Annotated in this window: 83 protein-coding genes, 3 tRNA genes and 2 pseudogenes; 53 read left to right on the top strand and 35 right to left on the bottom strand. The window is 65.2% G+C overall.

Features of this window, described 5'->3' with window-relative positions; genetic code table 11:
- Positions 1 to 216, top strand: a 216-nt coding sequence (locus AC5Y4D_RS19870) for a WXG100 family type VII secretion target (RefSeq protein WP_500038019.1), incomplete at its 5' end; no start/stop codon positions are given.
- 121 nt (positions 217 to 337) lie between these two features.
- Here AC5Y4D_RS19870 and AC5Y4D_RS19865 read toward each other — a convergent pair.
- Positions 338 to 2,335, bottom strand: a complete 1,998-nt coding sequence (locus AC5Y4D_RS19865) for a TPM domain-containing protein (protein ID WP_499992537.1) — start codon at positions 2,333 to 2,335, stop codon at positions 338 to 340.
- A gap of 61 nt (positions 2,336 to 2,396) precedes the next feature.
- Complete coding sequence (locus AC5Y4D_RS19860) at positions 2,397 to 3,344, bottom strand: esterase family protein (protein ID WP_499945262.1); 948 nt, start codon at positions 3,342 to 3,344, stop codon at positions 2,397 to 2,399.
- Between the two features lie 203 nt (positions 3,345 to 3,547).
- Here AC5Y4D_RS19860 and AC5Y4D_RS19855 point away from each other — a divergent pair, with 203 nt between their 5' ends.
- Together AC5Y4D_RS19855 and dnaG are read left to right on the top strand one after the other, a co-directional pair.
- On the top strand, positions 3,548 to 4,807 hold the full coding sequence (locus tag AC5Y4D_RS19855; RefSeq protein ID WP_499992538.1) for a deoxyguanosinetriphosphate triphosphohydrolase: 1,260 nt from the start codon (positions 3,548 to 3,550) through the stop codon (positions 4,805 to 4,807).
- A gap of 46 nt (positions 4,808 to 4,853) precedes the next feature.
- Positions 4,854 to 6,824 carry a DNA primase gene (gene dnaG / locus AC5Y4D_RS19850; protein ID WP_500038018.1) on the top strand — a complete coding sequence of 657 codons (1,971 nt, stop codon included), beginning with the start codon at positions 4,854 to 4,856 and terminating at the stop codon, positions 6,822 to 6,824.
- A 4-nt stretch (positions 6,825 to 6,828) separates the two neighbouring features.
- On the opposite strand, the gene AC5Y4D_RS19845 is transcribed toward dnaG, so the two are convergent.
- Positions 6,829 to 7,101, bottom strand: a complete 273-nt coding sequence (locus AC5Y4D_RS19845; RefSeq protein WP_499945285.1) for a hypothetical protein — start codon at positions 7,099 to 7,101, stop codon at positions 6,829 to 6,831.
- A gap of 164 nt (positions 7,102 to 7,265) precedes the next feature.
- Between AC5Y4D_RS19845 and AC5Y4D_RS19840 the strand changes: the two genes are divergently transcribed.
- Positions 7,266 to 7,341: transfer RNA gene (locus tag AC5Y4D_RS19840), tRNA-Asn, on the top strand.
- Between the two features lie 161 nt (positions 7,342 to 7,502).
- Entirely contained in the window at positions 7,503 to 8,612 is a 1,110-nt protein-coding gene (locus AC5Y4D_RS19835) for a three-Cys-motif partner protein TcmP (protein WP_500038017.1), read from the top strand.
- Here the strand turns inward: AC5Y4D_RS19835 and AC5Y4D_RS19830 are convergent.
- The 11 genes from AC5Y4D_RS19830 to AC5Y4D_RS19780 all read right to left on the bottom strand — a co-directional run bounded on the left by AC5Y4D_RS19830 (position 8,593) and on the right by AC5Y4D_RS19780 (position 17,629).
- Positions 8,593 to 9,354, bottom strand: a complete 762-nt coding sequence (locus AC5Y4D_RS19830; RefSeq protein WP_500038016.1) for a DUF5131 family protein — start codon at positions 9,352 to 9,354, stop codon at positions 8,593 to 8,595. The two genes, AC5Y4D_RS19835 and AC5Y4D_RS19830, sit on opposite strands and share 20 nt — an antisense overlap.
- A gap of 130 nt (positions 9,355 to 9,484) precedes the next feature.
- The gene (locus AC5Y4D_RS19825; RefSeq protein WP_500038015.1) at positions 9,485 to 9,730 is read right to left on the bottom strand and encodes a hypothetical protein; all 246 of its coding nucleotides are present in this window, start codon (positions 9,728 to 9,730) and stop codon (positions 9,485 to 9,487) included.
- A gap of 245 nt (positions 9,731 to 9,975) precedes the next feature.
- The gene (locus AC5Y4D_RS19820; protein ID WP_500038014.1) at positions 9,976 to 11,319 is read right to left on the bottom strand and encodes a hypothetical protein; all 1,344 of its coding nucleotides are present in this window, start codon (positions 11,317 to 11,319) and stop codon (positions 9,976 to 9,978) included.
- 10 nt (positions 11,320 to 11,329) lie between these two features.
- Positions 11,330 to 11,857, bottom strand: coding sequence for a hypothetical protein (locus AC5Y4D_RS19815; protein ID WP_500038013.1), 528 nt, complete (start codon positions 11,855 to 11,857; stop codon positions 11,330 to 11,332).
- Position 11,858: 1 nt separating this feature from the next.
- The gene (locus tag AC5Y4D_RS19810) at positions 11,859 to 13,136 is read right to left on the bottom strand and encodes a molybdopterin-dependent oxidoreductase (protein WP_500038021.1); all 1,278 of its coding nucleotides are present in this window, start codon (positions 13,134 to 13,136) and stop codon (positions 11,859 to 11,861) included.
- Between the two features lie 181 nt (positions 13,137 to 13,317).
- Complete coding sequence (locus AC5Y4D_RS19805; protein ID WP_499945769.1) at positions 13,318 to 13,599, bottom strand: ANTAR domain-containing protein; 282 nt, start codon at positions 13,597 to 13,599, stop codon at positions 13,318 to 13,320.
- A gap of 205 nt (positions 13,600 to 13,804) precedes the next feature.
- Entirely contained in the window at positions 13,805 to 14,257 is a 453-nt protein-coding gene (locus AC5Y4D_RS19800; protein WP_500038012.1) for a DUF4395 domain-containing protein, read from the bottom strand.
- Positions 14,257 to 14,679, bottom strand: coding sequence for a thioredoxin family protein (locus AC5Y4D_RS19795; protein ID WP_500038011.1), 423 nt, complete (start codon positions 14,677 to 14,679; stop codon positions 14,257 to 14,259). Before AC5Y4D_RS19795 ends, AC5Y4D_RS19800 begins: the two co-directional genes overlap by 1 nt.
- Before the next feature lie 34 nt (positions 14,680 to 14,713).
- Positions 14,714 to 15,409 (bottom strand): serine O-acetyltransferase, encoded by a 696-nt coding sequence (cysE, locus tag AC5Y4D_RS19790; RefSeq protein WP_500038010.1) that lies wholly within the window; start codon positions 15,407 to 15,409, stop codon positions 14,714 to 14,716.
- Between the two features lie 2 nt (positions 15,410 to 15,411).
- Positions 15,412 to 16,344 (bottom strand): cysteine synthase A, encoded by a 933-nt coding sequence (gene cysK / locus AC5Y4D_RS19785; protein WP_499945773.1) that lies wholly within the window; start codon positions 16,342 to 16,344, stop codon positions 15,412 to 15,414.
- Between the two features lie 10 nt (positions 16,345 to 16,354).
- Positions 16,355 to 17,629, bottom strand: a complete 1,275-nt coding sequence (locus AC5Y4D_RS19780) for a thioester domain-containing protein (RefSeq protein WP_500038009.1) — start codon at positions 17,627 to 17,629, stop codon at positions 16,355 to 16,357.
- 362 nt (positions 17,630 to 17,991) lie between these two features.
- On the opposite strand from AC5Y4D_RS19780, the gene AC5Y4D_RS19775 reads away from it, so the two are divergent.
- The 14 genes from AC5Y4D_RS19775 (at position 17,992) to AC5Y4D_RS19710 (ending at position 33,455) form a co-directional block, all read left to right on the top strand.
- A complete protein-coding gene (locus AC5Y4D_RS19775) occupies positions 17,992 to 18,915 on the top strand; it encodes a family 2A encapsulin nanocompartment shell protein (protein ID WP_499945776.1) in 924 nt (307 codons plus the stop codon).
- Complete coding sequence (locus tag AC5Y4D_RS19770) at positions 18,902 to 20,794, top strand: family 2A encapsulin nanocompartment cargo protein cysteine desulfurase (protein WP_500038008.1); 1,893 nt, start codon at positions 18,902 to 18,904, stop codon at positions 20,792 to 20,794. The genes AC5Y4D_RS19775 and AC5Y4D_RS19770 overlap by 14 nt, the downstream gene beginning before the upstream one ends.
- Before the next feature lie 244 nt (positions 20,795 to 21,038).
- Positions 21,039 to 21,806: an MlaE family ABC transporter permease gene (locus AC5Y4D_RS19765; RefSeq protein ID WP_500038007.1), complete on the top strand. Its 768-nt coding sequence runs from the start codon at positions 21,039 to 21,041 to the stop codon at positions 21,804 to 21,806.
- A gap of 29 nt (positions 21,807 to 21,835) precedes the next feature.
- Entirely contained in the window at positions 21,836 to 22,654 is an 819-nt protein-coding gene (locus AC5Y4D_RS19760; RefSeq protein WP_499992581.1) for an ABC transporter permease, read from the top strand.
- A 5-nt stretch (positions 22,655 to 22,659) separates the two neighbouring features.
- A complete protein-coding gene (locus AC5Y4D_RS19755; protein WP_500038006.1) occupies positions 22,660 to 23,928 on the top strand; it encodes an MCE family protein in 1,269 nt (422 codons plus the stop codon).
- Complete coding sequence (locus AC5Y4D_RS19750; protein WP_500038005.1) at positions 23,925 to 24,965, top strand: MCE family protein; 1,041 nt, start codon at positions 23,925 to 23,927, stop codon at positions 24,963 to 24,965. The genes AC5Y4D_RS19755 and AC5Y4D_RS19750 overlap by 4 nt, the downstream gene beginning before the upstream one ends.
- Positions 24,962 to 26,131, top strand: a complete 1,170-nt coding sequence (locus AC5Y4D_RS19745) for a virulence factor Mce family protein (protein ID WP_500038004.1) — start codon at positions 24,962 to 24,964, stop codon at positions 26,129 to 26,131. Before AC5Y4D_RS19750 ends, AC5Y4D_RS19745 begins: the two co-directional genes overlap by 4 nt.
- Positions 26,128 to 27,432: an MCE family protein gene (locus tag AC5Y4D_RS19740; RefSeq protein ID WP_500038003.1), complete on the top strand. Its 1,305-nt coding sequence runs from the start codon at positions 26,128 to 26,130 to the stop codon at positions 27,430 to 27,432. The genes AC5Y4D_RS19745 and AC5Y4D_RS19740 overlap by 4 nt, the downstream gene beginning before the upstream one ends.
- A complete protein-coding gene (locus tag AC5Y4D_RS19735) occupies positions 27,429 to 28,553 on the top strand; it encodes an MCE family protein (protein ID WP_500038002.1) in 1,125 nt (374 codons plus the stop codon). Before AC5Y4D_RS19740 ends, AC5Y4D_RS19735 begins: the two co-directional genes overlap by 4 nt.
- A complete protein-coding gene (locus AC5Y4D_RS19730) occupies positions 28,553 to 30,031 on the top strand; it encodes an MCE family protein (protein ID WP_500038001.1) in 1,479 nt (492 codons plus the stop codon). Before AC5Y4D_RS19735 ends, AC5Y4D_RS19730 begins: the two co-directional genes overlap by 1 nt.
- 33 nt (positions 30,032 to 30,064) lie before the next feature.
- A complete protein-coding gene (locus AC5Y4D_RS19725) occupies positions 30,065 to 30,655 on the top strand; it encodes an Rv1363c family protein (RefSeq protein WP_500038000.1) in 591 nt (196 codons plus the stop codon).
- Entirely contained in the window at positions 30,652 to 31,383 is a 732-nt protein-coding gene (locus AC5Y4D_RS19720; RefSeq protein ID WP_500037999.1) for a hypothetical protein, read from the top strand. The genes AC5Y4D_RS19725 and AC5Y4D_RS19720 overlap by 4 nt, the downstream gene beginning before the upstream one ends.
- 8 nt (positions 31,384 to 31,391) lie before the next feature.
- Positions 31,392 to 31,883: a CAP domain-containing protein gene (locus AC5Y4D_RS19715; RefSeq protein WP_500037998.1), complete on the top strand. Its 492-nt coding sequence runs from the start codon at positions 31,392 to 31,394 to the stop codon at positions 31,881 to 31,883.
- Between the two features lie 183 nt (positions 31,884 to 32,066).
- A complete protein-coding gene (locus AC5Y4D_RS19710; RefSeq protein WP_500037997.1) occupies positions 32,067 to 33,455 on the top strand; it encodes an MBL fold metallo-hydrolase in 1,389 nt (462 codons plus the stop codon).
- Between the two features lie 32 nt (positions 33,456 to 33,487).
- On the opposite strand, the gene AC5Y4D_RS19705 is transcribed toward AC5Y4D_RS19710, so the two are convergent.
- Together AC5Y4D_RS19705 and AC5Y4D_RS19700 are read right to left on the bottom strand one after the other, a co-directional pair.
- Positions 33,488 to 33,790: a hypothetical protein gene (locus AC5Y4D_RS19705; RefSeq protein WP_500037996.1), complete on the bottom strand. Its 303-nt coding sequence runs from the start codon at positions 33,788 to 33,790 to the stop codon at positions 33,488 to 33,490.
- Positions 33,791 to 33,905: 115 nt separating this feature from the next.
- Positions 33,906 to 38,036 (bottom strand): bifunctional nitrate reductase/sulfite reductase flavoprotein subunit alpha, encoded by a 4,131-nt coding sequence (locus tag AC5Y4D_RS19700; RefSeq protein WP_500037995.1) that lies wholly within the window; start codon positions 38,034 to 38,036, stop codon positions 33,906 to 33,908.
- A gap of 322 nt (positions 38,037 to 38,358) precedes the next feature.
- On the opposite strand from AC5Y4D_RS19700, the gene AC5Y4D_RS19695 reads away from it, so the two are divergent.
- On the top strand, positions 38,359 to 38,850 hold the full coding sequence (locus AC5Y4D_RS19695; protein ID WP_500037994.1) for an LppP/LprE family lipoprotein: 492 nt from the start codon (positions 38,359 to 38,361) through the stop codon (positions 38,848 to 38,850).
- Positions 38,851 to 38,886: 36 nt separating this feature from the next.
- Here AC5Y4D_RS19695 and AC5Y4D_RS19690 read toward each other — a convergent pair whose 3' ends face one another.
- Positions 38,887 to 40,824 carry an acyl-CoA dehydrogenase family protein gene (locus AC5Y4D_RS19690; RefSeq protein ID WP_499992560.1) on the bottom strand — a complete coding sequence of 646 codons (1,938 nt, stop codon included), beginning with the start codon at positions 40,822 to 40,824 and terminating at the stop codon, positions 38,887 to 38,889.
- A gap of 90 nt (positions 40,825 to 40,914) precedes the next feature.
- Between AC5Y4D_RS19690 and AC5Y4D_RS19685 the strand changes: the two genes are divergently transcribed.
- Positions 40,915 to 41,496, top strand: coding sequence for a methyltransferase family protein (locus tag AC5Y4D_RS19685; RefSeq protein ID WP_500037993.1), 582 nt, complete (start codon positions 40,915 to 40,917; stop codon positions 41,494 to 41,496).
- A 157-nt stretch (positions 41,497 to 41,653) separates the two neighbouring features.
- Here the strand turns inward: AC5Y4D_RS19685 and AC5Y4D_RS19680 are convergent, their stop codons facing one another.
- Positions 41,654 to 44,518: an ATP-binding cassette domain-containing protein gene (locus AC5Y4D_RS19680; protein ID WP_500037992.1), complete on the bottom strand. Its 2,865-nt coding sequence runs from the start codon at positions 44,516 to 44,518 to the stop codon at positions 41,654 to 41,656.
- Positions 44,519 to 44,640: 122 nt separating this feature from the next.
- Positions 44,641 to 45,117 carry a MarR family winged helix-turn-helix transcriptional regulator gene (locus AC5Y4D_RS19675; RefSeq protein ID WP_499945795.1) on the bottom strand — a complete coding sequence of 159 codons (477 nt, stop codon included), beginning with the start codon at positions 45,115 to 45,117 and terminating at the stop codon, positions 44,641 to 44,643.
- 97 nt (positions 45,118 to 45,214) lie between these two features.
- Between AC5Y4D_RS19675 and AC5Y4D_RS19670 the strand changes: the two genes are divergently transcribed.
- From AC5Y4D_RS19670 to AC5Y4D_RS19660, 3 genes are all read left to right on the top strand, one after another.
- Positions 45,215 to 47,281 (top strand): ABC transporter ATP-binding protein, encoded by a 2,067-nt coding sequence (locus AC5Y4D_RS19670; RefSeq protein WP_500037991.1) that lies wholly within the window; start codon positions 45,215 to 45,217, stop codon positions 47,279 to 47,281.
- Positions 47,278 to 48,126 carry a CbiQ family ECF transporter T component gene (locus AC5Y4D_RS19665; RefSeq protein ID WP_500037990.1) on the top strand — a complete coding sequence of 283 codons (849 nt, stop codon included), beginning with the start codon at positions 47,278 to 47,280 and terminating at the stop codon, positions 48,124 to 48,126. The genes AC5Y4D_RS19670 and AC5Y4D_RS19665 overlap by 4 nt, the downstream gene beginning before the upstream one ends.
- A 102-nt stretch (positions 48,127 to 48,228) precedes the next feature.
- Positions 48,229 to 49,656, top strand: a complete 1,428-nt coding sequence (locus tag AC5Y4D_RS19660; protein WP_500038020.1) for an amino acid permease — start codon at positions 48,229 to 48,231, stop codon at positions 49,654 to 49,656.
- A 65-nt stretch (positions 49,657 to 49,721) separates the two neighbouring features.
- Here AC5Y4D_RS19660 and AC5Y4D_RS19655 read toward each other — a convergent pair whose 3' ends face one another.
- The 3 genes from AC5Y4D_RS19655 to AC5Y4D_RS19645 are packed head-to-tail and all read right to left on the bottom strand — an operon-like array spanning position 49,722 to position 52,706.
- Entirely contained in the window at positions 49,722 to 51,038 is a 1,317-nt protein-coding gene (locus AC5Y4D_RS19655) for an ABC transporter substrate-binding protein (RefSeq protein ID WP_500037989.1), read from the bottom strand.
- Positions 51,035 to 51,847 carry a carbohydrate ABC transporter permease gene (locus tag AC5Y4D_RS19650; RefSeq protein WP_500037988.1) on the bottom strand — a complete coding sequence of 271 codons (813 nt, stop codon included), beginning with the start codon at positions 51,845 to 51,847 and terminating at the stop codon, positions 51,035 to 51,037. The genes AC5Y4D_RS19655 and AC5Y4D_RS19650 overlap by 4 nt, the downstream gene beginning before the upstream one ends.
- Complete coding sequence (locus AC5Y4D_RS19645; protein ID WP_499945801.1) at positions 51,834 to 52,706, bottom strand: carbohydrate ABC transporter permease; 873 nt, start codon at positions 52,704 to 52,706, stop codon at positions 51,834 to 51,836. The genes AC5Y4D_RS19650 and AC5Y4D_RS19645 overlap by 14 nt, the downstream gene beginning before the upstream one ends.
- Positions 52,707 to 52,739: 33 nt before the next feature.
- On the opposite strand from AC5Y4D_RS19645, the gene AC5Y4D_RS19640 reads away from it, so the two are divergent.
- The 8 genes from AC5Y4D_RS19640 (at position 52,740) to AC5Y4D_RS19605 (ending at position 58,615) form a co-directional block, all read left to right on the top strand.
- Positions 52,740 to 54,257 (top strand): TldD/PmbA family protein, encoded by a 1,518-nt coding sequence (locus AC5Y4D_RS19640; protein WP_500037987.1) that lies wholly within the window; start codon positions 52,740 to 52,742, stop codon positions 54,255 to 54,257.
- On the top strand, positions 54,254 to 55,627 hold the full coding sequence (locus AC5Y4D_RS19635; RefSeq protein ID WP_500037986.1) for a metallopeptidase TldD-related protein: 1,374 nt from the start codon (positions 54,254 to 54,256) through the stop codon (positions 55,625 to 55,627). Before AC5Y4D_RS19640 ends, AC5Y4D_RS19635 begins: the two co-directional genes overlap by 4 nt.
- 42 nt (positions 55,628 to 55,669) lie before the next feature.
- Positions 55,670 to 56,515, top strand: a complete 846-nt coding sequence (locus AC5Y4D_RS19630) for a carboxymuconolactone decarboxylase family protein (RefSeq protein WP_500037985.1) — start codon at positions 55,670 to 55,672, stop codon at positions 56,513 to 56,515.
- A gap of 102 nt (positions 56,516 to 56,617) precedes the next feature.
- Positions 56,618 to 57,277, top strand: coding sequence for an Rv1352/Rv1906c domain-containing protein (locus tag AC5Y4D_RS19625; protein WP_500037984.1), 660 nt, complete (start codon positions 56,618 to 56,620; stop codon positions 57,275 to 57,277).
- A 25-nt stretch (positions 57,278 to 57,302) separates the two neighbouring features.
- Positions 57,303 to 57,815, top strand: coding sequence for a nitroreductase family deazaflavin-dependent oxidoreductase (locus AC5Y4D_RS19620; RefSeq protein ID WP_500037983.1), 513 nt, complete (start codon positions 57,303 to 57,305; stop codon positions 57,813 to 57,815).
- 53 nt (positions 57,816 to 57,868) lie between these two features.
- Positions 57,869 to 57,945: transfer RNA gene (locus tag AC5Y4D_RS19615), tRNA-Ile, on the top strand.
- 121 nt (positions 57,946 to 58,066) lie between these two features.
- Positions 58,067 to 58,255, top strand: coding sequence for a hypothetical protein (locus AC5Y4D_RS19610; RefSeq protein ID WP_500037982.1), 189 nt, complete (start codon positions 58,067 to 58,069; stop codon positions 58,253 to 58,255).
- 180 nt (positions 58,256 to 58,435) lie between these two features.
- Positions 58,436 to 58,615, top strand: coding sequence for a hypothetical protein (locus AC5Y4D_RS19605; RefSeq protein WP_500037981.1), 180 nt, complete (start codon positions 58,436 to 58,438; stop codon positions 58,613 to 58,615).
- Here AC5Y4D_RS19605 and AC5Y4D_RS19600 read toward each other — a convergent pair.
- The 3 genes and pseudogenes from AC5Y4D_RS19600 to AC5Y4D_RS19590 form a co-directional block, all read right to left on the bottom strand.
- A pseudogene (locus AC5Y4D_RS19600) lies at positions 58,592 to 59,557 on the bottom strand (recombinase family protein); the annotation flags it as partial. The gene AC5Y4D_RS19605 and the pseudogene AC5Y4D_RS19600 sit on opposite strands and share 24 nt — an antisense overlap.
- A gap of 73 nt (positions 59,558 to 59,630) precedes the next feature.
- The gene (locus AC5Y4D_RS19595; protein WP_500037980.1) at positions 59,631 to 60,077 is read right to left on the bottom strand and encodes a helix-turn-helix domain-containing protein; all 447 of its coding nucleotides are present in this window, start codon (positions 60,075 to 60,077) and stop codon (positions 59,631 to 59,633) included.
- A 341-nt stretch (positions 60,078 to 60,418) separates the two neighbouring features.
- Positions 60,419 to 61,357 carry a restriction endonuclease gene (locus tag AC5Y4D_RS19590; RefSeq protein ID WP_500037979.1) on the bottom strand — a complete coding sequence of 313 codons (939 nt, stop codon included), beginning with the start codon at positions 61,355 to 61,357 and terminating at the stop codon, positions 60,419 to 60,421.
- A 104-nt stretch (positions 61,358 to 61,461) separates the two neighbouring features.
- On the opposite strand from AC5Y4D_RS19590, the gene AC5Y4D_RS19585 reads away from it, so the two are divergent.
- On the top strand, positions 61,462 to 61,692 hold the full coding sequence (locus AC5Y4D_RS19585) for a DUF2188 domain-containing protein (RefSeq protein WP_500037978.1): 231 nt from the start codon (positions 61,462 to 61,464) through the stop codon (positions 61,690 to 61,692).
- Between the two features lie 555 nt (positions 61,693 to 62,247).
- Entirely contained in the window at positions 62,248 to 62,925 is a 678-nt protein-coding gene (locus AC5Y4D_RS19580; RefSeq protein ID WP_500037977.1) for a DUF8548 family protein, read from the top strand.
- Between the two features lie 20 nt (positions 62,926 to 62,945).
- Here the strand turns inward: AC5Y4D_RS19580 and AC5Y4D_RS19575 are convergent, their stop codons facing one another.
- The gene (locus AC5Y4D_RS19575) at positions 62,946 to 63,872 is read right to left on the bottom strand and encodes a S1 family serine peptidase (protein WP_500037976.1); all 927 of its coding nucleotides are present in this window, start codon (positions 63,870 to 63,872) and stop codon (positions 62,946 to 62,948) included.
- Between the two features lie 778 nt (positions 63,873 to 64,650).
- On the opposite strand from AC5Y4D_RS19575, the gene AC5Y4D_RS19570 reads away from it, so the two are divergent.
- Positions 64,651 to 64,899 carry a type II toxin-antitoxin system Phd/YefM family antitoxin gene (locus AC5Y4D_RS19570; RefSeq protein ID WP_500037975.1) on the top strand — a complete coding sequence of 83 codons (249 nt, stop codon included), beginning with the start codon at positions 64,651 to 64,653 and terminating at the stop codon, positions 64,897 to 64,899.
- Positions 64,880 to 65,275 carry a PIN domain-containing protein gene (locus AC5Y4D_RS19565; protein ID WP_500037974.1) on the top strand — a complete coding sequence of 132 codons (396 nt, stop codon included), beginning with the start codon at positions 64,880 to 64,882 and terminating at the stop codon, positions 65,273 to 65,275. Before AC5Y4D_RS19570 ends, AC5Y4D_RS19565 begins: the two co-directional genes overlap by 20 nt.
- Positions 65,276 to 65,765: 490 nt before the next feature.
- Here the strand turns inward: AC5Y4D_RS19565 and AC5Y4D_RS19560 are convergent, their stop codons facing one another.
- Both AC5Y4D_RS19560 and AC5Y4D_RS19555 read right to left on the bottom strand, forming a co-directional pair.
- Positions 65,766 to 68,345 carry a serine/threonine-protein kinase PknD gene (locus AC5Y4D_RS19560; protein ID WP_500037973.1) on the bottom strand — a complete coding sequence of 860 codons (2,580 nt, stop codon included), beginning with the start codon at positions 68,343 to 68,345 and terminating at the stop codon, positions 65,766 to 65,768.
- Between the two features lie 138 nt (positions 68,346 to 68,483).
- Positions 68,484 to 68,612: a hypothetical protein gene (locus AC5Y4D_RS19555; protein WP_500037972.1), complete on the bottom strand. Its 129-nt coding sequence runs from the start codon at positions 68,610 to 68,612 to the stop codon at positions 68,484 to 68,486.
- Between the two features lie 214 nt (positions 68,613 to 68,826).
- Between AC5Y4D_RS19555 and AC5Y4D_RS19550 the strand changes: the two genes are divergently transcribed.
- Positions 68,827 to 69,591, top strand: coding sequence for an RsiV family protein (locus tag AC5Y4D_RS19550; RefSeq protein ID WP_500037971.1), 765 nt, complete (start codon positions 68,827 to 68,829; stop codon positions 69,589 to 69,591).
- Between the two features lie 54 nt (positions 69,592 to 69,645).
- Here AC5Y4D_RS19550 and AC5Y4D_RS19545 read toward each other — a convergent pair whose 3' ends face one another.
- The 3 genes from AC5Y4D_RS19545 to AC5Y4D_RS19535 all read right to left on the bottom strand — a co-directional run bounded on the left by AC5Y4D_RS19545 (position 69,646) and on the right by AC5Y4D_RS19535 (position 73,238).
- The gene (locus AC5Y4D_RS19545; protein WP_500037970.1) at positions 69,646 to 70,491 is read right to left on the bottom strand and encodes a CDP-diacylglycerol diphosphatase; all 846 of its coding nucleotides are present in this window, start codon (positions 70,489 to 70,491) and stop codon (positions 69,646 to 69,648) included.
- Positions 70,492 to 70,579: 88 nt separating this feature from the next.
- The gene (gene asnB, locus AC5Y4D_RS19540; protein WP_500037969.1) at positions 70,580 to 72,496 is read right to left on the bottom strand and encodes an asparagine synthase (glutamine-hydrolyzing); all 1,917 of its coding nucleotides are present in this window, start codon (positions 72,494 to 72,496) and stop codon (positions 70,580 to 70,582) included.
- A gap of 253 nt (positions 72,497 to 72,749) precedes the next feature.
- Positions 72,750 to 73,238 (bottom strand): glutathione peroxidase, encoded by a 489-nt coding sequence (locus tag AC5Y4D_RS19535; RefSeq protein WP_500037968.1) that lies wholly within the window; start codon positions 73,236 to 73,238, stop codon positions 72,750 to 72,752.
- 88 nt (positions 73,239 to 73,326) lie between these two features.
- Between AC5Y4D_RS19535 and AC5Y4D_RS19530 the strand changes: the two genes are divergently transcribed.
- The gene (locus AC5Y4D_RS19530) at positions 73,327 to 74,220 is read left to right on the top strand and encodes a TPM domain-containing protein (protein ID WP_500037967.1); all 894 of its coding nucleotides are present in this window, start codon (positions 73,327 to 73,329) and stop codon (positions 74,218 to 74,220) included.
- Between the two features lie 3 nt (positions 74,221 to 74,223).
- On the opposite strand, the gene AC5Y4D_RS19525 is transcribed toward AC5Y4D_RS19530, so the two are convergent.
- The gene (locus tag AC5Y4D_RS19525; protein ID WP_500037966.1) at positions 74,224 to 75,465 is read right to left on the bottom strand and encodes a putative hexosyltransferase; all 1,242 of its coding nucleotides are present in this window, start codon (positions 75,463 to 75,465) and stop codon (positions 74,224 to 74,226) included.
- 119 nt (positions 75,466 to 75,584) lie between these two features.
- Here AC5Y4D_RS19525 and arr point away from each other — a divergent pair.
- Positions 75,585 to 76,020 (top strand): annotated as a pseudogene (gene arr / locus AC5Y4D_RS19520) (NAD(+)--rifampin ADP-ribosyltransferase).
- A gap of 221 nt (positions 76,021 to 76,241) precedes the next feature.
- On the opposite strand, the gene AC5Y4D_RS19515 reads toward arr, so the two are convergent.
- Positions 76,242 to 76,664, bottom strand: a complete 423-nt coding sequence (locus AC5Y4D_RS19515; protein ID WP_499992565.1) for a nitroreductase family deazaflavin-dependent oxidoreductase — start codon at positions 76,662 to 76,664, stop codon at positions 76,242 to 76,244.
- A gap of 66 nt (positions 76,665 to 76,730) precedes the next feature.
- On the opposite strand from AC5Y4D_RS19515, the gene AC5Y4D_RS19510 reads away from it, so the two are divergent.
- Complete coding sequence (locus AC5Y4D_RS19510; protein ID WP_499992566.1) at positions 76,731 to 77,276, top strand: TetR/AcrR family transcriptional regulator; 546 nt, start codon at positions 76,731 to 76,733, stop codon at positions 77,274 to 77,276.
- A gap of 91 nt (positions 77,277 to 77,367) precedes the next feature.
- Positions 77,368 to 78,198, top strand: coding sequence for an LLM class F420-dependent oxidoreductase (locus AC5Y4D_RS19505; protein ID WP_499992567.1), 831 nt, complete (start codon positions 77,368 to 77,370; stop codon positions 78,196 to 78,198).
- 94 nt (positions 78,199 to 78,292) lie between these two features.
- Here AC5Y4D_RS19505 and AC5Y4D_RS19500 read toward each other — a convergent pair.
- Positions 78,293 to 78,363: transfer RNA gene (locus AC5Y4D_RS19500), tRNA-Cys, on the bottom strand.
- Positions 78,364 to 78,443: 80 nt separating this feature from the next.
- On the opposite strand from AC5Y4D_RS19500, the gene AC5Y4D_RS19495 reads away from it, so the two are divergent.
- From AC5Y4D_RS19495 to AC5Y4D_RS19475, 5 genes are all read left to right on the top strand, one after another.
- The gene (locus AC5Y4D_RS19495) at positions 78,444 to 79,022 is read left to right on the top strand and encodes a hypothetical protein (protein WP_499992568.1); all 579 of its coding nucleotides are present in this window, start codon (positions 78,444 to 78,446) and stop codon (positions 79,020 to 79,022) included.
- 7 nt (positions 79,023 to 79,029) lie between these two features.
- Positions 79,030 to 80,802 (top strand): DUF6311 domain-containing protein, encoded by a 1,773-nt coding sequence (locus tag AC5Y4D_RS19490; RefSeq protein ID WP_499992569.1) that lies wholly within the window; start codon positions 79,030 to 79,032, stop codon positions 80,800 to 80,802.
- A gap of 10 nt (positions 80,803 to 80,812) precedes the next feature.
- The gene (locus AC5Y4D_RS19485; protein WP_499992570.1) at positions 80,813 to 81,763 is read left to right on the top strand and encodes an LLM class F420-dependent oxidoreductase; all 951 of its coding nucleotides are present in this window, start codon (positions 80,813 to 80,815) and stop codon (positions 81,761 to 81,763) included.
- A 144-nt stretch (positions 81,764 to 81,907) separates the two neighbouring features.
- Positions 81,908 to 82,423, top strand: a complete 516-nt coding sequence (locus AC5Y4D_RS19480) for an Rv1733c family protein (protein WP_499945829.1) — start codon at positions 81,908 to 81,910, stop codon at positions 82,421 to 82,423.
- Between the two features lie 103 nt (positions 82,424 to 82,526).
- A complete protein-coding gene (locus AC5Y4D_RS19475; protein WP_499945830.1) occupies positions 82,527 to 83,792 on the top strand; it encodes an NAD(P)/FAD-dependent oxidoreductase in 1,266 nt (421 codons plus the stop codon).
- Positions 83,793 to 83,810: 18 nt separating this feature from the next.
- On the opposite strand, the gene AC5Y4D_RS19470 is transcribed toward AC5Y4D_RS19475, so the two are convergent.
- On the bottom strand, positions 83,811 to 84,737 hold the full coding sequence (locus tag AC5Y4D_RS19470) for a LysR family transcriptional regulator (protein ID WP_499945831.1): 927 nt from the start codon (positions 84,735 to 84,737) through the stop codon (positions 83,811 to 83,813).
- A 92-nt stretch (positions 84,738 to 84,829) separates the two neighbouring features.
- Here AC5Y4D_RS19470 and AC5Y4D_RS19465 point away from each other — a divergent pair, with 92 nt between their 5' ends.
- From AC5Y4D_RS19465 to AC5Y4D_RS19435, 7 genes are all read left to right on the top strand, one after another.
- Positions 84,830 to 86,116: an aromatic ring-hydroxylating oxygenase subunit alpha gene (locus tag AC5Y4D_RS19465; RefSeq protein ID WP_500037965.1), complete on the top strand. Its 1,287-nt coding sequence runs from the start codon at positions 84,830 to 84,832 to the stop codon at positions 86,114 to 86,116.
- Positions 86,113 to 86,436: a hypothetical protein gene (locus AC5Y4D_RS19460; protein ID WP_499945833.1), complete on the top strand. Its 324-nt coding sequence runs from the start codon at positions 86,113 to 86,115 to the stop codon at positions 86,434 to 86,436. The genes AC5Y4D_RS19465 and AC5Y4D_RS19460 overlap by 4 nt, the downstream gene beginning before the upstream one ends.
- 4 nt (positions 86,437 to 86,440) lie before the next feature.
- The gene (locus tag AC5Y4D_RS19455) at positions 86,441 to 87,271 is read left to right on the top strand and encodes a TauD/TfdA dioxygenase family protein (protein ID WP_499945834.1); all 831 of its coding nucleotides are present in this window, start codon (positions 86,441 to 86,443) and stop codon (positions 87,269 to 87,271) included.
- A 249-nt stretch (positions 87,272 to 87,520) separates the two neighbouring features.
- A complete protein-coding gene (locus tag AC5Y4D_RS19450; protein ID WP_500037964.1) occupies positions 87,521 to 90,088 on the top strand; it encodes a SpoIIE family protein phosphatase in 2,568 nt (855 codons plus the stop codon).
- Positions 90,088 to 90,414 (top strand): STAS domain-containing protein, encoded by a 327-nt coding sequence (locus tag AC5Y4D_RS19445; protein ID WP_499945836.1) that lies wholly within the window; start codon positions 90,088 to 90,090, stop codon positions 90,412 to 90,414. Before AC5Y4D_RS19450 ends, AC5Y4D_RS19445 begins: the two co-directional genes overlap by 1 nt.
- 32 nt (positions 90,415 to 90,446) lie before the next feature.
- Positions 90,447 to 91,139: a GAP family protein gene (locus AC5Y4D_RS19440; protein ID WP_499945837.1), complete on the top strand. Its 693-nt coding sequence runs from the start codon at positions 90,447 to 90,449 to the stop codon at positions 91,137 to 91,139.
- Between the two features lie 45 nt (positions 91,140 to 91,184).
- Positions 91,185 to 91,405 (top strand): DUF3072 domain-containing protein (locus AC5Y4D_RS19435; protein WP_499945838.1); only part of this gene is annotated, 221 nt, incomplete at its 3' end.

Below are 91,405 nucleotides of genomic sequence, written 5' to 3'. Positions count from 1 at the left end.
CTGGAGGCCGAGCACCAGGCCATCGTTCGCGATGTGCTGGCTGCCGGTGACTTCTGGGGCGGCGCCGGTTCGGTGGCTTGCCAGGAGTTCATCGCCCAGCTGGGCCGCAACTTCCAGGTGATCTACGAGCAGGCCAACGCCCACGGCCAGAAGGTCCAGAGCGCCGGTCAGAACATGGCGCAGACCGACAGCGCCGTCGGGTCCAGCTGGGCCTGAGAGAAGTACCCGGTTCTGCGGCGGCGCACCGCTAGTCGGTGCGTCCGCCGCGAACCTCAACTACGCACGTCTACTTGCGGTATCCACCGTGAGTGGGCGTGCGTAGTTTTTTCGGGTTCTTTCAGAACCGGCCGCCGCCACCCATGAAGCCGCCGCCGGATGAGCCTCCCGAGGACCTCGACCCTCCGAACGAGGTCGGGCTCCAGCCACCGAATCCGCCCCGCAGGCCGCCGCTGAGCAGGTCGCCGATGATGATGCCACCGAGGATGGCTCCGGTGTCGCTGTCCGTGCGCCGCATGTAGGCGCGCTGTGCCGACTGCACGTCGGCGTTGGCCAGCGATTGCGCCTGGGCTGCCAGTGTCGACGCCCCGTTGGCGTAGGCGATCGCGTCGGTGAGGCTGGAAGGCTTTCTTTCGTGTGCGGCTTCGAGCTGGCGCTTGGCTTCGGCAAGCCGAGTCCTGGCTTCCGGGCCGACGCTGCCACGTCGGGTGTCGATGTATTCCGACACCGCGCGCACTCGCGACTCCGCAGTGAACATGGCCTGCTCGAGCGAGCGCCTGAGCCGCTCGGCGTTGGCTTGTTCTTGAGCCACCGTGGCCACCATCCGGTCAAGTTCGGCGTCTGCCTTACTCAGTTGCGCGAACGCGCTCAACGGATCGGCGGTACCCCGGGAACCACCCGAGCTGTCCAGCGCGCGGGCCGCCGCATCGCGAGCGGCGATCAGTTCGCTGGTATGCGCCGAGGAGTTGCCCTGCGACTTCTGCAGTTGCTCGTTGGCCCGCTTGATGCCGGTCTGGATGTCGGCAACCACCGACGGCAGATTCTGGACGGCATGCCGGATGTCGTCGGCGGCGCTGTCCACCGCGTCGAGCAGCGAACGCGCTTGTCCCAGCGCGGCTTCGGCGGCGCGCACCGAGTCCACCAGTCGCGTCTGCTGTCCGCTCACCGCGTGGCCGGCCAGTTCGCGGGCGATGGCGATGTTGCGGTCGGCGAACTCCAAGCGCTCCTTGGCGGTGCCGACGTTGGCCGAGACCGAAGCCAGCGCCGTGGCACCGAATTCCCGGTGCAACTCGACCAGATGTTGAGCCGCGGGCTCGACACGGGTGGTGAGTTCGACGTATCGCTGCGTCATGGCGTCGAGTCTGGACGCCGCGTTGATCACCAGATCGCGGAGTTGCTCGAAGGCTTCGGTCTGAGATTCCAGCTCGCGGTCGGCATTGGCGGCCGAAACGATCACGCGCGTGAGCAGTTCACGGCGCTGCGCAGGGGTTTCAGGGATGCTGTCGTCGAGTTGATGACGCACCGTAAACGCCTGCGCCAGTGCGGCTTTGGCGTTGTTCAAGGCTTGCGTGAACGGCGCGGTCCGCTGTTCGCCGAATTCTTCGATGGCCAGCGCGAGTTCGTTGGCGCTGGTGCGCACCGCGTTGTCGACTTCCACCACCTTCGACCGGGACAGCTCGTCGAGGATGTCCAACGGCACCGTGGCCAGAGCGGTCGCATCGGTGGGGTCCACCCGTCGCGCCGCGGCCAAGGCGTCGGCCCGTCGCCGCCGGCCACGCCGGCGCATCACCCACAACAGGATCAGCACGGCCAGCGCAAGAGCCGCGAGGAAGGCGAGCAGCACCACCCAGCCCGTCGAGCTCGGCGTCACATTGAGTCCGTTGGCGGCGGCGACGGCGGCGCCGCTCCAGTCGCCTCTGGCCAGCGCGGGCTCGATCTGGTTGCGTCGCAAGTCGTCCACCTGCCGCGCGTTCACACCCGGCACGGCGTTGCCAACCAGGAAGGCGTAGGCGCGGTCGGTGGTCGCCACGGCCAGCAGCGCCTGGCTGCTCTGCAGATCGCTGGCCCGCCGGGTCTGCTCGGCCCAGCTCTGCGCGCTCTGCCCGGAGAACGTGTCGACGTAGACGACCCACAAGCGGATCTGCCGGTCCCCGTAGAGCTTGATCGTGGCCGAGGTCACCATGGCCCGACCCGACTCCGAGAGCGCGTTGGCTTTGTCGGTGATGTAGCCGGGCAGTCGGAACGGCGGCTGGGCGGCGGCGGGGGGTGCCTGTAGCAGTACCCCGCCGCCGACTGCCAGGATCGTCAGGATCACGCCGAGTAGGCGAGCGATGCGCATATCGCTAATTAAACGTCGGTGACGTTGTGCTTGGCGATTGCGGTCCTTGCCCGCCGAAATGTCACGCCTGTCCGCCCCCCGAAGCGCCCAGCGTGCGCTGCATGTCGGCTTTCATGGCCACCAGCTGCGCGTTCCAATATCCCCAACTGTGCACGCCGCTGCCGTCGATGTTGAACGTGGCGTTGTGGCCACCCGCAGCCGTGTAGGCGTTCTTGAAGTCGACGTTGCTCTGCAGCACAACCTGCTCGATCACGGTGCCCGGAATACTGCCCTGTCCCAACTCCGACGGCTTCCCATTGCCGCTGTAAACCCACAGGCGGGTGTTGTTACCGGCGAGCCGTCCGGCTTGCACGGTGGGATCGTGGCGTTGCCAACCCGCCCCGCCCGACGGCCCCCACATGTCCTCGGGATTGAAGCCGCCCTCGTCGTTCATCGCGAGCTTGATCAACGTCGGCCCGTTACCGCTGGACGGCGTGAGGTATGCCGACAACGCACTGGCATAAGCGAATTGCCCCGGGTGATAGGCCGCCAGGATCAACGCCGACGACCCGGACATCGAAACGCCGACGACGGCATTGCGGGTGCTACGGACGCCCTTGCCCGCCAGATAGGCCGGCAACTCACTGGTCAGGAATGTCTCCCATTTGTAGGTGGCACCGTTTGCCGACCCGTACCAGTCGGCGTAGAAACTGGACCGTCCGCCGACCGGCATGACCACCGAAATGCCCGAGCCCTTGTATTCGTCGAAGGCGTTGGTTTCGATATCCCAGCCGTTGCGGTCGTCGCGGGCGCGCAGGCCGTCGAGCAGATAGACCGCCGGCGCCCCGCCCTGCTGAAACTCCACCGTCACGTCGCGGCCCATCGCCGCCGACGGGACCTGCAGAAACTCCGGCGCCGCGGCCCGCGCCGCCGGCTCGGCCCCGACAACTCCCAGCAGCCCCGGTAGTGCGGCGGCCACCGCCGCCGCGCTCGACAGTCGACGCATCCAACGTCTGTTGCGCACGTTCATATCTCTGATCCCCTCTGAAACCTCCAGAACAGCAAGCGGGTGGACGCTGTCGTCCATCCCACGGCTGTTTCGCAATCTGGATCCGACCCAGTTCAGCACGTGGTACCCAGGCCGGTGGGGCCTCAATCGGCAGACGTCGTCTCCCTTCGCGGCGGGACGTCGATTGTCACCCAGGCGAATCTTCCCTGGCAGACTGTGGATCGGTGAGCACCGATCAGCCCGACCCCTATGACGACTTCGACCGCGAACGGCGGGTACTCGAAGCGCCGAAGAGTGCGGGTCTGCCGGGCACCGAGGGTCAGCACCGCACCGACTTCGCCCGCGACCGGGCTCGGGTGCTGCATAGCGCGGCGCTACGCCGGTTGGCCGACAAGACCCAGGTCGTGGGTCCGCGGGAAGGCGACACTCCGCGCACCCGTCTCACCCATTCGCTCGAGGTGGCGCAGATCGGTCGGGGGATGGCCATCGGGCTGGGCTGCGATCTCGATCTCGTCGAGCTGGCCGGCCTGGCACATGACATCGGCCACCCGCCCTACGGGCACAACGGAGAGCGGGCGCTCGACGAGGTGGCCGCCGACTACGGCGGTTTCGAGGGCAACGCCCAGAACTTCCGTATCCTGACCAGCCTGGAGCCCAAAGTGCTTGACGGGCAAGGGCGTAGCGCAGGATTGAACCTGACCCGCGCGGCCCTGGACGCGGTCACCAAGTATCCGTGGGGACGCGGTGACAACGAGCGCAAGTACGGCTTCTACGACGAAGACCGCGAAGCGGCTGCCTGGGCACGGGCGGGTGCGCCGGATCGTCGCACATGCCTGGAGGCGCAGGTCATGGACTGGGCCGACGACGTCGCCTACTCGGTGCACGACGTCGAGGACGGCGTCGTCTCCGAACGCATCGATCTGCGTGTGCTCGCCGACGAGGACGAGGCGGCGGCGCTGGCCAAGCTGGGCGAGAATGAGTTCGCCCAGGTCGATGCCGACGACCTGATGCAGGCCGCGCGGCGGCTGTCCCGGCTGCCGGTGGTTGCCGCGGTCGGCAAGTACGACGCCACGTTGTCGGCGGCGGTGGCACTCAAGCGGTTGACCAGTGAATTGGTGGGCCGGTTCGCTACGGCCGCGATCGCCACCACCCGCGCGGCGGCTGGGTCCGGTCCGCTGCTGCGCTACCGAGCCGACCTGCATGTCCCAGATCTGGTCCGCGCCGAGGTCGCGGTACTGAAAATCCTTGCGCTGCAATTCATCATGTCCGATCCGCGGCATTTGGAAACGCAGGCCCGGCAACGCGAACGTATCCACCGGGTGGCCCAGTGGTTGCAGGCCGGGGCGCCGCAGACCCTCGACCCGATGTTTGCCGCAGCCTTCAACGCCGCCTCCGGAGACGGCGCTCGCCTGCGGGTCGTCGTCGACCAGATCGCCTCCTACACCGAGGGACGACTGGAACGCATCGACGCCGGCCGATCCTGACGGCAACGGTGCCCGCGCCGTCGGGACGACGGCTTAGACTGAGCCCGTGTCGAGTCCGGCTGGCCCCAGGGATGCGGGCCGTTCCGGCGGTCGGTCCAGAATTTCGGACCGCGACATCGCCGCGATCCGGGAAAGAGCCGTGATCGAGGACGTCGTCGGTGATTACGTCCAGCTCAAGCGGGCGGGCGCCGACTCGCTGAAGGGCCTGTGCCCGTTCCACAACGAGAAGTCGCCGTCGTTCCACGTGCGCCCCAACCACGGTCACTTCCATTGCTTCGGTTGCGGTGAAGGCGGCGACGTGTACGCCTTCATTCAGAAGATCGAGCACGTCAATTTCGTCGAAGCCGTCGAAATGTTGGCCGATCGGATCGGCCACACGATCACCTACACCGGCTCGGCCACCAGCGTGCAGCGCGACCGCGGCAGCCGCAGCAGGCTGATCGCGGCCAACGCAGCCGCCGCCGCGTTCTACGCCGAGCAACTGGAGTCCGCCGAGGCGGCTCCGGCCCGGCAGTATCTGACCGAGCGCAGTTTCGACGCCGAGGCCGCCCGCCGGTTCGGCTGCGGCTACGCGCCGTCAGGCTGGGACAAACTCACGAAACATCTGCAGCGCAAGGGGTTCGAGTTCAAGGAACTGGAAGCGGCCGGGCTGGCAAAGCAGGGCCGTCGCGGCCCGATCGACCGGTTCCACCGGCGCCTGCTCTGGCCCATCCGCACGTCGGCCGGTGAGGTGATCGGGTTCGGTGCGCGGCGACTGTTCGACGACGACCCGATGGAAGCCAAATACGTCAACACCCCCGAAACGGTGTTGTACAAGAAGTCCTCGGTGATGTTCGGTATCGACCTCGCCAAGCGCGACATCGCCAAGGGGCATCAGGCCGTGGTGGTCGAGGGATACACCGACGTGATGGCCATGCACCTGGCCGGGGTCACCACCGCGGTCGCGTCGTGCGGCACCGCGTTCGGCGACGAGCATCTGGCCATGCTGCGCCGGCTGATGATGGACGACAGTTTCTTCCGGGGGGAACTGATCTACGTCTTCGACGGTGACGAGGCCGGCAAGGCCGCCGCGCTCAAGGCGTTCGCCGGCGAACAGAACCTGGCCGGGCAGTCCTTCGTAGCGGTCGCCCCCGACGGCATGGACCCCTGCGATCTGCGGCTGCGCTCCGGTGACGGCGCGCTGCGCGACCTGGTGGCGCGACGAACCCCGTTGTTCGAGTTCGCGATTCGCACCGCGCTCGGCGAGATGGACCTGGACAGTGCCGAGGGCCGGGTGGCCGGGCTGCGTCGCTGCGTGCCGATGGTGGGCCGGATCAAGGACCCCACGCTGCGCGACGAATACGCGCGCCAGCTCGCCGGCTGGGTCGGCTGGGACGATGTCGCGCAGGTGATCGACCGGGTCCGGGCCGAAGCCCGCAAATCCGGCGGCTCCGCCCGGTCCGCGGCGCCGGCCAAGCCGTCTCGACGCACGTCGCCCGCTCAGACCCCCGCTGAGGGCGGAGCCGCACAACCCGCCGTCACCCGTCCGGACCCGCGCGATCCGACGCTGTGGCCCCAGCGTGAGGCTCTCAAATCGGCGTTGCAGTATCCCGCGTTGGCCGGCCCGGTGTTCGACACGCTGACCGTGGAGAGCTTCACGCACCCGGCTTACGCCGCCGTGCGGGCCGCGATCGAGGCGGCGGGCGGCACCGCGATCGGTGTCAGCGGGGCCCAATGGCTGGACATGGTGCGCCAACAGACCAGCGCGGCGCCGATCGCCGGCCTGATCAGCGAACTGGGAGTCGAGACGATCCGGGCCGACGACGAGCAGTTGCCGCGCTACATCTCCGGGGTGCTGGCCCGGCTGCAGGAAGTGTGGATGGGGCGCCAGATCGCGGAGGTCAAGTCGAAGTTGCAGCGTATGTCGCCGATCGAACAGGGCGACGAGTATCACGCCTTGTTCGGCGACCTGGTGGCGATGGAGGCCTACCGCCGCAGCCTGCTGGAACAGGCCAGCGGCGACGATCTCACGGCATGAGACGTCAGCGGGTAGCGTTCACCTGCGGTTCGACGTCCGGCTCGAGTTCCTCGACGCGGCCGACGACGGCAGTACCGTCGATCTCGGTCAGGGTGACGAATCCGGTGTCGGGAGAGATCCGATTCGCGATCTTGCGACGACCCCCTTCGATCATCGATCTGGCTATCGGACTCGAGGTCACGGCGCGATAGGTGCCGGCAATCTGCTCGTAGCGTCGACGTCCGGCTTTCGTGCCCAACACGTAGCCCAGTCCCAACACGGCGACATACCCGATCAAAGCGGTCCCTCCGAAGCGAAGTGCGATTGGTTCCATCCTGCCTCATCCGGTGGCGAAGCGGCGCGCCCGATGCGCCGACGCTCCCGGGACCTCTAGTTGGGGGCGACTCTGCCAGTACGCTAGAGTCGTCCCGCGATCAGCACCAGGATTGGCTGGACTGATAGTCCCCTGTAGCTCAACTGGCAGAGCATTCGGCTGTTAACCGAAGGGTTGAAGGTTCGAGTCCTTCCGGGGGAGCCAGGTAGAAGGTATTTTTGCTAGTCGCGGGCTATAACCGGGCTATTTCGACGGCGGTGTTGTCGGTGGTCGTCGGTAAGCTGGCAATCCCCTTGGCGTCGGCTGAATGCGGCGCGGCTGCACCAAGGACCAGCCAGCCATGCCGCTCGGAGAGTTACACCGGCATGCCTGCACTCATCGATTCCGACCCCAAGAAGTGGGTCATCAACGGCCATACCCGCGCCAAACACCAGATCCTTGAGAAATACCTCGCCGCGTGGTTCCCAATCCTGTCGAAGTACAACCGTCGCGTGCTGTACATAGACGGCTTCGCGGGCCGGGGCCGCTACGACGACGGATCGGAGGGATCGCCTCAGCGGGCGATGCGCACGCTGATCGAGCACCCGATCCTCAAACAGCGCACCTCCTGTGAGTTCCTGTTCATGTTCATCGAGAAGAACGCGGACAACGCCGCCGCCCTCACCGCCGAACTGCAGGCCCTTGAGGACTCCGGCGTCGTTCCGCCGAACGTCAAGTGGGGCGTTGTCAACAGCTCGTTCGAATCCGAGATGCAGCGGCTATGCGACCTGATGGAGGCGCAGGGCAAGAACCGCGCGCCCACGTTCGCGTTTATCGACCCCTTCGGCTACACCCGGTTCCCTATGTCGTTGCTCGCCCAGATCGCCAAGAGCCCGAACACCGAGTTGTTCATCAACTTCATGGTCGGGTTCGTCCAGCGGTTCCTTGAGCGGGACGGCCAGGACGACGCCATTGAGAAGCTGTTTGGCCGAGACGTGAACCAGGTGCTGCGGGCTATGCCGTCGGGGGACAAGCGCATCGAACAGTTAGTCGAGATCTACATGGACGCCTTGCGGGAGAAGACCGGTTTGCAGCATCTTCAGAGGTTCTACATGATCAATAAGACCGGGAACGTGTCCTACGCGATGGTGCACGCGACCAGCCATCCCTTGGGTGTGAAGAAGATGAAGGCCGCGATGTGGGACGCAGACCCGACCGGCACCTACCGCTTCTCGGATCGTATGGGCGATGCCGACGTGCTGTTCGTCCCCGAACCAGACCTCACCCCGCTCCGGGCGATCCTCAAGGCGCAATTTGCTGGCGCGAGGGGCATTAACGCGGAGATCGTCCGCGACTGGACCGAGTTGAACACCCCGTTCCGCGACAAGCATGCAAATGTGATCCTCAAGGAGTACGAGGCGACCAACGTCATCGCGGTGAACCGCGCCAAGGGCTCCCGTCAGTTCGGGAAGGGTGTCACCTTCGACTTCCTGTAGCGACGGCCGTCAGCGGCATCTCGTCCCATAGCGCACCTTCCAGCAGCCGCCCAAGAGATTTCGGTGTACGTCCGCCCCACTGCTTGAAGAAAAACGCGACCTCGGCGGCCTGGCAAGTATCACGAATATCGCGCACCCAGTGCTCCTCCACCCGGCGGTGGTTAGGGCCTGACTCGCCGCCAGCAATTACCCAGTGGATGCCGTCTAGTCTCAAGCCGTCCAGCGGTCCTATCAACGGCTCACAGGACAGGAAGCGCACTGCCGCTGGAACTTCCCGCAAGTGATCCACGCGGGGCAACGCTGCGGCGTCCTCCACCGACACGCCCATCCACAGATTGCTTGGCCAGTCCAGCTTCTCGGCGACTCGGCGCAGACGCAGACTCCGCTTCGTGAGCACTTGATAGGTGTGCTGCGGGGTATCGCGACAAACGTCGAACACATCGCGGATGAAGTCCAGCGGAACGCGCGCGTGAAACAGGTCCGACATCGAGTTGACGAACACCACGCGCGGCTGCCGCCAGCGCAACGGCTCATTGAGCGCGTCGGGATGAATGGTGATGCCAAACCCGGGGCCGGACGTTCGCGGATCACCGTCGGTCTGATATTTCGCCGATCCCATCGCCTTCAACCTCTTCGCCAGCGTCATCGCGTAGCAGTGGTCGCAACCAGGTGACATTCGGTCGCAGCCTGTCACAGGGTTCCACGTTGCTTCGGTCCACTCGATTCCTGATCGATCTGCCATCAGCTAGCACTCCCCATCCCGAAGTTCGAACATATGTTCGAATAGTACCACACTAGATAGTAGGCTACCCGGATCGCATTTGGGCAACCCGCTGGTCAAAGGATTTTCGTTTCGGGGGCCAGCCGGTCAATCAGTCTTTGTTGGGGAACAAGTACTTCGTGATGATCACGACGAGACCGATCAACTGGACCACGGCGGCACCGATCCACACCGACATCGACTGCTCGGGCGCGCGAAACTCGTAGGCGCGCAAGTAGAGATAGAAGAACCAGTCGGCGATACCGACCTGGACCACCATCGCCAGCAGCAGCACGAACGCGTAGACCCGGCGGAAGTTGAGATTGCTCCGCTCGACCTTCAGGTTGTGCGCGACCATCGCCTGGTCGAAGTGCCGACCGCACCGGCAACCTGCTCACATACGAGGCGACATCGGGCCTCCCTAACATGAATGCGGTGACGGCGCCTTTGGGCGAATTGCATTGCGTCGTCGAGGTTGTCGGCTGACGTGGTCGACGACCGCCCGCGATTTCTGCAGATACAACGTGGGAGCGTGGGACCTACCTATGCTCGGCCGTTGTCGGCGACGTGCCGGCACCGGCACGTTGGTAGGTCGAAGCTGGGTCACCAGTTGGTCAGGATCAAATGGTTCAGCGCCAGCGTGCCGAGGACGTTGACGGCCAGCCACCAGCGGTGCGATGCGCGGGGCAACAATGCCGGCGACGCCGTCAACCACACCAGGAACGGCAGCCAGATCCGCTCTGTTTCGGCTTTGCTGAGCATGCTCAGGTCGGCGCACAGCATCGCGGCGACCGCGCCCAGCACCAACAGCTGCAGACCGGACGGCCGACGGGTGAAGGCGCGGCTCAAACCTGCGACGCTACCCAGGCCGATCGCGCAGACGACCGACGCGAGATTGGCCCAGCTCCAGTACTGGAACGGCCGGTTCATCGCGATGCCCTGCCAATAGCGTTGCTGGACAAGGGTGTAACCGTCGAACCAGCAGAACCCCGCCATCGCGAACGCCGCTGCCACCGCCACCGCCGCAAGCAGTGCCGCGGCCAACGCGGCCAGCGCAGCCCGACGCCTGCGCACCGCGACGAGCGCCGCGAGCGCGGGCAGCCCCATCAGCACCAGCCCGTAGTTCAGAAAGATCCCCCACCCCAGTAGCAGTCCGGCGACGGCAGCCACGGCAACCGGAAAACGCACCCGGCCGGCGGCTGCCAATGTCAGCAGCGCGATGCCCCAAGCGGCGACGCCGGCGAAGTAGCCATCGGCGGAGACAGCCACCCAGATCGCGGTCGGCGCGACCGCGACGAACGGCGCGGCCAGCCGGGCGGTGGTCTCGTCTGACACCGCGCGCACCGCAACGATCACAGCGGTGGCCGCACTCGAGCCGACGAGCAGGCAGAACGCGGCCGCCCACGCGCCGCCGCTCAACCCGATCCGGTCCAGCCAGACGAAGGTCACCAGCGCGCCGGGCGGATGGCCGGAGACGTGGGTGATCCACGAGTCGGGCTGGAAGTCGAGGATCCGGCCGGCGAAGGTCCGCAGCATCAGCGGGATGTCATCGATCGTCGGCACCTGCCGCAGATACTCGTGGCGGGCGACGAGCCGTCCGGCGAATCCCAGCTGCCAGCCGTCGATCATCGCCAACGCGAACGCCCACGCGCAGGCGGTCGCCCAGGTGGCGAGGGTGAGCAGCCACCAGGACAGTCGTTGCGCAAGGCGCGGACCCCACAGCACGACTGCGGCACCGATTGCGACGGCGGCGACGGTGCCCCAACCGGCGTGAACCATCCACCAGCCGAAGATCGGTGCCGTGTCCGTCAAGTCGTGGATCGCCTGCGGGGTGCTGTTGATCAACGGGGTGACGATTCCGAGGTGCAGATCGGGCACCACGAAAGCCGCCGTCACCAGCGCGACGCCCATCGACACCGCAACGGTTTCGCGACGTCCGATCTGCACAGCAGGCTGCCTAGGATTTGTGGGTTTCGTTGACCCCAGCGCGGGGCCCGTCCACCGCGAGTCGTGCGGCGTAGGCGAGCGCGCTCAGGCCGTACAGGACGGCGACGAGCAGCAGCCAGCGCCCCAGGAAGGGTTGCTGGTCCTGACCGGTGGCCGCCACGTAGCTGGATTCGCCCTGCCGGATGATTCCCGGGAAGAACAGCAGCAGTGCGAGGCCCGCAGCCAAGGTCGGCACGCGAAAGTAGTTGAGCGGCGAGATTTCCGGCCGAATACCTCGTCGAATCCGAACGGCGGCAACGGCTTTGACCAGAGAGCGGTCGGCCAGCGCGTACAGCGGAAACAGGATCAGGTCGTGCGCGATGATCGCGGCGATGAACCAGACGCCGATCGACTGCCACCACACCGCCGGATTCCACAGGGCGTGCGGCCCGAGCACGGTCACGACATATCCGGCGAGAGCGCACGCGGCGACCGTGCCCAGCAGATGCAGGGGATGAGCGCCGTAGAACGCGGTGAACCGGGCGATGTGGGCGCGCATTTCAGGCGGTGCCGAACTCGATGGACCGCACCCACTTGGTGTTGTGCACCCCGGGCAGCGCGGGCACGATGATGCGGGCGGGATAGCCGTGGTCGGGCGACAGGTCGACACCGTTGACCCGAAGGGCCAGCAGCGAGTCGCGATCTCTCACCTGGTTGGCCTGTAGGACCGCCTGGTTGAATGCCCCGACTCGCTCGAGTGACCGCACCGTGGCCCGCGCGGGACCGCTCATCCCGGCCAGGGCGGCCAGATCGCGGAGCCGAACTCCGCTCCACCTCTGAGTTGTCGACCAGCCCTCCACGCAGGCGATCGGCAATTCGGCGGTGTGCTGCGGCATTGCTTCCAGGTCAGCCCGGTCCAGCAGCACTTGACCCGACGGGCCGCGCACGGTGAGTCGCCAATCGGGGCCGGTGTCGGCGGGGGTGATCGCGGCGGCCGCGGCGGTCCGGTTGACCTGAAAATCATTGGGTCCGTCGCCGCGGCTGCGTCCCCGGGGCAACAGCAGCGCCGCGCCGCGGGTGAAGCCGCCCACGGTCTGGCCGGCGGTGAGGACCGCGACGAACAGTGCGCCGCCGGTGACCAGTGCCAGCGCGCCGCGTCGACTCAGCGTGGCCGGGGCGGGATCGGCGGCGACCAGCCCGTCGGCGTCGTGCGGCTCGGGGCGGGTGTCGGCCCGCGAGGTGCGCAGCACCGTACGGAACGAACGAGACCGCAAGCCGGACAGCATCTTCGGCCATTTGATCAGCACGTGGATCACGAAGCCGGCGATGAAGACCCACGCACCGAAGTAGTGGGCGGTGTAGAAGCTGAAGCCGAAAATGTAGTCGTACTGGATGTTCAACACTCCGGTAGCCAGCTCGAACAGGATCCCGCCCACCAGCATCGACAATGACAGCCGCTCCAGCAGTTGCGCGAACGAACGCAGCGGTGGCCAGGCGAAGAGCCGCGGAATGACCGACCAGAGTTTGGCCAGCACCACCGGGATCAGGACCAGGCCCAGACCGACGTGCACGCCTTGGGTCAAGCGGTACAGCCACGGGGGTCGGGTGGGCCACTCGAAGGTGGGCAACTTGAGCCATCCCACGTCGTTGGGGATGGCCTGGCCGAATTGGGGGGCGTACGCGATGTAGGACAGCAGACCGGTCAGGATCACCAGCGGCAGCCCGACGAGCAGCGCCAGGCCGAACACCGACGTCAGCCACGGCCCCCGCAACGGGCTTCGCCATCGGTGCAGCAGGCGCGTCCCGGGCGGGGGATGACGTTCCAGCGCGCGCCACAGCGGAGCGGGAAATCCATAACGCCGGTCGCTCGGATCGCGCTCGAAAGCCGAGTTGGCTTTGGCGGCTTCGTGCTTGGGGTCGGCCAATACGGTGCCGTTCGTCGTCGGTGCAGTCGACCGTTATTCGATGCTGGTCGCCGGACGGATTGCCCGCATCCGAATTTCCAAACGGCTGCCTGCTTCAGACCAGCAGGTGCGCGCCCCACTCCCGCTCGGCGGCCAGCTGCGCGGCCGAACCGGCGGACTGGCTGTCCGCTTCGCCGCTGGCCAGCTTCACCAAAGCGCCTGCCAGCGCGAAGACGGGGACCTGATGTCTCTGGCCGGCGGCCACCAATTCCCGGAATGCGGCATAGCTATCGCACCGGCGCCATCCCACGAGAATCCCGACCGCCGTGTCGAGCGCGCGGGTCGTTTCGTGCCGGCCGTCACTGATCGATACTGCTGTGCGCAGACTTTCGGTCATCAATCGTTGAACCCTTCTGGAATTGCCATGTCGCGCACGGCGAGACGAAGCGAATGGGAAGCAGATGATCAACGGAGGCGACAGCGGCACGGCCGCACGGACTGAGGCATGTCTCCACTATAGGGCATCGGCAAAGAGTCGACTTGATTCAAAGTGTTTGCCTCACAGTGGATTTAAAGGCCAGGACCGAATAAGCGGGCGGTCGTTACGCCGCGGGTGCTCGACGGAATCGGGCGACCAGCGGGTAGATCTGGCAACCCAGGCAAATGCCGAAGGCCGCATTCAGAAACGCCGCGAAGAGGGCGAACGCGGTTGCGACGAGTCCCACCAGAGTCAGCCCGGCCACGAAGCCGATCACGCCGATGACGGCGAAGATCAACCCGACCAACTGCGCGAACTTCAACGGCGGCACCGGTTCACGTTCACTGACCGGGCTGAGTCGCGGCGCGACCAGTTTGGCGAACAGCAATCCGTAAGGGCTGCTGCGTGGACCGCGCAACGCGCTCAGCGCGAAAACGACGGCCTGGGCGCCCAGCAGCGCCGCCGCGGCAGGCTGGCTGAAGACCGACAGGACCAACGTCGAGACCAGAACCGTCGTGGTGATCCACGCCGCAAAGCGGGGACCGCGCACGTCGACCTGGTTTGTCGGCGACGACATCAATGTGCTCCTCTCAAGGGCTGCAAGGCCGTCTGTAGGTCGGCCGCCTTCGGCACCCCGGCGGTGCGGAACCGCTGCCGACCGTCGGAGTCGAAGATGAAGGTGGTGGGCAGTGACAGCACTGAAAGTCGTTTGGCCGGACCGGGATTGGCGTCGATGTCCAACTCGACATGCGCCACATCGGGCAACTCGGCGCATACCTGGTCGACCACTCGACGCACCGCCGCGCACGGGCCACACCAGTCCGCGCTGAAATGCACCACCGTCGGCCCGGTCTCGGACAAGCCCAGATCTGAATTGTCTTGCCCGCCAACCGGCGAACTGCGCAACACGCCCGACCGGCGATTGACCAGCGCGCCGATCACGCCGGCACCGCCCAACGCCGCGACGCCCGCGATCCCCGCGATCACAGCAGAACTCACCAGCACACCAACACTTTCCGCAGCGCGATATTCCCTAGATGGAGAAATCCTCGCCGTACCAGACCCCGGCCTCGGGGGGACGGATGACGCGTTCGGCCGCTTGGCCGTTGTGCTTGCCGGTGCTTTGCGACTCCAATCTGGCCACCCGGGTCAGCAGCGATTTGAGGCTGGCGCCGACCAGGTCGGGCAGTTTGGATTCGTCCTCGCTGGCGGGACCGGGACGGCTGACGATCTGCCCGGGTACCCCGACCACCACCGCGCTTGCCGGGACTTCCTTGACGACGACGGAGTTCGCGCCGATCCGGCTGTCGTCGCCGATCTTGATCGCGCCCAGCACCTTGGCTCCGGCGCCGATGGTCACCCGATCGCCGACCGTCGGGTGACGTTTCCCGGTTTCACTGCCGGTGCCGCCGAGGGTGACCCCGTGGAAAATCGTCACGTCCTCGCCGACCTCGGCGGTCTCCCCGATCACCACGCCGGTCGCGTGGTCGATGAACAGGCCCGGTCCGAGCACGGCACCCGGATGAATCTCGACGCCGGTCAGGATGCGGTTCACTTCGGCCAGCGTCCGGGCCAGCAGCCGCGCGCCGCGCAGCCACAACCAGTGGGTGACCCGGTGCCCCCACACGGCGTGCACGCCCGGGTAGGCAAAGACGACTTCCAGCACGGTCGGGTTGGCCGGGTCGCGGTCCCTGGCCGCCTTGATGTCGCGCCGGATCGCCGCCAGCATGGCTAGTCGCTCAGATCTTTGAACAGCACGGTGCTCAGGTACCGCTCACCGAACGACGGCAGCACGACGACGATCAACTTCCCGGCGTTCTCGGGTCGGCGGGCCAGTTCGAGGGCGGCCGCGACCGCAGCGCCGGAGGAGATACCGACCAGCAGTCCTTCCTCCTTGGCCAGGCGCCGGGCCAGGTCGAGGGCGTCGTCGTTGTCGACCGTGATGACCTCGTCGACGAGGCCCATGTCCAGCACCGCCGGGACGAACCCCGCGCCGATGCCCTGGATCGGGTGCGGTCCCTTTTGACCGCCGGACAACACCGGCGACGCAGCCGGCTCGACGGCGACGAACTGAACCGATGGCTTGCGCTCTTTGATGGTCTGCGCGACACCGGTGATGGTGCCGCCGGTTCCGATCCCGGAGACGAAGATGTCGATCTTGCCGTCGGTGTCCTTCCAGACCTCCTCGGCAGTGGTGACCGCGTGCACGGCAGGGTTCGCCGGGTTTTCGAATTGCTGCGGAATGAAGTACCGCTGATCGGTCTTGGCGAGTTCCTCGGCCTTGGCGATGGCACCGGGCATGCCTTCGGATCCGGGAGTGAGGATGAGTTCGGCGCCGTAGGCGCGCAACAGGATTCGCCGCTCGATGCTCATCGTGTCCGGCATGGTCAGCACCAGCTTGTAGCCGCGCGCCGCGGCCACCATCGCCAGGGCGATACCGGTGTTTCCGCTGGTCGGCTCGAGGATGATGGTGTCCTCGTTGATCAAGCCCGCCTGCTCGGCCGCATCCAGCATCGCCACGCCGATGCGGTCTTTCACACTGCCCGCCGGGTTGAACGATTCGAGCTTGGCGACGACGTCGGCCACCGCACCGTCGGTCACCCTGCGCAGTCGGACCAGCGGTGTGTTGCCGACCAGTTGTGTGATGTTCTCCGCGATGCTCATCTGCCTTCTCTCAAATGTCGGCCTTCGGAAAGGGCCACGTCTCGTCCCAGCTGATGTCGAATTCGATGGTCAGTTCGGTGGGCACGGTCAGGGCGACCGGGGTGAACCGCTGAGCTGGTTCTTCCATGGCCACACCCGTCAGTACCCGTCCGCCCCCGATGTGTGGGGTGGACGCGGTCAATGTTATTGCGGATGCGCCGGGGATGCGACGAAGGTAGAAATCCGTTCCGGGCTGAACCGCACCGTCGAAGGTGAAGCCGTCGGCGTCGACGATGCCGTGCGGGTCCTCGGCGTCCAGTCTCATCGGGACGGCCACCTGGAACGGCCCGATCAGCTCGGGTTCGACGAGGGCGTCCGCATCGACGAGCGGTGCTAGGTCGGCGTCGCGGGGCGCGGCATACGCTCCCGCGAGCAGGTAGTTATACAGGTGCACGATGCGGTCGGCATTGCGGTGGTGCCGGGACCCGCTCAGCCAGAAATCCACCTGATCGATGGTGGGCGCATTGTGCGCTGCGCTGATCAGCCGGTAGTAGCGGTAGCCTCGTCGGCCTCTGCCGTGGCTGCTGGTCGAGACCGTGCTGCCCACGCCGAGCGTGCGCCGATATCGGCCTTTGCCCGGGTCGATGGTCAGCCGGGAGCCGGACACCGGCTGCCATGTCCGGCCGTCTACCGACTTCTGCAGCTCGACGGCGGCGGGATGGTCTGTTGTCGCCGACAACGAGAAGCCGCCGAGTTGAGGGTGGCCGTCGAATTCGAAGGTCAGCGCCGCGTCCGAGCGATGCACGGCGATCGGCGCGTTGAGTGGCCGGGTGTCCAAGGACAGACCGTTGGTGAAGTACCAGATCGCGGCCTGCGTGCCGGCGATGGCTTCGTGTTCGCTGATGTTGGCCGGCCCCATCGGATAGCCGGCCGCCCGTAGTTGCTCGCTGAGTTCGGCGACCGAGCGCAGTGGGTAGGAGTGACGCAAGATCCAGTCCACTTCGGCTTCACAGTCCCGGGCGTGCAGGTGCGGCAGCGCCGACCAGGTGTCCAGCCGGTACCGCGACGGCTGGTGCGGGGCGATGCCGGTGAAGTCCAGCGAGTACGCCCGCAGGTTCGGGTTGAGCCGGATCAGGTCGGTACGCGCGGTGGTCCCGTCGGTGAACACGATCCGGTCGACGGTGTGGGAGTAGGTGCCGCCTCGGTACCGCATCATGCGGCTGGGCTCGGCGGTGGGGCGCACCCGGACGCGACGACGGACAGCCAACTCGGGTAGCGCACGGCTGGGGGCAGACAGCAAAGTCATGGGCAGGTGATCTTTCCGAGGAATTCGAGCCGCGCATCACCGGGCCACAGGGCGGTCTGTCACAACCGCGGGCGGGGGAGCGCGAGGATTACTGCGGGCTCAGAAGATCAACAACAACAAGACGGCATGCCAAAGCAGCGCGAGGGAACGAGGCGCGGCTGGTAGGCCTGTTGCATGCGTCCCACTATAGGGCATCGCCCTTTTCCGACCATTCGGTTCACGCGTGGTTAAAGGTTTGTGTGCGATTGCCGGGTCACTTACTCTCGGCGGGCGCCAGGCTTCCCGGTACGGCAGGATGAGCCTGGCTCGATTGAACTCATACAGATATTCAGCGTGATCGGACTTTGCGAGGAAGGACGACGATGACTACGGCTCAAAACGAGTCTCAGTCCCTGGGCGATCTTGCTGCCCGGCAGCTTGCCAATGCGACGAAGACTGTTCCCCAGCTTTCCACGATCACGCCGCGGTGGCTGCTGCACCTGCTGGGCTGGGTGCCGGTAGAGGCCGGCATCTACCGAGTCAACCGGGTGGTCAACCCCGAGCAGGTCGCGGTCAAAGCCGAGGCCGGAGCCAGTATTGACGAGCCGCTGCCCGAGACCTACGTCGACTACGAGACCAGTCCGCGCGAGTACACGCTGCGCAGTATCTCGACGCTGCTCGACGTCCACACCCGCGTCTCCGACCTGTACTCCAGCCCGCACGACCAGATCGCGCAGCAGTTGCGGCTGACCATCGAAACGATCAAAGAGCGTCAAGAGTCCGAACTGATCAACAACCCGGAATACGGTTTGCTGGCTCAGGTGACTCCGGAGCAGACCATCCAGACTCTGGTCGGCGCCCCGACCCCCGACGACCTCGACGCGCTGATCACCAAGGTGTGGAAGACGCCCAGCTTCTTCCTGACCCACCCGCTGGGCATCGCCGCGTTCGGTCGCGAGGCCACCTACCGCGGTGTGCCGCCGGTGGTGGTGAGCCTGTTCGGCGCGCAATTCATCACCTGGCGGGGCATTCCGCTGATACCGTCGGACAAGGTGCCGGTCGAGGACGGCAAGACCAAGTTCATCCTGGTGCGCACCGGCGAGGAACGCCAAGGGGTGGTGGGCCTGTTCCAGCCCGGTCTGGTCGGGGAGCAGGCGCCCGGCCTGTCGGTGCGGTTCACCGGCATCAACAAATCCGCGATCGCCACCTACCTGGTCACGTTGTACACGTCTTTGGCTGTCCTGACCGACGACGCGCTTGCCGTGCTCGACGACGTCGCCGTGGACCAGTTCCATGAGTACAAGTGAGTACCGCTCGGTAGACGCCGAAAGCGAATTGCCGGTCAGCGCTACGGAACTCGCCGTGCTGGCCAGCCAGCTGTACGCGGCCAGCATCCGCCCGGGACCCGACAGCCCACCGCAGACCTCGCCCGTCGCCCCTCGCGGGAATGTGCCGGATACGACGGCTGCATCGTCTGCGGCACGAACGGTGATCGGCACGTCTGACCCGCTGACTTCCGGCGTGCCGGCGTTGGCGCTCTCCGACATCTATGTCCCGGCGCCGAGCTCGCCGGGACCGGAGGCCATACCGCCGCAGGCGGTGCCAGTGGCTCCGCGCGGCAACCTGCCGGATTCGACGGCGGCACCGACGGCGGCCCAGGCCCCCGCGGCAGCAGGGGATCCGTACCTGCCGCCCGGCGTCGGTGACTTCAGCACTTTCGCCGTCCCGGCCCCGGGCATCGTCCCGACGGTGCCGGGCGTGCTGGCCGGTGCGTCACCAACCGTGCCGGTGGCCCCCCGCGGCTCGTCGCCGAGTTGGCCAGCCGAGGCGCCGTCGGTCGCTGACCTGCGCTGGTCCGACACACCGGTGCAGGCACCGGCCGGTGACGAAGCGAACTACTACTTCCTGACCCGCCCCCGAGACGCCGAGCCGGTACCGCAGTTGCCGGACGAGCACGAGGTTTTCGACGTCAACGCAGTGCGGGCGGACTTCCCGATCCTGCAGGAGACGGTCAACGGTAAGCCGTTGATCTGGTTCGACAACGCCGCCACCACCCAGAAACCTCAAGTGGTGATCGACCGGCTGGCGTACTTCTACGCCCACGAGAACTCCAACATCCACCGTGCCGCACACGAGCTGGCGGCGCGGGCCACCGATGCCTACGAGGAGGCCCGCGAGACGGTACGGCGATTCATCGGCGCGCCGAAGGTCGAGCAGAACATCTTCGTGCGGGGGACCACCGAGGCCATCAACCTGGTGGCCTACGCCTGGGGCGGGAAGCACCTGGGGCCCGGTGACGAGATCGTCATCACGCACTTGGAGCACCACGCCAATATCGTTCCCTGGCAACTTCTTTCGCAAGCCACCGGAGCGGTGCTGAAGGTCGCGCCGGTCGACGAGGCGGGCAATCTGCTGCTGTCGGAGTTCGAGGACCTGCTCGGCCCGAAGACAAAATTGGTTGCGGCGACCCAGGTTTCGAACGCACTCGGCACGGTGACGCCGGTGGAGAAGATCGTCGAGTTGGGTCATCGCTACGGGGCGCGGGTGCTGATCGACGGCGCCCAGTCGATCCCGCATCTGCCCATCGACGTCGCCGAACTCGGCGTGGACTTCTTCGCCTTCTCCGGCCACAAGATCTACGGCCCCACCGGAATCGGGGTGCTGTACGGGTCCGAGGAGGCGCTAGCCGAGACGCCACCGTGGCAGGGCGGCGGCAACATGATCGCCGACGTCACGCTGGAGCGATCGCTGTATCAGGGACTGCCCAACAAGTTCGAGGCCGGCACCGGCAATATCGCCGATGCGGTCGGCCTGGGGGAGGCGATCCGTTATATCGAGCGGGTCGGCATCGAGCGGATCGCGGCCTACGAGCACGCACTGCTGGAGTACGCGACACCCCGATTGGCGGACATCCCGGGAGTGCGCGTGGTCGGCACCGCTCAGGAGAAGGCCAGTGTGCTGTCGTTCGTGCTGGCCGGGCACGAACCACTCGAGGTGGGCAAGGCGCTGAACGCCGAGGGCATCGCGGTGCGTGCCGGACATCACTGTGCGCAACCCATCCTGCGCCGCTATGGTTTGGAGGCGACCGTCCGTCCCTCGTTCGCGTTCTACAACACCCACGAGGAGATCGACGTCTTCCTGCGGGCGGTCCGTCGCATCGCCGAAGGCGGCGCGAACGTAGGCTGAATCCCGCGCCCGCTCCACCCTTTCTTTCCGGCTGATTGCAAACCTCGGAACGCAATTGGGCGGCTCGTAAGCTGGCGACATGACTCTATCTGCATTCCGGCGGGGTGGTCCGCCGTCAGCTGCAGATGCCGTTAATGCATTGTCGGACAACGAATTACGCACCATCGCGACTCTTCGTGTGGCGTGGGCGTAATCGTGATGGGCCGCACGCACACATCGATCAATCCGGGGGGTGAGCAGAACCATGAACGCAACAACTTTCGCAAAGCCGATGAACGCGCTGGGTGAGTTCTTCAGTTTCTGCGCCGAAACTTTCCTGGTCCTGGTGCGACGGCCGTGGAACTGGCGGGAGATCCTCGAGCAGATCTGGTTCGTGGCCCGGGTCTCGATCTTCCCCACCATCATGCTGTCGATCCCGTACACGGTGCTGATCGTGTTCGTGCTGAACATCCTGCTGGTCGAGATCGGAGCCGGGGACCTGTCCGGGGCCGGCGCGGGACTTGCCTCCGTGACTCAGGTGGGTCCGGTGGTTACCGCGATGGTCGTCTCCGGCGCCGGCTCCACCGCCATGTGCGCCGACCTGGGCGCGCGCAAGATCCGCGAGGAAATCGACGCGATGCAAGTCATCGGCGTCAATCCCGTTCAGGCGCTGGTGGTTCCGCGCCTGATTGCCGCCACTTTCGTTGCGGTGCTGCTCTTCTCAGTCGTCTCGGTCACCGGTTTGGTGGGCAGCTACATCTTCGTGGTGTACATCCAGCACGTCACACCGGGAGCGTTCGTGGCCGGAATGACGCTGCTCGTCGGGTTGCCGCAGGTGGTGATCTCCCTCATCAAGGCAACGCTGTTCGGCATCTCCGCGGGATTGATCGCGTGCTACAAAGGGCTTTCGTCGGGCGGCGGTCCCGCCGGTGCGGGTAGTGCGGTGAACGAGACCGTGGTGTTCTCGTTCATGGCGCTGTTCTTCATCAACATCTTGACCACCGCGCTCGGCGTGAAAGTGACCGCCAAGTGACGGACACGACGTTCGACGAATCGACCTGGTTGGCCACCGTAGGCCCCAGGCTGAGCGCCTCGACCCGGAAGTTGGGTGAGCAGACCGCGTTCTACGGACGGTCGTTGGTCAACATCGTCGACGCGGTACGGCGTTACCCAGGTGAATTGCTGCGGCTGATCGCCGAAATGGGTATGGGCACAGGCGCGTTGGCGGTTATCGGCGGAACCGTCGGCATCATCGGATTCCTCACCCTGACCACCGGTGCCCTGGTCGCGGTGCAGGGCTACGACTCGCTGTCCAACATCGGCGTCGAGGCGATGACCGGCTTCCTGTCGGCGTTCCTGAACGTCCGGATGATCGCGCCGTGCACGGCCGGCTTGGCATTGGCGGCAACCATCGGCGCGGGCGCCACCGCGCAACTGGGCGCCATGCGGATCAACGAGGAGATCGACGCGCTGGAGGTGATGGGCATCCGCGCGATCACCTACCTGGCGTCGACGCGGATCATCGCCGGTGTCCTGGTTGTCATTCCGCTCTACGCGGTGGCGGTGCTGGCGTCGTTCATCGCGGCCAAGTTCCTGACCATCTCGGTCTACGGCCAGTCCCGCGGCGTCTATGAGCACTACTTCTCGACGTTCCTGCATCCCGTCGATCTGCTGTGGTCATTCTTGTCGGCGCTGACGATGGCCACCGGCGTGATGGTGGTGCACACCTACTACGGCTTCACCGCGGCCGGCGGGCCGGCCGGTGTCGGGGAAGCGGTCGGCCGGTCGGTGCGGTCCTCGATGATCGTCACAGCCTTTGTCTGCCTGATGATTTCGCTGTCCGTCTACGGCCAGCACGGCAACTTCAACCTCTCGGGCTAGCCGGTATGAGCGACGACAAATACCGAGGAGCCTCGAGGGCGAACAGGGTCCGCGCCAGCAGGGTCGATCCGATCTGGTACGCACCGATTCTGTTCCTGGTGCTCGCAGGCCTGATCGCGATGACCATGGGCATGTTCTCGGGCAAGCTCCAGCCCTCGGTCCCGCTGACCCTGGTGTCGGACCGCGCGGGACTGGTGATGGAACAGGGCGCCAAGGTCAAGTTTCGCGGCGTGCAAGTCGGCCAGGTCGAGGCGATCGGCACCGACGCCAAAAAGGCCAAGCTGAAACTGAAGATGCAACCGGACGCTTTCAAGTACCTACCCGGCAACGTCGAAGCAGAGATCAAGTCGACGACCGCGTTCGGCTCCAAGTACGTCGACTTGATCGCACCCGAGCACCCCAGCCCGGCCGGGTTGAAGCCCGGTGCGGTCCTGCACTCCCGGAACGTGACCGTCGAAGTCAACACCGTATTCGAGAATCTGCAGTCGCTGGTTCAGGCCATCGATCCGGCAAAGCTGAACGCGATCCTGTCGGCGTTCGCACGATCGGTGCGCGGCAAGGGTGATCGGATCGGGCAGGCGATCACCGACTCCAACAATCTGTTGCTGGCGGTCAATCCCCGGTTGCCGACAATCCACGAAGACTGGAAGCTGTTCGGCAGGACCACCGCTGTCTATTCCACTGCGGCGCAAGACATCCTGTCGATTCTCGACTCCGCGACCACGACCAGTGCCACCCTCACCCAAAACCAGCAGTCGCTGGACGCGATGCTGATGTCGGCCATCGGGTTCAGCCAGACCGGTATCAGCGTCATCGGCCGCAACGAAACCAACATCGTCCGAGGCATCAACCTGCTCGACCCGACCACCAGGCTGTTGGACATGTACTCCCCGACGTACACGTGCCTGTTCCAGGGTTCGCAGTGGTATGTGGAGCACGGCGGTCGGGACACGTTGGGCGGCAACGGATATTCGTTCATCATGGATGCGGGCTTGTTGTTCGGCGACGACCCGTACCGGTACCCCAAGCATCTGCCGAAGGTCAATGCCACCGGCGGTCCGGGTGGCAAACCCAGTTGCGGGTCGCTGCCTGACCCGAGCGCCAACTACCCGGTGCGTGCGCTGGTCACCGACACCGGATGGGGTACCGAGCCCAACGAGATTCGCACCAACCTCGCGGTAGGTAATCCCTGGTGGTCCAACTACTTCCCGACCACCAAGAACCCGCCGGAACCGCCGCGCTACTTCTACCGCGGGGGGCAACCGCCGCCATGAGTCAAGAGAAAAGACCCGGCACATTCAAACTCTGGGCACGCGTCGCAATGTTCACCGTGGTGTGCCTGGTGTTCACATTCGCTCTGATCACGGTATTCGGACAGTTCCGTTTCGAGGACCGCACCGACTATCACGCGGTGTTCACCAACATTTCCGGCCTGAAATCCGGCAACTTCGTCCGCATTGCCGGTGCGGAGGTCGGCAAGGTCGGCGACATCACCCTGCATCGCGACGGGACGGTCAGCATCGATTTCGCCGTCGACAAGGGTCTGCGGCTCACCGAGGGCACCCGCGCGGTGGTGCGCTACGAGAACCTGATCGGTGACCGTTTCCTGGCGTTGGAGGAGGGCGCCGGATCGCCGCACCGACTGGCGCCGGGTGGGACGATCCCGCTGGCACGGACATCGCCGGCCCTGGACATCGACGTGCTGATCGGCGGCTTCCGCCCGCTGTTCCGCGCGCTGGACCCCGAACAGGTCAACGCGCTGTCGGGCCAGCTGCTGCGGATCTTTCAGGGACAGGGCGGCACTCTGTCCTCGGTGTTGGCCCAGACCGCGTCGCTGACCTCGACGTTGGCCGGGCGTAGCGAACTGATCGGTGACCTGATCGCCAACCTGAACACCGTGCTGCACACCTTCGCCGCGCGCGACCACGAATTCTCCGACGGCTTGGACAAACTCGCCGAGTTCGTCGACGGGCTTTCGCAGCGTAAGACCGACATCTCCACCGGGCTGGCCTACGTCAACGCGGCAGCCGGGTCGATCGCCGATCTCCTTGTCCAGGCACGCCAACCGATTAAGGACGTGGTGGGCGAGACCGACCGCATGGCTGGGCAAGTCATGGCCGATCACGACTATGTCGACCACCTGATCCACAGCCTGCCCGACGTGTACCAAGTGCTGTCTCGGCAGGGCTTGAACGGCGACTATTTCGGTTTCTACTTCTGCGAGGTGCTGCTCAAACTCAACGGCAAGGGCGGCAACCCCATCTACGTCAAGCTGCTGAGTCAGCCCAGCGGGCGGTGCACACCGCAATGAGCCGTTTCAGGGGCAAGCCGGGCAAGAACCGCAGCCCGTTCGTCTTGGGGGTGATGGGCACGGTCATCCTGATCCTGGTGGTGTTCGTCGCCTTTCAGTACAACAAGCTGCCGTTCGTCAATGGCTACGACAACCACGCGGCCTACTTCTCCGAGGCCGGCGGCATCAAAGCCGGCAACCAGGTGCGGGTTTCGGGTGTCGGTGTCGGCCGGGTCTCCGACATCCGTCTGGAGGGCACCAAAGTCCGGGTCGGGTTCACCGTCCGCAAAAGCGTCGAGCTGGGTGATCGCACGGAAGCGGCCATCAAGACCGAGACCATCCTGGGCTCCAAAATGCTCGAGCTGACCCCGCGCGGCGGCGGACGGCTCAAGAACACCATCCCGCTGGAACGCACCACGTCACCCTATGACCTGCCGGATGCGTTGGGCGATCTGACAACTCAGATCAGCGGGCTCGACACCACCCAACTGTCCTCGGCCCTGACGACGCTGGCTGACACGTTGCGCGACACACCGCCCAACCTCAAGCCCGCGCTGGAGGGCGTCGCGCGATTCTCCGACACCTTGAACAATCGGGACGCCCAGCTGCGCAGCCTGCTGACCAATGCCAACAACGTTGCCGGCGTGTTGGGCCGACGCAGCCAGCAGATCGCCGGCCTGGTATCGAATTCCAACACGCTACTGGCGGCGCTGCTTCAGGAACGCAGCTCGATCGACGCGTTGATGAACAGCATCACCGCGGTCTCACACCAGATCTCGGGATTGGTCGACGACAACCGTGCACAACTCAAGCCGGCGCTGGACAAGCTCAACGGCGTGCTCGAAATACTCGACAACCGCAAGGAAGACATTCAGCGAACCCTGCCCAAGTTCAAGCGTTACGCGATGTCCTTCGGCGAGGTGCTGGGGTCGGGTCCCTTCTTCAAAGCCTATGTGGCCAACCTGATTCCGGGTCAGCTCAGCGGGCCGATCCTCGACTCCCGGATGTATGACCGGTATCTGGACCCAAACCAGCATCTTCCTTCGGAGGCGGTCGATCCGCCGACCGGATCTCCGCCCGTACCACCGGAACTCGCGCCCGTGCCGCTGTGGTCGCAACCCCCATCTCCCGGACCCGCCCCGGGCCCGCCGCCCGAGCCCGCGCCTGCCGCAACGGGGGCATCGTGACCATTCCCCCGAACGCGCGCAGCACAGTGCGCAAAGTCACCGGTGTCAGCCTGGTCGTGATCCTGGCGCTCGCGTCCTTTCTGGTCGGCAAACAACTGTGGAAACAAGTCGACAAGAGCACCTACTCCGCGTATTTCGCTAATGCGAACGGTCTTTTCGTCGGCGACGAAGTACGGATCCTCGGCGTCGCCGTCGGCACCATCGACAACATCGAGCCGCAACCGGCGAGCTCGAAAGTGACGTTCTCCGTGGACAAGCAGTACGCGATCCCGGCCGACGCGCGCGCGGCGATCCTGTCACCCTCACTGGTCACCTCACGGGCGATCCAGCTCGTCCCCGTCTACGCCGGAGGACCGAAACTAACTGCCGGAGCCTCGATCCCGCTGAGCCGCACCGCGGTTCCGGTCGAGTGGGATGATTTCCGCAAACAGCTGGAGAAGCTCACCGAATCCCTGCAACCGGGCCCTGGCGGAGTGAACTCGTTGGGGGAGTTCGTCAACTCGACCGCGGACAACCTGCGCGGCGAAGGCGACACTGCCCGCGACACCATCATCAAGCTGTCCGCGGCGCTTTCGGCGCTCGGCGATCACGCCGACGACATCTTCAGCACGGTGCGCAACCTGCAACTACTCGTCTCTGCGCTGTACTCCAGCAGCGATCTGCTGGCCGCGTTCAACCAGAACCTGGCCAGTGTCACCACGATCCTGTCCAACTCGCCCAACGAGGTCGCCAACGCGGTGCAGGGTCTCGACGGGGCGCTGGCGGATCTGCGCGGCTTCCTGGCGGAGAACCGGGAGTCGATCGGAGTGACCTTCGACCGGCTGAGCTCGGTGACGACGGCGCTGAACGACAGCCGCGCCGACATCAAACAGATTCTGCATGTGGTCCCGACGGTGTTCCAGAACTTCATGAACATCTACCAGCCCGCGCAGGGCGCGATGACGGGCATCATCGCGTTGAACAACTTCGCCGACATCCCCCAATGGATCTGCAGCTCAATCGAAGCGGCGTCACGGCGCGGACTGGACCGGGTTTCCAAGCTGTGCCTGCAGTACGTCGAGCCGATCATCAAGAATCGCATCTACAACTACATTCCGGCCGGGATCAACCCGTTCGTCGGGCCGCAGGCCCGCCCGGGTGAGATCACCTACAGCGAAGACAGGCTGCGCCCCGGCGGCCCACCCGCACCCGAGGCGGCCCCGCCGCCGCAACCGTTGCCCGCCGAGCAACCGGCACCGACGGTCGTCGATCCGAGGCTGGGGCTGCAGGGCCTGATGGTTCCGCAAGGACCGGCGTCATGAGGCGCGCCGTCATCGCGGCGCTCAGCGTCGCCTGCCTGTCCGTACTGCCCGGATGCGGCGACTGGCACGGGCTGAATTCACTGACGCTGCCCGGCACTTCCGGCGACGGACCGGGCTCTTACACCATTCAGGCCCAACTGCCCGACGTGGTGAATATCCAAGAGAACACCCGAGTTCGGGTGGACGACGTCAACATCGGCAACGTCACCAAGATCGAGGTCCAGGACTGGCACGCGCTGGTGACGATGCGGATCAACGGCGATGTCCACCTGCCGGCCAATTCCACAGCCAAGATCGGACAGACCAGCCTGCTCGGCTCGATGCACATCGAACTGGCACCGCCCAAGGACGAGCCGCCGGTCGGCCAGCTCGGGAACGGGTCGGTCATCCCGCTGGCGCACGCGAGCCTGTACCCGACCACCGAGCAAACCTTGGCCTCGGTGTCGATCCTGTTGAACGGCGGCGGCCTGAACCAGCTTCAGGAGATCACCCAGGCGGTCGCGAAGGCCTTCGCCGGCCGGGAGAACGACATGCGCAGCCTGCTGCGCCAGCTCGACGAGTTCATCGCCGGCACCAACGAGCAGACCGACGACATCATCGCTGCCGCCGAAAATCTCAATTCCCTGGCGGGTCAGTTCGCCGCCAAGGACGCGGTGGTGGATCGGGCCCTGACGACGGTGCCCCAAGCGCTCGCGGTGTTGGCCAGGGAGCGCACTCAGATCGCCGACGCGATCGACCAGCTCGGCAAGTTCAGTGCCATCGCCGCCGACACGGTTCGCCAGAGCAAAGAGTCCTTGGTGAACAATCTGCGTCAGATCGCACCGGTCTTGCGGCGACTTGCCGACGCCGGACCGGCGCTCACCAAGGGATTGGACGGGTTGGCGACCTACCCGTGGCCGACGTCGACGGTGACCAACTGGTTCCGGGGCGACTATGCCAACTTGACGATGATCGTCGACCTCACCTTGAGCCGCATCGACACCGGCATCTTCACCGGTTCCCGTTGGGAAGGCAATCTCACCCAGCTCGAGCTGCAGTGGGGGCGCACCATTGGCATGCAACCCAGCCCGGTCACCGGCGGGAACCCGCTGACCTTCCCTTACCACTTCGAGGGATACTGATGCTGCGCCTGAACCGAAAGACCTGGATCCAGCTGGCCGTGCTGTCGGTGGTGACGTTGATCTCCTGTGGCGCAATGGCATTCGACTACATGAAGCTTCCCGCGACGCTGTTCGGGATCGGTGAGTACAGCGTCAGCGTCGACCTGCCGCAGTCCGGCGGACTCTACGAGAACTCCGTGGTCACCTATCGCGGCACCGACGTGGGCCAGGTCAGGTCGGTCAACGTCACCGCCACCGGGGTGCGGGCGGTGCTGGCCATGAGGTCCGGCGTCAAAGTGCCGGCCGAGGTTCAGGCTTCGGTGCACAGCCGCTCGGCGATCGGTGAGCAGTACATCGAGTTGACCCCGCGGTCGGGCGGAGACGGACGACAATCCCGGCTGCTGCGTGCCGGCGACGTCATCCCCGCCGGCAAGGTCGACGTGCCCGTCGACATCGGGCGGCTGCTGGACATGACGAACCGTGCGCTGCAAGCGATCCCCCGGGAGAACCTGCGCACCGTGATGGAGGAGGCCAACCGGGGTGTCGGCGGGCTCGGGCCGGAGCTGTCCCGAATCGTGGACGGGTCAACGGCTTTGGCTATCGCCGGCGGCCGAACCGTGGAGCCGTTGTCGGCGCTGATCGACCAGGCTCCGCCGGTGCTGAACTCCCAGGTGCAGACATCGGACGCGATCGCCACCTGGGCTCATCGGACCGCAGCGATCACCGCGCAGTTCCAGGCGCAGGATGCGGCGCTGCGAGACCTGTTGACGCAGGGCAGTTCCGGTTTGGAAGAGGGTCGCGCGATGTTCGAGCGGGTCGCGCCCGCCGTGCCGGTGCTGTTCGCCAACCTGGTGAGCCTGGGTGACATCGCCTACGTCTACCGCCACGACATCGAACAGATCCTGGTCCTGTTGCCCCAGGGCATCGCGGTCATGGCGGGGTCCCTGGTGCCGAACGTCGGCACCAAACAGGACTACAAGGGCTTCTATCTGGACTTCAACCTCAACATGAACCTGCCGCCGCCCTGCACCACCGGCTTCCTGCCGCCCACGCAGCGGCGCTCGCCGGCCAGCGTGGACGCCCCGGACCGCCCGGCCGCGGAACTGTATTGCCGACTGCCGCAGGACTCCGAGCTCAATGTTCGTGGCGCGCGAAACATTCCGTGTGAGACCAAGCCATGGAAACGTGCGCCGACCGTCGAGCTGTGCGAAAGCGACGAAGAGTACGTGCCGCTCAACGACGGCTACAACTGGAAGGGCGACCCGAACGCAACCACCAGTGGGCAGGGAGTACCGCAATACCCGCTGGGGCAAGACCCGCGGCTTCCACCGCCGCGGGGCACCGCGCCACCGCCGTCGGCACCCGCGCCGATCGCGGTGGCGACCTACGACCCGGCCTCCGGCGACTACGTGGGTCCCGACGGACACCGCTACACCGAAGCCGATTTGGCGCACCCACGTGCCAAGAACTGGCAGGCGCTGCTGGTGCCGACATTCTAGGCACACCCGGACCTGCCGTGAGCAAGGAGCAATATGACCGAACAACTTGAAATCACCGACGTCGAAGAACCCGACGGTGTCGACGAGCACGAGGATCCAGTCGCAAAGCGGCCAATCCCGCGCCGTCGCAATCCCTTTGCGCGGCTTTCCCGGCTCGGACGGGCACTGGTAGCCGCCGGTGTCGTCGTGGCGGCGCTGGCCGGATTGACCGGCTGGCTCGGCTACCGCGCCTATCAGCAGCACCAATCGCAGGCTCAGCGCGAGCTGTTCGTCCGGACCGCCCGCCAGGGCGCGGTGAACCTCACCACGCTCGACTACACCGAGATCGATGCCGACGTGCAGCGAATCCTGGACCTGGCCACCGGCACGTTCCGCGACGATTTCGAACGCCGCGCCAAGCCCTTCATCGAACTGGTCAAGGTGGCCCAATCGAAATCTGAAGGCACGGTGACCGACGCCGGCGTGGAAGCTGAGCGCGGCGACTCGGCTCAGGTGCTGGTCGCGGTCGCCGTGAAGTCACGGACCGCGGCCGGGGAAGAGGCACCGCGGGAGTGGCGCATGCGGATCGAGGTCCGCGCGGTCGGCGACGACGCCAAGATGTCCAACGTGGTGTTCGTGCCATGACGACACTGAGCGCAACGCCCGTCGACGCGGACGAGATGACCGAATCCGCCGTGACACCAGCGGATTCCGAGGCGATCACCGACAACGAGGCGATCACCGACGACGAGGCGACCACAGACGACGAGGCGACATCGGAACCCACGAGTGACGAGGCGACATCGGAACCCACCGGCGACGAGGCCGGTGACGCGCCGGACGACGAGTCCGCGGATCCCGATCCGAAAGAGCGGCATCAGACCCCGATTGCCTGGACGCGGGTGCTCGCCTTCGGTGTGTTGCCCGGACTGGCGTTGGTGCTGGCGTTGACCGCCGGCTACTTCAAGTGGGTGGCATTCTCCGGTGACGAGGCGGCGCGGGCCCGAACGGAGTCGGTTCGGGTCGCCGGTGAGGATGCGGTCGCGCTTTTGTCCTACACCCCCGACTCGGCCGACAAGGATCTCGGCGCGGCCCGGGAACGCCTGACCGGCGAGTTCAAGGACGCCTACACGGCGTTGACCCGCCAGGTCGTCATCCCCGGCGCGAAAGACAAGCGCATTTCGGCGGTCGCGAAAGTCAACTCGGCGGCCTCGGTGTCGGCCACCGCCGACCATGCCGTGGTCCTGTTGTTCGTCAACCAGACAGTGACCATCGGAGACGGCGGAACCCCGACGGACACCCAGCCCGTGATTCGGGTGGTCTTGGACAAGGTCAGCGGACGATGGCTGGTGTCCCACTTCGATCCGGTGTGAGGACTTCGATGAACCGCTGGTTCCGCGTCGGCGCACCCGCCGCGATCGTGATCGTCGTATCACTCGGGGGAGTAGCTCCTGCTCGAGCCGACAACAAGAGGCTCAACGACAGCGTCATCTCCGGGGTCTACACCGTGCAGCATCAAGCGGGTTGCGTCAATGATGTCGTACCGAACAACTCGCTGTACCTGGCCGCCCAGTGGCATGCCGACGACATGATCGCGCACCGAAACATCAACGACGACACCGGATCCGACGGGTCGACTCCGCAATCCCGAGCCGACGCCGCGGGCTTCCGGGGCAGGGTCGCCGAGACCGTGGCGATCAACCCTGCGCTGGCCATCAGCAGCCTCGAAGTGTTTCAGCAGTGGTTCGACAACCCGGACTACCTGAGGATCATGCGGGACTGCGCCAACACCGCGATGGGGGTGTGGTCGAACAACAGCCTGGACCGCAGCGTGGTGGTTGCCCTCTACGGGCAGCCAGAGCAGCGGCGCTGATTAGACGGTTAAATTCAGCATGATTCGAGTCGGCCACCGGCGGTGGGCCTTCGAAAGACGTTGTCACCTGCACAAGCACGCCGTGCAGCCTGAACCAGGCGTGCTCGTTCTCGCCCAGGGTTACCCCAGCGCAGATCGGGGGAACCCTACGCTAAATCTGCCTCGGGCCGAGAGGAAGAGTCGATGATCTTCACCCAGCACTATCTAGAATGTCTGTCGCAGGCTTCGTACTTCATCGGAGACGAGAGTTCGGGCCGCGCCGTCGTCGTCGACCCCCGCCGGGATATCGCCGAGTATCTCGAAGAAGCAGCCCAACACGGCATGACGATTGAACGCGTCATCGAAACTCACATCCATGCCGACTTCCTCAGCGGACACTTGGAACTGGCGGCGGCCACCGGCGCGGTGATTTCTTACGGCAAGGACGCCGAGGTCGAGTTTCCGGTCGAACCACTGCACCACGGTCAGCGAATCTCGCTGGGAGAAGTCACCTTTGAGATATTGGCGACGCCGGGTCACACCCCAGAGTCGATCTCGGTAGTCGTCTACGAGCATCCCGACGACGAGGTGCCCTACGGGGTATGCACCGGGGACGCGCTGTTCGTCGGCGACGTCGGGCGCCCGGATCTGCTTGCCGACGAAGGCATTTCAGCCGAGGACCTGGCCCGCACGCTCTACGAGACGCTGCACGGCAAGCTGCTGAAATTGCCGGACGCCACCCGCGTGTTTCCCGCTCACGGCGCCGGCTCGACCTGCGGCAAGCAGTTGTCCAGCGAAACCCACTCCACCATCGGCGAGCAGCGGGAGACGAACTACGCAGCCAAGATCGACAACGTCGACGAATTCGTTGCGTCCCTGACCTCCGACCAGGCCACCCAACCGCGCTACTTCGAGTACGACTCACACCGCAATCGCGAACAGCGTCCACTGTTGAACGACGGGCCGCCCAGCCTGTTGGGTATCGACATCGTGGAGAAGCACATCGCCGCCGGCGTGACGCCGCTGGACGGCCGCGACCCAGCCGATTTCGCCGCCGGTCACCTGCGCGGCGCGATCAACGTCAGCCTCCAGGGGCGCTTCGCCGAATGGGCCGGTGGGGCACTGGAAATCGACCGGGACATCGTCTTGGTGGGAGATCCGGACAAGGCCGGTGAATCCCGGCTTCGGCTCGCGCGGGTGGGTCTGGATCGGGTGGTCGGGCAATTGGACGACCTCGCGTCGGTCTCCGACGACCGGCCCGAGCTGATCGAAACCACCAAGCGCTACAGCGCAGCTGATCTCGAGCGGCTGCGTAACTCGAGACCCAACCTGCAGATCGTCGATGTGCGCGGCAAAGCCGAGTTGGACGACGGCAAGATTCCGGGTTCGCACCACATTCCGCTGCCGGCGCTGCCCGACTCGCTGGACCGGTTGGACAGAGCGGCTCCGGTGGTCACCTATTGCGCGAGCGGTACCCGCTCCATGATCGCCGCCAGTCTTTTCCAGGCGTCGGGCTTCGATGACGTCGCGGACCTCGTCGGCGGTTTCGGCGACTGGGAGGATGCGGGCTTACCGGTCGACCGCGGGGAATGACCCATCGCAGGACCCGCCCGCCGCCTGATTCGCTAGTGGTTGGACACCGACCGGTCCGCGTCCGGATTCGGCTCGGTGACGTCGCAAACGCACAGTCGGGTGACCTCGGGAGAGGAACGCCGCAGCAGCGTCCCGCGCCTGAGCATCTGGTGTTGCTTGAAGACCTTGTCCCGCTGGTTCTGCGAGAACGCCAGATCCAGGTTCACCGGAAATCCGGCCCAATCCACCTGGTCAGCGGGTGCACTGCCGTTTCGGCCACCGTTACGCGACCTGCAGTGCAGGGGACAGGCGGTGGTTTCGGCACCATCATCGGGACCATCAGGCTTGCGAGCCACGCGAACGACCCTCCCTTGAGTGCGCAAATCTCTAGGGTGAATGGTGCGACTCCGATGTTTCGTCAACTGGTGCGTGACGTTTCCGTCAAATTACGGATCTACCCAATTGTCGGCATTAATACACGTCGCGGTGGTACCGCTTGTCGGCGCTCAGGGAGCGCACGTAGGCGCGGGCCTCGTCGCTGCCGAGGTTCCCGTGCTGCGCCGCGATGTCGCAGATCGCCTGGTCGACGTCCTTGGCCATCGGATCGGCATTGCCGCACACGTACAGTTGTGCTCCGTCCTGTAACCATCGCCACAGCTGCGCGCCCCGTTGGCGCATCAGGTGCTGTACGTAGACCTTTTCCTGCTGGTCGCGGGAGAACGCCAGGTCCAACTCGGTGAGCAGGCCGTCGGCGTGCATCGCCCGGATCTCGTCGCGGTAATAGAAATCGGTGGCGGCGTGCTGCTCGCCGAAGAACAGCCAGTTGGGACCGGTGTGGCCGAGCGCGCGTCGTTCCTGCAGAAAGCCGCGAAACGGCGCGATACCGGTCCCGGGGCCGACCATGATCATCGGGGTCTGCGGGTCGGTCGGTGGCCTGAAGTTCTTCGCCGTCCGCACGAACACCGCGATCTGGTCGTTGGGGGAGCGGTCGGCGAGGTACGTCGAGCACACTCCGCGCCGCGGCACCCCCCGGAAGTTGTAGCGCACCGGCGAGACCGTCAGGTGCACCTCGCCCGGGTGCTCCTTGGGGCTCGACGAGATCGAGTACAGCCGTGGCTGCAGCGGTTTGAGCACACTGAGCCACTCATCGGCGGACGCGCTGACGGGCGCCTGCGCGAGCAGATCCACCGACTGACGCCCCCATGACCAATCCGCAAGCGCGGCCCGGCTTTCCGGCTTCAGCAACTCAGCGAGTCGACCGGCGACGTCCGCGTCGATGGTGCGCTCGCCGACGAATTGCAGCATCGCCCGACTGAGGTGGGCGATCTCGAAGCGGTCGGTGAGGGCGGCGCGCAACGACATCGAGCCGTGGCCGTCGACCTGCACCTCGGTGTGGCCGTCCAGACCGGTGGCGGTCAGCCATTCGTCGACGAACCCGTCGTTGTTGTGCGGCCACACCCCCAGCGCGTCACCAGCCTCGTAGCTGACGCTTCCCTGTGGAACGTGAAAGACCAACTGCCGCACGTCTTTTGCCGACTTTGGCCGGCTCAGGGTGGTGTTGCGGATGAGGTCGGTCACCAGCGGCCGCTGCTTCGAGTACTTCTCGGGCTCGCGGGTGGGGACAACAGGTAGGGGGTTAACCGGTTTGGCCGGGTGGCTATCGAGTGCTTTCACGATGTCGTCCAGCCACCGCGCGGCGGTGTCGTCGTAGTCCGGTTCGCAGTCGACACGGTCGGTGATACGGGTCGCGCCGAGCTCGGCGAGCCGATTTTCGAGCTTGCGCCCATAACCGCAGAAGTCGTCGTAGTTGGAGTCTCCGAGCGCCAGCACGGCGTACCGGATGCCCGCCAGACGCGGTGCGTCTCGGGTGTTCAGCGCCCACCACAGCCCGGCGCCGTTGTCCGGCGGGTCGCCGTCGCCAGTGGTGCTGGTGATCAGCAGCAGCTCACCTGCCCCGGGCAGGTCGGCGACCGGAAATTCGTCCATGGCCCGCAGCGCCGCCGGTATTCCGGCTGCGCGCAAGCCGTCGGCGACGACGGCGGCGAGCTCCTCGGCGTTACCGGTCTGGGATGCCCACAACACCACGACGGGCGCACGGTCCGGTACCGCCTCGGGACTCGGCGAGGCGGCGGGGTCACCAGTCGACATCCCGGCCAGCACACCGTCCAGCCACATCCTGGTGCGAACGTCGAACGGGGCAGTGGCCGGCAGCGTCGGTACCGAAGTCGTCGAGTGGCCAGCGTGCACCCGCATGCCGGCAAACAGCCCGGCCAGATAGGCGCGCCCGCACTCGTCGAACTCGGGAATGGGTTCGCTTGCCACCCCGAGGAATTCAGCGATCGCGTCGATCTGGGCGAGGCTCGCCTGCACCGACCGACCGGGCTGGCCGCCCGCGGGTTCGCGTGCCGGGGCGACCTTGGACAAGGTGACGGCGCAGACTTTGTATTCGGGTTGGCGCGATACCGGGTCGACGGCGTCGTTGGTGACCGCGTTGATCGCCAGGTACTCGCCGAAGACGTCGTTCCAGTGAAACGGCGCGAAGCAATTGCCGGGTAGCACCCGATCGGTGACCGTGGCCGGCAACACCGCGCGGCCGCGGCGAGACGCGACCTCGACCCGGTCGCCGTCGCAGATCTGCAGGCGGGCAGCGTCTTCGGGGTGGACTTCGACGAATGGCCCGGGGTTGAGCTTGTTGAGTTTGGCGACCTTGCCCGTCTTGGTCATGGTGTGCCATTGGTGCGCCAGTCGTCCGGTGTTGAGCAACAACGGATAGTCGGCATCCGGCATCTCGTCGGGCAGTAGATGCGGACGGGCATAGAACACTGCCCGGCCGTCCGGGGTCGGGAAGGCCAGTCGGGGCCGTTGACCGTCCTCGCGGATGAATTGTCGTTGGCTGGCACCGTCGTTGAGGTACCGGATGGGGTTGCGGTCGGTGGTGCTGTCCGGTGGGCACGGCCACTGCACCGGGGACCGGCGCAGCCGTTCGTAGCTGACGCCGCGAATGTCGTAGCCTGTCTTGGGGTTCCAGAACCGTTTGATCTCCTCGAACACTTCCTCGGCGCAGGTGTAGGAGAAGTGCTCGGAAAAGCCCATCGCGCAGGCGATCCGGGCGATGATCTGCCAGTCCGGTAGCGCCTGCCCCGGCGCGTCGACCGCCGCCTGGAACAGGCTCAGGTTGCGCTCGGAGTTGACCATCACACCGTCGGACTCGGTCCACAACGTCGCCGGCAGCAACACATCGGCGTATTCGTTGGTCTCGGTCTCCAGGAACGCGTCCTGGGTGATCACCAGTTCGGCTCGCTCCAGGCCGGCCAGCACCGTCTTGCGATTCGCCACGGTGGCAACGGGGTTGGTGCAGATGATCCAGCACGCCTTGATCCGGCCGTCGGCCATCCGGGCGAACATGTCGATCACTCCGTCGCTGACGTCGGAGCACAGCGACCCGCGCGGGATGCCCCATTGTTCCTCGGTGAAGGCGCGGTCCTCGGCGCAGGTGATCGAGCGTTGGCCCGGCAATCCCGGCCCCATATAGCCCATTTCGCGGCCGCCCATGGCGTTGGGTTGTCCGGTCAGGGAAAAGGGGCCGCTGCCCGGCCTGCAGATCGCGCCGGTTGCCAGGTGCAGATTGCAGATCGCGTTGGTGTTCCAGGTGCCGTGGGTGCTCTGGTTGAGGCCCATCGTCCAGCAGCTCATCCAGTTGCCGGCTTCGCCGATCCAGCGGGCCGCGGTGCGAAGGTCGTCGACGGGGATGCCGGTGATCTCACTGACCGTCTCCGCATCGAATTGCTGCAGGAAGTCCGGCATGGCTGCCCAGCCGGTGGTGAACTCGGAGATGAATTCGGCGTCGGTGTGCCCATTTTCGACGATCAGCTGCAGCAGTCCGTTGAGCAGCGCCAGATCCGTACCCGGTGAGATCTGCAGGAAGAGATCGGCCTTGGCCGCGGTGGCGGTGCGGCGCGGGTCGACGACGATCAGTTTGGCGCCCGCTTTGACCCGTTCCATCATGCGCAAGAACAGGATCGGATGGCAGTCGGCCATATTGGCGCCGATGACGAAGAACACGTCGGCGTGCTCGAAGTCCTGGTAAGAGCCGGGAGGTCCGTCGGCGCCCAGGGAAAGTTTGTAGCCCGAACTGGCACCGGCCATGCACAGTCGCGAGTTCGATTCGATCTGGTTGGTACCGATGAAGCCCTTGGCCAGCTTGTTCGCCAGATACTGGGCCTCCAGCGACATCTGACCCGACACATACAGGGCGACGGCATCCGGGCCGTGTTCGTCGACGATGGCCCGTAGCCGTTCGGCGGCCGCGGCGATGGCGGTGTCGGTGTCCACCGAATCCAGCGGCTGGCCTCGGTCGGTCCTCGAGTAGGCCGTCTCGGCGCGACCCGACGCGGCCAGCAAGTCCAGGGTGGTGGCGCCTTTGGTGCACAGCCGGCCGAAGTTCGCCGGATGATCCTTGCGCCCAGTCGAATTGGTGATGTGACGTCGGCCGCTTTCGGGATCGGTTGTGATCTGCAACACCACTCCGCAGCCGACACCGCAATAGGCGCACAGGGTTTGCACGTCCTGGTTGTTTGCAGCCGCCTCGGGCCTCCTCGCCACGCCCGACGTCCTTCCTGACTGTGTCGCAGTGGTCTGCTGAATCGTGCGTCAAGGATGTTTCGGGGCAGAGGGCTCGAGGTTTCATCCGTTTTACGGTCTGCTCGCAGCACCTCGCCTTCACCAGTGCGTTGCCGGAAACCGGGTGATAACCCATGCCCTCACAAAAGACCCTTGACCCGTGTCAAAGCTACCTACGCCCGGGCCCCATTTAGGCCTGACAGCTGCGGTTTTGACCAAACCTGACGGACATTCACAGGCGTTGTCCAGCAACGGATAGTCGAGGGTGGCCGACGTCACCGAGCCCCTTCGCTAAGCTCGCGACGTGCGTCATCGGTTCGGCACGATTCTTCTGATTGTGGGCTTGGCGGCTGCGGGGTGCGCGGAAAAGGCTCCGCCGCGCCCGGCCGCGAAGCCGGACAACTGCAAGGAGTCGGACGGCCCGACCGCCGATACGGTGCGCCGGGCCATCGCCGCGGTTCCGGTCGAAGTAACCGGCTCCACCTGGGTGGAAATCGGTCGTGGTCATACCCGTAAATGCCGGCTGCACTGGGCGCAGATCATTCCCACCATCGCGAGCGAGTCCACTCCGCAGCAGCTGCTGTTCTTTGACCGCAACAGACCGCTCGGCACGCCGACACCGAATCCGAAGCCTTACATCACCGTGCAGCCACCTGCCGATGACACCGTGACCGTCCAATACCGTTGGCGCGTCGGCAAGGACGAGGAATGTTGTCCCAGCGGAAGCGGCACGGTGAAGTTCCAGGTCGGCTCGGACGGCCGATTGCAGGCACTGGGCTCGATTCCGCACCAGTAGCAATCACCCTGCGGCAGTTGACTGCCGGTGGATGGCTCAGTCGGACAGATTCTCCGGATGCAGCATCTCGGCGTAGCGCAACGGTTCCGGGATGCCGAATCCGTCGACCAGTGCCCTGGCGTGCGGGCGCAGCACGCGGCAGCGGTCGTTGATGCCGCGCGTCACGGCCTTGGCCCGCTCGGTCGAGAGGTATCGGTGCTCGATAAACCAGGCTTTGTCGTCCTCGATCACCGACAGCGCATAAAGGTCGCAGATCACGTCGAGCAACTCCCGCGCCTCTTCGTCCGGACACGCGTCGATGCCGGCGACGAAGGCTTCCAGCACGATCCGGTCGATGTGCGCCTGCGCGGCGTGCAGCACGTGATCCTGCACCGCATTGAACGCGTCGAACGCCGACATCTCTCTGGATTTGCCCTGCAACCGACGCGCGACCGACGACAGCATGTATTCCTCGCGGTCTTCGAACATCGACACCTGGGTGCCCCGGTTGAACAGGCTGCCTTCCTCCTCGCTGTCCTGGCGGGCATCGACGATGCGCTGCATGATCGCTTCGGCCGCAGTGCGTTTCATCACCCGGTCACCAACGGTGTTGGCGGCGAAGAAAACCCACTCCACCGGACTCATGCTCTTGACGTCGTCGGCGTAGGCGGTCAGCAGCTCCTTGGCCACCAGCTGTGTCAGCACGTGGTTGTCGCCTTCGAATGTGGTGAACACGTCGGTGTCGGCACGCAGCGCGATCAGCCTGTTCTCCGCCATGTATCCCGCACCGCCGCAAGCCTCCCTGGCCTCCTGGATGGCGTGCGACGCATGCCAGGTGTTGGCGGCTTTGAGCCCCGCCGCCCGCGCTTCCAGCTCCCGCTGCTCCTCGGCGTCCACCACATCGGAGGTCTGCAGGTCGTGGCATTTCGATACCAGTTCGTTCTGCGCGAACTGCAGTGCGTAGGACCGCGCGATCAGTGGAAGCAGCCGGCGCTGATGCACCAGGTAGTCCATGATCAGCACTTCCTGGTCGTCGTCCGGGGAGGTGAACTGCTTGCGCTGCAACGCATATCGCGTGGCGATGTCCAAGGCCACCCGCGCTGCCGCACCCGCGCTGCCTCCCACCGTCACCCGCCCGCGGATCAGGGTGCCGATCATGGTGAAGAACCGGCGGTTGGGATTGTCGATCGGCGAACTGTAGGTGCCGTCAGGGGCGACGTCACCGTACTTGTTCAGCAGATTGACCCGCGGAACCCGGACCTGATCGAACATGATGCGACCGTTGTCGACTCCCGGCAGCCCGCCCTTGTAGTGGCAGTCCGACGTGGTCACGCCCGGCAGGTCGTTCCCGTCCTCGTCGCGAATCGGCACCAGCACGCAGTGCACTCCGTGGTTGACCGGTTCACCGTTCTCGTGGGTGATCAACTGCGCGAAAACCGCTGCCATTCGGGCGGTCTCGGCCGCGCCGCCGATATAGTCCTTCCGCGCCGTCGGGGTCTCGGAGTGGACGACGAACTCCTCGGTCTCCGCGTCATAGGTCGCCGTCGTCTCCAGCGACTGGACATCGCTGCCGTGTCCGGTCTCGGTCATCGCAAAACACCCCAGCAGGTCCAGGCTAATGATGTCCTCGATGTACGCGCCGTGGCGCTCGGTGCCCAGGTTCTCCACGGCACCACCGAACAGGCCCCACTGCACCCCAGCCTTGACCATCAGGGACAAATCCGACATGGCCAGCATCTCGATCATGGTGATGGCCGCCCCGACGTCCCCGGTGCCACCGTGCTCTTTGCGGAACCCTTCATCCGAGATGCCCGCGGTCGCCAGGATCTGCATCTGTTCGGCCACTTTCGCGCGGGCGATGACCGTGTTGGGTGTGTAGTGCGGACGGAACGCCTCGCCGCTGAGCTGGGCTCGAGTCTGGTTTCTCACGTCACGCCAGCGCCCGTCCAGCGCGTCTCGCAGATATTCGGCCGTGGTCTTTTTCTCTGACGCCATGCCCCGACCGTAGCCCGTCGCCGGTGCGGCCGTAACAAGTCGTTCCACTCCGACACGTCAGTGTCGTGGAATCATGGTTTCAGCCCGGCGATGGAGAGAACAGCGATGCCGCAATACCTGGCCGCACTGATGGTGGTGCTGCTGCTCGGCACGGTGGCGGGCCGCCTCTGGGTCCTGAAGAAAAACGGCATCCAGGCACTGCATTTCGGAAACCTCGACAACAGCGACTTCGCGATCCCGCCGGTGGCGCTGTTCTACTTCTACACGGTGTTCGCCGCGGCCTTCGGCTGGCCGCTGATCAGCACGCAGCGGTTCTTCAAGTCCACCGTCGTGGCCTGGATCGGGGTGGGGTTGTGCGCGTGCGCCATCGCGATTCTGGTCGGGAGCCTGGTCTCCTTCGGCCGAAGCTTCCGGGTGGGCATCGACGTCGACGAGCCCGGGCGCCTGGTCACCACCGGCATCTTCGCGGTCAGCCGCAACCCGATCTACGTCGGATTCTTCTTGTTCCTGGTCGGTCAGCTGTTGGTGTTCCCCAACTGGGTGCCGCTGTTCTACCTGGCCGCCGGCACCTGGTTGTTCCATCGACAGGTGTTGCGGGAAGAGGAGTTTCTGCGCGGGCACTACGGCCGGGAATTTGACGACTACTGCAGTCGCGTCCGGCGCTACGTCTGAGACCTCCGCAGCCCGTTCGACGTCCACGTCGTCCTGACCCGGGCCAATCCGACCCACCGTTATAGGGCACCAGCGCGGTTCTACGCCTTCGGTCTATCGTTGTCGGACAACGGGATTGGTGACGCTACCTGGACCGGCAATTTCGCCGCCAGCCCGGTCACCCGGTTCGTGCTGTTCGCGATGTCGCGGGAATGCGCAATCGGTATCTGACCAGCCCGGCCCACAACACTCCCAGGACCGCAAGCATGAGCATGTCGAAGACCCACCACCCCGAGTAGTGCGCCCACACCGCGTTCTGCTCGGCAAGCTTGTCCACCCGGCGCAGATCGACGGTGGAGGCCGCGGCCGCAAATCCCCACTGGGCCGGGACGAACCAGGACACCTGGTCGTAGCCCCAGGTGCCCACCAACGACACCAAGCCGCCGGCGAACAGCAAGGAAGCCAGCAGCACCGGGATGACCAGCGGCAGCACCTCACCCGAGGATCTGCCGAACGAGGACAGCGCCAGTCCGACGATCGCCGAGACGACGGCCGTCGCGGCCACACTGACATACAGCTCGAATTCCGCGCTGCCCAACAGGACCGCACCGCGCCCGGGCCCGCCTTTGCCGACGATCACGATGGTGGTCAGGATCGCTGCCTGTGCGGCCGCGACGAGGCCGAAAAAGACGATCTTGACAAGCAGATAGGCCGAGGCCGACAACCCGAGTTGCTGCTCACGCCGGAAGATGCGGCGCTCGGTGACCAGCGCGCGGATGGTTGCCGAGGTGCCCATCAGTACCGCCGCGAAGTTCAGCGCGGCAAGTATCGCGATGGCTTCGTGGGTGTTGCCCGACGACGGCGCCGGTCGGCCCAGCCCGGAATCGCCGGGAATCAGCAGCGTCAACCCGCCCAACGCGACCGGCAGCAGCATCAGGAACAGCAACTGGACGGGACTGGCCAGCACGCTGCGGGCCTGGCGTCGCACCGCCAGCCAGAACTGTCGGCCGAGGCCGGGTGCGGGCGGGGTCCGTTCGGGGAGGGCGACCGAGGGCGGTGCCGGGGCGGCCGTCGCATGTTGTCGGCGCAGGAATGCCTGGTGGGTGCCGTGCGGGTCGTTCGACACCCGAGCGAAGATCTCGAACCAGTCGGTGGTGCCCAGGGCTGAGTCGATGTGCGACGGCGGTCCGGCGAACGCCAACCGGCCCTCGGGGGTGAGCACCAGCACCTGGTCGCACAGATTCAGGTAGGTCAACGAGTTGGCCGACGTCACCGCCATCACCACGACACACCCGAGGTCGGCCTGACGGCGCAGCAACCCCATCACGTGTTTCTCCTGCGACGGGTCCAAGCCCGCGCCCGGCTCGTCGACCACCAGCATGGACGGCCGGGTGACCAGTTCGATCGCCAGCGACGCGCAGCGACGCAGTTCGGGCGGCAACTTGGACACCTTGGTCGTGCGATGCGGGGTCAACTCGAGCTCGTCGAGTATCTGGTCGACGACCCGGGAGTGATCCTCATCGGCGGTCGTCGCCGGCAGCCGCAACTCTGCCGCGTAGCCCAGCGCGCGCTCCACGGTGAGATTTGCGTGCACCCGGTTGTCCCGTGGCACCACGCCGATCCGGGACCGCATGGCCTCGGGTTCGGCGTGCACGTCATGGCCGTCCACCGTGAGGATGCCGGAGCTCAGGGTCCGGATACCGGCGAGCGCACCGGTCAACGCGAAATTGCGGGCTGCCGACGGGCCGACGACCGCGATCAGTGCACCGGGGCGCGTCGTGAACGACACGTCCGCCAACAGATCCTCGACTCCCAGCTGGTAGGCCGCCACCCCGAGCGTGCGCGCACCGGCCTGCAGCAGCGGCAGCCGACTTGTCTGCGGGGTGGGTTCGCCATCGTCCTGCGGGAGGAGCTTCCGGGTCGCCTCGGTCATCCGCTCGATCAGGCCGCGTCCTTTGGCCCGGGCGGCTTCCTCCGCCGGAGTGGGGAGCGGTGCCGCTACGGCCGGAGACTCCGTTGCGATGTAGCGAAAGGGTTTGGTGGGTCGCTCGGTCGGGGAGTGTTGTCCGGGGAAGAAGTCGAGGGGCGCCGCCGGGATGGCGGCGGTGGCCGGCTCGACGGGGATGCGGCTGGTCTCCAGGTCTTCGTCCCCCGGCTGCTGGGTGACGTCACCGAGCGTCACGCCAGCGTGGCCGTCGGCGTCGAGCGTCACGCCAGCGTGAGGCTCGTCGGTCGGGATGCCAGCGGTGGCCGGCTCGACGGGGATGCGGCTGGTCTCCGGGTCTTCGTCCCCTGGCTGCTGGGCGACGTCACCGAGCGTCACGCCAGCGTGAGGCTCGGCGGTCGGGATGCCGGCGGTGGCCGGCTCGACGGGGATGCGGCTGGTCTCCGGGTCTTCGTCCCCCGTCTTCTGGGCGACGTCACCGAGCGTCACGCCAGCGTGGCCGTCGGCGTCGAGCGTCACGCTAGCGTGAGGCTCGGCGGTCGGGACGGGAGGCGCGGCTGGCTCGTCGGGCACCGCGGGCGGCTCGGCGGTCGGGACGGGAGGAGCGGGCGGCTCGTCGGGCAGCGCCGGGATGCGCGCGGTCTCCGGCTCTCCCGAGAGGTGCGGTTGCACCGGGATCAGACCGGTGGCGGGTTCGGGGTCGGGCAGTCGTTCGGGGCGCGGCACTCCGAGCGGATCGGTGTCGGACGGGGGCGCGTCGTCGGCGGCGGAGACCTGGAAGGTCAGTCGCGGCCCGTGCTCAGGGTCGCCGATCGCGATCGTCTGGCCGTCACGGATGTCCACCGTCGACATCCGGGTTCCGTCGAGGAAAAGGCCGTGCTGACTCTGGTCGACGGCGAGCCAATGGGTGCCGGCGAACCGCAGCACCAGATCGGGGACCGGTTGCGCCGCATCGTCAGGGACGGCGAGGCCGGGACGGTCCAGTCGGATGTCGCAGTGCCCGCCGTGGCCCACGATCACGTCGCGGCCCGGGGTGAAGAAGTACCGTGACGATCCGACCCAGACGGTCAACGGGGAGGCATCGGGTATGGCCGGCACCTTTCATTCTCGATTGCCGATCGGTCCCAGAAGCGCGGACCAGGGCACCGTGTAGTGCCCTGCGTCAAGTGTCTACCCACGGACGCGGTCTATCCACCTGCAGTGTCGGCGTATGGGCCGGATCAGAGTGTGTTGCGGCCCGGTGCGGTCGCGGCGTTCTGCAACAGACGTCGCAACACGTCGACGGCGTCGGCCAGCACCTGACGCTCGGCCGGTTCCAGCCGGGACAGTTGCGGTTCGATGGCGGCGGCCCGGTCTCGGCGCACCGCGTTGAGCATGTGCAGCCCCGCGGGGGTGATGCGGATGCGGACCGCGCGGGCATCGCCGGGGTCGACGGTGCGCGACACCAGCCCGGCCTCCTCGAGTCGCCGCACCTGCGTAGTCATCGTCGGCTGAGAACAGTGGTCGACGGCGGCCAGGTCGCCGATACGGGCCTCACCCTGAGCATCGATGGTGGCCAGTAGCCGAGCCTGCGCCGCGGGCAGCGGCATCTGGATGCGCTGGGTGGCCAACCGATTCAACCGCGCAACCACGGCCAGCAGGTCCGCACCCAGACCGTGCGGGACCTCTGCGTCATCTGCCGTGACGGACGAAGACATGCGCTCATCGTTGCATAGCTTTGCTATGCGAGCACCACCCTGGGTTACCCCTATGTGCTGCACCGGCTTAGCTGCCGTGCCTGGCAGAATCGGACAAGTGACACCGCCCGACCCGCCGCCTTCGCAACAACGGGGTGGCCCCCTGCGCCCCAGCGAATTGGCGCAGGCATCGGTCATGGCGGCGCTATGCGCGGTGACCGCGATCATTTCGGTCGCCGTGCCGTTTGCCGCGGGACTGTCCCTGCTGGGCACCGTGCCCACCGGGCTGCTCGCCTACCGCTACCGGCTGCGGGTGCTGCTGACCGCGACGGTCGCCGCATCCGTCATCGCGTTCCTGATCGCCGGCAGCGGCGGGCTGGGTGCGGTCATCCAGAGCGCCTACATCGGCGGGCTGACCGGCATCATCAAACGCAAGAACCGCGGCACGCTCACCGTGGTGGTCTCGTCGCTGATCGCCGGCCTGATATTCGGTGCCGGCAACGTCGGGCTGCTGATGGCCTTGACCCGGCTGCGGCACTTGATGCGCGATGCCATCACCGCCAACGTGGAGGGGCTCGCGTCGTTTCTGAGCCGCATCCATTTGGAGAGTGTGGGGTTCTGGCTGAAGTTCGCGTTCGAGTTCTCGTTGCGCTACTGGCAGTTGGTCCTACTCGGCATCGTCACCGCCGGGATCATGGTCGTGTCCCTGGTCGGTTGGTGGGCATTGTCTCGGCTGCTGGAGCGCATGCGGGGCATCCCCGACGTGCACAAACTCGACGCCCCCGCCGGTGACGCCGACGATGCGCCCGTCGGGCCGGTTCCGGTGCGGTTGGAGGACGTGCGTTTCCGCTACCCCGGCGCCGCCCAGGACGCGCTGCGCGAGATCAGCATGGAGCTCCGGGAAGGTGAACACGTCGCCATCACCGGGGCGAACGGCTCCGGCAAGACCACGCTGATGCTGATCCTGGCCGGGCGGGAGCCGACGTCGGGCACCGTGCATCGCCCGGGTGCGGTGGGCCTGGGCAAACTCGGCGGCACCGCGATCGTCCTGCAGCATCCGGAGAGCCAGGTGTTGGGCACCCGCGTCGCCGACGACGTGGTCTGGGGGTTGCCGCCAGGCACCAAGACTGATGTCGAGAAGTTGCTGGGCGAGGTGGGCCTGGCCGAACTGGCCGAACGCGACACCGGCAGCCTGTCCGGGGGCGAACTGCAACGACTCGCGCTGGCGGCCGCGCTGGCCCGCGAGCCCGCGATGCTGATCGCCGACGAGGTCACCACGATGGTCGATCAACAGGGCAAAGAGGGGCTGCTGAGCGTGCTGTCCGGTCTGACGAAACGACACCGGACCGCCCTGGTGCACATCACGCATTACAGCAACGAGGCCGAATCTGCCGACCGCACAGTCAAACTCAGCGATTCGCCGGACAACACCGGCATGGGTCAGGCGGCCGCAGCGCCGCCCGCGGAGGCGAACCTGAGCGAAGCCCGGCACGCGCCGGCGCTCGAACTGGTGGGCGTCGGTCACGAATACGGCATCGGGACCCCATGGGCCAAGACCGCACTGCGCGACGTCACTTTCGTGGTGGAGCAGGGCGATGGCGTGCTGATCCACGGCGGCAACGGTTCGGGCAAGTCGACACTGGCGTGGATCATGGCCGGACTCACCCAACCCACCAGCGGCGCCTGCCTGCTGGACGGGCGGCCCACCCACGAGCAGGTCGGGGCGGTGGCGCTGTCCTTCCAGGCGGCCCGGTTGCAGCTGATGCGTAACCGCGTCGACCTGGAAGTGGCTTCGGCGGCCGGGTTTTCGCACAAGGACGAGGACCGGGTGGTGGCGGCGCTCGGCGTCGTGGGGCTGGACCCGGCGCTGGCCAAACGCAGCATCGACCAGCTCAGCGGCGGCCAGATGCGGCGGGTGGTGCTGGCCGGACTGCTCGCGTGTTCGCCCAAGGCGCTGATCCTCGACGAGCCGCTGGCCGGGCTGGACACTGCCAGTCAGCAGGGCCTGGTGCGTTTGCTGGAGGATCTGCGCCGCGAGCGCGGCCTGACGGTGGTGGTGATATCCCATGACGTCGCGGGCATGGAGACCCTGTGCCCGCGTGTCCTGCATCTGCGGGACGGTGTCCTGGACTCCGCGCCAGCGTCGACCTCCCCGGCGTTGCAGGGACCGGGAGGTGTGTCGTGACGGTGACGTCCGCCGCGTCGCGGCAAGACAAGCGCAAGCCCGGCCGTCCCGTCGTACTGCTGGTGCCGATACCCGGCGGCTCACCCATCCACGACCTCTGGGCGGGCACCAAGCTGGTCGCCGTCTTCACCATCTCGGTACTGCTCGCGTTCTACCCGGGCTGGACGATGATCGGGCTCATGGCGGCGCTGGTGCTCGCCGCGATTCGGATTGCGCGCATTCCGCGCGGTGCGCTGCCGTCGATACCTCGCTGGTTGTGGATTGTGTTGGCGCTCGGCGGTATTACCGCCGCACTGGCCGGTGGCGATCCGGTGGTCTCGTTTGCCGGCGTCGAGATTGGACTCGGCGGGTTCTTGAACTTCCTGCGCATCACCACCTTGACGTTGATCTTGCTGGCATTGGGCGGGTTGGTGTCCTATACCACCAACGTCGCCGAAATCGGTCCTGCCGTAGCGACTTTGGGACGACCGCTGCGGTTGCTGCGGATGCCGGTCGACGAGTGGGCGGTGGCTTTGGCGCTCGCGCTGCGCGCCTTCCCGATGCTGATCGACGAATTCCAGGTCCTCTACGCCGCACGACGGTTGCGCCCGAAACCGACCCCGAAGAGCCGCAAGGAAAAACGCCAGCAACGCAGGATGGAAGTGATCGACCTGCTGGCGGCCGCCATCACGGTGACGCTGCGACGCGCCGACGAGATGGGCGACGCGATCACCGCCCGCGGCGGCACCGGGCAGCTCTCCGCCAACCCGCGCAGGCCGAAACTCGCCGACTGGATGACATTGACGATCACCGCCGTGGTTGGAGCCGCGGGAGTGGTGATCGAGACAATCCTCACCGTCGCCTGAGGCCCGGGGCGCAACTGTCGCCGTGCTGCGGGTGGCTCATAATCAGCGGAGCTACCGACGGGAGGGCAGTTGCCGGATATTTCGATCAGCATCAAAGAGCAGATGCTGCGCCGGCGTCCGGTGGGTGGTGCCCCGGTCGCGGAGGGTGCTTCATCCGGCCTCAAGCGCAGCTTCGGGACTTTTCAGCTCACCCTGTTCGGTGTCGGGTCGACGATCGGCACGGGGATCTTCTTCGTGCTGTCCCAGGCTGTGCCCGAGGCCGGTCCCGGCGTGATCGTCTCATTCCTCATCGCCGGACTCGCCGCCGGCCTGGCCGCCATCTGCTATGCCGAATTGGCTTCGGCCGTACCGGTTTCCGGGTCGTCGTATTCCTACGCGTACACCACGCTGGGCGAGGTGGTGGCTATGGTCGTGGCGGCGTGTCTGCTGCTGGAATACGGGGTCGCGACGGCCGCGGTGGCGGTGGGGTGGAGCGGCTACCTGAACAAGCTGCTGCACAATCTGTTCGGGTTCTCGTTGCCGCATGCGCTCTCGGCGGCGCCGTGGGACAAGCTGCCCGACGGCGTCTCGCACGGTTGGGTGAACCTGCCGGCGGTCATCCTCATCGTCATGTGCGCGCTGCTGCTGATCCGCGGCGCCAGCGAATCGGCGAAAGTCAACACCGTCATGGTGTTGGTCAAGCTGGGCGTGCTGGGCATGTTCGTCGTCATCGCGTTCACCGCTTTCGACGACGGCAATCTCAAGGATTTCGCGCCTTTCGGGGTCGCGGGCATCGGCTCGGCGGCGGGCACCATCTTCTTCTCCTACATCGGTTTGGATGCGGTCTCCACCGCCGGCGACGAGGTCAAGGACCCACAGAAGACGATGCCGCGCGCGTTGCTGTCGGCGTTGTTCGTCGTCACCGGCGTGTACGTACTCGTCGCCGTGGCCGCGCTCGGCACCCAGCCGTGGCAGAACTTCGCAAAGCAGGAGAACGCCGGACTGGCCACCATCCTCGACAGCGTCACGCGCGGTACGTGGGCGGGCACGATTCTGGCTGCGGGCGCGGTCATTTCGATTTTTACGGTCACGCTGGTCACGCTGTACGGGATGACCCGCATCCTGTTCGCCATGGGTCGTGACGGTCTGCTGCCCGCGTGGTTCGCGAGGGTGAACCCGCGCACTATGACTCCGGTGAACAACACGGTGATGGTCGCGGTCGTAGCGTCGGCGTTGGCCGCGTTCGTACCGCTGGACAAGCTGGCCGACATGGTGTCGATCGGGACGTTGACCGCCTTCATCGTGGTTTCGGCGGGGGTGATCATCCTGCGGGTGCGTGAACCTGATCTGCCGCGCGGGTTCCGGATGCCCGGTTACCCTGTCACGCCGGTGCTTTCGATGTTGGCGTGCGGGTACATCCTGCTCAGTCTGCACTGGTACACGTGGTTGGCGTTCGGCGGCTGGATCGCCGCGGCGTTGATCTACTACTTCGCGTGGGGACGGCATCACAGTGCGCTCAATGCGGCGGAGGCGCGGGGTGCGTCGTCGTAGCACACGGTTGTGCGTCCGGTCGGACCCGCTTCAGGCGTCGAGCGTCACGTTAGCCTGGCAGCAGGTCAGCGGCGCGCGGCGGCGTTCGCCGCATCCTGAGCTTGCCGCAACGTCACCGCGATATCGCCTCTGCCCAGGAACATCTCGTCGAAGTAGGGTTGCAGCGCCTCGTTTCCGGCGGCGAATCCGGCGCCGCCGGGGGCCGGGATATGGGGGCCGTCGAGAACCGAGAAGAACGGCGTGACATCGACATTCCTGGCTTTCCAGTGGGCGAAATAGCTGGGTTGGGCCGACACGACGGCAGGGATGGCCGCACCTTCGCGCCCCAGATAGGAGTTACCTTCGCGACTTCCCATCCAGGCCAACACCTCACGCACCGCTTTAGGATGTTTCGTAGCCGAATTGCCCGCTGCGGCAATGCCGTTGGTCACACTGACGCGTCCTCGGGGTCCGGCGGGCATCATCGCGATGCCCCACCGGAAGGTGGCATCGCGGGCCACCGCCGCCAGACTGTAGGTGCCGGACTGGAAGAGCGCCATCTTGCCGGCCAGGAACTGGTTGAGGGAGAAGTCGCCGTTGTCGTTGGTGTCAGAGGCCGGCGGTGCGACGTGGTCGTCGTTGATCAGGCCGACGAGGTAGCGAAACGCTTGCAGCGCCTCGGGATTGTCGAACGCGAACTCGTTGCCGCGCTGGAACACCCCACCCGCTGACCCGATGTAGTTGAGGTAGATGGCCTGCGGGTCGTTGGCGGCGTTGTACCCCCACTGACGGACCCGGCGAAACTCGAAACCCATGGCGTCGGCGCGATGTCCGTCGGCGTCGATGGTGAGCCTGGCCAGCAGGGGCCGCAGGGTGTCGTCGGAGCCCGGGCTCCACCGCAACGTGTCCAGTTCGGCGGGGTCGACGCCGGCAGCGGCCAGCAGGTCGGCGTTGTAGAACACCGCGATCCCGGCATCGGTCAATTGCGGTACCGCCCACAGCGATCCGTTGTGCGTGAACTGGGCCACCACGGTGTGTTCCCAGTCGGCATCGGGGTTGTCGATCCTCATCAGCCGACCGCTGTCGGCGTACGCGTCGAGGTAGGCGTTGGACAGCCAGAAGATGTCGTCGGCGCTGCCCCCCGCCACATCGGTGCGCAAAGTGTCGAAATAATTCGAGAACGCCACCATGTTGGTGCGCACTTCGATGTCGGGATGCGTACGGTTGAAGGCCTCGAACGACTCCCGGTAGGCCCGCGCGATGGGTTCGGCCCACAGTCGCACGGTCACCACGATCTTGCCGTTCTCGCTGGACCGGCCCATCAGGACCGCTGTCGTCAACAACAACACGGCAACCAAAGCGGAAGCACCCGCGAACAATGTCGAGAAGCGGGGACGATTCATTTGAGCCCCGAGACCAGGATCGACGAGACGATGTGCCGCTGAAAGGCCACGAACAGCACGATCAGCGGCACGATCGCCACCGTCGTCGCCGCCATCACCAATGTCCATTGCGAGTTGTACCGGGACTGCAGGTCCGCGGTGGCCACCGTCAGCACCCGCCACTTGCGCCCACTGGTGATCACCAGCGGCCACATGAAGTTGTTCCACTGCGAGACGACGGTGATCATCGTCAGCGCGGCCAGTACCGGCTTGCTGGACGGCAGGATCACGTGCACGAGCACATCCAATGTATTGGCCCCGTCGAGGTGTGCGGCGTTGACCAGGTCGTCGGGAATGAGGCGAAAATGCTCGCGCAGCAGGAAGATCGCATACGGCGATCCGAACATGAAGGGAATCACCAACGCCCAGAACGTATTCCGCAGACCCAACTGAGCCATCATCAGATACAGCGGCACCACAGTCACGGTGCCCGGCACCATCAACGTCGCGATGTAGACCCAGAACAACCCGTCGCGTCCGGGAAAGTGCAACCGGCCGAACGCGTACGCGGCCAGGACCGAGAAAGTCAACTGCCCCAGCAGGATCACCGCAGTCATCAACGCGGTCACCGCGGCCGCCCGACCGAAACCAGTGCCGACCAGATCGGTGTAGTTGGCCAGCGTCGGCGGGTGCGGCCACTGCAGTGGCGAGCCCGTCGCAAACTGGTGTGCTGAGGTGAACGACGTGAGCAGGCCAAGGATGAACGGCGCCAACGTGATCAGTGCACCGGTCACCAGGCCCACATAGATCAGCGCGTTACGCGAGGTCATAGGTGATCCGCCTACGGAAGTACAGGTGCTGGACGAACGTGACACCGACCAAGATCACGAACAACACCACCGCCATCACCGCGGCGCGCCCGATCGCCGCCGCGCCGAACGCCTCGGCGTAGATCTGGTGAGCGACCAAATCGGTGCTGCCCTCCGGCCCGCCACCGGTCAAGGCGTAGACAGTGTCGAAAACCTGTGCGGTGCTGACGATTCCGGTGACCAAAACGAAGAACGTGGTGGGCCGCAGCATCGGCAGCGTGATGCGCCAGAACCGCTGCCAGGCGTTGGCGCCGTCGGTCCGTGCGGCGTTGTGAACGTCCTCGGGGATCGCCAGCAGTCCGGCCAGGAAAGACAGCGAGACGTAACCGACATTGGTCCAGATGACGACCGACGACACCATCGGCAGCGCCAGGTCAGGGTTGGTCAACCATTCGATGCGCCGGCCCAACAGGGTGCTGACCGCGCCGTCGGTGGGGGCCAGGATCCAGCGCCACATCACCGCGATCGCCAGCGGCGCGCAAATCCACGGCAGCACATAGAGAGTTCGAAACAACCCGGTGCCGGGAAGCCGTGGGGCCAGCATCATCGCCGCCAACAGACCCAGCACCGTCTGCGCCGGGACCACGATCGCCACGAAGATGGCGGTTACCACCAGCGAATCGCCGAAGTCGCCGTCGCGCAGGACCGAGCGCCAGTTGGCGAACCCCACGTAGTGCAACGGCCCCAGCAGATCCCACCGGTACAAACTCAACCAGACCACGACCAGGATCGGCAGCAACAGGAAGGCCACCACGCCGAACAGACTTGGCGCAAGCAGGGCATACGCCAGCGCGGTGGAGCGGCGTGGCGCGTCGGGCATGAATGTATTAAAGCCGGTCGTTACGGTGGACCCGTGACACCGAACCGGGGGATCGATGCCGACTTCCTGGACCTGCCGCGCCACGAGTTGGCGGACGCCGCCCTGTCGGCGGCCAGAGCGGCCGGGGCCAGCTATGCAGATCTGCGGATCCACCGGCTCAGCACCGAGATCATCCAGCTGCGCGACGGCGAACTGGAGACCTCGGTGCTCAGCCGCGAGGTCGGTCTGGCGGTGCGGGTGATCGTGGCCGGCACCTGGGGATTCGCGTCGCATTCCGAATTGGCACCCGACGTCGCGGCCCGGACAGCGCGCCACGCGGTGCAGGTGGCGACCGTGCTGGCGGCGCTGAACACCGAGCAGGTCCGGTTGGCGCCCGAGCCGGTGTATGCCGACGCCAGCTGGGCATCGGACTATCAGATCGACCCGTTCGGGGTCCCGGCGACGGAAAAGATCGGGGTGCTGCAGGACTATTCCGGGCGACTGCTGGACGCCGACGGGGTCGACCACGTGTCGGCCGGCTTGACCGCCGTCAAGGAGCAGACCTTCTACGCCGACACGTTCGGATCCTCGATCACCCAGCAGCGGGTGCGGCTGCAGCCGTCGTTGGAGGCGGTAAGCATTGACGCCAAGGCCGGCAGCTTCGACTCCATGCGCACGCTGGCGCCGCCGACGGCTCGCGGTTGGGAAGCCGTCGCCGGCGACGACGTGTGGAACTGGTCCGCCGAACTCGCCGAGCTTCCCGACCTGCTGTACGAGAAAGTGCGTGCGCCCTCGGTGGTGCCCGGTGCCACGGACCTGGTGATCGACCCCAGCAACCTGTGGCTGACCATCCACGAATCCATTGGGCACGCAACCGAATACGACCGGGCGATCGGCTACGAAGCCGCCTACGCCGGCACCTCGTTCGCGACCCCGGACAAACTCGGCAGCATGCGCTACGGATCCGCGGTGATGAACGTGACCGCCGACCGCACCGTCGAATACGGTTTGGCCACAGTGGGTTACGACGACGAAGGGGTGGCCGCCCAGTCCTGGGATCTGGTGCGCGACGGGCTATTCGTCGGGTATCAGCTGGACCGGGTTTTCGCGCCCCGGCTAGGTGAGTCACGTTCCAACGGATGCTCCTACGCCGACTCGGCGCACCACGTCCCGATCCAGCGGATGGCGAATGTGTCGCTGCAACCGGGGTCCGAGGACGTCAGCACCCAGGACTTGATCTCGCGGGTCGACGACGGCATCTATATCGTCGGCGACAAGTCTTGGTCTATTGACATGCAGCGCTACAACTTTCAGTTCACCGGCCAACGCTTCTTCCGGATTCGGGACGGCGAGGTGTACGGGCAGTTGCGCGACGTCGCGTATCAGGCCACCACCACCGACTTCTGGAATGCAATGGAAGCGGTGGGTGGTCCGTCGACCTGGCGGTTGGGCGGTGCACTCAATTGCGGCAAGGCCCAGCCTGGTCAGATCGCCGCGGTTAGCCACGGTTGCCCGTCGGCACTGTTCCGTGGCATCAACGTGCTCAACACCCGGACCGAGGGCGGCCGATGATCACGCCTCAGCACGTCGTCAACATCGTCCTGGACGAGGCGGCCAAGAGCGGCCGCGCCGACGAGACCATGGTGCTGGTGACCGACAAGGTCGAGGCGACGCTGCGTTGGGCGAACAACTCGATGACCACCAACGGCGTCACGGTTACCCGCAGTGTGACCGTGATTTCGATTGTGCGACAAGGGGACAGCGCCCACGTCGGCGCGGTGGTCTCAGGCGAGTCCGACCCGTCGGTGCTGCCTGGCCTGGTGGTGTCGTCTCAGGACGCCGCGCGTTCGGCGCCGGAGGCCGGGGACGCCGCACCGCTGCTGGCCGACACCGGGGAGCCCGCCGACTGGGACGCGCCGGTGCCCGGGACCGGGGTCGGGGTGTTCACCGGGATCGCCGGCCCGTTGAGCAAGGTGTTCCGTGGCCGCGACACGTTGTACGGCTATGCGCACCACAGTCTTTCGACGACATTCCTGGCGTCGTCGACGGGACTGCGGCGGCGCTACACGCTGCCCACCGGGGCGATCGAGGTCAACGCCAAACGCGGCGACGCCAGCGCGTGGGCGGGCGTCGGAACACCCGATTTCATTGACGTGCCGATGGATTCGCTGCTCGACGACTTGTCGACCCGGCTGGATTGGTCGTCGCGGTTCGTCGGGTTGCCCGCCGGGCGCTACGAGACCATCATGCCGCCCTCAACGGTGGCCGACATGATGATCTATCTCGCCTGGACAATGGCCGGCCGCGGCGCCCAGGAAGGCCGCACCGCGTTGTCGGCGCCCGGCGGCGGCACCCGCGTGGGGGAGCGGCTCACAAACTTGCCGCTGACCCTGTTCTCCGACCCGCTGGCGCCGGGTCTGGCGTGCACGCCGTTCGTCGCCGCCAGCAGTTCCAGCGAGACGATGTCGGTGTTCGACAACGGCATGGAGATCGGGCAGGTCGACTGGATCCGCGACGGCGTGATCAACGCACTGGCCTACCCGCGGGCCACGGCCGCCCGGTTCGATGCCCCGGTCGCGGTTGCCTGCGACAACCTCGTCATGACCGGAGGGTCGGCGGACCTGGCGGACATGATCGCGTCCACCGAGCGCGGGTTGTTGCTGAGCACGCTGTGGTACATCCGCGAAGTCGACCCGACGACGTTGCTGCTGACGGGTCTGACGCGGGACGGGGTGTACCTGATCGAGGACGGCGAGGTCACCGGGGCGGTCAACAATTTCCGGTTCAACGAGAGCCCGCTGGATCTGCTGCGGCGCGCGACCGAGGCCGGGATCAGCGAGAAGACGCTGCCACGCGAATGGGGTGACTGGGCGACGCGCGCCGCTATGCCGTCGTTGCGAATCCCCGATTTCCACATGTCCTCGGTCAGCCAGGCGCAATAGCGGGAATTGCCCTGGTTACCCGCGCGCTCTAGCGTGGAAAGGGTGTCTGCTCCCGCTGTCGACGATCGGCTGACGCGGTTGGTGGCGTTGTCGGATGGGCCGCTTACCAGCCTGGTGCGTCACGTGTGTGCGCAGACGCTGTCCCTGCCGAAGCTGCCCGTCGAGGAAGAGATCACCGAACCGGAATGCTCGACGGGGGGCGCCGTCGCCGAGTTCGCCGAGCAGTTCAGCACCGACGTTTCGATGATCAGCGTCGAGCAACGTTCTCTGCTGTTCAAATACTTGCGGGACAGCACCTTTCGGATTGTGGTGGGAATATTCATCGCCGACTTCGTGCCGCGGGTGCGGGCCGGGTTGGAGGCGTTGGATGTCGGATCGGAGTACCTGGGCTGGGTGAACGGCCCGATCGCCTGGGACGATTCGACCGATCCGGCCGGTGAGATGTTCGCTGTCTTCGCCCCCGCCGTCGCCCGGATGCGCGCCCTGGACCCGGTCACCTCCGAGTTGGTCCGGCTGCGCGTCGCGTCCGCGCACAACTGCCGGCTGTGCAAGTCGCTGCGGGAAGGCAACGCCCTGGACGCGGGCGGTTCGGAAGCGCTGTACGACGAGATTTCGCACTTCGAGGCGTCCAGGTCGCTGGATGACCGCGCTAAAGCAGCGCTGCGCTATACGGATGCGTTAATTTGGACCCCTGCGCACCTCGCCGTCGACGATGCCGCCGAGGTGCGCTCACGATTTTCCGAGGCAGAAGCCGTCGAACTCACCTTCGACATCATGCGCAATGCCAGCAACAAGATCGCGGTGTCGCTGGGCGCCGATGCGGCGCGGGTGGAATCCGGGACCGAACGGTATCTGATCGACGCCGACGGCCAGACGGTGTTCGGCTGACGGCGACTGATGAAAGTCGCATGCAGCGCGGTCGCAGTTCTGATGGTGTCTTGCCTGGTGAGCGGTTGTTCCGGGGGCGGTGGGAAGTCAGCTCGACCGGCGGTGGCGCCGCACGACACCGCGACGTCCCACTTGGAGCCCATCTACCCCGGCACGACGGTCTCGATCCCGCCTCCGTCATCGGGGACGACGACGTCCTCGTCGACCACGACGACCACCCGGCCCGCCGGTCGCACCCTGCCGGGCGACGGCACCTTTCGGCTGGGTGTCGACCTGCAGCCCGGCACGTACCGCTCGCCGGGCGGTGAGTCGTGCTACTGGGAGCGCCTGCGGGGCTTCGGAGGTGATACCGCCGACATCATCGTCAACGGGGCCGGGATTCTCCCGCAGACCGTGAGGATCGCGCCGACCGACGCCGGGTTCCGGACCCAGGGTTGTGGCACGTGGACTCTGGACGACGGGACGACGACCACGTCCGCCACGACGCCCGTCTCTTTGCCGCCCAATGCGCAGGCCTGCGCACCGACGTCCGGCCCGTCGGGTGGTCTCGCGCACTCGGCGGTCGGATCCTCCGACACCACCTGCCCGTTCGCTGAACAGGTACGCCAGGCCTACGGCGCCGGCGGCCCGGCCAGCGTGACGCCACGCCAGGTCGAGGCTCTCAGTCCGGTGACCGGCCAGCGCTACACGATGACCTGTGCTGCGACCGGCGCCCTCGTGGTCTGCAACGGCGGCAACGGCGCCGTCGTGTACGTGTACTAATCGGCCCGGCGGGTACGGTCTTACCGTGGCGTTTCGGCGGTATAGCGAAGTTCGCGGTCGACGGTTGCGGTTCGGCGAGGCCGTGGGGGAGCGGATCGCGATGAGCCCGGTCGGCTATCAGCTCGCGGTGCACGTGGCTCCCCACATCGACAAGGTGCTGATCCCTCGAACCAACGGCCGCTTCAGTTCGGCGGGAGTGGACAGGGCCGGTCTGGTCACCTCGACCGGCGCGAAGACCGGGCAGCCGCGCGCGACTCCTCTTGTCCTGATAGAGGATTCGGGTACCTTGCTGGCGATCGGGTCGAACTATGGCGGGCCGAAGCATCCTGGGTGGAGTGCCAACCTGAAAGCCAATCCCGAGTGCACCGTCGAGTACAAGGGTCCGCCGCGTAAGTACCGCGCCGAACTGCTCACTGGAGACGAACGCGCTCAGGCGTGGGAGACGGCGGTCGACTTCTACGCCGGGTACGACGCGTATCGTGCCAAGGCCGCGCCGCGCGAGATCCGGGTGTTCAGGCTGACACCCGTCGAAGGCTGACGGCCTGCGTCTCGTGGGTGAGGCCGCGCTAGTGTCGTGGTCGTTAGCGCCCGGGGGCGGTAGCTCAGTCGGTTAGAGCCGCGGACTCATAATCCGTTGGTCGTGGGTTCGAGCCCCACCCGCCCCACCATGACAGGCTTACTCGAAACCTTGACCGAGAAAAGATCGGACAATGTGAGTGAGTCTGTCGAGGTCGAGACAAGAGCCTCCGCTTCGCGGGGGCTCTTTTGATGGTTGGCATAGGTTGGCCGGTGATACTCGGCTTCAGCCCCGCTGAGCTCGGCGAACAGCGGTGTTTTCTGGTCACCCGCGACTTCAAGATCATCAATATACAAGCGTTCGTAGAAAGTCTGGTTGAGATGCCTACGAACGTCATCAGCAACATTCCGGTAGAGCCTCTGCGGGTCTTCGACCAGGTGCAGCGCATCCCGGAGCACTGATGCCCCGACTGACAGCTCCTCGCTGGCATTCGTTAGACCGGCCTGTGCGCGGGCCCTCTCCTTCTGGACTTCGCGAAGCTTCGCGCGGATATTCGCCTGTGGAAGTGCGTCGTCGGCTGCAAGATCGATCAACCTGGACTCGCGTTCGTCGAGTTCCTTGAGTCTGCGTGTCAGCGACGCGTGAAATTCACGCGCGCTGGTCTGGTCATCGGCGACTGCATCTTCGAGTTGCGCACGCACCTCGTGTCGAAAGTCACCGGTCAGTCGCAAGGTGTTGTAGTGCTCCACCACGGCCTCCTCGACGAGCTCGGCACGCAGGTGCGGCAGGTCGCAAAGCCCTTCCTGTCGGGCGCGGCATAAGAAGTAGCCGTAGCGCTTCTTGTTCTTGTCTATCGCCTCTGTATAGATCAGGCGGGCAGTGCGCCCCTGCTCGCGGCAACGTTGGCAGAAGAGGGCTCCCTTGAGGTAGTGGGTCAGCGCGCGATCACGCTGGCCGGTGTCGCCCCGCAGATTGAGGATGTCTTGGACACGATCGAACACGTCGTTGCTGACGATTGCCTCATGACGGCCGGGATAGACCGCGCCCTTGTAGACAACGAAGCCGGAATAGTAGGGGTCGCGCAGCATCCGGTGCAGGGTACTGTCCGATACTGGGCGAATCTGCGGCCATCGGGCAGATGGCCGAGACGTCAGCCCCCGATCAGCCATCGTTGCGGTGAGTCGATCAATGGAGTATTCGCCCGTCGCGTATAGCTCGAATGCCTTTCGTACCAAGGGTGCACGTTCTGGATCGAGACTGATGGAATTGACCATTCGCCCCTCAACTTGAACGCGGGTGTTGAGGTAGCCGATGCGGGCTGGTCCGAGCGTCCCTCCATTGACGGCCTTGTGCTGCATCTTAATTCGGATGTCTTCACCGCTGAGCTTGTTCTGTACATCGTTGAAGATGTCGGTGACGGCTTCCATCATGTCGGCGTAGACGCCGTCACCAAAATCCTCACGGGCAGAGACGAGTTTGACGTTCAGTTTGTCGAGGAGTCGCTTAGTGATGGCGGCGTCGATGTAGTTGCGGAAGGCGCGGGAGCGGGCGTAGACGATTACGTAGCGCACTTCAGGGTTCTCGCGGAGAAATGCCAGCATCTCCTGAAATGCTTGACGCTTCTCGATCGTTGATGCCGATACTCCCGGTTCTACGAACTCGCGGACGACATCGGCACCGAGGCTGTGCGCCTTCCGAGTACTCATTTCACGTTGAGTAGCAATGGAATTGCCGTCTGGATCGATGTCTACCGCAGTGTCCATCTGCTTATTGCTCGACACTCGAAGGTAGAGAACGGCTTTAGCGGCGTCCTCGAAATCGTTGTTTAGGCTCATACTATTTCTCCTTCGATGGTCGGGACGGCGGCGAGTTAGGTGGTCGGTGGGTGCGGTCCGAGAGCCTTGCGGCGGCTGACGCTGTGTGCGAGTGACTGTCAGCGAGGCTGTAGACGTACTGCGTTCGGTGCACGTAGTGCTTGATGTCGGTGATCGCCGCGTCCGACAGTTCGCCAAATTTGGCGCGAAGGTACGTGCTGAGCGATGGCAGTTCGTCTGCGTTCAGCCAGCCCACCGTGGTGAAGAGGTCGGTGGAGTTGATGTCGAGGACGCGGGCGATCGCCACAAGGCTCTCCATCCGCGGCTTGGAAATCATGCCCTGCTCTATGCGCCACACGGTGCCCGGATCGACCTCTGCCCGTCGTGCGACTTCGTTGACACTGAGGTTCAACTTCTCGCGCGTGTCTGTTAGTAAATTAATCAGTTTTACGGTTTGTTCTGGTGTCATAAGAATGGCGCCCCCTTGTACCATTAATTGTACAATGGTGCATTGATCAAAATCAATCTTTCATCCGCTTCATATAATATAACGAAACAAGACAATCATCCTGCATCGATGAATAACCCTGACGAAATCAAGGTTCACTCGGGAGCCATTACTACAGATGCTGGATGGACGGCCGCATTTGGAAATACCTTTCCCAATATCGGTCAGTTTTTACTACGACACCACGAACAATCGGATTGTAATCCGGGCTGGAGTCGCCGATTATCGATCCGTCGCGATGACGTAACTGTCGAGAGCAAAATAATATGTAGGATAGGGACTGCCAGCATCGCGTTCTCGCTTCAGGTAAGCGCGCTACGCGCAGGGAGGTTGCAGTCGCCCGTCTCATTGACGTGGCGTTTCTTGGCGCGCAGTAGATCGTCGAGACCGATGCGGCCGTCGAGCACCATGAAGAGGTCGTCGCCGGTAAATACGACAAACGGGCTGGCCGACCCGTACTGCGCCAATGCGTTGGAACTGAACGGGTTCACGCTCACGAAAATGCCAAGTGCATTGCGCCCCTTGCGTTCAACCTTAGTCTTGAAGACGTCGAGATGTTCTCGTCCGGTCGTCTCTTGTCGCCATCGCGCTTCGACGATGTAGTCGTCGGTGTCGAAGCTCAGCGATCCGTCAATCTGTTCATGAGCCAGGCTGTAGCTCAGACGAGGTTCCATGTCGAACATCAGGAATAGATCGGTCAAGAGCCCCTCGAACTCTTTGCCGCGCTTGTGCGGGTCATCGGCGCTGTGCATGGCCAAGTACCGATCGCGGAGTGCATTGAGTTCGTCCGAGAACTGTTTGATGCCCGCCTGTCGTGCAGCCTCAGCTTCCCTCGCCGCGGTCGACCGCTCGCGTGCTTCGGCTTCTTCGCGGTACCGCGCCGTCACTGTCCGTAGCCGGCCGACAGCCTCGTGAGCCTCCTGAAGGCGCAGCGCTCGGTTGTCGGGTTCCTTGATCGTCTCGACGTCGCGGAACTGCGTCATGGCGGCAACGTCGAGCATGAGATCGATCGTCGTCTGCTGGTAAGTGTGCTCGTTGGCAGCGAGCCGATTAATCAATGCATCGGCGGTCTCGCGTTTCGTCGCGCCGTTGAAGTCGAGCCCAGATAGCAGTTCCGGATGCGCACGGAGCGCGTCCCGCAGAAACGACTCGAAGGCTCGCTTGTGCCACATGATCGTCGGCAGCGCATCGCGGAGCGCCTGGTAGGCCTGCGCTGCGATCCGCTGGTGCATGTCGACCATCGTCGCACCGCTCATGCTAAAGGCGCGGCAGCGTCACGCAGGTCCCGGAATGTGTCGGAGGGTAGGTCTAGCGTCTTCGGCGGGACCTCGGAAGGAGAAGGCAAATGGCAAAGGGCGATATCGAGACCTACAACGAGGATGGGGTTTGGAAGAACCGCGTCCAGGGCAGCCAGCGGGCGTCCAACACGGCGGACACAAAGGCAGAGGCGCAAGCAGTGGGACGCGGTATGGCGCGCGACCGCGGCGTCGAACACGTCATCAAGAAGATGGACGGCACGATCGGCGAGCGGAACACCTACCCGCGCAGCCGTGACAAGAATCCGCCCAGGGGGTGACATTCGGGGGTGCTGCCCTCGATCGTTGGGCGCAGCCCGCATGGGCAGTAGATGATGCGAAAAGCCCAGTAGCGCACTATAATTCGTAGCCGACCTTCGTGATTCGCCGGCTGACCACTACCCTGGCGTGGCGTTTCGTGGAGCCGTAGGATCGGTCGATCTGACCCGTGTCCATGCATTCTGCGTGGACACACGATGGAAGATCGACGTTCTGCGATGACCGACACCCACCCTGATCCCCATTGGTGGCACGACCCTGTGCTGCTCGCGCTCGACTTCACTCCGGTCGTCGAATGCGGGGGCGTCTACGCCTCATGTTCCGTCGCTGCCCACCTGGCCTCGTGCGCTGCGTACTGACCTGCGGATGCACGCTGCTGCTCTGCGACGAAATCTTCTGGAATGTTGCTCCCTGCTTGCTCGACTTCGACGACTACCCCTGCCCTCGATGCGGCGCCGAGGGTGTCTTCATCGCTCGTGGCCGCGGAATCTGAGCAAGCTTCCCAACTCTGTGTAATCGACACTGCAATGTCGGTCCGATGTGGCACGGTTCCCGGCATGAGCCTCTCTCCTGAAGACGTCCGAGTCGTGACGGAGCGTTGCGATCAGTTCCGGGGCTCGAAGGCTCCAGACGGCTATCCGAACAGCCTGGCGCTCTGCATCGTGGACTCGGTGCAGTCGACAATGGTCCGCTACCCAACCGTAGAGAAGGTCGTCAACAGCTACCGCGCATACCGCCGCGAGCAAGGGGGCGACCCGAACACCGATAGCGCCGCGGATCTCGCGGCGACATTCGGACAGCTGAATGGTCATGAGGCATGGGCCAAGCGGATCGGCAATGGCAACCGGACGTCGACTCACAAGGGAGCGCCGCTCAAGGCCTACGCCATCGAAGCCGAAGCGAACAGCATGATCGATGTCGGAGTCCTGACTGCGGCGGATCTGCGCACGGCTGCAGAAGACGCCGACGCACTCGCGCGGGTCAAGAAGACCTGGCTGAAGGTGCCCGGTCAGGGACCGGGTGTCACGTGGCACTACGTGCAGATGCTGGCCGGAATTCCCGGCATCAAGCCGGACCGCATGATTATCCGATTCGTCGCGAAGGCACTCGATCGGAAGCTCAAGACGATCAGCACAGCATTCTGCGTCGAACTGCTGACCGCCGTTGCGGGCGAACTGTCAATGACAGCAAGCGAACTGGATCACGCCATCTGGAATTACCAACGCGGTCAGTGATGCGAAGGCCGGTTGACGAGCTAGATGGTTCCGGCAGTCCCGTTGCGGCAGATGTCCTCGACCTCGGCGATCGGCCATACGTATCCAAGATCGGACTCGTCGCTGGTTCGACCCGAGTAGACACCGACAATCTGCGACTGTGGTCGCTGCGTAATACCGATGCTGTTGTCCCTGGTGGGGACCACGGCCCCTTCGGGGATGTGTCTGATGACAACTGAGCCAGATTGCCCTGTTCGAGTCCGTGCGTCAACGAGGATGAGGGGCAGCTGCTTGCCGTCAACCACGACCCCGAAGTGCGTGTCCGAGGCGACCGTGCCTCGTATCCACAACGGGAACAAGGGGCCGGTCGATAGCGCATACGGATAGCCGACGACGAAAACATCCTGCGCTGGAGCAAGATTCGACCACTTCGTCGCCCGAGGATCGACTTCCTCGACCGGATACTTCCATGGGTATATCAGGTCATCCTCGTCGAAGTTGATGGCCTGCACCGCGACATCGACGTCACCTCCGTGTAGGGGATGCTGCTTCCAGAGGGGTGACCAATCCTCGCCGATGAGCGAGACGAGAAACTGCCGTGCACGGAACGCTGTTGACGCCGTGCGAGCGTCATCGCCGGTTGGCTGAAGCTGCCACCCTTGGGCTGGTGGCTTGGTCAACAGCGTGATTTGTAGATGGGTCGGACTGACTTCGTACTCACCGAGGTAGACGTTTGTCTGCCAATGCCGTCCGGTGAGGTTGTGCCTTGCCGTGACGAGATAGGTCTGGCCGTCGCACTCGTACACGAAAGCACTCCCATGCGCGAGCAACCGGAAGTCGTTGTCGTCAGCTTTGGCATCCGGCCCGGACGGGCTGAACAGCATGCGCAGCTGCACTGATCCCACGTACTCGGAGTGGAGCTGGATCTGCTGCTTCGGTGCCGATGCGCTCGGTTGCGTTTCGGTCATGCGCGAGGAAGGCGGATGACCCTGCTGCCCACGGCTGCCTGAACGACCACCGGCCGGGCGGCCGGCGGTTGTACTTCGAGTGTGAGGAGCACCATGGGTCGCCCTCCCACAATCTGCTCTTGCCGCACTGACACGACATGGAGCGGACGCCGCCCGCCGCCTTCGTGAGGCACCAATACGACGTCGCCACCGACTACCTCTTCGGCGAGGATTGACACCCCGCCATCACCACGTGTGCTCACCATCGCCCACCCTCCAATCGCAGCGTCCAACGTTGTGCTCACCGCGACCCTATCGACGGGTGCCGACAACCTCCTGGTGGAACGGTACGAATACGCCTCGCCGAGGTTCGCCGTTGGGCATGTGTACGCAGACTGCCGCCGTCGATTGCTCGGATCGCGCCGCGGTAGTCGGTCGCTGAGAATTCCTGCATGGCGCTGGATACTCCGTTGAACACACGCCAGCTCGATGTGCTCCGGTGGCGATTTCACCTATAAGTACGCCCATTCGACGGCTACCAAGTCGGGCGACTAACGGCAATCCATCGGCGGAGCCGTTGGGATGGTTCTTGACTGGCATCGCGGACTCCATTCCAAAGGTGCGAGTACGCAGTACCGCCGGTACCGCTTGGTGCCCGAACGTACCTGGCGCGCGAACAGGCGGCAAGACTAGGAAACGGTGCCCGCCCTTACCCCACCCGGCAGGGGCGTGGGAGTTGGAGGGGGACTAAATGACCGGCCATGTAGATCATGATCTACATGGCCGGTACACTGCCACTGTGACAAATGTCGGGATGCGAGAACTGCGCCAAAATCCCGCTCCCGTTCTGCGTGAGGTTGAGAATGGCGCGGAGGTGACCGTGCTGGTCAACGGCCGCGCCGTCGCCCGGATCGTGCCACTCGAAACGCCAGCCTGGGTAACAGGAGAACAGGCCGGTCGCATCTACGGAACGGCTGTCGACGCCGGTTGGGAAACCGAACTGCGTGAGACCCGCGAAGAAGACATCGTTGACGACCCCTGGGTTTAAACGAGTCATCCTCGACACCAGCATCCTGGTAGCAACTGATGCCGACTTGTCAGGGCTGGTCTGCCAGATCAGCTCGGTGAGCTATGCGGAGCTTCACTTCGGCGTTCACGCCGCTCCGGACGACAATGCCAGGTTGAATCGTCAGCACCGGTTAACCATGATCCAGTCCGTCTATGGCCGTGGCATCGCCTTCACCGACAAGACCGCTCACCATTACGGCCTGCTGTGCGGACGCCTACGAGCCCAAGGCCGCAGTCCGCGCGGTCGCGCCATGGACGTCATGATCGCCGCCACCGCGCTGACCCTCGGCGTCGCGTTGGTCACTAGGAACACAATCGACGTCGAGGGGCTCGGTATCGAACTACTGCAGCGTTGACGCACGGCCTTGTGATGCCGCCGATTCCTGCCCGCTCGGGTGCGTCTCATCGATGCCGCTGGCACCGAACAGGGATCAACAGGTCACTTTCCTGTTCGAGCAGGCGACGTGACCGTCGTTGTTGACTCTCTGCACGTCGAGATAGCCGAAACCGTTGTTGTACAGGCGTTTCCAAGGGCGGGTTGGCCAGGGCGGAGGCCCGGTGCTCGGCAGATTCGATGTCGTTGTGCGGCGCCAACTTTCAGCGCTAATCGTCCGTCGCCGATGTTGGTGCTGCGGTTGGGATGCCGATTGATCGGCAACCCGCCAGCAGCCGTGTCGATGCCATCGCGTAGATGGTGGGCACGCTCGGTGATCCCCGGCATGCCATGACGAGTCGCAGTTCGCATCGGTTCGACCCTGCTGAGCGCGCTGGTGACGAACGGCTCGTCTTTGTGCGTTTGCACCCATTCGATCAACGTGGGAGACGCCATCACGAGGTGAAAAGCGATCAGCTCGGCGGCAGCTTCAGCACCCGATTGTTGCCGGCATCCGCCACGTAGACATTCCCGGCGGCATCGACAGCGACGCCTTGTGGATTGCGAAGACCGTTGAACGGCAACGTGATTGCCGTATTCGACTCCTTGATCAGCTTCAGGACCCGATTGCCGTGGCTGTCGGTCACGTACACGTTGCCGTCGGTGCCGACCGCCACCCAGTCCGGACGGCCGATCACGTAAGGCAGGACAGTGTCGACCGTCGCCGTCCGGGGCAGTTTCAGCACCCGCTCGTTCTCCCGATCGATGACGAAGACGGCGCGGTCCCCACTGACCGCCACGGCCGAGGGACCCGACAAGCCCGCAAACGGCAACTCAGTCTGCTTTCTTGAATGCACACCCAGGGCCAGCACCCGATTGTTGGTCGCGTCGGTGACCAGGACGGCGCGGTCGGCGCGCGGATCGCGCGAACTGACCGCCACACCCGTGGGCTCCCCGAGGTTGGTGAACGGCAGGATGACCGGGCTGGTCGACCCTGCCGTCAGCTCCAGCACTCGGTGCCGTGTCGGTTCGGTGACCACCAGGTCGCCCGCCTCGTCGACTGCTATGTCGTCGGGATGGTCCAGGCCGGCGATCGGTACCTCGGTCTGGCTGGTCGAGCCCCCCGTCACCTCGAGCACCCGGTTGTTGCCGCTGTCGACGACGAAGACGTCGCCCTTCGCATCGACCGCAAGGCCAGCGGGTCCGGCGAGACCGGTAAACGGCAGCTGGATCTGACCCCGCGCCTTCGAATGCAGCGGAAACTGCTTGAACCCGAAGAATGCGGCGACGGCGACGACAAAGACGGCCGCAGCGACGGCAAGGGCGCGGCGACGGTTGCGCCACGCGGCCCAGGGCAGCTGGGTTTCAGTTTTGACAGAGACGTTGGTGAGTGCCGCCCGGGCAGCCCCAGCCAGTTCGTTCGCGGTCTGGTAGCGCTCATCGAGTTCCTTGGCCATCCCGCGAGCGATGACCTCGTCGAAGCCGGCGGGTATCGCAGGGTCGAGGCTGCGAAGTGAGGGCGGCTCGTTGAACAGATGAGCGGCGGCCAATCCCTCCACGCCCCCACCAGAAAACGGCGCCCGCCCGGTCAGACATTCGAAGAGCACGCAGGCTAGGGAGTACACATCGCCGCGGGCATCGGCGATGGTCTCGAGCTTGAAGCGCTCGGGAGCCATATATGCCGGAGTTCCTGGATTGAGATTCGTGCGGGTCAAGCGTGTCCCAACTGCGGGCTGCACCAGTCCGAAGTCAATCAAGTACACGAAGTCATCGCCGACGCTCAGCAGGTTCGACGGCTTCACATCACGGTGCACGAGCCCCGCCTGGTGCGCTGCATCCAGTGCCGCAGCCGTCTGCTCGATGACCCGGACCGCCTTGAGGGGGCTCATTTGACCGTCGCGACGAAGCAATGTGTGTACATCGATGCCGTCGATGATCGGCATCACCAGGTACAGACGCCCGTCTATCTCGCCGGCGTCGTAGATCGGGATGATGTTCGGGCTAGCCAGTCGGCCCGCCGCCGAGGCTTCGCGACGGAATCGCTCCTCATAGCCGGGCTCGGTAGCCAGTTCCGGCCGCAGCACTTTGACGGCCACGTCGCGGTCCAGCACGGTGTCGTGGGCGCGATATACCGAGCCCATGCTGCCCTGACCGAGCAAGTCGAAAAGCCGATAGCGGCCGAACTCCACTCCGGTTGCGGGTTCCGCCGCTGCGGCGACGGGGGAGGCGAGCGCGTCTCTGGCCGCGAATGCTAGTTCGCGGACGGTGGGATAACGATCTTCGGGCTTCTTGGCCATGCCACGGGCAATAACGTCGTCAAATCCAGTCGGGATTGCGGGGTCGACGTCGGTGGGCTTGGGTGCCGAACCCTCCGAATGCGCGGTGACGAATTGCTCGAGGCTGTCGCCTGTCACGGCGTGCTGCCCGGTCAGGCACTCGTAGAGCACACAGGTCAGTGCGTAAGTGTCGCTGCTGGGTTCGGCGGGACCGGGACCGAAACGTTCCGGCGCCCGGTATGGCCAACTTTCGACCGCACCGTCGCCAGCGGCTTGGGTAGGACCGGCCACCCCGGCATCGAGCAGAAACACAATGTCGCCGACTACGAACAGGTTTGACGGCTTCACGTCGCCGTGAACCAGCCCGGAATCATGCAGAGCCGCCAAAGCCGCGGCGGCTTGCTCGACCAATCGCACCGCCGACCTCGGACTCATCGGCCCGTCGCGACCGAGCAAGCTCTGGGCATTGATGCCGTCGAGGATGGGCATCGACTGGTAGAGCCGTCCGTCGATGTCGCCGACCTCAAGGACCGGGATGATGTGCGGATTGTTCAGCCGCGCCGCGCTGGCGACCTCGTCCCGGAGCTGCTCGCGCCGCCCGGGCTCACTCGTCGATTCCGGGAGAAGTATCCGGATGGCCACGTCGCGATCCATCGTCGTGTCATAGGCCCGATAGACCGTGCCCGAGCCGCCCCAGGGCAGCGTCTCGAGCAGACGGTAGCGTCCGAAGACCTCGTCCGCCGCCTCCGCTCCCACCGAGCCTCCCTCCGAGCGCACGAACGGTGCCTGGATGCTACAACGCCTGCGTGCGGCGCCCGGGGGCTTTCGTCGGGTCGGTCTAAGTGCTCATGTGACGGTGCTACCTCGCGCCGATTGATGCGCCGGTCAACAGTTCCGGCGCTTCGCTTCGGGAGGCTAGATGCCCTCGACCCCGAATTTCGGCAATACCTCGACCAGCTGCTTGGCGTTGATGAGGTCTTGGATCCTGGCGTTGCCGAGGAAGTACCCGTCCGAAACCTTCTGTGGTGCAACAGGTGCTACCAACTCACTTCCTCGACCAGGAAGTCGGGCGCCGGTCTCGGGCCGTGACGGTGACGACGTCCGCGCACGCTATGACCGATGGATACGGCGCGACTTCGCCCAGACCCTCCGAACGGCTACCCTGAATAAGCGGTAGCTCCGTCTGCCCCTCGCAGCGATGCTGCACGCCAATCTCTCGTCCGCGGCGCCATGCCGCGTTGTTTGGAGGAATTCACACATGCGTCTGTTCAGCGTTGCCGTCATCACGGCTGCGGCAATCCTCGGTTCGTCTGCTGTGGCGGTGGCGGCGCCGAAGGATTACTGCGCCGACCTCAAGGGCAGCAATACCGGCGGCACGTGCGAGATCCAACTCTCCGACCCCGCATACAGCGTCGACATCAGCATCCCGATGGATTACCCCGACCAGCAGCCGATCGCCGATTTCATCTCCCAGACGCGCGACGCGTTTGTCAACGCGGCCAAGTCGGGTGGGACCCAAAGTAAACCCTCTGAGCTGCGGATCAAGCCCACGGAGTACAACTCGGCAATTCCGCCGCGCGGAACGCAGACGGTGGTGTTCAAGGTGTACCGGAACGTCGGCGCGCAGCCGCAGACGACGTTCAAGTCGTTCAACTGGGACCAGACCTATCGCAAGGAAATCGTCTACACCGCCGCATCGGACGACAAGAAGCACACGCCGTTGTGGCGGGTCGATGATCCGCTGCGAGTCGTAGCGCCCGTCGTCCAGGCTGAGCTGGCAAAGCAACAGGCGCCGACTCCGGCCGGGACGCCCACGCCGTCGCCGCAACCGGGACAGCCGGTCACGAGCACGCCACCACCGGCGTCACCGGTGGCGCAGACTGCGCTGTACAACCCTGCCAATTACCAGAATTTCGCGGTGGTCAACGACGGGGTGATCTTCTTCTTCGACCAGGGCACGTTGCTGCCCGACGCCACGCAGGTGCTGGTGCCTCGGTCCGCGATCGACCCAATGCTGGCCTGAGACCCACTGCGGCACAGCGTATTTCGCCGCACGAAGGTTTACCTGCCGCTCGAGTCAACTCCGCGAGATCAGGTCTTCGATCGCTTGGGTGCCCCAGTCGTTGCCCAGGCGCAGTTCAGGGTTGTGCTCCGGCTCTCCGGGGTCAGGTTTGCCTTGCGTGGCAAGTATGTAGAAGCCCTTGCTGGGCGCAGCGGAAACGACCGCTATCGACTGCTGGAACATGTCGTTCTGCGCGATGTGTTCCTTCACCAGCTTGAAGACATTCGTGTCGAGATCGTTGACCCGCACGATCCGGTAGACGTGGCCCGTCACGGAAAACATGCTCGTGTTCCACTTCGACAGATCCGTCGGGATCCCCTTGAGGCCGTTCAGCTGCGTTCTGGCGTGTTGCTGAAAACCGGTGAGGTGAATGTGCAGTTGATCTTGCTTGCGACCGTGAAACGAGTTGATTCCCAACATGACGTCGACGCCCTGGAACCGTTTGGTCGCCTCATCCCAGGCCGGCTTCCACAGATTGAATGCCTTGGGCCCCCAGATTTCTGGGCATTCGACTCCCGTCACGCGAGCCCTCGGTATCGCCAGCAGGTCGTGCTTGCCCTGGCCACCGTCTTTGAGCGCCCATGATTCGTTGACGAAGATGTTGGGCGACGGATTTGCTGGGGGAGGAGCGTGGTCCTTGACGGCTCTCCACAGTTCGAGTCTGGGACCGGTGTCGTTCGGGGACCCGCAGTTGTCGGGTGGGTGGAACCCAGGGTCGGCTTGGGCCGACCACAGTGCTGTCCCAGGAGCGCGCAAGCCCGAACCCATCAGCCCGGTGATGGCGAGGACAGCTACGCCCACTAGGACTGACGTGACGAGCAAAGTCCTCTTGCCGATGCCTGCACCGCGTGAATGCACCATCTACGACTCCCTGATCAGCAGGATCACCGACCTAGCAATATAGCTGCGCGGAAGGCCAGGCGCGCTGGACCGTTTGCGGGAGATCAACTCACGTCATCGAAAACAGGTCCTGCATCACGATCACGCTGGCAACCCGCTGCAGCCCACCTTCCACCGCGATGCGCTGATCGTCGGGTGACTCGAGCAGTTCGTCGAGCGCCGTCGAGACCCGGTCCATGTCATAGATCGGCTGATCCTTCGCCGCTTGCGAGGCAAAGGTGTCCCGGTAGAAGACCAGCATCGGGTCGTTCGGGTCGCGCGTCGGGGGTGTGGTGAACGGATGCTTCTGCCGGTCATACACCTCGGGTATCAACACGTCCTTCGCCGCCTCACGCAGGACATGCTTTTCGCGGTTGCCTCTGACTTTCAGGTTCACTGGCACACGAGCCGCCGCCTCGGCCACCCGATGGTCCAGGAACGGCACGCGGCCTTCGATGGAGTGAGCCATCTCCATCCGATCGGCGAGGTAATTCAGAATGAAGTTCGGCAGTACCGTCTTGGCGTTGATGTAGAGCATCTGGTTCAGGTGGTCACGATCGGCGACGCGTTGCGCGATCGGCAGACGATCCAGCGCCGAGATCAGCGGCTGAAACTCCCGCACCGAAGTCGGGAGGTCGTCGCGTAGCAGCGGCGCCACGCTATTGGTCTGCGCCGCACCGACATTGAGTGTCGCAGGTAGCCAGCCGAGCCTTCGCTCCACGGCCTGCATCTCCGGACTGCTGACTTGATCCGGCATCATCAGCGCCCGAGTCGCAGCATTGGCGCCCAGCATCTCGTCGAGCAACGCCAGTCGCTCGTCCGCGCTCAACGTCGCGTCGTTGTTCAGCGCGTCGACCCGGTAGTACGGGTACCCGCCGAGCATCTCGTCGGCGCCCTCGCCGGTGAACACCACCTTGATGCCTGCGGCCCGGACGGCACGACTGAGGAGGTATTTGGCAACCCCGTGGCCGTTGAACATCTGCGTTTCGGCGTGCCAGACCGCATCGGCGAACGACTCGGCAATCTCGCGTCCGGTGATCGGTATCGGGTGATACGTCGCGCCGACGCGCTTGGCCTGCGCTTCAGCAACGCTGGCCTCGTCATAGAGCGGGTTCTCGAAGGTGAGCGTGAACGCGCGAATCGGCCGACTCGTTTCCTGCTGTGCGAGTCCCAGCACGGCACAGGAGTCGATGCCGCCACTCAGATACGAAGCGACCTCCACGTCGGCGACCAGCCGTTGCCGCACCGCATCCTGCAGGGCTTGACGAAAGTCGCCGACGATTTCGGCTTCGCTGCGGGTGTCCGCGCGCATCTGATCAGCGGTCGGGATCTCCCAATCCCAGTACGGGTAGATGCGAACATCGCCATCTCGGGCGATCGCGTAACAACCCGGCGGCACGGTACTGATTCCGGCGAATTCGGTTTTCTCGTGCGATCTTCCGAACCCTCCGGTGGCGCCCTCGAGATCCCACCTGGCCGGTACGCCCAGCGCCACCAACGCCTTGATCTCCGAGGCGAAGTACACATCGCCGCCCACCACCGCGTAGTAGAGCGGCTTGACTCCGAAACGATCGCGGATCGCATACATCGCGCGTTGCCGTTCGTCGGCGATGATGACTGCGAACTCGCCGCGTAAGGACGTCGCGGCCTGGATGCCCTGTTCGGCATAGAGGTGCAGCGCGATCTCGCTGTCGCTTTCGGTGGAGAAGCGATAGCCGCTGGCGCGAAGACGCTCGCGGATCTCGCGGTACCCGTAGAACTCGCCGTTCACCACCAGATGCACGAGACCATCCGGGCTCGTCATGGGTTGAGTCCCGTTGCGCAGACCGATGATCGACAACCGCGTGTGCCCGAGCGTCCACTGCTCGTCCCGCGATGTCCAGGTGCCGTATCCGTCCGGACCGCGATGTTCCAAGAGCTTGAGCGCCGCATCCCGCCGATCGCTCGAAAGGCCACGGCGTGTCATCGCGGCGAATATCCCGCACATCCTCGTGCCCTCCTCACATGGCGTGGTCGTGACGCACCGACCTGCGAGTCGGCACCGAACCCCGCCTTTGGAGCCTAGCCCCGTCCCGGTAGCGAACGCAGGACTCTCGCGCACTTGGCCCGATTGACGTCAAAGGCGCTGCCTCTCAACCTCTTTGAGGACGCTCAGACAGAGTGCTGTCCACTTCGCGCGCCCGGGTCCTCGGTCGGGGTCGCCCAGGTGCCCACCCGGCGGCTTACCCGATAGAGGGAAGTCACCGGGGCAGCACGGCCTCGATGGCGCTGATGACCTCCGGCGCGTCTGGCTCGGTCCGTGGCCGAAACCGATTCACCACCGCACCGTCCGGCGCCAGGAGGAACTTCTCGAAGTTCCACTGGATGTCGCCGGCTTTCCCGTCGGAGTCGGCGGCCTTGGTGAGTTCGGCGTAGAGCGGATGACGGTCGTCGCCGTTGACGTCGGTCTTCTCCAGCAGCGGGAACGTCACCCCGTAGGTCGACGAGCAGAACGTCTGGATCTCTTCGGCGGTGCCCGGTTCCTGACCCATGAACTGGTTGCATGGGACGCCGACGACCGTCAACCCCCGCCCGCGATAGTCCTTGGCCAACTTCTCCAACGCCGCATACTGCGGAGTGAGTCCGCACTTGGAGGCGACGTTCACCACAAGCGTTGCGCCGCCGGACAATTCAGCTAACGTGGCCGGTTTGCCGTCGAGGGTTGTCAGTGCGATGTCGTTGATGGTCACGCGATGACGCTAACACCGTCCCCCTGACCCAGACACGGGTCGCCGCGGTGGCACATCCGACGATCTGACGGCGGACTAGATTGCCCTCATGCGCATTGTTCGCCTGTTCGGTGTAGTACTGACAATCCTTGCGGCAGCCTTGCTGCTGATGAGCCCGGCCGGCGCTCAACCACCGTCCAAGCTCACCGATCACGTCACTGATGGCACCGGGGCATTGACGGGATCCGACCGGGCGGCGGTCAGCGCGGCCGTCGACCGGCTCTACCGCGATCGGCACATCCAACTGTGGGTGGTCTACGTCGACAACTTCAACAGGTTCAAACCGGAGAACTGGGCCGATCGAACGCGCGAAGCCAGCGGGATGGGTGACCACGACGCGCTGTTGGCTGTAGCCACCAACACCAAGCTGTACACGTTCACCGTGCCGCCGAAAGCCCTTACCGCCGACGAGTTGAACAGTCTGCAACGCAACGACATCGACCCGAAGGTGGCCGCCAGAGACTGGAGCGGTGCGGCGCTCGCCGCGGCCGACGGATTGAGCAAATCGGCGAGTCCCGCACAACGGACGTGGCTGCGGCCGGCGATCATCGTCATCGTCGTCGCGATCGTGCTCCTGGCGCTGTTGCTCCTCTATCGGCGACGTCGACGACGCAGGGCGCCGGCCGACGCGGGCCCGGTCGCTACCGACGGGCGGGGTTACTCGTTGGCGCAGGCTTTGTCCACCGCGGACTCCAGAGTGCGCCAGGTCTCCGATTACGTGGCGAAGTACCGCGACCGCATCGGCGCCGGCGCGCTCGCTCGATCCGAGGAGGCCCGAAGGCATCTGGCGGCCGCGCACGACAAACAAGCAAGCAATGAGCAAGAGGCCATCGCCTATGCCAACCGCGCCTCGACGCTGGCCGCGCAGGCGCAGGAGCAGGCAAACTCTGACGTGCTCAAGGCCAGTGCCCCACGACGTCGTCGGAACAGCACCGCCAGATAGGGCTTACCCGGCGAAATCCTTGGTCACGAACAGCATGTGGATTATCACCGTCTGCGCGGCGAGCATCGCGAGGCCGATACCCATGACCAAGACTCTCGCTCTGCGGAACTCGGCGTAGAGCAGTGCAAGCGCCACGTAGACACTCAGGCACGGCAATGCGTATCGGTGCACCGCCACAAAACTGCTGTTGATGGTGAAGAAGACGATCGAACACAGTCCGAAGATGCCGAGGGGAATGCCGGCGCCTCGATGCCGGAACAGTAGGTAGAGTGACGACCCGAAAATCGCCGCGAGGCAAATAAGCGGGATCGCGAAATTCACGGTGATGTTGTTGTCGAAACTGCGGATGCCGAGGATCGCTTGAGTCGTTTCGTGTATGGCTCTGCAAATCGAATAGAGGAAATTCGGCTCGAAATTAAGATAGTTCCAGGCATTGGTGTAGGCGTGGAACATCGCGAAGAAATCGTGGCGATAAATTGCGAGATATACGCCGTACAGCAAGAACCCGACGGGGGCCAAGCCGAAATAAGCGAGGTTGCGGTTGCACGCTGTTTTGATGTTCCAGTTGTAGGCCCGCAGGTATTCCAGTCCGCACAGGCCGAAGAAGAGTACGGAAGGCAGGCGTGTCGCGGTGAGGAACGCCAGCGTGAGCGCCATGAACAACCATTGCCGGCGCAGGGCGAACGCGTACGCCCAGAACCCGAGTGCGACGAAAATCGCTTCGGTATAGAACAGGTGCATGAAGACAGCGGCCGGCGCTGCGAGAAACAGTCCGACGGTGATGTGCCGAGTGCTACGAATTCCCAACTCCCGGGTGATCGTCAGCAGGGCGGCGATGGCCAAGCCAAGACAGGCGGTATTCAGCAGCAGGCCCAACTGGGGGTAGGGAATGCTATGAAAAGTAGTGACGCCCAGTGCGCCGAGAGTCAGGGGAAAGAGCGGATAGAAGGCGGGTGACTCGGCGCTGCGGAGGTAGCGCTCGTTCACGATGTTCAGATACCACTTCGCATCCCACAGCATCGTGTGATCCAAGAATCCCGACTGATTGGAGAAAAGGGTTGCGCCCAGGATGGTCATTACTGCTTGCCATAGCAGGGCGCATATCATCGCGATTCGCAGATCGGAATTCGTGATCGAGTTCGACCACCGAGCTGTCGCCGGTGTGGTGGGGGGCCGATCGGCCGGTGCTGCATCAGGGGACGATTCAACCGTTGCAGCAACAGGCTCGTCGAGCTTCTGTCGCACATTCCCTCCTAAGCGCCGGCCGTCCTACCCTTTACCCACTTCGAGGTCGTGACGAATCAGGAGTCCCGGCAAGACGCGGCTACACTGCTGTTCGCGAGAACCCCCGTGACACCTCGAGGATGGTTGTGACTCCCGCGCCGAAACCTTTCGAAGTTCATCCGTCGGGTGCGCTGCTGCACGGCACCAAAGGCGGAGCTTGCCGTGGGCGATCTGTTGGTGCCGGGGCGCCGGTCGAATTACGACGCCGACCGCCTGTCGAATCACGTTTACCTGACCCGGACCCTCGATGCAGCGGTGTGGGGAGCCGAGCTGGCGCAGGGCGACGGCCGCGGCCGGGTCTACATCGTCGAACCGGAAGGTGTGCTGGAGGACGACCCGAACGTGGCGGACAAGAAGCTGCCCGGTAACCCCACCCACTCCTTCCGCACGCGGGAGCCGGTGAGAATAGTCGGCGAGCTCACGGACTGGGAGGGGCATTCCCCCGAACAACTCCAAGCCATGCGGGACGGGTTGGCCGACTTGCAGCGGCGGGGACTTGCCGTCATCTACGACTGAATACGTTGCGCGCCAACGGTTTCCGAATCGACTCGACGAACCGAACGAGGCGTCGCTACCGTGTTGGGAGAATTCGGGCTTTCAGCTTTGCGGGGGAATCCTCGGCGGGATTCTGTCGATTTTCCCACCACGGGCTCACGCCGAAAGCCGTCACTTCGCCTCCAAAACCAAGGATTCACAACGAGATTCGCCCCAGACGCCGTGTCCCGGCGCGGCACGTCCTAATCGGCGAAATCAATTCGCACCGACACCGGTGTCGTCTCCAGCGTCTTGACCACCTTCGCGCCCAATCGCCCGAATTTGCGGCCCCGTGCGACGACGTCGTCGTCAGGTCTTATCGTCGCGACCCCATTGCGCCACTGGTTGCCCTGCCGCACACGGACATTGGGATTGTCGACGATGTTGCGCCCCCAGCCCGAGCGGGTGCCGTGCTGACTGATGACCCACGCGCCGGTGCCGTCGAACTGCACGGACACCGGAACGCGACGCGCCAGACCGGTTTTGCGCCCAACGGTCTCCAACTCGGTGGCCAGCGCGGTACGCAATCCCAGTTTGCCCATTCCTCGCACGACCGGATTGAGCACATAGCGTCCGATCGCGCGTTCCCGGCGGAATTTTCGCAACGTCTTGTCGCTGTTGGTCATGGCGATCTCCCTGTGTATACCGATCGGTCTACCGAACCATAGTAGACCAATCGGTATACTGCAACCATGACCGCCCGTGAGCGCTTGATCGGTAGCGCCATTGATCTGCTGCGCCGCAAGGGCGTGGCTGGAGCCGGGCTGGCTGAACTCCTCGAGCACAGCGGCACCGCGCGCCGCTCGCTCTACGTGAATTTTCCGGGCGGGAAGTCCGAGTTGATGACCGAGGCCACCCGCACGGCGGGTCAACTCTTCGACACGACGCTGGCGGGCACCGGACGCGAGTCGTTGGCCGCGTTCGTCGAGTCCTGGAAGGAGTCGCTGCGTTCCAGCGACTTCAGCGCCGGGTGCCCGATCGTCGCCGCCGCCCTCGGACGTTCGGAGTCACCATCGGCCGCAGACGCCGCCGGCGAGGCGTTTTCGGCGTGGCAGACCATGATCGCCGGACGCCTGCGGGCCGACGGAGCGGCCGACGACAAGGCCGAAGCACTGGCCACCACCGTGGTGGCCGCCGTCGAGGGCGCGGTGATCCTCTGCCTCGCTGCACGTTCCACCGAGCCACTCGACCGCACGGTGAACATGCTCTACGGGCTGATCGACCAGCACGTTAGCTGAATCCAACTGCGCCGCAACAAATCCGACGTGAGGGGAATATTCGGCCGTGATTGGTTGTCGAGGTCTGGGAAGCCGACAGACAGGGACAGCCATGAAGTTCGGGATCGCCACGTTCGTCAACGACGACAGCATCGACACGGTGTCACTGGCCCGCGGTATCGAAGAACGCGGATTCGAGTCCCTGGTGGTCGCCGAGCACACGCACATCCCGGCCAGCCGGGAAACGCCGTATCCGCTCGGCGGTGAGCTGCCGTCGATCTACTACCGCACCTTGGACCCGTTCGTGACGCTCGCGGCAGCCGCGGCGGTCACGTCGAAGATCGAGCTGTTCACCGGTATCGCGTTGCTCATCCAGCGCGACCCGATCACCACCGCCAAGGAAGCCGCCAGCATCGATCTGATCTCTGACGGCCGATTCGTGTTCGGCGTGGGCGCGGGCTGGAATCTCGAGGAGATGCGCGACCACGGCACCGACCCGAAGACGCGCGGTGCCCTGCTGGACGAACGGATCGAGGCCATCAAAGCGCTGTGGACCGACGAACCCGCCGAATACCACGGCAAATACGTGGACTTCCCGCCGTCGTACAGCCGCCCGAAACCGGTACGCAAACCCCATCCGCCGATCTTCATCGGTGGCGACTCCGACGCGACCGTCAAGCGGATCGTCCGGCATGAGGCGGGCTGGATATCGAATCCGTTTCCCATCGACCACATCGGCCGCCGCGTCGAGCAACTGCGCGAGGCCGCCAACCACGATGTCCCGCTGGCGATGTTCGGCGCGCCCTCCGATCTCGACTACTGGCGCGCCGCCGAGGAATTAGGGTTCGAGCAACTCGCGCTGCTGCTGCCCACCAAGCCGCGGGACGATTCGCTGCGGCTGCTCGACAAGTACGCGGAGTCGGTAGCCCGCTACCGCGCCTGAGCGCGCCGCCCAGCCCCCCGCGAGCAGACGCGAAAGCCCCCATTTCGTGCCGAAATGAGGGGCTTTTGCGTCTGCTCGCGGGGAAAGCGTGCGGGGCGAGTGACGGGATTCGAACCCGTGTATACGGCTTTGCAGGCCGCTGCCTAGCCGCTCAGCCACACCCGCACGAACCACCACCGTGCCAGCACCGGGCGTCTGGGCCCAGACTTTGACTCGGCCGAATCATATTGGCCTAATCTCGCCGCATGAACCGGGTGATCCGCCGCCAGCTGAACATCTACGACTTCCGCGCCTGGCAGGGCTGGGCCGCGTTCCTGCTGGACCACACCTGGGGGGCGATGGGCACCGTCCTGGGCTACGGGCTGCAACTCGTCAACGAGCTCATGCCGAACTCCGGTTACGACCCCACCCTCAGTCAGCGGGCGGGTGCCCACGTCTACCGTGGCGGCGTCGGGCTGCCGGGCTTCGTCACCACGCTGGGCAACGTCACGACCAGCCTCGGCGCCGGGCCGGGCACCGAGAGCCTGATGGCCGACCACGAATCGGTGCATGTCTGGCAGAGCAGGATCTTCGGCCCGCTGTTCCCGATCACTTACGTCGGCTGGATGGTCGGCGGCGTCGTCGTCGGCACGGGCTACTGGGTGTTCCACCGCGAGCAGAACTGGTACCGCCTGGTCGAAACCGTGGCCTACTACGACAACCCGTGGGAGGTGTGGGCCTACGCCAACCACCGCAACTGGCCGCCGGTGAACGCGAACCCGACGTTGCTGTGGCCGCGTCGGGGTTGCGTCGAACGGCCCAACCGAAAGTCGCGTCCCCGATAATCGGCGCGTGACAGCAAGGCCGGTTGAGCGCGGATGGCGCAGCGGACGGGCACTCAGCGCGTTCGTCGTCTATCTCGTCGGCGCCGTCGCGCTCACCTTCCGTGCCTGGACAGGACCGAGATCGGGATGGGCCGGGAACTGCTGCGATCAGCACCAGACGATCTGGTTTCTGGGCTGGCCACCCCACGCGCTGGCTAACGGGCTCGATCCGTTCTTCACGACCCAGATCAATGCGCCCGATGGCGTGAACCTGATGTGGAACACCCCGATGACGCTCCTGGGGCTGCTGGGCTGGCTGCCGGCCAAACTCGGCGGTCCGATCTTCGGGTTCAACGTCCTGATGGTCCTGGGCATCGCCCTCAGTGGTTTCACCGCGTGGATCGCGATCCGCCGCTGGACCGGCGATGGCGCTGGTCCCCTGGTCGGTGGTGCGGTCTACGCCTTTTCGCCCTACGTCGCCTCACACGCGGCTCTGCACCTGAACCTGGCCACCTCCTGGGTCCCGCCCCTCTTCCTGCTCGTCATCGACGAACTCTTGGTAACCCGGCGGCGGCCACCGTGGCAGTCGGGGCTGGCGCTGGGAGCCCTGAGCGCCGTGCAACTCCTCATCACCGAAGAGGTGTTAGCCACCAGCGCCGTAGCGGCCGCAGTGTTGGTGGGCGTGATGGCGTTGGCGCGTCGCGACGGCCGAGTCTGGTCGCGGTGTCGCGCCGGAGCCGCCCGGCTCGCTCCGGCGCTAGGGCTCGCAGCTCTCACCTTCCTGCTGCTCACGGCCGGGCCGCTCGTCGCCCAGTTTTTCGGACCGCAGCGCATCCACGGACCGGTCCAACATCCCGAGACGTTCTCGACCGATCTGCTCAACCTCGTCGTTCCGACGCCTTACCAACTGCTTGCCCCGGACGTGGCGACGCACATGTCCCACCAGTTCACCGGTCTCTATCACGAGGCGACGGGTTACCTGGGCCTGCCGCTGCTGGTCCTGCTGGCATGGGTGGCAGCACGCCAGTGGAACGACCTTCGGGTGCGCGTCGCGAGCGTCACCGGGGCGCTGCTGATGGTGCTGTCACTCGGTCCCTGGCTGCACGTGGGCCACGAAAGGCTGCCCGTGCCGCTGCCGTGGCTGCCGCTGGGCGAGCTACCGCTCCTCAAACACGTTCTGCCGGGGCGCTTTACAGCTTTCGTATGGCTGGCCGTCGCCGTGATCGTCGCGATCGTCATCACCCGGGCGACTCGCCCGCAACCGCGACCGGCGCTCCGGTGGCTGCTGGCCGTCGCCGCGGCACTCGTCGTGATCGTGCCCGCTCCGCTGCAGCGGCAGCCGTTCCATACCCCGTTATTCTTCCGCACGTGGGCGAGCCACAACATTCGTCGCGACGAAACAGTCCTCGTCGCACCGTATTTCGTCAACGGTGACCAGGCAGCCCCGATGGTCTGGGCGGCGGAGGCCGACTACGGGCTGCGGATGCCGGAGGCATACGCGTACCTGCCCCAACCGGACGGCCGGACCATCACCGGACCGTGGGCCACGCGGCTTTTCACGATCATGCGCACGATCCAGGAGGACAAGACCTCGTTCCGGGCCAGAGGAGAGGTGCGTGCGCAGGTCACCGCGAATCTGCGGTTCGCCGACATTCGCCACGTGATCGTCGGGCCGATGCCGGCATGGACTGAAATGATTGCGTTCTTCGCCGACCTCTTCGGTCGGGCGCCAGAATTCGTCGACGAGATCGCGATCTGGCGCGACATCAACGTCCGAGGCGTCGTGGCCGCACCCCGATAGGAGAAAGCCCATGCGAATCGGACTGATGGTCGGATCCGACAAAGAGCGTTCGCGCGCCGAGCGCCTGCCCGGGTTGTTGGAGGACGCGAAAGCCGCTGAAGCAGCGGGCTTCAGCTCATTTTGGATGCCGCAAGTTCCTGGCTATCTGGATGCGCTGACCGCTGTCGCCTTGATCGGGCAGGTGACCGAGCGCATCGAACTCGGGACCGCGGTGGTACCGATCCAGACCCGTCACCCGCTGATCATGGCCCAGCAGGCTTTGACGACGAGCATTGCCTGCGGCGGCCGGTTCACCCTGGGCCTGGGCCCTTCGCATCACTGGATCATCAGCGACCAACTGGGGCTTCCCTATGACAGGCCGGCCCGTCTGGTGCGCGACTACCTCGAGGTGTTGGCGGCGTCATTTTCCGGCCCCGGACCCGTGCGGGTCACGAACGAGACGTATGACGTCAACGGCTCGATCGATGTCGCCGATGCGGCCGAGATGACGGTATTGCTTGCCGCGCTTGGGCCCACCATGCTGCGGCTTGCCGGCGAGCGGGCCGGCGGCACCATTTTGTGGATGGCCGACGAGCGTGCGATAGGGGATTACGTCGTCCCGCGGCTCACCGCGGCCGCCGCCGGCCGGTCGGACCCACGAGTGGTCGCAGGCGTTCCAGTGGCACTCTGCTCGAACAGCCAGGCCGACCAGGCCCGCGCGGATGCGAGCGAAATCCTCGGCCATGCGGACTTCTCGCCGAACTATGTCCGCCTGCTGGAACGAGGAGACGCACAGGACGTCGGCGACACCATGGCGGCCGGTGACGAATCGGCCGTCTTGGCGCGGCTTCGCAGCTACCGGGATGCCGGTGTCACGGACCTGGCCGCACGAATCGTGCCGCTGGGCGAGGACCCGGTGGTCCGGATGAAGTCACGGTCCCGGACCCAACAGTTCCTCGCGTCCATCTGCACCGACCTCTAGCAAGTGGTCCCGACGCCCGGACAGCGTTGTGTGACGCCGACAACGGCCCACCGCGCCGTTGTCCGGTTCGGGCAAACCCGTTGCGCCCTTTGCGCGCCACAATGAGCGAAGTATCAACGCTGCCCGCCCCGATAGGAATCGTCGATGACTACCCCGCGTCGCCTTCGTCGACCGACACCCATGCTGATTTGGGCTGTGCTGATCATCCTGGTGGGGTTGCCGATCGCCGTCGCCGTCGGCATCGCAGTCCACGACTCTCGCAGCAACTTCTACGCCCAGCACGCCCAGACCAGCCAGCAGGTGACGGCGGTAGTAGCCGGCGACGACGCCGTCTACCAGCCGCTGGCCGACCCCAGGACGGTCAGCGTGCCTGCCCGCTGGTTTGCGGCCGGAACCGAGCACGCCGGTGCGGTAACGGCACCCCGAGGCGCGAAAGTCGGTGATCTCGTTGACATCCGGGTGGATGCAGCGGGATACCACATCGGTCAGCCGTCCCGATCCGCACTCGACGAATCCGTGGCAGCGGCCGTGTCCACCTGGTTGAGTTTGAGCATTGTCACCGCTGTGCTCGTGGCCGCCAGCCGATCGGCGCTCAGGCGCATCCCGGAGACCAGCGGTCGCGGTATCGGCCACCCGGTCGCGCGTCCCCGACTGGCGTAGCAGCACAGCAACAAGCACCGCTGTTCGTCCGATAACGGTAAGCGCGGCGGCTCGAATTCACTTCCACGATCGCGATCAGTGACACCAACTAGGGAGGTACGTAATGGATTACGTCGAACGGTTTGACGGAGGACCGCGCTCGGCGATCGTCGTCGGCGCGGGCATTGTCGGATTGTCGACGGCGTGGTTCCTCCAGGAGCGCGGAGTCGACGTCACCGTGGTGGATCGTGTCGAGCCCGGAGCCGGGGCGTCGCGCGGCAACGCCGGCTGGGTGGCACCGGGGCTGGTCCTTCCGTTGAATTCGCCTGCAGTGCTGCGGTATGGGTTGCGTTCCCTGCTCGACACCAAAGCACCGCTGCACATTCCGCTGACCCGGGACATCGGATTGGCGCTCTTCCTGCTCCGATTCGCGGCGAACTGCCGGCCATCGTCCTACCGACGCGCGCTGGATGCCAACGTCATCCTCAACGAGGACTGCATCGAGGCTTTCGACGTGCTGATCAGCAACGGCGTCGACGCGCCGGTGACCGATGCGCCCATCACCGCCGTGTTCGAGACCTCCGCCCAGGCGCAGCGCTTGCTGACAGAGCTACGCGAGCTCGAAAAGGCCGGGCAGGCAATGGATATCACCCCGCTCTCGGGGGCCGCGCTGCACGATGCGGTGCCGCTGGCCGGCCGCGCGGCCACGAGCGGCCTGAACATCAACGGACAGCGCTTCATCGATCCGCACCGATTCGTCACGGCCCTGGGGCGCGCGGTGACCGAACGCGGAGCAACGTTGTGCCGACGGGACATTGCCGGGATCGGCCGCCGGGGCGGCCACGTCGTGGTCGAGTCGGAGCGCGACGAGCCGCTGGCAGCCGAGGCAGTAGTTGTCGCCACCGGCGCGCTGCTGTCCCGATTGGCGGGCAACGGGTTGCGTGTCCCGGTGCGTGCCGGTCGCGGCTATTCGTTCACGGTGCCGGTGGAACGTCCGATGCCAGGTCCCATCTATCTGCCCGACGTACGGGTGGCGTGCACGCCCTACCGAGGCGCGATGCGTGTTTCGGGAACCATGGAATTCCGTGGCCCGCACGAACCCGTCATGCCCGCACGGGTGAACGCCATCGTGGCCTCTGCCGACCCATTGCTGGACGGAGTGCGCTGGGAGGACCGCAGCGATGTCTGGGTCGGCTCGCGCCCGGTCACCCCCGACGGTCGGCCCCTGATCGGTGAGGTGTCACCCGGGGTCTTCGTGGCCGGCGGCCACGGCATGTGGGGCCTCACGCACGGGCCGGTGACCGGACGGCTGTTGGCCGAACACATCACCACCGGCAAGCAACCGCAAGCGCTTCGCGACTTCGATCCCGTACGCAGGGTAGGCCGCTGACCCGTTGCAACGTGGTGTTCACAGATCTCGGCTTTTGGCGATGTTCTCCACGATGATCTGGCAGGCGGTGTCGTAAAAGGCGCTGATCAACGTGGAAAACGAGAGCTCGAAAGGATAGATCATGTGTACCGCCAGTGGTTCGAGCGTCCATTCGGGCAGGATCGGCACGATGGTGCCTGCGCGCAGTTCCGCGGTGCAGATGATCTGCGTGGGCATGACGCCCACACCGAGGTCCTGCAAGATGTACTGCTTGCACACCTGAAAGTTGTTGGCGCGGGCGCGTACCGGCGGTGACAGCTCGTATCGCCGATGGTGCCGGGCGAGGGCGAGTCTGCGGGGTCCGCCGAAGCCGAAGTCGATGAACGGCACGTCGTCGAGTTGCGCCGGTTCGCTGAGGGGATGGCTCAGCTGCGCGACGAAATCCCTTGAGGCGCACAGGAACAGCTGCAGATCGAACACCTTCCGTGCAATGAGCGTCGAATCCTGCAGCGGACCGGGACCGAATACCACGTCGAAACCGTCTTTGACCGGGTCGACCATGTTGTCGACCAATCGAATGTCCAACCGCGACTGCGGATAGCGCTGCAGGAACGTGGCTCCGACCCGCGATGCATAGTCGATGCCGACGAATACCGGTATCGCGACCCGCAACTCGCCCTGGGGTTCCTGCCTGCTCGCTTCGACCAGTGCACGTACCGCGTTGGCTTCGGCCAAGATGCTCGTCGCGTGGGTATAGATCTGTTCACCGACGTCGGTGACGGTGAGTTGGTGCGTGTTCTTGCGCAGCAGCTTGATGCCCAGATCGGACTCCAGCCTGGTCAACTTCCGGCTGACCGTGGACTTGGGCATGCCGAGCAGCCGCGCGGCCTTCGACAGGCTGCGGCTTTCGACGACCTTGCCGAATATCAGCAGGGCATCGACGTCGAATGTGAGGTGCTGTTCCATGGGGAGTGTTCCAATCATGCAACAGGCAGTTGCGTTTTTGCGGCTGTTTCGACGGAATCCGCAGCTGTTACCGTCGGCGCGAGGAGGGGCCCATGAGTCACCACAGCCCAGTGACCAAACCCGCAAGCGGCCATTGGACCGACGCTTACCCAGAACTCGGCCGCGGCCCGGTATCGCTCGAAGACTGCGTGTCCGAAGAGTTCTACGAAAAAGAGCGCGAGCACGTCTTCAAGAAGACGTGGCTTTATGTAGGCCGGGTCGAACGGGTTCCGCGCTCGGGTAGTTATTTCACCCGCGAACTGAAGGTGTTGAACACCTCGATCATCGTCGTGCGCGGCAAGGACGGGGTGATCCGGGCTTTCCACAACATCTGCCCGCACCGGGGCAACAAGATGTTGTGGGAGGACGACCCGTTCAAGGAAGTGTCGGGCCGGGCGCCGTTGCTGTACTGCCGATTTCACGGCTGGCGCTACAAGCTGGACGGCTCGCTGCATTCGCCGACCCGCAAGGATCTGCTACTGGATTTCGACGCCGACAGCTGCCGGGTGCCGGCGGTGCAGTGCGAGGTGTGGGAGGGTTTCATCTTCATCAACCTCGACCCGCACAACACCGAGCCGCTGCGTTCGTACCTCGGTGAGCTCGCCCATGGCATCAAGGGTTATCCGTTCCAGGGCCCGCACCAGGTCTACAAGTTCTCCGCCGAACTGCAGTGCAACTGGAAGATATTCGTGGACAGCTTCGCAGAGAGTTACCACGGGCCCTACCTGCACGCGACGTCGTTCGGCAGCGTGACCGCGGAGGCCAGAGACGCACTGGACAAACCGAATCCGTTCACCGACGCCCTGGCCTATCAGCTCAGCGGCCCGCACCGGATGTTCTCGTTCTCCGGCGAGCCGTCGCGAAAGACGGAGTACTCCAAGCCCATCGAGTGCGTCATGGAGGCAAGCGCGGCGGGACCGTGGAACAAGAAACTCGATCGGGGCCCGATGCCCCCGGGCATCAATCCCACGAGGTCGGAGAAGTACGGTTTCGACTCCTTCCAGTTTTTCCCCAACTTCGTGATCATCTTCGGTTCATCAGGTTTCAGCACCCATGCGCACTGGCCGACTGGCCCACACTCGCACCTGTTCGAAGTCGAGATGTTCTATCAGCCGCCCAAGACGCACAAGGAGCGGCTCGGCCAGGAACTGACCGTGACCTATCTCAACGACATCATCTTGGAAGACGCCAGTCCCTCCGAGGGGCTGCAGGCGATGCTCAACAGCGGTGTCCTCAAACAATTCACGATGAACGACGAGGAGATCCTGTTGCGGCACCTGCACAAGGTGGTCGGCGACTACGTCGAGGCCGGTGCGAAGGCGAAGGCAGGTCAGCGATGAATGCCGTTCTGCCGGAGGAATTCTCGCATCTCGAGCACCTGGTGCCCCAGTGGGCGATCGAGGACGGCCACGAGCGCTACGTCAAGCGCGTCAACAGTTCCATGGATCAGATCCGCGCGTTCTACAACGAGGTGTTTCCGCACGCCGAGGAAGCGGTCGCCTATATCGACAAATTCGACTACGCCGAACCGCTGCCCGACGACGTCGCGAATCTGCGCAATCTGCTCTACTCGTTGATCACCGTCTCGCTGGCAGTCGAGCTGTGGCAGCAGCCACGGGTAAAGCATTCGGCCAACACCATTCTCACGAGAATGAGCTGAGGCCATGAGCCTGGGCTCCGCACAGCTGGAAATCATCGACCTCACACCGAACATCGGCAGCGAAATACGAACCGACCTCGACACGCTGCGCAGCGGTCTGGCGGCCGGTTCGATCCGCGAGATCCTCGAGCGCCGGGGGGTGGTGTTCTTCCGTGGGCTCGATATCGGCGACGAGCAGCAAGTTGCCATCGCCCAGACGCTGGGCACCGTCGTGGCGAACGAAGGCGAGGGAGGCATCAACAAGATTTCCCTCGACGAAAAGGTGAACCAGCGCGCCAGATATCTGAAGGGCTCGATGTTCTGGCACTTCGACGGTTCCCTGCAGCCGTTGCCGAACCTGGCCACCCTGCTGCGGGCGGTACGGCTGTCCGACACCGGTGGACAGACCGAATTCTGCAACACCTACCGGGCCTACGAGGACCTCCCCGAAGACGAAAAGCTGCGAATAGCGGAATTGCGGGTCGTGCACAGTGCGGAGCGCTCCCAGTACTACGTCAGCCCGGAGATGAGTTACGCCGAGGTCGAGTTCTGGCAGAAGTCACCCACCAAGGCGTGCCCGCTGGTGTGGACCCACCAATCCGGCCGTAAGTCGCTGCTGTTGGGGGCGACGTCCGATTATGTCGTCGGGCTGCCGGTCGAGGAAAGTCGCGCTTTGCTTGCCCGCCTTCGGGATTGGGCCACCCAGCCCCAGTACGTCTACCAACATCAGTGGCAGCCGGGTGATCTGCTCATCTGGGACAACACCGGAACCATGCACCGGGTGCTGCCCTATGCCGAAGACAGCGGTCGACTGATGCACCGAACCATCCTGGCGGGCGAAGAGCCGCTGCAGTGAAGCTGGGCATCGCCTACCGGGACGTCGACCCGGACGCCGCGGTCATCTCGTCCTCGTCAGCAGTGGGCGGCTGGGACCGCATGCCGGCTCACGTCTGAGTTCGTCGGAATTGCCGGTTCCGCGCGGTCGAGGAACCGACCCGGCGCAGAGCTTCGTGCGGGAAGCGATCGCATCGTTAAAAGGACACGGCGCCGAACTGCGATGACCCAAGCGCCAAAAAGCCAGGCCCCGAGGATTAGGTTTGATCCCATGAGCAAGGACCGCGGTGAATCCGCGTTCACCTGGCTAGGGCGGCGCGACCTGGTGAGCCAAATGCACGAACAGCTCGACGAGCTGGTGGCAGCGCGCGACCAGATGGAGCAACTGGTACGGGTCATCGTCGAGATCGGCTCGGATCTGGACCTGAATGTGACGCTGAATCGCGTCGTCAAGGCGGCGATGGAGTTGACCGGCGCCCGGTACGGGGCGCTGGTGATCCGCGCCGCGGAGGGCAACCCGGTTTCGTTTGTCCGCGCAGGTATCGGCGATGCCACCGCGCGACGCCTCGGCGACCTGCCGGTCGGTGATGGTGTCCGCCTCGACGACCTGAGTGCGCAGTCACCGGTGATCGAACTGGGCCCCCAGGACCCGCCGCTGCACGCGCTGCTGGCGGTACCGATCACGGTCCGGGCAGAGGACTTCGGCAGCCTTTACCTAGCCGACGACCGGCCGGGGCGAGTGTTCACCGATGCCCATGAAGGCACCGTGTGGGCGCTGGCCACGGCTGCCGCGGCCGCCATCGACAATGCCCGACTCTACGAGCGCGAACGCGAATCGGCGAAATGGACGAAGGCCAGCCGCGAGATCACCACCGCGCTGCTCTCCGGTGACCCGCAGACCGGACCGCTGCAGCTCATCGTGAACCGAGCGCTGGAGTTGGCCGACGCCGAGCAAGCGATCCTGCTGGTTCCCGGGGAGCCCGATCTGCCCGCCGCTGAGGTGGACACCCTGATCGTCGCGGCCACCGCGGGCCGGTACGCCTCGGAGGTCATCGGTCGCCAGGTTCCGATGGAAGGCTCTACGACCGGCGGGGTCGCGCGCCGCGGCCTGCCGCTGATCACCGATTCCTTCGCATACCCGATCGAAGGTTTCACCGACGTCGGTGAACGCCCGGCGATCGTGATGCCGCTCATCGCCCAAGACGCCGTACTGGGTGTGATCGCTGTTGCGCGTCACCCGCAGCAGCAACAGTTCAGCGACGATTACCTCGAACTGGTCAGTGACTTCGCCCGCCACGCGGCTATCGCCCTGGCGCTGGCGGCAGGCCGCGAGCACGCCCTCAACCAGGAATTGGCCCAAGCAGACACCGTCGATGACGCGCTACAGGCCGCCGCTGAGGAGCTTCGTCGGCAATGGCGGGCGCGCCGCGTCCTGGCCGTCACCTTCCCGACGGGCAGTTCTCCCTTGGAGAACGGGTACACACCGCAGATCGTGTCGGTCGGTGAGTCCGTGCGCTGGGCCGATTTACCGTCTCGCACAAGACAACTCGTCAGCGCGTTGCGCGAAGGCGACCTTCTCACACCTAACATCACCGAGCCCGGCACGGCCGGTATCGCGCTGCAACATCCCGAGGGCGTGCTTGTGGTGTGGATCGATCTGGCCGAGCAACGGCCGTTCACCCTGGAGGATCAGACCTTGCTGACGGTGCTGGCCGGCCGTCTCGGACAGGGCCTGCAACGGGTGTACCAAGTCGACCAGCAACGTGAAACGGCTCTCGCGCTCCAACACGCGATTCTCGGGCCCGCTGATCTACCGGGCGGGTTCGCGGTGCGCTATCAGGCAGCCAGCCGGCCTCTGCAGGTCGGCGGGGACTGGTATGACGTCATCGAGTTGGAGGACGGCCGGATTGCGATGGTGGTCGGCGACTGCGTGGGCCACGACCTCGCCGCGGCCACCGTCATGGGCCAGGTCCGAAGCGCCTGCCGGGCGCTGCTGTTCGAAAATCCCAGTCCCGCAGCGGCGTTGAGCGGGATGGACCGTTTCGCCTCGCGACTGGCCGGGGCCCAGTGCACGACTGCCGTCTGCGCGGTGCTCAACCCCGAAACCGGCGAGCTGGTGTATTCCAGCGCCGGACATCCGCCTCCCATCCTGGTCCGGTCCGACGGCACCGCGCAGGTACTGACCGACGGTCACACCATCGCGTTGGGGGTACGGCGCGACTGGAACCGTCCCGAAGCCCGGGTGACCATGCCGGCGCGCTCCACGCTGGTGCTTTACACCGACGGGCTGGTGGAGCGGCGCCGCACACCCCTGGAGCAAGGCATCGCAAAAGTCGCCGAGGTGACGGGGGACGCTCGCGCCGACCCCCTGGACGAGTTGGCGAACGAGATCATGTCCGGTGTCGCGCCCCAGGGGGGCTACCAGGATGACGTTGTACTGCTGCTGCATCGCCATCCTGGCCCACTGGAGTTGAAGTTCCCGCCCGACGCCAGTCATCTAGCACCGACCCGCACGGCTTTGCGTACCTGGTTGACCCGAGCCCGAATGCGACCGGACCAGACCATGAACGTGCTCATCGCCGCCGGGGAAGCCGTGTCCAACGCCATCGAGCACGGGCATCGCAACAATTTGCACGGTTCGATCTGCGTGGACGCGGTCGCGCTGGGCGACGAGGTGCAGTTGACGATCACCGACACGGGGACGTGGAAGCCACCTGAGCCGTCTACCAAATCTCAGCGCGGACGCGGTATCACCTTGATGCGGCGACTCATGCACGACGTGACCATCGACACCGACAACGCCGGAACCACTGTCCGCCTATCCGCGAGGATCGCCTGATGCCCACATTGCTCACCCTTGAGACGGCGCGTTCCGACGACGGCAAACTGGTGCTGCTCGCGGCGGGGGAGATCGATCTGAGCAACATCGACGCCTTCAATCAAGCCCTGAACACCGCAAGCGCCGAAGCGGAGACTGCGGGCGGAAGGTTCACCGTAGACCTCAGCGCCGTGGAATATCTGGACAGCGCGGCGATCAACGCGTTGTTCGCGCACGCCGACCATATTCAGCTCGTCTCCCACCCCCTGCTGGTGTCCGCTCTCACCATGAGCGGCCTGGCCGAACTGGTCAGCATCGAAACCGCGCCCGAGGCCGAAGTCGGCTGACCAGCCCCCGGCTGAGCTCGTCGAACTCTGCTATGTGGCTGACAATCCTGGTGATGGCCTTGGCCGTCAGCCTCGAACCGTTCCGGATCGGCATGTCGCTGCTGATGCTCAACAGGCCTCGGCCGGCGTTGCAGTTGCTCGCATTCCTGCTCGGGGGTTTCGCGATGGGGATCACGGTGGGCCTGGTCGTGATTTTCGTCTTGCGACGACGGCTGGTCGCGTCCGGCCACGTCACGTTGCCCAACGTTCAGGTACTCATCGGTGCATTGGCCCTGGCTGCCGGCATAGTGCTGGGTGTCACCGTCGCCTTGCGCCGCCGCGCCGACTCGACCCGACGGACGGCCGACACCCTCGTTCGCGAGGCGGTCCTCGCCAAGTTGCCGGCGCGGGTGCGCCGAGTGCTGGGCGGTCACTCGCTATGGATCGCGACGGTGGCCGGTCTGGGAATCGCGTTGCCCTCGGTGGATTACCTGGCCGCTCTGGCGGTGATCCTGGCTTCGGGCGCGCCGGCGATGACCCAGGTCGCGGCGTTGCTGTTGTTCAATGTGACCGCGTTCGCCGTGGTCGAGGTCTCGTTGATCGCTTGCCTGCTGGCTCCGGACGCCACCCAGCGGTCGCTGACCGCGCTGAACAGCTGGGTCGCCGCACGCCGTCGACTCGAAGTCGCCGCTCTGCTCGTGGTGGTCGGCTGCGTGCTGGTGGTAGCCGGCCTGACGGGGCGTTGACATCTGAGATGTTTCGAACACGTGTGCGACGGATATCCGACGGGGATGAGTAACGCGAACGACGACAACCGACAAGCGCCGCAAGAGAACCCCGAGAAGGACACGTCCGAGTGGGTCACCGGAGACGAACCGATGACGGGTGCGCAACGCAGCTACCTGGACACGCTGGCCCGGGAGGCCGGGCGTGAGGTCCCCGACGATCTCACCAAGGCGAACGCGTCGGACCTGATCGAAGAGTTGCAGCAGCAAACGGGACGAGGCGCCCG

The organism is Mycobacterium sp. NGS67 (genome assembly GCF_059812185.1).
The sequence above is the reverse complement of the archived record's forward strand: the minus strand, read 5'-3'. Positions and strand labels throughout refer to the sequence as shown.

What these genes read in the sequence shown, in the direction of transcription:
- AC5Y4D_RS19825 (WP_500038015.1), bottom strand. Translation starts at nt 9,730, where the DNA reads ATGGTCGCGCACAACCTGAAGGTCGAGCGGAGCAATCTCAACTTCCGC.
- AC5Y4D_RS19480 (WP_499945829.1), top strand. Translation starts at nt 81,908, where the DNA reads ATGACTACCCCGCGTCGCCTTCGTCGACCGACACCCATGCTGATTTGG.
- AC5Y4D_RS19465 (WP_500037965.1), top strand. Translation starts at nt 84,830, where the DNA reads ATGAGTCACCACAGCCCAGTGACCAAACCCGCAAGCGGCCATTGGACC.
- AC5Y4D_RS19835 (WP_500038017.1), top strand. Translation starts at nt 7,503, where the DNA reads ATGCCTGCACTCATCGATTCCGACCCCAAGAAGTGGGTCATCAACGGC.
- AC5Y4D_RS19685 (WP_500037993.1), top strand. Translation starts at nt 40,915, where the DNA reads ATGGAGAGAACAGCGATGCCGCAATACCTGGCCGCACTGATGGTGGTG.
- AC5Y4D_RS19515 (WP_499992565.1), bottom strand. Translation starts at nt 76,664, where the DNA reads ATGACCAACAGCGACAAGACGTTGCGAAAATTCCGCCGGGAACGCGCG.
- AC5Y4D_RS19440 (WP_499945837.1), top strand. Translation starts at nt 90,447, where the DNA reads ATGTGGCTGACAATCCTGGTGATGGCCTTGGCCGTCAGCCTCGAACCG.
- AC5Y4D_RS19860 (WP_499945262.1), bottom strand. Translation starts at nt 3,344, where the DNA reads ATGAACGTGCGCAACAGACGTTGGATGCGTCGACTGTCGAGCGCGGCG.
- AC5Y4D_RS19505 (WP_499992567.1), top strand. Translation starts at nt 77,368, where the DNA reads ATGAAGTTCGGGATCGCCACGTTCGTCAACGACGACAGCATCGACACG.
- AC5Y4D_RS19575 (WP_500037976.1), bottom strand. Translation starts at nt 63,872, where the DNA reads ATGACCGAAACGCAACCGAGCGCATCGGCACCGAAGCAGCAGATCCAG.
- AC5Y4D_RS19755 (WP_500038006.1), top strand. Translation starts at nt 22,660, where the DNA reads ATGAGCGACGACAAATACCGAGGAGCCTCGAGGGCGAACAGGGTCCGC.
- AC5Y4D_RS19495 (WP_499992568.1), top strand. Translation starts at nt 78,444, where the DNA reads ATGAACCGGGTGATCCGCCGCCAGCTGAACATCTACGACTTCCGCGCC.
- AC5Y4D_RS19660 (WP_500038020.1), top strand. Translation starts at nt 48,229, where the DNA reads ATGCTGCGCCGGCGTCCGGTGGGTGGTGCCCCGGTCGCGGAGGGTGCT.
- AC5Y4D_RS19595 (WP_500037980.1), bottom strand. Translation starts at nt 60,077, where the DNA reads ATGACACCAGAACAAACCGTAAAACTGATTAATTTACTAACAGACACG.
- AC5Y4D_RS19830 (WP_500038016.1), bottom strand. Translation starts at nt 9,354, where the DNA reads ATGGCAGATCGATCAGGAATCGAGTGGACCGAAGCAACGTGGAACCCT.
- AC5Y4D_RS19725 (WP_500038000.1), top strand. Translation starts at nt 30,065, where the DNA reads ATGACCGAACAACTTGAAATCACCGACGTCGAAGAACCCGACGGTGTC.
- asnB (WP_500037969.1), bottom strand. Translation starts at nt 72,496, where the DNA reads ATGTGCGGGATATTCGCCGCGATGACACGCCGTGGCCTTTCGAGCGAT.
- AC5Y4D_RS19510 (WP_499992566.1), top strand. Translation starts at nt 76,731, where the DNA reads ATGACCGCCCGTGAGCGCTTGATCGGTAGCGCCATTGATCTGCTGCGC.
- AC5Y4D_RS19470 (WP_499945831.1), bottom strand. Translation starts at nt 84,737, where the DNA reads ATGGAACAGCACCTCACATTCGACGTCGATGCCCTGCTGATATTCGGC.
- AC5Y4D_RS19675 (WP_499945795.1), bottom strand. Translation starts at nt 45,117, where the DNA reads ATGTCTTCGTCCGTCACGGCAGATGACGCAGAGGTCCCGCACGGTCTG.
- AC5Y4D_RS19765 (WP_500038007.1), top strand. Translation starts at nt 21,039, where the DNA reads ATGAACGCAACAACTTTCGCAAAGCCGATGAACGCGCTGGGTGAGTTC.
- AC5Y4D_RS19780 (WP_500038009.1), bottom strand. Translation starts at nt 17,629, where the DNA reads ATGACTTTGCTGTCTGCCCCCAGCCGTGCGCTACCCGAGTTGGCTGTC.
- AC5Y4D_RS19475 (WP_499945830.1), top strand. Translation starts at nt 82,527, where the DNA reads ATGGATTACGTCGAACGGTTTGACGGAGGACCGCGCTCGGCGATCGTC.
- AC5Y4D_RS19770 (WP_500038008.1), top strand. Translation starts at nt 18,902, where the DNA reads ATGAGTACAAGTGAGTACCGCTCGGTAGACGCCGAAAGCGAATTGCCG.
- cysE (WP_500038010.1), bottom strand. Translation starts at nt 15,409, where the DNA reads ATGCTGGCGGCGATCCGGCGCGACATCAAGGCGGCCAGGGACCGCGAC.
- AC5Y4D_RS19530 (WP_500037967.1), top strand. Translation starts at nt 73,327, where the DNA reads ATGCGCATTGTTCGCCTGTTCGGTGTAGTACTGACAATCCTTGCGGCA.
- AC5Y4D_RS19450 (WP_500037964.1), top strand. Translation starts at nt 87,521, where the DNA reads ATGAGCAAGGACCGCGGTGAATCCGCGTTCACCTGGCTAGGGCGGCGC.
- AC5Y4D_RS19750 (WP_500038005.1), top strand. Translation starts at nt 23,925, where the DNA reads ATGAGTCAAGAGAAAAGACCCGGCACATTCAAACTCTGGGCACGCGTC.
- AC5Y4D_RS19485 (WP_499992570.1), top strand. Translation starts at nt 80,813, where the DNA reads ATGCGAATCGGACTGATGGTCGGATCCGACAAAGAGCGTTCGCGCGCC.
- AC5Y4D_RS19800 (WP_500038012.1), bottom strand. Translation starts at nt 14,257, where the DNA reads ATGTCGTCGCCGACAAACCAGGTCGACGTGCGCGGTCCCCGCTTTGCG.
- AC5Y4D_RS19545 (WP_500037970.1), bottom strand. Translation starts at nt 70,491, where the DNA reads ATGGTGCATTCACGCGGTGCAGGCATCGGCAAGAGGACTTTGCTCGTC.
- AC5Y4D_RS19775 (WP_499945776.1), top strand. Translation starts at nt 17,992, where the DNA reads ATGACTACGGCTCAAAACGAGTCTCAGTCCCTGGGCGATCTTGCTGCC.
- AC5Y4D_RS19690 (WP_499992560.1), bottom strand. Translation starts at nt 40,824, where the DNA reads ATGGCGTCAGAGAAAAAGACCACGGCCGAATATCTGCGAGACGCGCTG.
- AC5Y4D_RS19445 (WP_499945836.1), top strand. Translation starts at nt 90,088, where the DNA reads ATGCCCACATTGCTCACCCTTGAGACGGCGCGTTCCGACGACGGCAAA.
- AC5Y4D_RS19815 (WP_500038013.1), bottom strand. Translation starts at nt 11,857, where the DNA reads ATGCGCGCCCACATCGCCCGGTTCACCGCGTTCTACGGCGCTCATCCC.
- AC5Y4D_RS19715 (WP_500037998.1), top strand. Translation starts at nt 31,392, where the DNA reads ATGAACCGCTGGTTCCGCGTCGGCGCACCCGCCGCGATCGTGATCGTC.
- AC5Y4D_RS19550 (WP_500037971.1), top strand. Translation starts at nt 68,827, where the DNA reads ATGCGTCTGTTCAGCGTTGCCGTCATCACGGCTGCGGCAATCCTCGGT.
- AC5Y4D_RS19865 (WP_499992537.1), bottom strand. Translation starts at nt 2,335, where the DNA reads ATGCGCATCGCTCGCCTACTCGGCGTGATCCTGACGATCCTGGCAGTC.
- AC5Y4D_RS19590 (WP_500037979.1), bottom strand. Translation starts at nt 61,357, where the DNA reads ATGGTCGACATGCACCAGCGGATCGCAGCGCAGGCCTACCAGGCGCTC.
- AC5Y4D_RS19735 (WP_500038002.1), top strand. Translation starts at nt 27,429, where the DNA reads ATGAGGCGCGCCGTCATCGCGGCGCTCAGCGTCGCCTGCCTGTCCGTA.
- AC5Y4D_RS19805 (WP_499945769.1), bottom strand. Translation starts at nt 13,599, where the DNA reads ATGACCGAAAGTCTGCGCACAGCAGTATCGATCAGTGACGGCCGGCAC.
- AC5Y4D_RS19585 (WP_500037978.1), top strand. Translation starts at nt 61,462, where the DNA reads ATGGCAAAGGGCGATATCGAGACCTACAACGAGGATGGGGTTTGGAAG.
- AC5Y4D_RS19645 (WP_499945801.1), bottom strand. Translation starts at nt 52,706, where the DNA reads ATGCCCGACGCGCCACGCCGCTCCACCGCGCTGGCGTATGCCCTGCTT.
- cysK (WP_499945773.1), bottom strand. Translation starts at nt 16,344, where the DNA reads ATGAGCATCGCGGAGAACATCACACAACTGGTCGGCAACACACCGCTG.
- AC5Y4D_RS19720 (WP_500037999.1), top strand. Translation starts at nt 30,652, where the DNA reads ATGACGACACTGAGCGCAACGCCCGTCGACGCGGACGAGATGACCGAA.
- AC5Y4D_RS19710 (WP_500037997.1), top strand. Translation starts at nt 32,067, where the DNA reads ATGATCTTCACCCAGCACTATCTAGAATGTCTGTCGCAGGCTTCGTAC.
- AC5Y4D_RS19635 (WP_500037986.1), top strand. Translation starts at nt 54,254, where the DNA reads ATGATCACGCCTCAGCACGTCGTCAACATCGTCCTGGACGAGGCGGCC.
- AC5Y4D_RS19745 (WP_500038004.1), top strand. Translation starts at nt 24,962, where the DNA reads ATGAGCCGTTTCAGGGGCAAGCCGGGCAAGAACCGCAGCCCGTTCGTC.
- AC5Y4D_RS19730 (WP_500038001.1), top strand. Translation starts at nt 28,553, where the DNA reads ATGCTGCGCCTGAACCGAAAGACCTGGATCCAGCTGGCCGTGCTGTCG.
- AC5Y4D_RS19655 (WP_500037989.1), bottom strand. Translation starts at nt 51,038, where the DNA reads ATGAATCGTCCCCGCTTCTCGACATTGTTCGCGGGTGCTTCCGCTTTG.
- AC5Y4D_RS19460 (WP_499945833.1), top strand. Translation starts at nt 86,113, where the DNA reads ATGAATGCCGTTCTGCCGGAGGAATTCTCGCATCTCGAGCACCTGGTG.
- AC5Y4D_RS19650 (WP_500037988.1), bottom strand. Translation starts at nt 51,847, where the DNA reads ATGACCTCGCGTAACGCGCTGATCTATGTGGGCCTGGTGACCGGTGCA.
- AC5Y4D_RS19580 (WP_500037977.1), top strand. Translation starts at nt 62,248, where the DNA reads ATGAGCCTCTCTCCTGAAGACGTCCGAGTCGTGACGGAGCGTTGCGAT.
- AC5Y4D_RS19455 (WP_499945834.1), top strand. Translation starts at nt 86,441, where the DNA reads ATGAGCCTGGGCTCCGCACAGCTGGAAATCATCGACCTCACACCGAAC.